An 81,435-nucleotide genomic window follows, 5' to 3' on the forward strand; every position below is an offset into this window, starting at 1 on the left:
TGCCCACACAGATTGTCTGATAAATTGTTAAAGAGCAGTGCCGCTTCGTTTTCGCTGCGGCGCGGGGTGTGCATATTACGCTTTCCCGCTTCAGAGTCAAGCGTTTATTTTCGCTTTTCTCTGCTGACCCGGCGGCGTGTGTGCCGTTGTTCCGTGTCAGTGGAGGCGCATTATAGGGAGTTATTCTGAAGTGACAAGCACAAAATACAAAAAACTTTTCGTTCGCTCACTTTTCAAACTTAACGCTTATTTAAGTCGCGAATCGCCCGTTAAATGTGCGATTTCCCGCGCAAAACTGGCTACCTGCGACCAGTCGGTATAAACCACTTCTTTACGCGTATCGGTTTCTCCCCCCGTCATCTTCATAATTAGACGGATCATAAAGCGGTCATACCAGCGGTAGCGAGGGTAGCGCAGCGCGCCGGCAAAAACGGCGCACAGGTCTGGCTGCCACGGCGAGCTGAGTAAAAACTTGCGCGTGTAGCTGTTGGTCTGTGGCGTGCGCTTCTCCGCTTTACGCGCAACCAGATTGACCGAGTAAAACGCGCCTGGCATTTTGTTGAGTACTGCCGTGTGCTTTTTCACAAAGCGATCCAGCGCCGGATGGAAATGCCCGTAACGAATAGATGCACCAATCACCACGCGGTCGTAATCCTGCCAGGCAATCTGTTCCGCACGGTTCAGGTTCACCACATCCGAGTAAATACCCAACTCTTTTAATTCCGATGCAAGGTATGCGGCAATCTCACGCGTTTGTCCGTCTCGCGTAGAGAAAAGAATCAATGTTTTCATCAACGGCTCCTTACTCGCGCCAGAATGTAGGGGTGAACAGCACCAGCAGCGTAAAGACCTCAAGACGACCAAACAGCATATTGGCGATGAGGATCCATTTCGCGACCGGGTTCATACTGGCAAAGTTATCCGCCACCACGCCCAGGCCAGGCCCGAGGTTATTCAATGTTGCGACGACGGACGCAAAGGCGGAGAAATCATCCACTCCCGTCGCGATAATCGCCAGCATACTGACGATAAAGACCAGCGCATACGCCGAGAAGAATCCCCACACCGCTTCGAGGATACGTTCCGGCAGCGCGCGGTTCCCCAGCTTGATGCTGTAGACCGCATTGGGGTGGACGAGACGCTTCAGCTCACGGTTGCCCTGCTTGAACAGCAGCAGAATACGGATCACCTTCAGACCACCGCCCGTCGACCCCGCACAGCCGCCGATAAACGCGGAACAGAGCAGAAGCACCGGCAGGAACAGCGGCCAACGGGCGATGCTGTCCGTGGTAAACCCGGCGGTCGTCGCCATCGACACCACCTGGAAGAAGGCCTGGTTTAGCGTGGTCAACGCGGAGTTATAGACATCATGGAACCACAGCACCAGCGTACAGATGATCACCAGCGTCAGCTGGACCCCAATGAACATGCGGAACTCAGGGTCACGCCAGTACACCTTCAGGCTGCGCCCGCTCAGTAAAGAGAAATGCAGGCCGTAGTTACAGCCGGAGATCAGCAGGAAAATGGCAATGATAGTGTTAATCGTTGGGCTGTCGAAATAGCCCACGCTGGCATCGTGGGTGGAGAACCCGCCGATGGCAATCGTCGCAAAACTGTGTCCGATAGCATCAAACGCAGGCATCCCGGCAAACCATAGCGCCAGCGCACAGGCTACCGTCAGCAAGACATAAATCAGCCACAGGGTTTTCGCCGTCTCGGCAATACGCGGCCGCATCTTGTTATCTTTCAGCGGTCCTGGCATTTCGGCGCGATAGAGCTGCATCCCCCCGACGCCCAGAATCGGCAGGATGGCCACCGCCAGGACGATGATCCCCATACCGCCAAACCACTGCAGCATCTGGCGATAAAAGAGAATCGCGTGCGGCAGCGAATCCAGCCCCACCAGCGTCGTGGCCCCGGTCGTCGTTAAGCCGGAGAAGGATTCAAAAAAGGCATCCGTGATGCTCAGGTTAGGCTGTTCAGAGAAGATAAAGGGCAACGAACCGACGCTCCCCAACACCGTCCAGAATAGGACCACAATCAGAAAGCCTTCGCGAGATTTCAGCTCACCTTTCTGACGACGGTTCGGCCACCACAGCAGGGAGCCGATCGCCAGCGCGACAAAGAAGGTCTGGGTAAATGCCCGCCCCGCCCCGTCCCGGTAGATAAGCGCCACCAGTCCAGGGATAATCATCGTCCCGGAAAAGAGTATGACCAGCAGTCCAACGATTCGGGTTATGGCACGAAAATGCATCTCTGCCGCTTCCTTTGGTATTCAAAAGTGAGGTGGGGATTATTCTTCAATCGGCAGCAATTGCAACGAACCACGACTAAAATCAGCCAGTTTTGCTGAAAAAGCAGCCAGTTCCGCCTGAGGAAGCGCCACGCGTAATTGCACCATCGCCTGATATTCACTGTGTGCGATGACACCGTTAAACTGCCTCAGCAGCGCTTCAATACCCGAGAGCTGGGCGTAATCGCATAACAAAGTATATTCGGTGAGAGGCGTTTTGCGGGTGGTCTTCAGGATATTCAGTGCCTGCTGAACGCCGCCGCCATACGCTTTTACCAGCCCACCCGTACCTAACAGGATGCCGCCGTAGTAGCGCACCACCACGGCGGTAATTTCACCCACGCCGCTACCCATCAGCTGCGAGAGCATGGGTTTACCGGCCGTGCCCGCCGGTTCACCGTCATCGGAAAACCCCAGCTGCTGCGAATCGTCCGGCGGCCCTGCTACCCACGCCACGCAGTGGTGACGGGCGTCAGGATGCTCAGCCCGGACGGAATCGACAAACGCTTTTGCCGCCTCTACGCCGTCGGTATGCGCCAGCAGCGTAATAAAGCGGCTTTTCTTGATTTCCTCAACAAAGGTGACCGGTTCAGCCGGTATCAGCCAGCTTTCCATCAGGCCAGCTTCAGGTCTCGCGTCATATTCTCGATACCGTTTTCGTGAATCACCACGTTATCTTCGATACGAATGCCGCCAAACGGCTTCAGCGCGTCAATTTTTGCCCAGTTGAAGTGCTTGCTGAACTGGCCTTCACGCCACGGCGCCAGCAGGGATTCGATAAAGTAGATCCCCGGTTCAATCGTCAACACCATGCGCGGCTCCAGAATACGGGTGCAGCGCAGGTAAGGATATTTAGACGGTGCCGCCAGGTGCGTACCGGTATCATCCTGCATAAAGCCTGCAACGTCGTGCACCTGCAGGCCCAGCGGGTGGCCGATACCGTGCGGCATAAATGGCCCGGTCAGATCGTTCTCGACCATCGCCTCTTCGCTCATGTCTTTCACAACCTGATGCTTACGCAGCAGTTTAGCAATGCGCTGATGGAACTGGATGTGGTAGTCCACATAGCTGGTTCCCGCCTTCATGGTGCCAATCAGCGCCAGCTGTTCATCGTTCACGTCTTTGATTAGCTGTGCAAAATCGGTATCCGCATTTGCCGCCCAGGTACGGGTCAGATCGGCCGCGTAGCCGTTGTACTCTGCCCCTGCGTCCAGCAGGAAGCTGCGCATTTCTGAAGGAACCTGGTGATCCAGTTTGGTGTAGTGCAGGACGGACGCGTGCTCGTTGAGCGCGACAATGTTGCTGTACGGCACGTCGGTGTCGCGATGACCGGTGGCGGTCAGGTACGCCTGGTTGATGTCGAACTCGCTCATGCCGGACTGGAAGGCTTCATGCGCCGCACGGTGACCGTTTACCGCGGTCTTTTGCGCTTCACGCATGCAGTAAAGTTCGTAGTCGGTTTTATACGCGCGGTAATAGTGGAGGTAATCCAGCACCCCTTTCGGGTTGAGCTTGTCTGCCGCAATATCCAGGCTTAATGCACGCTCCGGAACAGGGCCAATATAAGCGATGTTGCCACGCGCGGCAGGCAGCTGGCCGCCAATGCCGTCCGCTTTTGGCAGCGCAATGACCTCAATTTCTTCCGTCCAGAAAGAGGTCGGCAGCGGCTCAACGTTGTGCCAGTAATCGACCGGCAGGTAGAACCACAGTTTCGGCTTGTTCACACCATCCACCAGCAGCCAGCAGTTGGGAACCTGCGTCACCGGCACCCAGGCCTTAAACTGTGGGTTCACCTTAAACGGATAAGCGTGGTCATCCAGAAAGGTATTCATCAGCTCGCCGGAGTGGATCAGCAGCGCATCCAGCTTAAAGCGGGCCAGTACATCGCGGGTACGTTCCTGTAGGGTAACGATATGATTTTTATAAAGCGAAGCCAGTGAGTCCATCATTATTCCTTTCGTTTTTTGACCTCAAGTCATCGCATCTTAGCACACCTCACTCCGCCTGCGTGATTTCCACCGACCGTGATCAATGCAGCAATTTCTTAATGAGTAATTTGCATTTTATTAACATAAATCCCACACTCCGACTCATCTGGTATGACCAGATCCACTTGCTGGATTCAGGAGACTGACATGCTCTACAAAGGCGACACCCTGTACCTCAACTGGCTGGAAGATGGCATTGCCGAACTCGTGTTCGATGCCCCCGGCTCAGTCAATAAGCTCGATACCGCGACGGTGGCCAGTCTTGGCCAGGCGCTGGATGTTCTGGAAAAACAAACTGAATTAAAAGGGCTGCTGCTGCGCTCGAACAAAGCGGCCTTTATCGTCGGTGCCGATATCACCGAATTCCTTTCGCTCTTCCTGGTGCCTGAAGAACAGCTGAGCCAGTGGCTGCACTTTGCCAATAGCGTCTTTAATCGTCTGGAAGATCTGCCTGTCCCGACCATTTCCGCCGTTAACGGCTATGCGCTGGGCGGCGGCTGTGAGTGCGTGCTCGCGACCGACTACCGCCTGGCGACGCCGGATCTGCGCATCGGCCTGCCGGAAACCAAGCTGGGCATCATGCCGGGCTTTGGCGGCTCCGTCCGTATGCCGCGCATGCTGGGCGCCGACAGCGCGCTGGAGATCATTGCCGCGGGTAAAGACGTCGGCGCCGAACAGGCGCAGAAAATTGGCCTGGTCGACGGCGTCGTGAAACCGGAGAAGCTTATTGAAGGCGCACTCGCCATTCTGCGTCAGGCCATTAGCGGCGAGCTCGACTGGAAGGCCAAACGCCAGCCGAAGCTGGAACCGTTAAAACTCAGCAAGATTGAAGCCACCATGAGCTTCACCATCGCCAAAGGCATGGTGATGCAGACGGCGGGTAAACACTACCCGGCGCCGATCGCGGCGGTGAAAACCATTGAAGCGGCTGCCCGTTTCGGGCGCGATGAAGCGCTGAAGCTCGAAAATCAGAGCTTTGTCCCGCTGGCGCACACCAATGAAGCGCGCGCGCTGGTCGGTATCTTCCTGAACGATCAGTTCGTAAAAGGGAAAGCCAAACAGCTGACCAAAAACGTTGAGACGCCAAAACATGCGGCGGTACTCGGCGCGGGCATTATGGGTGGCGGCATCGCCTACCAGTCTGCCTGGAAAGGCGTGCCGGTGGTGATGAAAGACATCAACGAGAAATCCCTGACGCTGGGCATGACCGAAGCGGCCAAGCTGCTGAATAAACAGCTGGAACGCGGAAAAATTGACGGACTGAAGCTCGCAGGCGTGATCTCCACCATTCAGCCCGTGCTGGAATACAGCGGTTTCGATCGTGTCGACGTGGTGGTCGAAGCCGTCGTCGAGAATCCGAAAGTGAAAAAAGCGGTGCTGGCGGAAACGGAAGACAAGGTTCGCCCGGGTACCGTTCTGGCCTCTAACACCTCCACCATTCCAATCAGCGAACTGGCGAGCGTGCTGAAGCGTCCGGAAAACTTCTGCGGTATGCACTTCTTCAACCCGGTACACCGTATGCCGCTGGTCGAAGTGATCCGCGGGGAAAAAACCTCAGACGACACCATCGCCAAAGTGGTGGCATGGGCCAGCAAGATGGGCAAAACGCCGATCGTCGTTAACGACTGCCCGGGCTTCTTCGTCAACCGCGTGCTGTTCCCTTACTTCGCCGGTTTTAGCCAGCTGCTGCGCGACGGCGCGGACTTCCGCAAAATCGACAAAGTGATGGAAAAACAGTTCGGCTGGCCGATGGGCCCGGCGTATCTGCTGGACGTTGTGGGCATTGATACCGCCCACCACGCCCAGGCGGTGATGGCGGCAGGTTTCCCGCAGCGCATGCAGAAAGACTATCGCGACGCGATTGACGCGCTGTTCGACGCTAACCGCTTCGGTCAGAAAAACGGCCTGGGCTTCTGGCGCTATAAAGAAGACAGCAAAGGCAAACCGAAGAAAGAAGAAGATCCGGCGGTGGATGGCCTGCTGGCCGACGTCAGTCAGCCAAAACGCGACTTCACCGACGATGAAATCATCGCCCGGATGATGATCCCGATGATTAACGAAGTGGTGCGTTGCCTCGAAGAAGGCATTATCGCCAGCCCGGCAGAAGCCGACATGGCGCTGGTGTATGGCCTCGGCTTCCCTCCGTTCCACGGCGGCGCGTTCCGCTGGCTGGACACGCTCGGCAGCGCCCGCTATCTCGATATGGCCCAGCAGTATCAGCACCTCGGCCCGCTGTATGAAGTGCCGGAAGGGCTGCGTAACAAAGCGCGCCATAACGAACCCTACTATCCCGCAGTTGAGCCAGCCCGTCCGGTTGGCGAGCTGAAAACGGCTTAAGGAGTCACAATGGAAAAGGTTGTCATTGTTGATGCGATTCGCACCCCGATGGGCCGTTCAAAAGGCGGCGCGTTCCGTAACGTGCGTGCGGAAGACCTCTCCGCGCACCTGATGCGTAGCCTGCTGGCGCGTAACCCGGCGCTGGATCCGGCTGCGCTGGACGATATCTACTGGGGCTGCGTGCAGCAGACCCTGGAGCAGGGCTTCAACATCGCCCGCAACGCGTCACTGCTGGCGGAGATCCCGCATTCGGTTCCGGCCGTCACCGTCAACCGCCTGTGCGGTTCGTCAATGCAGGCGCTGCACGACGCGGCCCGCATGATCATGACCGGCGATGCGCAGGCCTGCCTGGTGGGCGGCGTCGAGCACATGGGTCACGTCCCGATGAGCCACGGGGTCGACTTCCATCCCGGCATGAGCCGCAACGTGGCGAAAGCTGCGGGGATGATGGGCCTGACCGCCGAGATGCTCTCCCGCCTGCACGGCATCAGCCGCGAAATGCAGGATGCCTTTGCCGCGCGCTCTCACGCTCGCGCCTGGGCCGCCACGCAGTCCGGTGCCTTTAAGAACGAGATCATCCCGACCGGCGGCCACGATGCAGACGGCGTTCTGAAGCAGTTCTGCTACGATGAAGTCATTCGCCCGGAAACCACCGTCGAAGCGCTTTCCACCCTGCGTCCGGCGTTTGACCCCGTCACCGGTACGGTCACGGCAGGGACCTCGTCGGCGTTGTCCGACGGCGCCGCCGCGATGCTGGTGATGAGCGAAAGTCGCGCCCGCGAGCTGGGATTAACGCCTCGCGCCCGCGTGCGTTCGATGGCGGTCGTGGGCTGCGATCCGTCGATCATGGGCTACGGCCCGGTTCCGGCTTCAAAGCTGGCGCTGAAAAAAGCGGGATTAACCGCCAGCGACATCGATCTGTTTGAGATGAACGAAGCGTTCGCCGCGCAGATCCTGCCGTGCATTAAAGATCTGGGGCTGATGGAGCAGATCGACGAGAAGATTAACCTCAACGGCGGCGCGATCGCCCTCGGACACCCGCTGGGCTGTTCCGGGGCGCGTATCAGCACGACGCTGATCAACCTGATGGAACGCAAAGATGCCCAGTTTGGTCTGGCAACGATGTGTATCGGTCTGGGTCAGGGTATCGCGACGGTGTTTGAGAGAGTGTAAGGCTATAACGTAGGCCCGATAAGCATCGCCCCATCGGGCTTTTACCGGGAGGCGCTGCGCTTTCCCGGCCTACGAGAGGTACCTCGCCGCCAGTCGTGTCACTGGCGAAGAGAAACAGTTTAGTTGCCGTTCTTCCCGCCTGTCAGGGGCGGGTTTTTTTATTTAAATGAAGGCAAACGCATCGCCAAACAGGCGGTCTTCACGCGCATCACGTTCGTTACAGAACAGATCGCGGGCGATTTTCGCCATCTCGAAACGCCCTGCAATATAGATGTCATGTCCTGCCAGCGTACCGTGATCCTGCAGCACTGCCGTCAGTACCGTACCGCTACGCCCGCGCCAGCCCTCTTCCGGCTGCTCAACCACCGGCTCAATGCGCAGGTTAGGATGGGTGACGCTCAGCGCTTCGAGTTCGGACAGGTCATACAGGTGCTTCTCTTCGCGGCCGCCCCAGTAGATGGTGATATCACGTTCCGGGTTACGCGCCAGTGCGGTCAACAGAATAGAGCGCACGTAGGAGAAGCCTGTACCACCAGCGATCAGGATCAGTGGACGGTCTTCGTCATCACGTAACCATGCCTCGCCGTGCGGAATATCCACCACTATCTCGCGCTCTTTCAGAATGCGGTCCATGACGGCCATCGCATACAGGTTAAGCTCTGACGCACCAATATGAAGCTCAATAAATTCCTGCTCCGCTGGCGTTGAGGCCATAGAGAAAGGACGCTTATCACGCTCATCCATCACGACCATCAGATACTGACCCGCGCGGAAAGAGAATGGCGCTTCTGGCACTAAACGGACGCGATATACGGTGTCGGTGATGGCATCTACCGAGGTCACTTTACAGCTTAAGGTTGTCATTCGCTCTCTCTGTCGGGAAGTCTATAGGGCTTAACGGTCAGCTCAGGGTTTACCGTTATTCATTATGGCCAGTTCGTCCCAGATCGCATCAATGCGCGCGGTCACAGCAGGATCTTTTTTGATCGGGCGACCCCATTCACGATCGGTTTCGCCAGGCCATTTATTTGTGGCATCCAGTCCCATTTTTGAGCCAAGGCCGGAAACCGGCGAGGCAAAATCCAGGTAATCTATCGGCGTGTTTTCGACTAACACCGTATCGCGCGCCGGGTCCATTCGCGTGGTAATAGCCCAGATTACGTCATTCCAGTCGCGGGCGTTAACGTCATCATCGCAGACAATAACAAATTTGGTATACATAAACTGGCGCAGGAAAGACCACACGCCCATCATCACGCGTTTCGCGTGACCAGGATACTGCTTCTTCATCGTGACCACAGCCAGGCGATACGAGCATCCTTCAGGCGGCAGATAAAAATCAACAATTTCCGGGAACTGCTTTTGCAGGATCGGCACAAACACTTCATTCAGCGCCACGCCCAATACTGCCGGTTCATCCGGTGGACGCCCGGTATACGTGGAGTGATAAATCGCATCTTCACGCTGCGTAATGTGCGTCACGGTAAACACCGGGAAGTTATCCACTTCGTTGTAATAGCCGGTGTGGTCGCCGTAAGGGCCTTCTGGCGCCAGTTCACCCTGCTCAATGTAACCTTCCAGCACAATTTCTGCACTGGCCGGAACTTCGAGATCGTTTGAGATACACTTCACGACTTCCGTTTTCGTTCCGCGCAGCAGGCCTGCAAAGGCATATTCCGAGAGCGTATCCGGTACGGGCGTGACGGCCCCGAGAATGGTGGCCGGATCGGCGCCGAGCGCGACAGACACCGGGAAACGTTCACCCGGACGCGCAGCACACCACTCCTGGAAATCGAGCGCGCCGCCGCGATGCGACAGCCAGCGCATGATGAGCTTATTCTTGCCAATCAACTGCTGGCGGTAAATACCAAGATTCTGGCGCTCTTTGTGCGGACCGCGCGTGACGGTCAGTCCCCAGGTGATCAGCGGCGCGGCATCTTCCGGCCAGCACTGCATGATAGGGATTTTAGTCAAATCAACCGCATCGCCTTCCAGCACCTTCTGCTGGCAGGGCGCGCCGCGCAGGCGTTTGGTGGGCATGTTTAGCACCTGCTTAAACTGCGGCAGCTTGTCGAACAGATCGCGGAAGCCTTTCGGCGGCTCCGGCTCTTTCAGGAAGGCCAGCAGCTTACCGACTTCACGCAGGGCCGTGACGTCTTCCTGCCCCATCCCCAGTGCGACGCGACGCGGTGTACCAAACAGGTTGCACAGCACCGGCATGGCGTACCCTTTCGGATTTTCAAACAGTAATGCGGGGCCACCGGCACGCAGGGTGCGGTCAGCAATTTCTGTCATCTCCAGATAAGGATCAACAGGAAGTGTTATACGTTTGAGTTCACCCTGCTTTTCCAGCAGCGTCAGGAAGTCGCGGAGATCGTGGTATTTCATGCAGTTAATCATGGCCTCTCTGTAAGCGCTTCATTATACGGCGTAAGACTGCTTGATGCTGTAATTTTGTTAAATTAGCGTGAAGTTATGCGTTCTGTCCCATTTTCGCCCATTATAATCAACTTAGCGATCCCGCCAGGGTTTTGATATGCTTGCGCCCCGAACTAAGGGAAAGAGTGATTATGCAGGCCTGGTATTTACTGTATTGCAAACGCGGGCAACTTCAGCGCGCGCAGGAACATCTTGAACGTCAGTCAGTCAATTGCCTGACGCCCGTGATCACGCTTGAAAAAATGCAGCGCGGGAAGCGCACAACCGTTAGCGAGCCGTTGTTCCCGAACTACCTGTTCGTGGAGTTCGATCCGGAGGTGATCCACACCACCACCATCAGCGCCACGCGCGGCGTCAGCCATTTTGTTCGCTTTGGCGCCCACCCCGCGACGGTTCCCTCATCGGTCATCCACCAGCTGTCGATTTATCAGCAGCCGGAAGACCTTACCGACCCGGAAACGCCCTACACGGGCGATAGCGTCGTGATTACCGAAGGGGCTTTCGAAGGCCTTCAGGCGATTTTTGCCGAGCCGGACGGGGAAGCGCGCTCTATGCTGTTGCTTAATCTGCTGAACAAGCAGGTGCTGCAGAGCGTTAAAAACACTGACTTCCGCAAACTTTAAACGTTTATCCCAAACAGATTACGCACGTTGTCATCCGTCTGTGCGGAAAGCCAGTGCGGATCCTCTCCGCGCCACGTCGCGACACGCTCAACTATGTGCCCCAGATAAGCGGGCTCATTGCGTCGCGATGCCGGTTTGGGTTGCATATCGCGCGGGAGCAGATAGGGCGCATCCGTTTCAAGGAGCAACCGGTCAGCCGGGATCGCCGGTAGCAGCTCCCGAAGCTCAAGCCCGCGGCGCTCATCGCAAACCCAGCCGGTAATCCCCAGATAAAGCCCGCGCTCCAGGCACTCCAGCGCCTCCTGCCGTGAGCCGGTGAAGCAGTGCAGCACCGCGCCGGGCAGTTTCTCGAGCCACGGATCCAGCAGAGTCAGGAAACGCTCATGCGCGTCGCGGCAGTGCATAAATACGGGCATTTCAAGCTCTGCCGCCAGCGCAAGCTGGGCAGTGAATGCCTTTTCCTGCTCTTCAGGCGTGGAAAAGTTACGGTTGAAATCGAGGCCGCATTCGCCAATCGCCACCACTTCTGGTGTCTTCGCCAGCCTGCGCAGGGTTTCCCCGCTTTCCGGGGTCCACTGGCTGCTGTCGTGAGGATGCACGCCAGCGGTAGACCAACAGCGTTCGTAGCGTTGCGCCAGCTGCTGTGCCTGCTCGCTCTCATGCAGGTTGGTGCCCGTCAGCAGCAGTCCTTTCACCCCGGCGGCAAACGCGCGCGCAACCACTTCATCGCGATCTTTCGCAAACTGCGAGCTGGTCAGGTTGAGTCCGATATCAAACATGCGAATCCCCATATAACAACCGCCCTGACGGGCGGCTGGTTTTACTCTTCAGTGGTCTTGTCGGAGGTATCGTCTTCGTCATCCGACCGACGCCCTTTACCCACGTAGAACCGTGAGAAGAAGACGCCGACCTCAAACAGGCAGTACATCGGTATGGCCAGCAGCGTCTGGGAGAATACATCCGGCGGGGTCAACAGCATGCCGACAACGAAGGCGCCGACCAGGATATACGGACGCTTCTTACGCAGGTCATCCGGCGTGGTGACCCCTACCCAGCAGAGCAGCACAATGGCCACCGGCACTTCGAATGCCACCCCAAACGCCATAAACAGCGCCATCACAAAGCTAAGATAGCTGGCGATATCCGTCGACACCTGGACGCCTTCCGGCGCGGTATGCGTCAGGAAGCCGAAGGCCAGCGGGAAGACAACGAAATAGGCAAACGCCATGCCGATATAGAACAGCAGCGAACTGGATACCAGCAGCGGAATGACCAGCTTGCGTTCGTGCTTATACAGTGCCGGCGCCACAAAGGCCCACACCTGGTACAGAATGACGGGCGCAGAGGCAATCAACGACACCCAGAAGGTCAGCTTGATGGGGGTAAAGAACGGAGAAGCAACGTCTGTTGCAATCATCGTTGCGCCCAGCGGCATCTGCTTGATCAGCGGCGCAGAAACCACCTGGTAGATATCGTTGGCGAAATAGACCAGGCATAGAAAAATAACGAGAACCGCAATAATGCAGTTTAACAGACGCTTACGCAGCTCTATGAGGTGCGTAATCAGCGGTTGAGTATCATCTACAGCCATGTTTACGCTTTATCACTCGACGAGGGGGATGATTCGGAAACGGGCGCGGCGGGCTTTGCCTCGGCAGCGTTAACCACGGGCTTTTCCGGCTGCACCTGCTTTTTCACTTCGGTTTCCTGCGGCGTCTGTTCAGGCGCAGCAGCCTGATGTTCAGCGCTGGCAGGCGTGACGCCCTCACGCTGTTCTTCGCTGCCCTTCACCACCGGGTTATGGATGGTGTTCGCTTCATCGCTCGCTTTTTCAGGATCGTTGATGCTATAGGAGCGCTTCATGGATTCCGCCGCTTCGCGCAGCTCATCCATTGACGCTTTCAGTTCCGGCGTCAGGTTATCCATGCTCGCCTTCTCAACCTTTTTCAGGCTTTCCTGAAATTCCTGCAGCTTAAGCTCCTGGGCCAGTTCATTCTGAACGGTCGATGCCAGCGATCTCAGCGCACGAACCCAGCCCGCAACGGTTTTCACCGCCACCGGCAGACGCTGAGGCCCCAGCACGATCAGGCCAATCACAAAGACCAGCAGGAGCTCACTAAAACCAATGTCGAACACGACTTACACCTGCTCTTTATCGTGGCGTTTAGCGTCTTCCTTTTTGGCTTCTTCTTGCTTGTCGGTGATGGATTTAGCAGTAAAGTCAGCGTCCTGGCTGGTTTTATCCTGCTTGCTCTCATCATCGCTCATCGCTTTTTTGAAGCCTTTGATAGACGCGCCCAGATCGGAACCAATAGAACCGAGCTTTTTGGTGCCAAACAGCAGCACGACGATGACGGCAATGATCAACAATTGCCAGATACTGATACCACCCATACATGTTCCTCAGGGATAGATGATTAATAAGTCAGGTCGCATTATACGTATGCGACCTGTCGATAGCGACGCAAACTCAGCGCGTTTTTCGCCATCCGGCAAGCCAGACAACCACCCCGGCGGCCATCAGCCAGGCGGGCATCATCTGCCACTCCGGGCGGTTGATCAGCAGCAGCGTACCGCTCAGCAGCAGCGTTGCGCCAATCCCAAAGAGATAGCGTGACTGGCCCTGGCGAACACGGCTGGACTGAAGTTCGCGAGCGATTTTATCCATGCTGTGCTGAAGGTTCTTGCTCTGACGCAAACTGTCGTAAACCAGTTCAGGAATTTCAGGCATTTTTTCTATCCAGAACGGGCCTTTCTCTTTCAGCGAGCGCACCAGCGCCGGAATGCCAACCTGATCCTTAATCCAGGATTCCAGGAAGGGTTTCGCGGTCTTCCACAAGTCTAACTGAGGATAGAGCTGTCGGCCTACACCCTCAACGTAAAGTAGTGTTTTCTGAAGTAAAACTAGCTGTGGCTGAACTTCCATATTAAAGCGGCGAGCCGTGTTGAACAGGTTCAACAGCACATGTCCGAAGGAGATTTCCGCCAGCGGTTTTTCAAAAATCGGTTCGCAAACGGTCCGGATCGCAAACTCGAACTCTTCGACGTTGGTGTCCGGCGGCACCCAGCCGGAATCGACGTGCAGCTCGGCCACCTTACGGTAGTCGCGGTTGAAGAACGCGATGAAGTTCTCGGCCAGATACCGTTTATCTTCTTTATTCAGCGACCCCACAATCCCGCAGTCGATACCGATATACTTCGGATCCTCAGGGTGCTCGTAGCTCACGAAGATATTGCCCGGGTGCATGTCCGCATGGAAAAAGCTGTCGCGGAACACCTGGGTGAAGAAGACCTGCACGCCACGCTCGGCCAACAGCTTCATGTTCGTTCCCTGTTTCTCCAGGGCCACCACATCCGAAACCGGAATACCGTAGATACGCTCCATCACCATCATGTTCTGGCTGCAGTAGTCAGAATAGACTTCAGGGACATAAAGCATCGGGCTGTTTTCAAAGTTGCGACGCAGCTGAATAGCGTTTGCCGATTCGCGCAGCAGGTTTAGCTCATCAATCAGTGTTTTTTCATATTCCCGCACCACTTCCATCGGGCGCAGTCGGCGGCCATCAGGTAATAAACGCGGAACCCAACGGGCCAGACGGTAAATCAGCTTCATGTCGGCTTTGATGATCGGCAGGATATCCGGGCGGATCACCTTAATCACCACCTCTTTGCCGTTTTCTTTCAGACGCGCAGTGTGCACCTGAGCAATAGAAGCCGACGCCAGCGGTTCTATTTCGAAATCGTCAAACCAGGTTTCAACGGGAAGATTACCCATCGCCTCTTCGATCTGTTTCTTCGCCCTCACCCCGTCAAACGGGGCAACACGGTCCTGCAGCATCGCCAGTTCATCGGCAATGTGCGGCGGAAAGAGATCGCGGCGGGTCGACAGCATCTGCCCGAACTTAATCCATACCGGGCCAAGCTCCTGCAGCGCCAGGCGCAGGCGTTCGCCAAGCGGCTGACCTTTATGGCGGTTAGGCATCCAGAACAGCATCCGCCGCCAGATACGAAGCGGCAGCGTGATGCGCATTTTAGGGATAAGCTCGTCGAGCCCGTAGCTCAAAAAGGTACGAATAATGAAGTAGAGGCGCCGAATTTCACCAGGCGTCATTTGCCCTCCAGTTTTTCCAGCCGTTTGGTTAACGCATCAACCGCACGTTCAACAGCCGCGGTTTCTTCCGCAAACCATGCCACTTCCAGCGGTCCGGGGGCCATTCGCCACTCTTCAGTCAGTACTTCCGCCGCATAGCGTTGCTGACGTAGCAGGCTTTTACGCGCAAAGGACGCGCCACCATGAAGAACCTTCCCGATGCCTTCCGCGGCAATGTCACCGATAAACGGCGCGAGCAGCTCTGCCGGATCAAACTCCGCCAGATCGGTAAGCGCAACGAAGTTCTGCACGACCTGAATGTCGCCTTCCACTTCCAGCTCACCGCTGCGGATAAGTGCCGTTAATTGCTGGCGATCGCGCAGTTTTGGCAGCACGCTCATGTGCGTGATGACCGAGCAGTCGGCGTCACCTTCCCACGCCCCCAGAACGTCAAGCTGGCGTTCGCTGAAGACCAGCACCAGCGGCGTCGAGAACTCTTTTAAAACAATCCGTAATACCTTCCCGTTTAGCCGCTGACGCGCAGCTTTCAGCGCTGGCGCACGATAGAGAAAGGCATTCAGTACGTTTTCGATACCTGCGGAGACTAAGGGTTTAAAGGGCACGGGACACCTCCACTCAGAACTTGTAACCGCGGTGCAGCGCGACGACACCCGCCGTCAGGTTGAAATATTCAACGTTCTCGAATTCAGCATCCTGCATCATGGCTTTTAAGGTGTCTTGATCCGGGTGCATACGGATAGATTCCGCCAGATAGCGATAGCTTTCCGCGTCGTTAGCCACCAGCTCACCGATGCGCGGCAGCACGTGGAAGGAATAGGCGTCGTAAGCTTTGCTCAGCGGCTCGATAATCGGTTTGGAGAATTCGAGCACCAGCAGGCGTCCACCCGGCTTCAGCACGCGATACATGGAGCGCAGCGCTTTTTCTTTATCGGTCACGTTACGCAGACCGAAGGAGATCGTGATGCAGTCAAAGGTATTATCCGGGAACGGCAGCGCTTCGGCGTTGGCCTGCACATATTCCACATTCCCCACCACGCCGATGTTACGCAGCTTTTCGCGGCCCATTTTGAGCATGGAGTCATTAATGTCTGCCAGAACAACGCGACCGGTTTCGCCCACAAGACGTGAGAACTTTGCAGTTAAATCGCCCGTACCACCAGCTAAATCCAGCACCGTTTGTCCACGACGCACGCCGCTACAGTCGATAGTGAAGCGCTTCCACAAGCGATGAATGCCGAACGACATCAGGTCATTCATCACATCGTACTTCGCCGCCACGGAATGAAATACGTGGGCCACCATGTCAGCTTTCTGCGCTTTGGCGACAGTCTGAAAGCCAAAGTGCGTTGTGTCTTGTGAATCGTCAACCATCTCAGAGCCTGCTTATCAGTAAAATGTTCGTGAAGTGTAACAGATTGGGCGCAATTGCCCTACGTTTCAACCACCGTGAAAGAAACGCGCCGGAGTCTCGTCTGGTGATAAATCCACCGCTAACGCATTGTCTTCGCTGTTTGTCTTTTGTTCTTCTGCCCCTTCACGCAGGCGAAACTCGTCATCCTGGGCGGTAGCCTGTTCAACCAATTCCGGATTAATCTCGCGTTTCACCTCAACCCCCAGGCTTCGGAATGATTCGGCCTGCGCCAGAAGATTGCCACGTCCTGAGGCGAGTTTTTTCATCGCCTGACGGTAGTTATCCTGCGCGCGGTCCAGGCTCTGCCCGACTGAGGACATGTCGTCCACGAAGAGGCGCATTTTGTCGTACAGCTTGCTGGCGCGGTCGGCAATCTGCTGCGCGTTGCGGCTCTGGTGCTCGTAGCGCCACAGGTTCGCAATGGTGCGTAAGGCCACCAGCAGCGTGGTGGGGCTGACCAGCATAATATTATTTTTGAGCGCTTCGGTGATGAGTTCAGGCTGCCTGTCGAGTGCCAGCAGAAACGCGGGCTCTACCGGAATAAACATCAGGACATAGTCCAGCGAGCGCAGCCCCGGTAGCTGCTGATAGTCTTTCCTGCCGAGCAGGCGAATATGATTACGCACCGAGGCAATGTGCTCCTGCAGCGCCGATTCTCGGGTGTAGTCATCCTCCGCATTGAAGTAACGCTCATACGCCACCAGCGTCATTTTGGCGTCAATCACCACATCTTTGCCCTGCGGCAGCCGCACAATCACATCCGGCTGCATTCGCGAGCGGGCATCGTTCTCGATACTCACCTGCGTTTCGTATTCATACCCTTCCCGCAGGCCAGAGGCTTCCAGGACGCGGGTCAGCACCACTTCTCCCCAGTTGCCCTGGGTTTTGTTATCCCCTTTAAGCGCGCGGGTGAGGTTGACCGCCTCCTGCGCCATCTGGGCATTCAGCTGCTGGAGATTGCGGATTTCATGCGCCAGGGTGTGCCGCTCTCGGGCTTCCTGACCAAAGCTGTCCTGTACCTGGCGGCGGAAGCCGTCCAGCTGTTCACGCAGGGGCGTCAGCAGGCTGTTCAGGCTCTGGCGGTTCTGCTCGTCAACGCGGCGGTTGCTGTGCTCAAAAATACGGTTCGCGAGGTTTTCAAACTGTTCGCTGAGGCGCTGCTCGCTGTTGATCATCTGGCGGATTTTATCTTCCGCATGCAGTTGAGTGGATTCCAGACGGGTGGTCACTTCGCGGAGATCGGCCTCCAGCGAGGTGTTGATATCTCTCAGGTTGCGCAGCTCGTTGTTGAGTAACTCGCACTCCTCTCGCCAGTGATCACTCAGCGCAAGCTGCTGCTTTGCCGCGCTTAATTCGGCGACGATCTCTTCGCGTTCAGCCAACTGATCGGCCTTCTGCTGTGCATGCTGATAGCTGGAAATGAGCCAGCCTATCGCCACGCCCGCCAGCGCAATCACCGCATAAATCAGGACTGAGATATCCACAATGCCCCCTGCATCAACGTATTACCCGCACAAAATAAGATTGTGCTGTATAAACGTCCAGTTTGAAAGGGTTTTCCTGCGAGGCGCTACGCAAAAAATAAAGGCCGAACGTGTCGGCCTTTGATTTCGAAAGGAGAGGATTAGATCAGGCGACGCGCGGCTTCAACCACGATTTTCACCGCATGACTTTCGGTCTGCTTCATGGTTTCAGCGTTCGGGATCTCCTGCTGAGTACGGTTGACGATAACGCCCGCCACCATACCGGCACGCAGGCCCTGGCTTGCGCACATGGTCAGCAGCGTGGCGGATTCCATTTCGTAGTTCATCACGCCCATGGACTGCCACTCTTCCATAGAGCCTTTGAAGCGGCTTACCACGCGGCCAGAGAAGGTGTCGTAACGCTCCTGACCGGGATAGAAGGTATCCGACGAAGCGGTTACACCCACGTGAGTGGTCGCGCCAACGGATTTCGCGGCTTCAACCAGCGCGGTGGTACATTCAAAGTCTGCTACTGCCGGGAATTCCATCGGCGCAAAGTGCAGGCTTGCGCCATCCAGACGCACGGACGCGGTCGTGACCAGCACGTCGCCCACGTTGATGTGCGGCTGAATAGCGCCGGTCGTACCGATACGCAGGAAAGTACGAATGCCCAGCTGTGCCAGCTCTTCAACAGCAATAGACGTAGACGGGCCACCGATACCGGTAGAACACACGATCACGGCTTTACCATCCAGCTCTGCGCGCCAGGTGGTGAATTCACGATGGGCTGCCAGCTTAACCGGCTTATCCATCAGCGCGGCGATCTTTTCCACACGCTCCGGATCGCCAGGGACGATAGCGAGCGTAGCCCCTTGTAAATCGTTTTTAGTGAGGCCGAGATGAAAAACATCAGACTTAGACATAGGTGACTCCTCTGTGGGTCGGTTAGTCAGAAGAAGTAAAACGGTACTTTACAGAAGCGGAAAGCATAATTTCGTGACACATCTCACCATGAATGAAAATGATTGCATTGAATTTCCATAAAAAAGTGATTTACATCACATTAACAAGTTATATCGTCAGGTGCTGCACAAAAGATAGACCGTTTAAGGCACTGTGAGTTGTTAACCTGGTGACTATATTTACCTTTGCGCTAACTCATTGGTACGGAGAATGCCATGACTGAAAAAACCGGTTTTGCACCTGCTGCGGCCCCGCATGCCTCAACCATCGTCTCAACGTCTGAAGAGGCCATCACGGCGGGTGAGACCTCTATTCCCTCGCAGGGAGAGAATATGCCTGCTTACCACGCCCGACCAAAATCGGCAGACGGTCCGCTGCCCATCGTGATCGTGGTTCAGGAAATTTTCGGCGTTCACGAACACATTCGCGACCTCTGCCGCCGGCTGGCGCTGGAAGGCTATCTGGCCGTTGCGCCAGAGCTCTACTTTCGCCAGGGCGATCCGAACGATTACAGCGATATTCCCACCTTGCTCAGCAACCTGGTCAGCAAAGTCCCGGACGCGCAGGTGCTGGCCGATCTCGACCACGTCGCCAGCTGGGCGGCGCGCAACGGGGGCGATCCCCATCGTCTGCTGGTCACCGGTTTCTGCTGGGGCGGACGCATCAGCTGGCTGTATGCCGCGCATAACCCGCAGCTTAAAGCCGCTGTGGCCTGGTACGGTAAACTGGTAGGTGAAAAAACACTCAATTCACCGAAACATCCCGTGGATATCGCCACGGAGCTGAATGCCCCCGTATTAGGGCTGTATGGCGGTCAGGACACCGGTATTTCGCTGGATTCGGTAGAGACCATGCGCCATGCGCTCCGTGCGGCCAATGCGAAGGCGGAGATCGTGGTGTATCCGGATGCCGGGCACGCGTTTAACGCGGATTATCGTCCGAGCTATCACGCGGAATCAGCCAAAGACGGCTGGCAGAGAATGCTGGCGTGGTTCAGCCAGTACGGCGGTAAAAAAGCGTAAAAAAAAGCCCGGTGGCGTCTACGCCTTACCGGGCCTACGCATCATCAAGCCTGACGCAAGTTTTGCGCCGCCTTCACCATGTTCGCCAGCGCGGCACGCGTCTCCGGCCAGCCGCGAGTTTTCAGGCCGCAGTCCGGGTTCACCCACAGACGCTCTGCCGGAATGCGCTGGGCCGCTTTTTTCAGCAGCGACTCAATCCATTCCACGCTCGGCACGTTCGGAGAGTGGATGTCGTACACCCCCGGACCGATTTCGTTCGGGTAGTCGAATTCTTCAAACGACTCCAGCAGCTCCATGTCTGAACGCGAGGTCTCGATGGTGATCACGTCAGCGTCCAGCGCGGCAATCGAATCCATGATGTCGTTGAATTCGCAGTAACACATGTGGGTGTGGATCTGGGTGTCGTCCTTCGCCACCGCGGCGTTGATGCGGAATGCCTCCACGCCCCACTTCAGGTAGGCATCCCAGTCGCTGCGGCGCAGCGGCAGACCTTCGCGCAGGGCCGGTTCGTCAATCTGGATGATGCCTATGCCTGCAGCTTCCAGATCCGCCACTTCATCACGCAGCGCCAGCGCGATTTGCTTCGCGATGGTCTCGCGGGTCACGTCCTCACGCGGGAAGGACCAGCAAAGGATGGTCACCGGACCGGTGAGCATGCCTTTTACCGGCTTGTCGGTCAGGGACTGGGCGTACTTCGCCCACTCAACCGTGATCGGCTCCGGACGGCTGACGTCACCGATGACCACCGGCGGCTTCACGCAGCGGGAGCCATAGCTTTGTACCCAGCCGTTCTGGGTAAAGACGAACCCGTCCAGGTGTTCACCGAAGTATTCCACCATGTCGTTACGCTCGGCCTCGCCGTGCACCAGAACGTCCAGCCCCAGCCGCTCCTGCTCGATAATCGCCTGCTTGATGTGTTCGGCAATCCCGGTGCGGTAGTGATTCGCATCCAGATTCCCCTTTTTGAAGTCCAGACGCAGGCCGCGGATTTCGGTGGTCTGCGGGAAGGAACCGATAGTGGTGGTTGGCCACGCGGGCAGGTTGAACCGGGCGCGCTGGGCTTCGGCACGGACTTCATACGGGCTCTGACGCTGGCTGTCCCGGGCGGTGATGGCCGCCAGGCGTTTTTCCACTGCCGGGTTATGCACGCGCGCCGAGTGACGACGTGCCTGGATCGGCGCGCTCCATGCGTTAATCGCCGCCGTGTCGCCGCTGTTCAGCGCATCGCGCAGCAGCGCCAGCTCTTCACATTTTTGCAGGGCGAAGGCAAACCAGCTTTTTACTTCAGGGTCGAGACGGGTTTCCACGCTCAGATCGATCGGGCTGTGCAGCAGCGAGCAGGACGAGGCCAGCCACAGCTCACGTTTGCCAACGATGTCTTTAATTTGTGCGTATTTCTCGGTCAGATCGGCGCGCCAGACGTTACGGCCGTTGACCAGACCGGCGGAGAGCAGCCAGTCTGCTGGCAGGCGCTTGTGCAGTTCTGCGACGTCATCTTTGCCATGCACCAGGTCAACGTGCAGCCCCTGCACCGGCAATCTGGTGATGGTGCTGAGGTTCGGCGTCACACCTTCAAAGTAGGTGGTAAGCAACAGCTTCACCTGTCCGTTGAGTGCATCGTAAGCCGGTTTGAAAGCATCAAGCCAAACCTGAGGCAGTTCGAGCACCAGCGCGGGCTCGTCGATTTGCACCCACTGAATGCCACGTTTGCCCAGCTCAATCAGCACCTGTTTGTAGACCGGCAGAATGTCCTTCAGCAGGCTGAGCCGGTCAAACGGCTCGCCTTTGACTTTCCCCAACCACAGATAGGTCACCGGCCCCAACAGTACGGGTTTCACCTGGTGGCCCAACGCCAGCGCTTCGTCCACTTCATCCAGAAGCTGCGTCCAGGTCAGCCTGAACTGCTGACCTTTTACGAACTCCGGCACCATATAGTGATAGTTAGTGTTAAACCACTTGGTCATTTCCGCCGCTGCCGCTGGCTCACCCGTTGGCGCACGGCCACGGCCGATGCGGAACAGGGTATCGATATCTACCGATCCATCGTTGTTCTGATGACGAGCCGGCACGTTGCCAAGCAGCAGGCTGGTCGTCAGAACATGGTCGTACCAGGCGAAATCGCCCACCGGCAGCAGGTCAATTCCCGCCTGCTTCTGCTGCTCCCAGTGACGGGCGCGCAGCTCGCGCCCCACCGCCAGCAGTTCTTCACGGGTGGCGTTCCCCGCCCAGTAGCTTTCTTGCGCTTTTTTCAGCTCGCGACGCAGGCCAACGCGAGGGAAACCGAGAGTGTGATTGCGGATTGTCATGGTATGCCCCTTGTGAAATTCGTTATTTAGACGTCCAGATGTTTACACTTCTATAATTGGCAGATACTGTATATTCCTCAAGCGCAAAATGTTCATGGCGAAGTGAAGGACTTTCATGATCGAGATAAAACACCTGAAAACGCTGCAAGCGTTGCGGAACTGCGGATCGCTCGCGGCAGCGGCGGCCACGCTGCACCAGACCCAGTCCGCCCTTTCTCACCAGTTCAGCGATCTGGAACAACGCCTCGGCTTCCGTCTTTTTGTGCGTAAGAGCCAGCCGCTGCGCTTTACGCCGCAGGGCGAAATTTTGCTTCAGCTGGCGAATCAGGTTCTGCCGCAGATCGCCAGCGCGCTGCAGGCGTGTAACGAACCGCAGCAGACCACGCTGCGTATCGCCATTGAGTGCCACAGCTGTATTCAGTGGCTGACCCCCGCGCTTGAGAACTTCCGCCAGAAGTGGCCGCAGGTGGAAATGGACTTTAAATCCGGCGTGACGTTCGACCCGCAGCCCTCGCTGCAGCAGGGCGAGCTGGATCTGGTGATGACGTCCGATATTCTGCCGCGCAGCGGCCTGCACTATTCGCCGATGTTTGATTATGAGGTGCGCCTGGTGCTGGCACCGGACCATCCGCTGGCGACCAAAACGCGCATCACGCCGGAAGACCTGGCAACGGAAACGCTGCTGATTTACCCGGTGCAGCGCAGTCGTCTGGATATCTGGCGCCACTTCCTGCAGCCCGCTGGCATTAGCCCGCAGCTGAAAAGCGTGGATAACACCTTGCTGTTGATTCAGATGGTGGCGGCCAGCATGGGTATCGCGGCGCTGCCGCACTGGGTGGTGGAGAGTTTTGAACGCCAGGGCCTGGTGGTCACCAAAACCCTGGGTGAAGGACTGTGGAGCCGGCTGTACGCCGCCGTGCGCGATGGCGAGCAGCGTCAGCCGATTACGGAGGCGTTTATTCGCTCAGCGCGGAACCACGCGTGCGACCATCTTCCGTTTGTGCGGAGCGCGGAGCGACCCAGCGTCGATGGACCCACAGCGAAGCCAGGATCACCGCTCCCCCAATAAGGAAGCTTGGCCAGTGCGGCTGTTGCTGCCAGATGGCAAGGTTGACCAGCAGCCCTGCAGGAACATGTACGTTGTTCATGATCCCGAGCGTACCGGCGTCGACCTGCGTCGCGCCGTAGTTCCACATGAAGTACCCCAACCCGGAAGCCACGACGCCCAGCCAGACCAGAACACCCCACTGTACGGTGGTGGTAGGCAGCTTTTGCGGGTTACCCAGCATAAACCACGCCGCCACCGCGACGATCGCGGCCCCCATGTAGAACCACGCAAACGCGTTATGCTGCGGCATCGGACGGGTTTCCATCAGGCGTTTGTAGCCCACCATGCCGATGGCGAAGCTGATGTTGGCGAGCTGGACGAACATCAGCCCGGTCCAGAAGTGATCGCTCACTTTGTCGTAGCGAATAATTGCCGCGCCAATCACCGCCAGCGCCGCACTCAGCAGATATCCCCGACGCAGGCGGCGCTTGCTGAGCAAATCGTAGATTAGCGTGATATAAAGCGGCGTTAGCACGGTGAACAGCAGGAATTCCGAGACGGACAGGTAGACGTAAGCCCGGAAGCTGAACAGGTACATGATGCCGAGCTGCATCGCCCCCACCAGCATATACAGCACAATCGTTTTCAGCGACTGCCCGCGCGTGCGCAGAAACGGCAGGAACACCAGCGCCGCCAGCCCCACGCGCATCAGCACCGAGAAGTAGCTGTCGACCGAACCGGCAAGGTATTCGCCAATCAGGCTAAAGGAGAAGGCCCACAGGATAGTGGTGATAATGAGTAGCGCCACAATGCTTGTCTCTCAGAAAGAAGGACAGGCATTGTAGCGAACTCTTTAGTTGACAACTGAGCAATAAACAACCGAATGAAGATTATTCAAGGAACAGCTTGCGCAGGTATTTCGGTACCGCGTTGTCAGCGTTAGAACCAATCACCTCCAGCTCCGGGTGCAGATCTTTCAGACGCTGATGCGCGTTCTGCATGATGCAGCCCTTACCCGCCATCGACAGCATTTCAGCATCGTTCATGCCGTCACCAAAGGCGATACAGTCTTTCAGCTCGAAGCCCAGACGTTTCGCGACCGCTTCCAGCGCGTGCCCTTTGGAGACGCCTCCCGCCATCACTTCCAGACAGGTCAGGGTTGAGAAGCTGACGTTGACGCGATCGCCCCAGCGGGCGTTGATCGCCTGTTCCAGCGGCAGCAGCTCTTCGTGGCTGTCGCAGGTGAAGAACACCTTGCTGATCCCCTCCGGCTCCAGCAGGCCTGGCTCGTACAGGGAGTAGTTGAATACGGCTTCCTTGAAGAAACGCATCTCATCCGGGCGGTGGCGGTTCATGAACCAGTCGTCGTCGCGGTAAACGTTCGTAACGATAGCCGGGTTGTTGTGCACCACGCCGAACAGATCGGCGGCAATATCGCGATCCAGGTTGTGGGTAAAGATCAGGTTGCCGTCGGTATCGTGCACACGCGCACCGTTGGAGGTGATCATGTACGATTTGATCTCAAGATTATCGCGGATCTGCCCCACGTCGACGTGGTGCCGGCCGGTGGCAAATACGAAGTTCACGCCACGGGCGGTCAGAAGCTTCAGGGTCTCTTTCGCGTAAGGCGACAGGGTGTGGTCAGGGGAAAGCAGCGTGCCATCTAAATCAGATGCAACAACCTGGTACATAGGGATTTCAACCTCTGGTGGAAAACAAAAATCAATTATGCCTGTTGAAAAATTCAACAATGGCGTTGAGCGCGACTGAGCGCATAGCGTCCTTTTCAAAAAGGATCTCATGGTACGCGCCGTTAATGACCAGCGGTTTTCCCCCTTCACAAGGGTGACCGGCGGCAGCGCGCAGTTCACAATAGCGGTCATGCATGCGGTTATCCACCACACGCTCTTCTTCCGCCTGAATCAGAAGTGTTGGCGTGTCGTCGTTGTCGACACCAGCCAGCACCTGCTCACCGGCAAGGATACCTTCCCGTACCCAGTGATATGTCGGGCCACCCACGCGCAGGCGGGGCTCATCGGCATAAAAACGCAGGTTACGACGATAGCGCTGGCGACTGTGCGTCAGCACGTTCATCGCAAACGGCAGCGCCCGCCAGCGTCCCGTCCCGATGGCATAGCCTTCCCGAATGCGCTGATGGCCCTCAGCCCAGTCGAGAATATGGCGTACCATCCAGTCAGGAAAGCGCATGATGATGCCATACATCGGCGCGGTGAGCGCAATGGCGTCGCACTGGTGAGCGTGGCGCTGTAAAAACAGCGTTGAAATCGCACCGCCCATTGAGTGCGCCAGAATATAGCGCTTCCGCCAGGGGCCTGGCTCGACCTCCTGCTGCCAGAACGCGGCGAGATCGTCGACGTAATCGCTGAAGTTATCCACGTGGCCGCGATGGGTATCCGATAACAGGCGCCCTGACAGCCCCTGCCCGCGGTGATCGATAATCAGCACATCGAAGCCCAGATGGAACAGGTCATAGGCCAGTTCGGCGTATTTGATGTAGCTCTCAATACGTCCGGGGCAGACCACAATGACCCGGTCATTTTTCTTGTCGTGAAAACGCACAAAGCGTACTGGAATATCGCCGACGCCCGTAAACTCATCTTCCTCACGCTGGCGCCAGAAATCGGTCAGCGGCCCCATGGAGAAAGCAGCAAATGCGTTTTCTCGTGTTTCCCAGTCCTTTTTCTGCTGAAACATTGGGTTTCTACTCACCTAAGCCAAGGAATATCGTTTTTTCGTAACCGGTCACAAAATGACTCAACAATAGCGTATTGTGGCATAAAAACAGACAATTCGGGAGTTTCAAATGACCTTCGAGTGGTGGTTCGCTTACCTGCTGACATCCATCATCCTTAGCCTTTCACCGGGCTCGGGCGCCATTAACACCATGACCACCTCCATCAACCACGGCTATCGCGGCGCGGCGGCGTCCATTGCCGGTTTGCAGACCGGGCTGGGCATTCATATCGTGCTGGTCGGGATTGGTCTGGGCACCCTGTTCTCCCGCTCCGTACTGGCCTTTGAAGTGCTGAAATGGGCCGGGGCGGCCTATCTGATTTGGCTCGGCATCCAGCAGTGGCGCGCGGCAGGCTCCATTAACCTGAATACGCTCGCTCAGACGCAAAACCGCGGTCATCTGTTTAAGCGTGCGGTTTTCGTCAACCTGACCAACCCGAAGAGCATCGTTTTCCTCGCCGCGCTGTTCCCGCAGTTTATCGTGCCGCATCAGCCGCAGGTGATGCAGTATGTAGTGCTGGGCGCGACCACCATTATCGTCGATATTATCGTCATGATTGGTTACGCGACGCTGGCGCAGCGGATTGCGGCGTGGATTAAAGGGCCTAAGCAGATGAAGGCCCTGAATAAAGTCTTTGGTTCGCTGTTTATGCTGGTTGGCGCGCTGCTTGCGTCAGCGCGTCATGCTTAGCGAGAAATGATGAGATGAATGCCGAAGCCGGCGAACAGCGCGCCGGCGAAGCCGTCGATCCACTTCGCAATACGCTGGTAGCCGCGGCGCATCGCCGGTAAGGCGAACAGACTGGCCACGATGGTAAACCAGGCAAAGGTTTCAACGACGATCAGCAGGAAGATGCCCCAGCGTGCGCCCGCACCGACGCTATCACCCACAAACAGCGAGAACACGGAGCCGAAATAGATAATCGCTTTCGGGTTCGCCAGGTTGGTCAGCAGCCCTTTTACAAAGCTGCGGCCGCCCGTTGCCAGCTCGACCTTTGGCTCTTCCGGTTTTTTCTCTTCTTTTTTCAGCGCCCCGCGCAGCATCTGGTAGCCCATCCAGCACAGGTACAGCCCGCCGCCGACCATAATGATGTTATGCAGCCAAGCCATCTTCGCCAGGATCAGGTTCAGACCGAGCAGCGCAACCGCCGCCCAGACCATTACGCCCATGGTGATACCGAGCACACCCATCATCGCCTCCTTGCGGGAGCGGCTGACGGCCGTTTGCGACACGAAGAAAAAGTCAGGTCCCGGGCTCATCAGCGCAACGATGTGCACTAACGCCACGGTGAGAAATAGCATTAACATAATTAGCTCGCGGGGAAATAATTCAGTGAGTCATCATCCTGGCACTTTTTCGCCCGGCTGACTACTCCTCATCATCACCATCAACGTGGGAACGGATGAGCGCCATAAACTCTTTACCGAAGCGCTCCAGCTTGCGCGTACCGACGCCGTTGACGCTGAGCATTTCGCTGGCGCTGAGCGGCATCTGCTCGGCCATCTCAATGAGCGTCGCGTCGTTGAACACCACGTATGGAGGGATGTTCTCTTCATCAGCGATGGCCTTACGCAGCTTGCGCAGTTTGGCGAACAGCTTGCGGTCGTAGTTGCCGCCGTAGGATTTCTGCATCACGCGCGGCTTGAGGGCGACCACACGCGGCACGGCGAGCTTCAGTTCAACGTCACCGCGCAGCACCGGACGCGCCGCTTCGGTCAGCTGTAGCGCGGAATGCTGAGCAATGTTCTGCGTGGCAAAGCCGAGGTGAATCAGCTGGCGAATAATGCTGACCCAGTGCTCGTGGCTCTGGTCCTTGCCAATACCGTAGACAGGCAGCTTGTCGTGGCCCATGTCGCGGATACGCTGGTTGTTGGCACCGCGCAGCACTTCCACCACGTAGCCCATCCCGAAGCGCTGGTTCACGCGGTAAATGGTCGAGAGTGCCTTACGCGCGTCCATCAGACCATCGTACTGTTTCGGCGGATCCAGGCAGATATCGCAGTTACCGCACGGCTCCTGTCGCCCTTCGCCAAAGTAGTTGAGCAGCACCAGACGACGGCAGGTTTGCGCTTCGGCAAACGCGCCCATCGCGTTGAGCTTGTGGCGCTCGATATCCTGCAGCTGCCCCTGCGGCTTCTCTTCCAGACAGCGGCGCAGCCACGCCATATCGGCCGGATCGTAAAACAGCATCGCTTCCGCAGGCAGGCCGTCACGCCCGGCGCGACCGGTTTCCTGATAGTAGGATTCAATATTGCGCGGAATGTCGAAATGCACCACAAAGCGCACGTTGGGCTTGTTGATCCCCATCCCGAACGCCACCGTCGCGACGACGATTTGCAGGTCGTCGCGCTGGAATTTTTCCTGCACGTCGGCGCGGATGTGGTTCTCTAACCCGGCATGGTATGCCGCCGCGCTAAAGCCGCGATTTTGCAGACGCGCAGCGGTGTCTTCCACCTTTGCGCGGCTGTTGCAGTAGATGATGCCGGACTTGCCGCGCTGCTCCTGGACGTAGCGCAGGAGCTGATCCAGCGGCTTGAATTTTTCCATCAGCATGTAGCGGATATTCGGGCGGTCGAAGCTGCTGACCTGAATATACGGGTCGTTCAGCCCCAGCAGGCGAACGATATCCAGGCGCGTGGTGTCATCCGCCGTGGCGGTAAGCGCCATAAACGGCAGCTCGGGGAAGCGCTGACGCAGCTGGCCGAGGGCGGCGTATTCCGGGCGGAAATCGTGTCCCCACTGGGAGATACAGTGTGCTTCATCCACCGCCAGCAGAACCGGATTCCAGTGCGCGAGATGGTCGAGGAAGTTATCCAGCATCAGGCGTTCCGGCGCGATATACAGCAGGCGGATCTGCCCGGTGCGGCACCCGGCCATCACCTCTTGCTGCTGCTCCCGGGTTTGCGTCGAGTTCAGACAGCCCGCCGCGACGCCGTTGGCGAGCAGCTGGTCAACCTGGTCTTTCATTAGCGAAATGAGCGGGGATACCACGACCGTCAGGCCGTTAAGCACCAGCGCGGGCACCTGATAACAGAGGGACTTACCGCCGCCGGTCGGCATCACCACCAGGCAGTCACGGCCTTGCAGCACCGTTTCAATGATGGTTTCCTGGCCAGGGCGGAACTGCTGGTAGCCAAAGGTTTCATGCAAAACCTGTTTAGCCAGCGACTCCTGATTCAATACTTCCGCCTGCGCCACATTAACCCCATATGCGAAAAATAAAACAGGCGCTATTTTCAGCGCCTGAGAGAGAAACTTCAACGTTTAACGCAAAAACATTCGAGCAACCTAGAGAATATCGTTCAGCATCACGCCCACGCCGACGCGGGTCTGGTTGAAGTTGTAATCGATAAGCGACTCGCCGTAACCGCTGTAGATCTGCGTATAGATGCGAACGTGCTTCGTCATAGGATAGCTTAAGCCCACTTCCGCGCCGCCGTAACCGGTATTCCAGTTATACTGCCCCTTCGCGCTCAGTACGGCATCGCCCAGCTGATAGCCGACTTTGAGCTGGTAGTAGCCCATGTATTTGGTGATGTCCGGGTTGTCATCAGTGCTGCCGACCACATACCACGGCTTCACCTCCACCATCCAGTTACCGTTCTGCGCCATCAGGCGCGTATAGGCGCGGTTCCAGCTACGGGAAGTCGGATCGGAACGGCCGTTAGAATCATGGTTAAAGCCCACTTCGACGTCACGCAGCGTCCAGCCGGCGAATTCATAATCCGTTGCGAAGCCGAGGAACAGCTGCGGCTCGTAGTTGGTTTCGCGGAACGGCGAGGATTCCCCGCTGTTAGAGAGCTGCCACCAGGACTTCTGCGTGTAAGACGCACCGAGCACCGAGTTCGGCCCCAGAATGCCGCGCCAGAACGGGAACGCGAGGCTGAGCTGGAACTTCACCTCATCTTTACGCGCATTATCAGACCAGTTATAGGAGTTTATCGCCTCTTTGTTGAGGTCGCTGGTCTGGGTGTAAATCACGTAGTTGGTGTCGTACGGATAGAGCGTGAACGGATTGTCATGCTCCTGAAGAAGGTTCGCGATAATGCTACCGTGCACGGCAGGCTTATCATGCACCTCTTTAATTGTCGCTTCCTGCGCATAGGCTGTGAGGGGCAGCGAAATCGCCGCCAGTAACCAGGCCAGATACGTCCGCATCGGTGGTGTTCTCCTGCAAAAGAGTAAAATTACCTGAATAGTTATGTGGCGAACATTCTACAGACTTCTGAGACAACAGCTGCATCCTCGTTTCTGAAAGTAGCATTCCTTGTTGCTGAGGCATAAAATCAACATTTCGTTAACAATAAGGATGTGATGCCTCATGTCAGCCATGCTTACCGCCGAAGAAGTGTTAAAACTCGTGGGCGAGATATTTGTTTACCATATGCCGTTTAACCGTGCGCTGGGACTGGAGCTGGAGCGTTACGAGAAAGACTTTGCCCAGCTGAGTTTCAATAACCAGCCGATGATGGTCGGGAACTGGGCGCAAAGTATTTTACACGGCGGCGTGATTGCCTCCGCGCTGGACGTGGCGGCAGGACTGGTCTGCGTGGGCAGTACGCTGACGCGCCATGACACCATCAACGAAGACGAACTTCGCCAGCGTCTGGCGCGCATGGGCACCATTGATTTGCGCGTCGACTATCTTCGCCCGGGGCGCGGAAACCGCTTCACCTGTACCAGCAGCCTGCTGCGCGCCGGGAATAAAGTTGCCGTGGCGCGCGTGGAATTACACAACGAAGAACAGGTTTATATCGCCAGCGCAACCGCCACTTATATGGTGGGTTGAGGCGGCAAAATCGGGTAAAATTGATTCACTTTTTTGTAACGGATTTTCCCGATGGATGCTAAACAGACGCGGCAGGGCGTTTTACTCGCCCTTGCCGCTTATTTTATTTGGGGTATCGCCCCGGCGTACTTCAAGCTAATCTCCTACGTTCCGGCTGACGAGATCCTCACTCACCGCGTCATCTGGTCGTTTTTCTTTATGATTGCGCTGATGAGCCTCAGCCGTCAGTGGTCGGGCGTCAAAACGCTGCTGCAGACCCCGAAGAAGATCTTCCTGCTGGCGCTCTCTGCCGTGCTGATTGGCGGTAACTGGCTGCTGTTTATCTGGGCAGTGAATAACCATCACATGCTCGAAGCGAGCCTGGGGTACTTCATTAACCCGCTGGTGAACATCGTGCTGGGGATGATTTTCCTCGGTGAGCGCTTCCGCCGGATGCAGTGGGTGGCGGTGATTCTGGCCTTCTGCGGCGTGCTGGTGCAGCTGTGGACGTTCGGCTCGCTGCCGATTATCGCCCTCGGTCTGGCGTTCAGCTTTGCCTTCTACGGCCTGGTGCGTAAGAAGATTGCGGTGGAAGCGCAGACGGGGATGCTGTTTGAAACCCTGTGGCTGCTGCCGGTGGCGGCGATTTATCTCTTCGGCATCGCCGACAGCCCAACCAGCCACATGGGCAGCAATCCGTGGTCGCTGAACCTGATGCTGATGGCGGCGGGCGTGGTAACTACCATTCCACTGCTGTGCTTCACCGGTGCAGCGACGCGCCTGCGTCTCTCCACGCTGGGCTTCTTCCAGTATATTGGCCCGACGCTGATGTTCCTGCTGGCAGTGGTGTTTTACGGCGAAGTGCCGGGTGCGGATAAGATGGTGACGTTCGCCTTTATCTGGGTGGCATTGGCGATCTTTGTTGCGGATGCGATTTATACCCAGCGCAGGGGGCGCAAAGGGCTGTAGGCCTTTTTGCCGGATGGCGGCTGCGCCTTATCCGGCCTACAAGATCTGTAGGCCCGGTAAGCGTAGCGCCACCGGGCGGATTCTCAAAGCCAGTTACGACGCTTAAAGTACAGATACGGCGCCAGCCCGGCGAGGATCATGAAGATAATCGCCCCCGGGTAGCCAAAGCTCCACTTCAGCTCCGGCATAAACTCGAAGTTCATCCCGTAGCTGGACGCCACCAGCGTCGGCGGCAGGAACACCACGGACACCACCGAGAAGATCTTAATGATGCGGTTCTGCTCGATGTTGATAAAGCCCATCGCCGCCTGCATCAGGAAGTTCACTTTCTGGAACAGGGATTCGTTGTGCGGCAGCAGGGATTCGATATCGCGCAGGATCTCACGCGCCTGCTCCAGCTGACCGCCCGGCAGACGCGCCTTGCGCACCAGGAAGTTCAGCGCGCGCTGGGTATCCATCAGACACAAACGCACCTTCCAGCCGATATCTTCCAGCTCCGCCAGGGTGGAGAGCGCTTCGTCGTACTCATCGCCCTGATGGCCTTCCATGATCACGCGGCTCAGCTTTTCCAGATCGCTGTAGATGTTTTCAATTTCATCCGCCAGCTGTTCAATTTTGGTCTCGAACAGATCGAGCAGCAGCTCATAGGCGTTGCCGTCCACCATCGCCTGGCTGCGGGCGCGCATGCGGTAAAGGCGGAATGCCGGTAGCTCACGCTCGCGCAGGGTAAACAGACGACCGTCGCGAATGGTAAACGCCACGGTGGAGTTGCCCGCGTGGTCTTCGGCATCTTCGAAGAAGAAGAAGGAGTGAATGTGCAGGCCGTCTTCGTCTTCAAAAAAACGGGCGGATGCTTCGATGTCTTCCAGTTCCGGGCGCGTTGCCAGGCTTTGCCCCAGCTCAGATTGTACGCGAAGGCGCTCATCGTCGTCCGGCTCGACCAGATCCACCCATACGGCATCAATGAGGGGCTGTGACTCTTCGGCTTCAAGCCGAGTCAGTCGGTTATTTTCGAGTTGAAATGCGCTCAACATGACCGGGACTCCCAATGCAAAAAATATCGGACAGTTCGGTGGGCACACAGAAACAAATTGGGTTTCAGACCATTAAACAGCCTGACTCAGCGCGACGGGAATAATGCAGTCGCTGACAACCACTAAGGCCATCAGCATGAGGAGATAGCCTTAGGAGTTGTTCCTGGATGACAGGGAATTGAGCCAGTATCTACTGGGTGTGTCCAAGGCGAATGTCCTCTTAGCGTAATCGTGCGCGCATGTTACGCCAGCTATAACTGTGGCGTCAACACGCAACGAAACGCTGAAGGGCATTAATTGACCTTCAACGTATAAGGCTAGCAGATTATTACAAAATAATGATATTTTTCTGAAAGTTAGACTGTTTCCAGCTTCGCGTAGGCGGCCACCAGCCATTTGATCCCCTGCCCCTGGAACGCCACCTGCAGGCGGCTGTGCTCGCCGCTGCCTTCCAGATTCACAATGGTGCCTTCGCCAAACTTCGAATGGCGCACGCGCTGGCCCAGCTTGTAGCCGGTGTCGGTTTCCGCTATCGGCGAGCCCATGCGCTGATGGCTGACCGGACGGCTGATGCTCGCCCGCAGACGTACCTCTTCGACACACTCTTCCGGCAGTTCACCGATAAAGCGCGACGGACGGTGGTAGACCTCTTTACCATAGAGACGGCGGGTTTCAGCGTAGGTCAGCGTCAGCTTTTGCATCGCTCGCGTCACGCCCACGTAGGCCAGACGGCGTTCCTCTTCCAGACGTCCGCCTTCATCCAGCGACATCTGGCTCGGGAACATCCCCTCTTCCATGCCAACGATAAACACCTGCGGGAACTCCAGACCTTTGGCGGAGTGCAGCGTCATGAGCTGAACCGCATCCTGCCAGGTGTCCGCCTGCCCTTCGCCCGCTTCCAGCGCGGCGTGGGAGAGGAACGCCTGCAGCGGCATCAGGTCCTCGTCTTCTTCGTTGTAGCTGAACTGGCGCGTTGCCGTGACCAGTTCCTCTAAGTTCTCAATACGGGTCTGGCCCTTCTCGCCTTTTTCCTGCTCGTACATGGTGCGCAGGCCGGAGTCTTTAATCACCCGGTCGGTCTGCACGTGCAGCGGCATGTCGGCGGTTTCCTGCGCCAGGGCGTCAATCAGTTCAAGGAAGCGCTGCAGGGCGCTGGCCGCGCGTCCGGCAAGGGCCTTTTCCTGCAGCAGCTCGCGGCACGCCTGCCACAGCGTCAGCTGACGGTCGCGCGAGGCCTGACGCACCACGTCCAGCGTACGGTCGCCAATCCCGCGGGTCGGCGTGTTGACCACGCGTTCAAACGCCGCGTCGTCGTTACGGTTGGCAATCAGACGCAGATACGAGAGCGCATCTTTGATTTCCTGACGTTCGAAGAAGCGCATACCGCCGTAAATGCGGTACGGCATCCCCACCTGCAGCAGCGCCTCTTCCAGCACGCGCGACTGGGCGTTGCTGCGATAGAGAATGGCGCACTGCTCCAGCGCGCCGCCGTTGTCCTGCCAGGTTTTGATGCGGTTGACCACGAAGCGCGCTTCGTCGAGCTCGTTGAAGGCGCAGTAAATCGAAATCGGTTCGCCGTCGACGCCGTCGGTCCACAGTTTTTTACCCAGACGCCCGTTGTTGTTTTCAATCAGGGCGTTGGCCGCGCTGAGGATATTGCTGGTCGAGCGGTAGTTCTGCTCCAGACGGATGGTTTCGGCGCCGGGGAAGTCGTTAAGGAAGCGCTGAATGTTTTCCACCTGCGCGCCTCGCCAGCCGTAGATGGACTGATCGTCATCGCCCACGATCATCACCTTGCCGGTATCACCGGCCAGCAGGCGGATCCACGCGTACTGGATGTTGTTGGTATCCTGGAATTCGTCCACCAGAATGTTGGTGAAGCGTTCACGGTAGTGCTGCAGGATGTGCGGCTTGTTGAGCCACAGCTCGTGGGCGCGCAGCAGCAGCTCGGCAAAATCCACCAGGCCGGCGCGATCGCACGCTTCCTGATAGGCCTTGTAGACGTTCTGCCAGGTCTGCTCGACCGGGTTGCCGAAGCTCTGAATGTGGTGCGGGCGCAGCCCTTCGTCTTTCTGGCCGTTGATGTACCACATCGCCTGACGCGGCGGCCACTGCTTCTCGTCGAGGTTCATCGCCTTGATCAGGCGCTTCAGCAGACGGAGCTGGTCTTCGCTGTCGAGGATCTGGAAATCCTGCGGCAGGTTGGCGTCCATGTGGTGCGCACGCAGCAGGCGGTGCGCCAGACCGTGGAAGGTGCCAACCCACATGCCGCCTTGGCTGGTGCCCATCAGCTGGGCGATGCGGTGGCGCATCTCCGCCGCCGCCTTGTTGGTGAACGTGACCGCCATGATGGAGTACGGCGAGCAGTTTTCCACGCTCTGCAGCCAGGCGATACGGTGAACCAGCACGCGCGTCTTACCACTGCCCGCTCCAGCCAGCACCAGCAGGTTGGTGCGCGAGGCGGCAACCGCGTCACGCTGTTTGTCATTAAGGCTGTCGAGCAGGTAAGAAACGTCCATTGGCACCGTCACATAGTATTCAGGAACAGAGCAAAACGCCCGGTGGCGCTTCGCTTACCGGGCCTACAACTGCAAAACCCTGGTAATTTATACAATATTACTGGTGATTATATCAGCGTCGTGAGGGATGCCAACCGCGAAATTTCCACGTGCGGCAGAAGACGGCTATCGGAGGCGATCATCAGGTCAGCATTTTCCGGCTTGATCCAGCAGGCCTGCATGCCGCAGCGGATGGCGCCCGCCACGTCTGTGGTCAGGTCATCCCCCACGTGCAGGATCTTACCCAGCGGCAGGTTAAGCTTATCCGCCGCCAGATGGTACATGTCACTGAACGGCTTCGCGCGCCCGTGAGGACCCGCACGCAGCACGAATTCAAAGTAATCGCTGAGGCCGAACAGCTCCGGCTGGGCATTGCCGTTGGTGATGGCCACCAGCGGCCACTTTTCGGCAAGCGTCGCCAGCGTGTCGTGGGTTTCCTGCGGCACGTCGATACGGCTGCGCCATTTAGCGAAGTTTTCCATGGCCGCTTCCGCCCCAATCGCGGCATCCTGCGCGCTCAGGCCTACATTCAGCATCGCCTGCTCAACCGCGCGACGACGCCATTCGGTCACGTCGTGGTAAATGTCCGGCTCGGTCTCCCGCAGGGACTGACGCAGCTTCTGGAAGTCCTTGTTCTGCATCGTCTTCAGCGCGGGATGATAGTTCTGCACAAACGCCAGCGACTCCTGCTCGGTACGCAGGATCACCTCGCGGTTGTCATAAAGAGTGTCATCAAGGTCAAACGTCAGGGCTGAGATCTGACCGAGTGGGCGGTAAAAACGCATTATTTCCCCCGTTTGGCGCGTGGATGCGCCGCGTCATACACCGAGGCGAGGTGTTGGAAGTCTAAGTGGGTATAAATTTGAGTCGTCGACAGGTTCGCGTGGCCAAGCAGTTCCTGCACGCCGCGCAGATCGCCGCTCGACTCAAGCATGTGTGTTGCAAAGGAGTGGCGCAGCTTGTGGGGATGCACGTGGCTGTTCAGCCCCTGCTTAATGCCCCACTCCGCAAAGCGCTTCTGCACGTTACGCGCCGAGATCCGCTTGCCGAGTTTCGACAGGAACAGCGCATCTTCGTCAGTGCCAAACAGCCCGCGCAGGTCAAGCCAGTGCTCAATCCAGGAAACCGCATTGCGGCCAATCGGCAGGCGGCGCTCTTTGCTGCCCTTCCCCATTACCCACACTTCGCCCGATTCCAGATCGAGATGCTTCAGGTCGAGGTTGACGAGTTCAGACAGACGCAGCCCGGCACCGTACATCACCTCCAGCATCGCGCGATCGCGGACGGCCAGCGGATCGTTCAGATCGATATCCAGCAGGCGGTTTACGTCGTCAACGTCAATATTTTTAGGCAGATGGCGCGGCGCTTTCGGCGTGGCGATCCCTTTTGCCGGGTTGGCTTTTATGCCGCCCTGGCTGACCAGCCAGTCGAAGAAGCTGCGCAGCGCAGAGAGCCTGAGCGCCAGGCTCGCCGGGCTGAGGTTTTTTTTGCGGCTACGCACGACAAACCCGCGTACCGTCGCAGCATCACATTGTTGCCAGCTTTTCAGGCCGATCTCGTCGGCGATCTGCATGATGGCATCAAGCTGACGCTGATAGTTAAGCAGCGTAATGGGGCTAAGCTGGCGTTCCACGCCGAGATAGCGTAGAAAGCGCGAGACGTCAGTGGCGAGCAGTCCGTCCGTCATACGCGCTCAATCCAGCGCTCCAGCAGCTCGGGCAGCATCAGGGCGATCTCCTGCAGCAGGTGCGTGGCTTGCCCCTGCTCATAGTGATGCGCGTCGCGGCTGGTAAATAAGATGACGCCCAGATCGCCATCGCGCCCCATCAGCGACATCGCCACCGAGCCAATCGCTTTGGCCTCCGGTAACACCACCAGCAGCTCAGGACCGTTAAGCGGCCCCAGATAGTGGTGCTCATGGCCCAGACGCTGAATGCGCAGCGGTTCAAACGCCTGACGGCTCAGTGCCAGATGGGTAAATCCCGACGGTGCGCCGATGCGCCAGCGGTCAGGGAAAAGACGAATCGTTGCACCCGCCAGCCCCAGCTCGCGGGCCCAGCGGTGGAAGCGGCTGAGAAACTCGTCAAGACTGTGCGCCGACGCCAGACGCGCCTGCAGATGCAGCAGACGATAGAACAGGCTTTCATTGGTGCTGGCCTGCTCCATCAGCAGCGTCATGTTCTCTTCAAGCTGGCTGATGTGGTTGCGCGCGCGCGCCATGTGCCATTCCACCAGCGACACGGTTCCGCGAACCGGATGCGGCACGCGCATCTCTTCGACGACGCGTGCATTGCGAATAAAAAACTCAGGATTGCGCAGCAGATAATCAACAACAGCTCTGTCGTCCAGTTCCGTCACTGTTTCCTGCAGTTCTTCCCCTGGTTGTTTCATAGATGGATAAACCCGTCATAGACATGTGCCGCCGGGCCCGTCATATACAGTGGATGACCCGGTCCTTTCCAGGCGATATCAAGCCGACCGCCCGGTAATTCCACGCGAACCTCTTCAGCCAGTAACCCCTGGGAGATGCCCACGGCCACTGCCGCACAGGCTCCGCTTCCGCAGGCCTGCGTCTCGCCCGCACCGCGCTCGTAAACCCGCAGACGAATGTGCTCGCGCTTCACCACCTGCATAAAACCGATGTTCGCGCGCTCCGGGAAACGTTCGTGGCTTTCCAGCACCGGGCCGAGCGTTTCGACCGCGGCGGTATCCACATCATCAACCTGAATCACGCAGTGTGGGTTACCCATTGAGACGACGCCGCACAATACTGTCTGCTCGGCCGCCCGCATAATATAGGTCTTTTCCGCTTTGTTTGCGCGAAACGGCACGACGGAAGGCTCGAAGTTAGGCTCGCCCATGTTCACGCGCACCAGCTCATCATCGGTGACGCTGAGCACCATGCGACCATTGGCTGTACTGACGCGAATATCACGCTTGTTAGTCAGCCCTTTCAGGCGGACAAAGCGGGCGAAACAGCGCGCGCCGTTGCCGCACTGGTTCACTTCGCTGCCGTCCGCGTTAAAAATACGGTAGTGGAAATCGAGGTCGGGATCGTACGGCGGCTCAACCACCAGCAGCTGATCGAACCCCACGCCCAGATGCCGATCCGCCAGACGACGGATCAGTTCCGGTGAGAAAAACACATTCTGCGTTACCGCGTCGACGACCATAAAATCGTTGCCAAGGCCATGCATTTTAGAGAACTGCATCATTTGCTCCATTGCGCGGGTACAGAACGTTGTCGTCAGAGATTAACCTGAGTCGGGCCGCCGTTGTCGCCACGGTCGTTAGTATCTGGCGTGGAAGACTCAATGCCGCTGTTAACCGGTTTCGTCGGCGGCGGTGCGGTTTTATCCGCAGGCGGAAAGTACAGTGGTCCCTTCAGTCCGCAGCCAGTCAGGCTAAACAGCGTGATGAGAACGGCAAGCGTTCGGAAAGCGTTTTTCATTATAAAGTTGCCCGTAAGTTCAAATCTGTTTCTATCATCGCAGGAGAAGACACAAAAGCAAGAGTTTGCCGCTTTCCTGCAACGGGAATTATTTAGGGTTATACTGCCGGCATCACGAAAAACAGGAACAAAACCATGAACGACAGTGAATTCCATCGCCTTGCCGACAACCTGTGGATGACCATCGAAGAGCGTCTTGACGACTGGGACGGCGACAGCGATATCGATTGTGAAATCAACGGCGGTATTCTGACCCTGAGCTTCGAAAATGGCAGCAAAATTATTATTAACCGTCAGGAGCCGCTTCACCAGGTGTGGCTGGCGGCCAAACAGGGCGGCTATCACTTCGATCTGAAGGGTGATGAGTGGGTGTGCGACCGTAGCGGCGTACCGTTCTGGGATCTGCTGGAACAGGCCGCGACCGCGCAGGCGGGTGAGGAAGTGCGTTTCAGGTAGTTTTGTTGCCCGGTGGCGGCTGCGCCTTACCGGGCCTACAACGGCTCGAACCGTAGGCCGGGTAAGCATTAGCCACCCGGCGAAAAGGCTCAGGAGAAATACTGCTGCAACAGCGGCGCGGTGTCCTGATTGGCAGGCGCGGCAGGCGTGACGGCCTGAGTGCGGAACGGGATCACCTGCGCACGGCCATCGACGTTCACAATCTGGTAGAACTGCGGCAGGTTAAAGTTGATAAAGCTTGAGCCGTAGGTAAAGCGGTCATGCGAAGAGGAGTAGAAGCGGCTGACGTCGCGCACCAGCTCCTCTTTACTGCCTTCACAATGGTGATACACCTCGGCGCGGTTGGTCTCATCCAGAATGTAGATGTTGAACCCGGCATCGTCGCCCGACTCTTCAAAGAAGAACTGAATAATCCCTTCACTGGCAAAGCCGTCCACCACCTGCGGGAGCTTAACGTGGTTGGTTTCCACCTGCACCGACAGGCCATGCAGCTTGTTATGCGAAATCGCGCCGTAGAATTCAATGGCGTTTTCCAGCTTCTGTACCGATACGTTGAGACGTTCAAAGAACAGGCCCCAGGTCTGGCCGGAGACGCGCAACGCTTTAAAGCGCCCGGTTTCCTGACGGGTACTGGAGAGACGCAGCTCGATACACTCGGAGACCAGCTGCTGCACGCGGGTACGAATCAACCCGCGCAGGTGCTGGCTGTAGCAGAACACTTCCACGCTGTCCGGCGGCGCGGCATCCTGGTGCATCTTGCCGAGAATGGTTTTCAGCGCCTCGATCATCGCCTGCTCGCCGTTGAAGTGCAGGGTACGCACTTCGTTCCACGAGTTGCGGTACAGCAGGTCCACGCTGCCCACCAGGCAGTTTTGCTGCTCGCCAAAGCTAAAGACGTCCAGCTTGCGGAAGTCAAAATGGACCACCTGATTGCGGAAGGCCGCCGTCGGGTCGTATTCCAGGTTGACGATGATCGCCAGATGGCGAATCTCACACGGGCTGTAGAGCGCTTTTGGCGTCGGCGCAGACAGACGCAGCGGGAAGTGGTGCGACACATCTGCGACCATCTCCTGCAGCTTAGCGAGATCGACCACCTCGTTGCCTTTGATAAACAGGCGCGTGCGCGAGGTCAGCAGGCCGTTAAACCAGGCCCAGGCCACCAGCTTGTTCAGATAGCGGTTATATTCCAGCGGCTGATGGCTGATGATGGAATCCATGCTTGGCGCACGGTTGTACAGATACCACCCGGTGCGGTTCGCGCGGCCCGGCGGCACGTAGATAAACGTCAGGTTCGGTTCTGACAGGTCAGGCGAAATCTGCGGGTTAACCAGCGTGACTTTACCCGGCAGCGCTTCAAACGCGGCGTACAGCTTACGGGTCAATACCCCGATGTCCTGCGGGCTGGCGGAAACGCTGAGGTTGTTGCGGCGCGCAAAGCGAATCAGATTACGGTAGCTTTGCATCATCGCATCGAGCAGTTCGTTGTGCGCTTCACGCACCTGATCGATTTTCCAGTTGGCCCGGTTGTCGAGCATGGACAGACGCGCGTCGTCCCATCCCCACTCTTTCACTAACTGGCTGACCACTTCACGACGCCAGCCCACGCAGGCGCGTTCGCGGCTCAACTTCTCACAGACTTTGAGATAGAAACATCGACGTACCAGGTCCAGACGCGTGGTGTCATCAATGGCTTTCAGGTATTCGGTTACGCGCTCGAGCATCATGCAGTAGGCGTCGAGCCCGAAGGAGACGATCTCCCCGTCGTGCAGGCGCTGTTTGATGTCTTTCGCCAGCAGGCGCGGCGTCGGGTATTCCCAGGAGTAGGCTTCAAGCAGCAGCGTTTTCAGCACCGCTTTGTACGGTGAGTCGATACTCTTATAGAGCTGCCAGAGGCTTGCGCCGAAATACTCTTCCGCAGACAGTGAGCTGAGACCGCCGAGGTCCAGCCATTCGTTTGGCGTCAGTACGCCCTGCGCATAAAGCGACATGACGTAATCGTCGTAATGCTCTTCTTCTTCGCACGGGACCATATTCCACAGAATACGTTTCCCGGCCAGGCGAACGGCAGTACGGTAGAATTCATCCAGCAATAAGATGTGCTGGGTCGAGCCGCAGTCCTCACCACCCAGACTGCCGCTTTCGTTATGGCGGAAACGGTTTTCATCAATCAGGAAGAAGCTCACTTCCACGCCGAGCGAGGCCGCCCAGCTCTCCAGCAGGCTGCATTTACGCTGCAGCAGCTGACGCTCTTCGTTATCGAGCCAGGACTGATGACAGACCCAGATGTCCAGGTCAGAAGAACAGCTTTGCCCTACCGATGAGGTGCTCCCCATAGAGTAAACGCCGGTAATCGGCAGTTCACCTTTCGGGGACTCCTGTGGCGGCATGCCCCGGTAGAGTTCCAGCTCGTTCAAATAATGCTGTTGGGTTTCATCAGGCGTGAAAAGACAAATGCCCTGGGGAACGTTACCATCAAGGTAGCCAGGCATCAGCGGGTGGTGATAGTGCAATAATGTCGGCAGCAGACTGTATACCTGCTGGAAAGCAGGGCCCATAGCAGCAAGCGCGCGATCCACACGCAGTTGATTTATGGCATCCAGTCTCTGTTTCAGAGTCTCAATATAGAGGTACAAGACGTATCGCCTGATGTTTCCGGGTGTCGCAGCTATTCAAAACACGACTAACAGCGGACCCGCAGTATTTCAAAAAGATAACCGTTACCCTTTTTCGCCCTTATCATTTTTGGTGGTACCGACGAAAAAATGGTCTAAAACGTGATCAATTTAACACCTTGCCGATTGACCGTAAAGAAAGATGCGCTACATACAAGTGTAGCACCGTTCTGTACGTGTAAATTCCTGAATACGGCTCTGGCTGACGAATACGCCGCCTTGTCCCTCTCACTCTTCATCAACCGTAAAACTGCCATCCCAGAGTCAACAATGTTAGGATGGTTAGCGATTGATAATGACGGTAACAAGCATGTTAGACAATGTTTTGAGAATTGCCACACGCCAAAGCCCTCTCGCGCTCTGGCAGGCACATTATGTGAAGCAGCGCCTGGAAGCCTGCCACAGTGGATTGCGCGTCGAGCTGGTGCCGATGGTCACGCGCGGTGACGTGATCCTCGATACGCCGCTGGCGAAAGTGGGCGGCAAGGGCCTGTTTGTCAAAGAACTGGAACTGGCATTGCTTGAGAACCGCGCCGATATCGCCGTACATTCGATGAAAGATGTGCCCGTCGAGTTCCCGGAAGGGCTGGGGCTAGCGACCATCTGCGAGCGCGAAGACCCGCGCGATGCGTTTGTCTCTAACCGCTATGACTCGCTCGACGCGCTGCCAGCGGGTAGCGTGGTTGGCACGTCCAGTTTACGCCGTCAGTGTCAGCTGGCGGAGCGTCGTCCTGACCTGATCATCCGCTCGCTGCGCGGTAACGTCGGCACGCGTCTGGGCAAGCTAGATAACGGCGATTACGATGCCATTATTCTCGCCGTTGCCGGCCTGAAGCGTCTGGGGCTGGAAGAACGTATTCGCGTAGCGCTGCCGCCAGAGCTCTCACTGCCCGCTGTTGGCCAGGGTGCCGTCGGCATCGAGTGCCGTCTGGACGATGCGCGTACCCGCGAGCTGCTTGCCCCACTGAATCATGAAGAAACCGCTACGCGCGTAAAAGCGGAGCGGGCGATGAATACCCGCCTCGAAGGCGGGTGCCAGGTGCCAATTGGCAGCTATGCTGAATTGACGAATGGCGAACTGTGGCTGCGCGCGCTGGTAGGCGCCCCGGACGGTTCGCAGATGGTGCGCGGCGAACGTCGCGGTAACGCGCAAGATGCCGAGCAGCTTGGCGTGTCGCTGGCGGAAGAGTTACTGGATAACGGCGCCCGCGAGATCCTGGCTGACGTATATAATGGAGAGCCCCCTGCATGAGTATTCTCGTCACCCGCCCTTCTCCCGCAGGAGAGCAGTTAGTGAGCCGTCTGCGCGCACTGGGGCAGGTGGCCTGGAGTTTTCCGCTCATTGAATTCTCCCCCGGTCGCGAGCTCTCTGCGCTCGCCGACCAGATGAATACCCTTCAGGACGGTGACCTGCTGTTTGCGCTGTCGCAGCATGCCGTGGAATTTGCCCACGCACAGCTGCAGCAGCAGGACATGGCCTGGCCAACCGCCCCCGGCTATTTCGCGATTGGCCGCACAACGGCACTGGCGCTGCATACCGTAAGCGGCGCGGACGTTCGTTACCCGTTAGATCGGGAAATCACTGAAGTCTTGCTACAATTACCTGAATTACAAACTGTTGCCGGAAAGCGTGCGCTCATTTTGCGCGGCAATGGGGGGCGCGAGCTGCTGGGCGAAACGCTGCGTGAACGTGGTGCGAACGTGACGTTCGTTGAGTGCTATCAGCGCTGTGCAAAACACTACGATGGCGCGGAAGAGGCGATGCGCTGGCACGCGCGAGGCATCAATACGCTGGTGGTCACCAGCGGTGAAATGTTACAACAGCTTTGGACGCTGATACCGCTTTGGTATCGCGAAAACTGGTTACTCCGCTGTCGGCTTCTGGTCGTCAGTGAGCGTCTGGCGAACCAGGCCCGGGAACTGGGCTGGCAGGATATTCGGATCGCTGATAACGCCGACAACGATGCGCTGCTGCGCGCATTACAATAACTCTCAAATGGGAAGCCATAATGACGGAACACGACAAATCCTCCGCCGTGGTTGAAGAGACCAGGGAGACTGTGGAGACGACGCCACAGCCAGAGACGACTGAGAAAACCGCTGAGAAGAAAAACGGCAGCAACAAAACAAGCCTCACGCTGAGCGCGATTGCCATCGCCATTGCGCTGGCAGCGGGGGTTGGCCTGTACGGGCTGGTGAAGCAACAGAGCGCTAACCAGACGTCCACCAGCGATGCGCTGGTGAATCAGCTCACTGCCCTGCAAAAAGAGCAGGAGACGCAGAAAACCGAGCTGGAAGCCGTGATTAAGCAGCAGGCCGCCGCGCTTGCCGAAGCGAACAGCAAACAGGAAGAGCTGACCAAACAGCTGGGTGAAGTACAGCAGAAAGTCGCCACGATTTCCGGCACCGATGCCAAAACCTGGCTGCTCTCGCAGGCTGACTTCCTGGTGAAGCTCGCCGGACGTAAGCTCTGGAGCGATCAGGACGTCACCACTGCCGCCGCGCTGCTGAAAAGCGCCGATGCAAGCCTGGCGGACATGAACGACCCAAGCCTCATTACCGCCCGTCGCGCGATTACCGAAGACATCGCCAGCCTCTCCGCCGTTTCGCAGGTGGATTACGACGGCATTATCCTTAAAGTGAATCAGCTGTCGAATCAGATTGATAACCTGCAGCTAGCGGATAACAACGACGACGACTCCCCGATGGATTCCGACGGTACGGAGCTTTCCAGCTCGCTGAGCGAATGGCGCATAAACCTGCAGAAAAGCTGGCAGAACTTTATGGACAGCTTTATCACTATCCGCCGTCGCGACGAAACTGCCGTACCGCTGCTCGCGCCGAACCAGGACATCTATCTGCGCGAGAACATTCGTTCCCGCCTGCTGGTGGCGGCCCAGGCCGTGCCGCGTCATCAGGAAGAGACCTATAAACAGGCGCTGGATAACGTCTCAACGTGGGTACGCGCTTACTACAACACCGATGATGCGACGACCACCGCCTTCCTCGAAGACATTGATAAGCTGAGCCAGCAGAACATCACCATGAACGTGCCGGACAAGCTGACCAGCCAGCCGATTCTGGAGAAACTGATGCAGACGCGCGTGCGTAACCTGCTGGCGCAGCCGGGCGTGCCGGCTGAGCAGACGGGCGGAGCGGCACCTGCTCCGGCTCCTGCGCCTGAAAGCGCACCGCAGGGAGAGTAACGATGCTAAAAGTCCTCTTACTCTTTATCCTGCTGATCGCCGGGATCGTCCTGGGGCCTATGCTTGCGGGTCATCAGGGTTATGTCCTGATCCAGACCGATAACTACAACATTGAAACCAGCGTAACGGGTCTGACGATCATTCTGATCCTTGGCGTGGTGGTGCTGTTTGCGATCGAGTGGATCCTGCGCCGTATTTTCCGTACCGGTGCCCATACCCGCGGCTGGTTCGTTGGCCGTAAGCGCCGTCGCGCCCGTAAACAGACCGAGCAGGCGCTGCTTAAGCTCGCAGAGGGTGACTATCAGCAGGTTGAAAAGCTGATGTCGAAAAACGCCGACCATGCCGAACAGCCGGTGGTGAACTATCTGCTGGCGGCCGAAGCGGCGCAGCAGCGCGGTGATGAAGCCCGCGCTAATCAGCATCTGGAGCGAGCGGCTGAGCTGGCTCACGGCGACCCGATTCCGGTGGAAATCACGCGCGTTCGTCTGCAGCTGGCACGCAATGAGAATCACGCGGCTCGCCACGGCATCGACCGTCTGCTGGAAGTCGCGCCGCGTCATCCGGAAGTGCTGCGTCTTGCCGAGCAGGCCTATATTCGTACCGGCGCCTGGGGCTCACTGCTGGACATCATTCCGTCGATGGCGAAGGCCGAGGTGGGCGACGATGAACATCGTGATGAGCTTCAGCGTCTGGCGTGGATTGGCCTGATGGATCAGGCGCGCGCAGACCTGGGCAGCGACGGTCTGAAAACGTGGTGGAAGAATCAGAGCCGTAAAACGCGTCAGCAGGTTCCTCTGCAGGTGGCGATGGCGGAACATCTCATCGAGTGTGACGATCACGACACGGCTCAGGCGATCCTCCTCGACGGTCTGAAGCGTCAGTACGACGATCGTCTGGTGATGGTGATCCCGCGCCTGAAAACCAACAATCCTGAGCAAATCGAAAAAGTGCTGCGTCAGCAGATTAAAACCGTCGGCGATCGACCGCTGCTGTGGAGCACGCTCGGCCAGTCGTTGATGAAGCACGGCGAATGGCAGGAGGCGAGCCTCGCCTTCCGTGCAGCGCTGAAGCAGCGTCCGGACGCCTTCGACTACGCCTGGCTTGCCGATACGCTGGACAAGCAGCATAAGCCGGAAGAGGCCGCCGCCATGCGCCGTGACGGGCTGTTGCTGACCCTGCAAAACAACGGTACCCAACAATAAACAAAAAGGAGGCCAAACGGCCTCCTTTTTTTATCGCCTTTCTGCTGCTACATTCTTTACACCTGCATCCGCAAACGAGCCCGCCAATGTAACGATCTCTTTTCATTAACTTTTTCTCACACACGCGCACATTCTGCAGCGTGGATTAAATCGTTTTTGAAAGGAAATCGTCATGAACTCGCTTCTGTATGCGCTTATTGAAGCGCTGCGCTGCCACCGCTGGCTGCGCCTCCTTGCTTGTGCTTTTATCTTTTCTTCGCTGGGGAATGGCTTAACCCAGGTCGTGGTCTTCGGCTTGCTGTTAGCATGGTCAGCCCCGCCCGCACTGCTCACCCTCGCTTTTCTTTTCGCTACGGTGCCGGGGTTTATCGGGAGTACGATCGGCGAAAAGCTGTGCTCCCGATGTTCTCCGATCGCCCTGCTGATACTGACCGAGGCACTGGGATTGCTCGCCCTGCTCTTTCCCCTCCTTGGTGTGGGTTATCACAGCGTTACCGCGTTACTCGCCGTGCAATCCACCGAAGCGCTGCTCAGCGGGATGAGCTGGCCCGCGCTGACGTTGCTCTTCAAGCGCGGTCTCAGCGAAGCGGAGCTGCCTGCTGCGACCTGTCTGGAAAATGTGATTTTTGCTTCTCAGGTTTTGCTGGGGACCGGCCTGGGCGTGATGCTGTTTCAGAAGATATCCGTATTTACCCTTCTGGCCATTGATGCCGCCAGCTTTCTCGGGTCACTGCTCATGCTATGGCTGGCTGGACGCCGGTTTTCTGCGCCATCACTCCCGTCCCTCGAGGAAGAGGAAGCCCCTGCGGCATTACGCTGGCGGACCTTGACCGTTCGGCAGAAACGCAGTCTGCTCATCCTGCCAGCACTGGCGGCCGTCGGCTCGCCGGCCATGGCACTGCTTCCGGCACTGGCACAGCAAATCCATCCTCAGGATGCGGCGAGCCTTGCTTTGCCGCTGCTTTTCGCAAGGAGCCTGGGACAGCTTTGCGGCCCCATGTTGCTAAAAAAAGAGAGCCTGACGCGCTTTGCCGCTCGCACGCCACGCATCATCGTTTGTCTCGGCATCTTTCTGGCCGCTTATGGAATGCTGCCGTTGTTGTCCGGGTGGATGGCATGTGCGCTGGGGATGATCTTTATCGCGCATCTGGCTTCGAATGTTCTGTTCGCGGCCGGGACGTTTGGCGTTCTCAGTAGTTTTCATATTACGCAAACCGCTTCGGCCAGTGGTAAAGCCTGGCGCTGGCAAACGCTCAGCGCCTCTCTCTTCACCGGCATCGCAGCGGCAGTGGCTGCCGGGTTTGGCTCAGTAGCCGCACTCTATGCTGTCTCGTCAGCGGCCCTTGTGATGGTTGCCCTGATCGTGCGCCGGTATCGGGAATAAGGCATAAAAAAACGCCTGCTATAAAAGCAGGCGTTAAAACAGGTCTGTAAGACAACATATTTGGTGCTTCACTCAACGTTATGTCCATGGTGTCTGATGAGGCCGAAGCGACATCTGTCAGTGGACGATAAGCACCGTAAATGGCTCTGCGTCATTCCGGAGTTTATGAGGCACGAAGGCGAACATAAGAGATGGAATGAGCATCTACACGCATATTATTGCACGTAACGTGCCAACATGACACGCAGAACTTTTACATGACGCAACATTTTAAGATAAAAGGAAATTATGCTGTTAAGCGTCGTCTTAATCGCTACAACATATCGGTCAACGCAGAAATATGTCGCCAGGAGGAGACAGCAAAACCTATGGATAGTAAATATGTTTATTTTCAATGAATTATATGTCGCTGAATCGCGACAATGAAACAGGACGCTGTCGGGGAATCACTACAGGGGTGAAAAGTGGCAGAAAACAAAAAACCCCGCCTAAGCGGGGTTCAAAATTGGTCGGCGAGAGAGGATTCGAACCTCCGACCCACTGGTCCCAAACCAGTTGCGCTACCAAGCTGCGCTACTCGCCGATGTACTGCTTTTTGAATTTTTAGTTCAATTCATTTAAAAAGTCGTGGTGCGAGGGGGGGGACTCGAACCCCCACATCCTAAGGACACTAACACCTGAAGCTAGCGCGTCTACCAATTCCGCCACCTTCGCAATTCACAACTCTTTCAATAATGGGGTGGCTAATGGGATTCGAACCCACGACAACTGGAATCACAATCCAGGGCTCTACCAACTGAGCTATAGCCACCACTGTATTCTTTCACGCGGTACTGACTACTTCTCAGACCACCGCAGCTCTAGCGCCGGGACTAAAATGGCGCGCCCGACAGGATTCGAACCTGAGACCTCTGCCTCCGGAGGGCAGCGCTCTATCCAGCTGAGCTACGGGCGCTTAGCGCCGTTGCGGGGCTGGATATTACGTACCTCCGTCCCCGCTGTCTAGTGCTTTTTTGAAAAAAATGCGCGTTTGGTTATCGTTTGCACATTTTGCCGCTTATTCCTCCACTTTCTGCGTGGTGGCACGGCGACCGAGACCAAAAAGCTTATAGGCAGCCGTTACAGCGGCCAGGAAGATCATCCCGACAAACAGCGACATGCGGGTATCTTCATTAAAGTACATTCCGATTAATACGCAAATCAGGAACGCCATCGTTAAATAGTTCGCATACGGGAACAGAATTGAACGGAACGGATGGCTTTCAATCGCCTTTTTATGCGCATGACGGAAACGCAGCTGGCTGATGAGGATAACAAACCACGGCACCATGCCCGGCAGGACGCTGGCGCTGTAGACGTAAACGAACACCCGCTGCGGATTGGGAATGATGTAATTCAGGCAAGAGCCAATCAGCAGGATTGCAATGGAAACCGCCACGCCCGCCACCGGCACGCCAGCACGTGACACTTTGCTCATCGCCGCAGGCAGCTGGTTATTCATCGAGAGCGCATAGAGCATACGCCCACAGCTGTACATCCCGCTGTTACAGCCTGACAGCGCGGCCGTCAGGACCACAAAGTTAATGATGCCCGCCGCCGCCGTGATACCAATTTTGGCAAAGGTTAAAACAAACGGGCTACCCGTCGTGCCAATTTCGTTCCACGGGAAGATGGTTACGATAACGAAGATCGCGCCCACATAGAAAATCAGGATGCGCCACAGCACTTTGCCCACCGCGCTACGCAGCGTGACCTGAGGATTTTTCGCTTCACCGGCAGTAATACCGATCAGCTCCACGCCCTGATACGAAGCCACAACGATACACAGCGCCGTCAGGAAACCCTTCCAGCCGCCGGCAAAGAAGCCGCCGTTTTCGGTCAGGTTACCGAAACCGATAGCGTGTCCACCGTTGCCAAAGCCGAAGAAAATCACGCCCAGGCCAACAACAATCATCACGATGATGGTGGTGACTTTAATCATCGCGAACCAGAACTCGATCTCACCATAAAGACGCACGGCGGCCAGGTTTGCCAGCGCTACCAGCCCCACGGCAATAAGCGCGGGTATCCACTGGGCCATGTCCGGGAACCAGAACTGGACGTAGACCCCTATCGCGGTGATCTCGGAGATGCCCACCGCCATCCACATGAACCAGTATGACCAGGCTGTCAGGTAGCCGAAAAAGGGGCTCATATACCGGTGCGCGTAAACGGCGAAGGAGCCGGTTACCGGCTCCAGGAAGAGCATTTCGCCCATGGAACGCATGATGAAGAAAACAAACAGCCCGGCAATAATGTACGCCAGTAATACGGAAGGGCCTGCCCACTTGAGCGTGCTTGCGGAGCCCATAAACAGGCCCACGCCGATAGTGCCGCCCAGCGCTATCAGTTCAATATGACGAGCTTCCAGCCCACGCTGTAGCTCCTGTTTTTTCTCTGCCATAGATCCTCGATTGTGTTTGCTGTTTCCCGACTTAAGACCGGGTATTGTTTTTTAGGGGGACTAAAATACGGAGCGAATGGTTTCTTAAAATGTGCCAAATGGCAAACGATGCATAAAAAAAATGAATGCATTGCACAGATTATCAGCAGTTTTGCAGGCGAGTTGCAGCGCGAATAGCATATCGCGCTACATTTTGATTACATTTTCCCGGTGTAATGCCAGGCGAGGTAGCGAAGCAGACGGATCTGGCGTTTAATGCGTGTCGGTTGCGATAGCAGGCGATACAACCACTCCAGCCCCAGATGTTGCCAGACCGCTGGCGCACGCTTGACGTGGCCGGTAAAGACGTCATATGTGCCGCCAACGCCCATGTAGAGGGCATCCGGGCAGACCAGACGACAGTCACGCATCAGGATCTCCTGGCGCGGGGACCCCATCGCCACGGTGACAATCTTCGCCCCGCTGTCACGAACGCGCTCAAACAGCGCCTGCCGATCTTCCGGTTTGAAGTAACCATCCTGGCTGCCGACAATATTAACATTCCATTGACGACGCAGTTTCTCTTCCGTCTGGGCCAGTATCTCCGGCTTCCCGCCAATCAGGAACACGGGCGTTCCCTGCGCGCCTGCACGGGCCATAAGCTGCTCCCAGAGATCGGCACCCGCCACGCGGGAAACATTAGCGTCAGGATACTTTTTACGGATAGAGCGAACCACGCTGATCCCGTCTGCGTATTTAAATTCGGCCGCGTCTATCAGGCTTTTGACTTCCGCGTTATCCTCAACCGCCAGCATCTTTTCCGCGTTGATGGCCACCAGCGTACCGGATTTCATCTGGCCGTCGGCGAACAGAAAATCCAGCGCGTGCTGCATGTCGCGCCAGCCAATCAGCTGCAGACCACGTAGCGCATAGCGCGGTGCAGAAATTCTATCAGTCATTACTATCCTTACTCAGACTTGCGACAGCGTTGTGCTGCCCTGCCGCTCGCGCCTGTGCACAAGCCCGGCGCTGTCAAACAGCCAGTACAACAGCTTGGCCAGTAACAGGCAGATGCCGAAAACGACCATGAAGAACACCACGCGCGAAACGAACGAGTCCAGACCTTCGCGCGCCAGAACGATCATATTGAAAATGGCACCAAAGCAGAAACTGTGCAAAATGGCCGCTTTATAGCGATTGGTCTCTTCATTGCCACGCAGGTAAAGCCAATCGAACCACTTGATAATCAGCCCCACGGCAACCGCTCCGGGGAGAATGAACCATGCCCCGCCCATCACCACCAGGGAACCGAGCAGCGTGGGTGAAATTGCCAGACCGGAATGGTTGTTCAGCACTTCCCAGGTGAAGTAATTCGCCGTATTCAGCACCACGCCAGGACGGTCCGGCCATAGCCAGGAAGGGATAAAGACGTAGAAGTCGCGAACAATCGGCGCCAGCCCCTGGAAATCAATCTTGTCGTAATTTTGCAGCAGCAGTGCCAGGTTTTCCCATGGTGAGAACGTATCGCGCGTGAGGTAAAGGAACGTGTAAAACGCCTCATCACCCGCCACGTTCATCCCATAGCGCTTTAGCGCCAGCCAGAACATCCCCACAATGCCAAACACGCCTGCTGCAACCAGCATCCAGAGCGAGATCCAGCCGCGGATAATGCCGATAAACAGGAAAATCGCGAAGGCGATGATGATGTTCGCGCGCGTACCGCCCACAATCATGTAGGTCAGGATGCCAAATGCGACGGTACTGACCAGGAAGAACAGCCACGCTTTGCTGTCCTGGCGCAGGAAGAAGATCACCAGCATCGCCGGGATGAAGAAGTAGAAGAAACGCTTAAGCGCCACGCCCGAGACTTCTGCCGAAAAAATCTGGCTGTAGGAGTGGAGTTTAAAAAGCAGGAAGCCGTTATGCATGAAGAAGATGCCAACGCTGACCAGGGCGATAGTCATCAGCATCACCCATGTCAGGTGGGTTTCCACCCGATTCATGGTAAAGAGCGCCCGGCGTGGGGCAGCTGTCTGCGCTGAACGCAGACGCGTTTTATAGGTGACGTAGTAGACCGCATAGAAGCAGGTCGCCGCCAGAAGCGCCTGGAGCAGAATGTCCGGCGGCGCGACGCTCACGTCAAAACGGAAGACCAGTATGCTGGTCAACGGGAAGCCGAAAAAGAACGTTAGCAGAAACAGTAACGAGAAGAAGACGTTAAAGTTGAAGCGCACGCGGCGGAATTCAAACCAGGTGAGCGTGGCGATAAACAGGCTGCTCAGAAGCCAGACAACCAGTAAGCCGCTGAATTGCAAATGACTCATGCTTTGTCTCCTGCAGCGATACGCAGCGCGCGGTGCCACGGCGTGAGATAATTCGGGCTGAAAAAATCGATGCTGTTTTTATCCACCAGCGTGAGCTGACGTTGAGCTTCACGTACCACCTCGACATTCAGCGTGTCTGAGGTAAACAGTACCGGAATATGCTGCTCGGCCATGTCCTGCCAGAACGGGTTATCGCGGTTGAGCACGCACGGTACACCTGCCTGAATCAGCAGGCACAGCGTGCCAATCCCCTGCTGCCGGGCAAAGATGAAATAACCGAGATCGCATTTTCTCAGCAGCGCAAGATATTCATCAAATTCCAGCTTATCGCTGAGGATGTGCAGATTTTCAGCGCTAAACAGCGCCAGCCCCTGCTGACGAACCTCGTCGATATAGGCGCTGTTGTTGGCGGGATAGCCCATCGGCACCACCACGTTCACTGTGTCGCCAAACTGCTGATGCACCGCCCTGAGCGCCGCGACATGTTCGTTACTGCGATCGCCGGAATTCCCCACCAGAATCGTCAGCTTGCCTTCTCGCACCGCGTCATTCGCCATGGCGTTCAGCGCCGGATCCATGCGGGTGGGGAAATAGAGCAACTCGCCGCGCACGTTCGGGTGCTGTTTAGCAAAATAGTTGAGATCGCCGCGGGTAGCAAAAACGCAGCCTACGCGCCCCTGAGCCATGCGGCGCAGGGGATAAAAAAGACGGAATTTCCAGCCGCGGGAGACTTCATAAAGATCGGCTCCCCAGATATGCCAGCTGCACTGGGAGGGTTTAATCCCTCCGCTGAGAAGCGCCAGCCACAGGCCGGTATTGAACTGCCCGTGGAAAAAGAAACGTTGCTTACGATCCGCTTTGGCTTTGGCAACCACCGCCTTCGCCAGTGAGGCCTTATCCGGCCAGAAGCGAATCGTCAGTGCCGGAAACGCCTCGCTCAGGCCCTTATCCTGACCTGCAACCATAAACTCACGCGCATCAGGATCGCCCGATGCCAGCTCGTCGTTGAAGAACCGCAAAACGGTCTGGTTATGGTGTGGGATATCCGATCCCAGGATGTGAATCAGTGCAGTCATGCGCGTTTACGCCACAATAAAAATACACCGCAACAGGCGGCGAAATAAACGATATAGGTTGCCATGTAGGCCTGGGCCGCCCCCAGCGCACCGTGCGTGGGTATCAGCCAGTGTGAAAATGCCGTCAGTAAAACAAACTGGCTAATTTCCGCCAGGATATAGAGCCGAAGGGACGCTTTCGCGATCACCAGATAGCCGAAAACGTAAGCCCCCACTTTCAGTACATCACCCACCAGCTGCCAGGCAAAGAGATCGCGCGTGGCGGTGAACTTCGCCGAGAACAGCAGCCAGATGGCGACATCGCGCAATAACCAGACGGTAAAGCTGGCAGCCGCGACGGCCGGCAATACAAAGCGCAGCGATCGGAAAATCTCGCGCGTTATGTCCTGTCTGGACGTCAGACGCGACAGGGTTGGCAGCAGGTAAACGCTAAAGGAAGCCGTAATAAACTGAAGATAGGCATCGGAAATACTGCTTACGCCCTGCCAGATCCCGACCTCATCCCAGCTATAGTGCGCCGCCAGCAGGTTTCGCATCATCACGTAGGCCACCGGCAGCGTGACGGAGGTGATGAGCGCCATCAGGGTAAATTTACCCAGTTGGCTGGCAAGCATCGAGTCCCATTGCGGTTTCAGGTAGCTCAGCGGAATGACGCCCCGACGCATCAGCATAAATGCCGCAGGCACAACCACCAGCGCCGGAACCAGCGCCAGCCCCAGCAGTGCGCCTTCATAGCCACCCAGGCGATAGCAGAAATAATAGGCAATCACGCCGATGACGCTGCCCAGGATCAACGCAAGCGCGTTCCCGGCAGCATCACGAAACCCTTTCATCAGCGCCAGCAGCAGGTTAGCCCAGGCAATCCCCATCTGAACCAATGCGACCAGACGCACCAGCCCCTGATAGTGGGTGTGACCGAATAATCCCTGGCTGATGGGCGCTGCCGCCAGCAGAAAGATAATCGCCATCAGGGTCGAAAAACCCGTGACCATCGCCGACGAGGTGCCCACGACCCTCCGAAGCTGGGCCGCATCATCATGATACTGCGCAACGTATTTGGTGACGCCGTTGAAGATACCGGCACCGGCCAGCACGCCAAGGACGGTGACAAGCTGACGGAAATTACCCGCCAGCCCCACTCCTGACGGGCCAAATGAGACGGCCAGGAGCTTGACGACCAACAGCCCGGCCCCAATTTTTACAAGCGTGGACGCGGCGGTCCACACCGATGCTTTTGCCAGAGACATATCAGCCGAAATAACTCAGGAGGGTATTAATCACCGTACGCTGGTTAACTGGCGCGAGGTTGTAGAACAGTGGCAGACGAAGCAACCGCTCACTTTCTTTGGTGGTGTAACGGTCTTCACCCGCGAACGTTCCAAACGCTTCGCCCGCCGGGCTGGAGTGCAGCGGGATATAGTGGAACACCGCCATAATTTCGGCTTCTTTCAGCCAGGCGATGAGCTCGCTGCGGTCGTCGTTATCGCGCAGCTTGATGTAGAACATGTGCGCGTTGTGGACGCAATCCGCCGGAATCGTTGGCAGTGCAATACGCCCAGCTTTTGCCAGAGGTTCCAGCGCATCGTAATAGGTTTGCCACAGGGAGAGACGCTGCAGGTTGATGCGATCCGCGGCTTCCAGCTGCGCCCACAGGTACGCGGCCTGCAGATCCGCCATCAGATAGCTGGAGCCAATATCGCGCCAGGTATATTTGTCTACCTGGCCGCGGAAGAACTGGCTGCGGTTGGTGCCTTTTTCGCGGATCACTTCCGCACGCTCCACGAGTGCCCGGTCGTTAATCAGCGTCGCGCCACCCTCTCCGCCTGCCGTGTAGTTTTTGGTTTCGTGGAAGCTAAAGCAGCCGATGTGGCCGATGGTGCCCAGCGCGCGTCCCTTGTAGGTCGACATCACTCCCTGCGCGGCATCTTCCACCACAAACAGGTTATGTTTTTTGGCGATGGCCATGATGGTGTCCATTTCACAGGCCACACCTGCGTAATGAACCGGCACGATCGCGCGCGTTTTGTCGGTGATCGCCGCTTCAATCAGCGTCTCATCAATGTTCATGGTATCCGGGCGGATATCCACAAAGATGATTTTCGCCCCGCGCAGGACAAACGCATTCGCCGTGGAAACGAAGGTGTAGCTCGGCATGATCACTTCATCGCCGGGCTGGATATCCAGCAGCAGTGCGGCCATTTCCAGCGATGCCGTACAGGACGGGGTCAGCAGTACTTTGGCGCTGCGAAAACGCTGTTCCATCCACTGCTGACAGCGACGGGTGAAACCGCCGTCACCGCAGAGTTTGCCGCTGCCCATGGCAGACTGCATATAGTCGAGTTCCGTTCCGACGACGGGTGGTGCGTTAAATGGAATCATCTTGTCACCTGTATAACCAGTAGGCGGTGGCGTCGATGTTGGCACCACTCGCAATATAACGTTTAAGCGCGGCGGTGTTGCCCACCTGGGTCGCCACCCGCAGCGTCTCAACCTGCTGCTGCTGCGCCCAGTGCAGCGCCGCCTGCATAAGTTTCTCACCCATGCCGCGCCCGGCTAATAAGCCAATACGCGCCTCGCGCACGTTGAGCTTGCGAAGCGAGACGAACCCCTGGAGTTGACCGTCCCCTGCGCGGAAAACCAGGCAGACGTGGTCAAAGGTGCCTTTAACCGCATTCTCTATCCACTGGGCATAGAAACGTCCACTATCGTCAGGTGCGTACCAGGGCGTACGAAAGCGACTCTGCGCAAACGCCTGAGCCGCCATCTGACGCAGCACGGGAATATCCTGTTCGGTTGCGATTTCAGCGCCGGGCGCACCATGCCGGGTGAGGGTTATGGAAAGGTCTGCCTCACCTTCCACCAGCTGAAAACCGCGTTGCTGGAGCGCATCAAGCAGGTCGGTACGGTCCGCCGGGATTTTCGCCTGAATCCGTTGCCAGGCGATGAAATCCGATTCAGCCAGTACCGGCGCATCATCGCGCAGACGCACAATGGCCGACGGCAGGCCGAAAAAGACACTCTCCCACTGCAGGGGCTCAAGTACCCCGTTCAGGCTGTTCAACGCCAGACACCTTTGGTATCAACGACATACTTCTGACGCACCGCATCACCGGACGTCGCTTTAAACTCTTGATGATCCACCAGCAGCACCAGCACGTCCGCCGTCGCCAGCGCCTCACCCAGCGCAGCCAGCGTGCAGTGCCCCGCCAGTTTTGCCGGCAACTCATGGATATTCGGCTCAACCACCAGCGTTTCACCCTTGTGCCATTCGGCAATCATCTGAGCAATTTCCATTGCCGGGCTTTCACGCAGATCGTCAATGTTGGGTTTGAAGGCCAGACCAAAGCAGGCAATTTTCAGCTCGCTGGCGCGCTTGCCGCTCTCTGCCAGACAATCCGCTACCGTGGTTTTGACCTGATTGAGCACCCAGTGAGGTTTGCTGTCGTTCACTTCACGCGCGGTGCGAATCAGGCGCGCCTGCGCCGGATTCTGAGCCACAATAAACCACGGATCGACGGCGATGCAGTGTCCACCCACGCCCGGGCCTGGCTGGAGAATGTTTACACGCGGATGGCGATTCGCCAGGCTAATCAACTCCCAGACGTTAATCCCCTGATCGGCGCAAATCAGCGACAGTTCGTTCGCAAAGGCGATATTAACGTCACGGAAGCTGTTTTCCGTCAGCTTGCACATCTCGGCGGTGCGGGAGTTTGTCACCACACACTCGCCTTCCAGGAAAATCTTGTACAGCGCGCTGGCGCGCTCGGAACAGACGGGCGTCATACCGCCAATGACGCGGTCGTTTTTAATCAGTTCGACCATGACCTGGCCCGGGAGGACGCGCTCCGGGCAGTAGGCGATGTTGATATCCGCCTGCTCCCCCGCCTGTTGCGGGAAGCTTAAATCAGGGCGCGCGTCGGCCAGCCACTGCGCCATCTGCTCGGTAGCACCGACCGGAGAGGTTGATTCCAGAATCACCAGCGCCCCTTTCTTCAGCACAGGGGCAATGGACTTTGCCGCCGCCTCGACGTAGACCATGTCGGGCTCGTGGTCACCTTTAAAGGGCGTTGGAACAGCAATCAGGTAGGCATCCGCTTCAACGGGCGTGGTACTGGCGCGCAGGAAGCCGCCCTCCACCGCCTCTTTCACCACGCGGTCAAGATCGGGCTCGACAATATGAATCTCGCCACGGTTAATGGTTTCCACCGCACGGGCGTTGATATCCACACCGACAACCTGTTTCTGACGAGAGGCAAACGCCGCCGCGGTGGGCAAGCCAATGTAGCCAAGACCAATGACAGAGAGGGTAGTAAAACTCATAGCGATACCTGATTGTGTTTAAGTGCATGCAAAATACGGCCACAAGCCTGCCCGTCCCCATACGGATTATGGGCCCGGCTCATCGCCTGATACGTTTCGTCGTCATGCAGAAGGCGCGTGACCTCTTCGACGATGAGTTCCGCGTTGGTGCCGACCAGACGCACCGTACCGGCTTTGACCGCTTCCGGACGTTCGGTGGTTTCACGCATCACCAGCACCGGTTTGCCAAGAGAAGGCGCTTCTTCCTGAATGCCGCCGGAATCGGTAAGGATCAGCCAGGCATGGTTCATCAGCCAGACAAACGGCAGATAGTCCTGAGGTTCAATCAGAAGGACATTCTCGATATGACCCAGGATGCGGTTAACCGGCTCGCTGACGTTAGGATTGAGATGGACCGGATAGACAATCTGCACGTCGTCGTTCTGCGCCGCGATTTCAGCCAGCGCGTGACAGATTTGCTCAAAACCCCGGCCAAAGCTTTCGCGACGATGGCCTGTGACCAGAATGGTTTTTTTGCCGTTGTGCAGGAATGGATAGCGAGCAGCGAGTTCGTTCTTAAGCTCGTGGTTTGCCAGGACCCGGTCACGTACCCAAATTAACGCATCGATGACCGTATTGCCGGTCACAAAGATTTTGTTATCGGCGATATTTTCACGCAGCAGGTTCTGACGCGAGTTTTCCGTAGGCGCAAAGTGATACATCGCCAGGTGGCCCGTTAGCGTGCGGTTGGCCTCCTCCGGCCACGGCGAATAAAGATTGCCGGTACGCAGACCCGCCTCAACATGCCCCACGGGAATTCGCTGGTAAAACGCGGCCAGGCTGGTCGCCACGGTCGTGGTAGTGTCGCCGTGTACCAGCACCACGTCAGGCTTGAATGACTCCAGGATAGGCTTCAGCTCTTGCAGAATACGACAGGTTATCTCCGTCAATCCTTGCCCCGGTTTCATAATATTGAGGTCGTAATCCGGGACGATGGAAAAGAGCGTTAACACCTGATCGAGCATCTCACGGTGCTGGGCCGTGACGCACACTTTCGCTTCAATATCAGGATCGCTGGCCAGCGCATGAACCAGAGGCGCCATCTTTATGGCCTCCGGCCTGGTGCCAAATACGGTTAGTACTTTCACATCGATTCTCTTCGATTAGGCGATCAAGGCAGTAGCCTTCATCGTAAACGGTATTCTTAGTTTGTACGACGACGCGTTAACGCCACGCCTGCGCCCGTCAGTGCGCCCACAATCCCCCACATGATCATCAGGAATGCACGACGCGGACTATCGCGTTTTACAGGTTCTTCAGGCGTTCGCAAATAACGATAGGTCTGAAAACGCGGGTCCAGAGATGGACCGACATTAAGCGTATTGAGCATCGCGCGATTTTGATCGTAATCGAGGTCAAAATCAGGACCGACGGCCTGAAGGTTTTCCAGACGTGCCTGCAACATGGGGCGGCCAAGGAGGAACATCTCTGAATCAGGTAGTTCATCAGCCGGCACGTCCGTCTCAGTACGGGAAATATTGTGCTGTTCCGCAATTTTCAGCGCCTGCTCAATATTGTGTACACGGCGAGCGAAAATCGCTTTAGCCACCTCTTCCTGACGTTTCACCTGCGCTTTCATCTGGATGGTACGAGCCGACCAGGCGCCTTTAAGCTCTTCGTTAAGATGGCTTGCGGCACGCTGGCTGGCAAACGCGACATACTGACGCAGCAGGTTGTTGGCGTCCGGCGCGGTTTCTGCAATCAGCTTGACGCTGTCATTCACGTTACGCAGCGCGTCGCCCGGCATAAATTGAATATTGTTAATCAGATCGTCCAGCAGAGCGGCATCGGCTTTGGTGTTATCAACCCGACGCTGCTTGTAGTAATCCGTCTGGGACCAGAAGTCGCGGCGCGTATCCCACGAAGCCAGTTGCATCACAAACTCTTTATAGGCCTCATCCATAACGGAGACCTGATCCGGCGTGGCGAGGTTAGCTTTGATATCCAGGTTTCGCAGGAATTGCTGTTGGGAATAGAACCCCCCAAGCATGTTAACCGTTGGTTTGTCAGTGATTGCCGTGGCGCTCCACTCTTGTTTTGCAAAGAACGTATAGGCCAGCGCTAACAGTGCAAACCCCAGCGCGATCCCCGCAATCCAAAGTTTGCCTGCCCATAACACGCGAAACAAACCCCGAATATCCAGTTCATTCTCAGTTACCACTGATTTCGCTCCCGCCAACGGTTGAGTCATCATAGTCCCGGTTTTACTTAGTTAATGTTGTGTTTTTGCCACTGTTACGACGCATCCTGCGTTTAATACGTTTAATGAACCGCGCTACTTTCCATGCGCGCTTAATGCAGTAGCCGTAGAGAGAAAAAGCTAGCAAGAACAATACCAACATAGCCCATTCAGGTACAAAATGTGTATATTCCGCCGTCACGCCAATCGCCGCTAGAATAGCAGCCGCCAGCGTAATAAGCACAAATGCCTGCCGGGAAGTGAATCCGGCTCGCATGATTAAATGATGAATGTGCTGGCGGTCAGCAGAGAAAGGGCTCATCCCTTTACGCAGACGGCGATACATAATCGCAACCATATCCATTAACGGGATAGCGATAATCCATAATGCTGTTACCGGGCTAATGGGGTGTACATCACCCTGAGTGGTTTCCAGCAAGATCCAAATGATAGTAAAGCCGATAAGCGTGCTACCCGCATCACCCATGAATACTTTATAGCGCCGGCCCAATGCACCGAGATTTAACAGGATATAAGGCAGGATGGCCGCAATCATGGCAAAACACCACATAGCAAGGCTATATTGCCCATCGAACCATAAAATGAAACCAATTGCGGCAAATGAGACGCAGGACAGGCCTCCCAGCAAACCATCAATACCGTCAACCATGTTGAATGCGTTAATCGCCACCCACACGGCAAAAAGTGTCAGGAAATAACCGAACGGACCGAGTTCCATCTCCCAGGAGCCAAAAATATAGCCCAAGCTACTCAAGTGCAGCTTAGCGAACACCATCATAGCAATAGCCACAGCAGCCTGAACGAAGGCGCGGATTTTGACGCTAATATCATAACGGTCGTCAAGAGCGCCAACCACCACAAGCACCGTCGCGCAGGTTAGGTACAGCCTGGCATGTGGGATATAGTAATCCGCGATGGCAAACGTGAAGCAGATCCCCGCGAAAACAGAGATACCTCCGACCAAAGGGATCATGCCTTGATGACGCTTACGGAAGTTGGGTTTATCCACTAACCCCAGATATTTCGCCACCTTACGTGCCAGAAACAAAAAGCAGGTGGTAAACAAGAAAATACTGGTTAGTTCAGTAAACGTATCAAGTAGGTTCACAATGGATGTTCTCAACAAATGTTAGTCAAGGAAGTATAACCATCAAGGCGCTGAGCCTGAAGTTATAAAGCAAACCTCTTACAGTTCCATTTGTTTATTATTCAAGCTATTAATGTTTTTACTGTGCGAATTATCTTATTGTCGCACTGCCCAGTCAAAATTGTGAGTAGGTGGTACTAGCGTATAGTCCATAAAAGAAAAACGCCACGTAAAAACGTGGCGTTCGCTGGCTTTATTTGCGTTACGAGCGTTTCATCATGTCGAAGAAATCGTCGTTGGTTTTGGTCATTGCCAGTTTGTTAATGAGGAACTCCATCGCGTCGATTTCACCCATTGGATGGATGATTTTGCGCAGGATCCACATTTTCTGCAGCTCTTCCTGGGTGGTGAGCAGTTCTTCTTTACGGGTACCGGAACGGTTGTAGTCGATAGCCGGGAAGACGCGTTTTTCAGCGATCTTACGAGAGAGGTGCAGTTCCATGTTGCCTGTCCCTTTAAACTCTTCGTAGATAACTTCGTCCATCTTAGAGCCGGTATCGATCAGCGCGGTCGCGATGATGGTCAGGCTGCCGCCCTCTTCGACGTTACGTGCAGCACCGAAGAAACGTTTTGGACGATGCAGGGCGTTAGCATCCACACCACCGGTCAGGACTTTACCAGACGCCGGGACCACGGTGTTGTAGGCACGCGCCAGACGGGTGATGGAGTCGAGCAGGATGATCACGTCTTTCTTGTGCTCAACCAGGCGTTTTGCCTTCTCGATCACCATTTCCGCAACCTGAACGTGGCGAGATGCTGGCTCGTCGAAGGTAGAAGCAACCACTTCACCTTTAACCAGACGCTGCATCTCGGTCACTTCTTCCGGACGTTCGTCAATCAGCAGCACCATCAGCACACAGTCAGGGTGGTTGTAAGCAATGCTCTGCGCGATGTTCTGCAGCAGCATGGTTTTACCCGCTTTTGGCGGCGCCACAATGAGACCACGCTGACCACGACCGATTGGTGAGGCCAGATCCAGAACGCGCGCGGTTAAGTCTTCGGTAGAACCGTTACCACGCTCCATACGCAGGCGAGAGTTCGCGTGCAGCGGCGTTAAGTTCTCAAAGAGGATCTTATTGCGCGAGTTTTCTGGCTTATCGAAGTTAACTTCATTGACTTTCAACAGCGCAAAGTAGCGTTCACCCTCTTTAGGAGGACGAATCTTACCTGAAATGGTGTCACCAGTGCGGAGGTTGAAACGGCGGATTTGGCTGGGGGATACGTAGATGTCGTCAGGGCCGGCGAGGTAGGAGCTGTCTGCAGAGCGGAGGAAACCAAATCCGTCTTGCAATATCTCCAGCACACCGTCGCCAAAGATATCTTCGCCACTCTTAGCGTGCTGCTTCAGGATGGCGAAAATGATGTCCTGCTTGCGCATACGAGCCTGGTTTTCCAGCCCCATATTTTCGCCGAGAGTGATCAGCTCAGAAACCGGCGTATTCTTTAATTCGGTAAGATTCATAATGGTGTGGGTTCTTAAACTCGGGGTGATTCTCGAACTTAATGTTGTGAATGGTATGGCAGGGTCATCCATGCCTGTTTAGCGGCCATCAACTCATGTCTGTTCGCTGTCTGGTCACAGGGAAAGAACGCAGAACTGAAACGACAAGACGGATTGAGTGACAAGCCCGGAATTTAGCCACTTCACGCACTGTTCATGTTAACAACGGGAAGTATCGGGTAAAACAAGATTCAAACAACAAGATATGTTTAAAACGAAGTCATAGCTAACTTAGCACGACTTCAGCCGGGCGTCCAGAGTTCCGAATCATTTAGCCGGGGGCTCTGAACGCACAGCGGAGAAACCTTACGCCAGGTTAGCGTCGAGGAACTCTTTCAGTTGACCTTTGGACAGCGCGCCCACTTTGGTCGCCGCCACTTCGCCGTTTTTGAACAGCAGCAGGGTCGGAATACCACGGATACCGTATTTTGGTGCGGTGCCCGGGTTCTGGTCGATGTTCAGCTTGGCAACGGTCAGTTTGCCCTGATATTCGTCGGCGATCTCATCCAGAATCGGGGCGATCATTTTGCAAGGACCACACCATTCAGCCCAGAAATCGACGAGGATCAGCCCGTCAGCCTTAAGTACGTCCGTGTCAAAACTGTCGTCAGTCAGGTGAATAATTTTATCGCTCATATATAACTCCACAGGAATAAGCCTGGTACGTTGGTTTTGTCTCCACCAACGACGCGTTGATGTCGCATTAACCAACTAAAGGTTGACTTTATTTCACCGGATACGCTTTCGTAAAGCAATAGTAAGCTGATATTCTACCACACTATGAGCAAAACACATTTAACAGAACAGAAGTTTTCCGACTTCGCGCTGCACCCGAAGGTGATTGAAGCCCTTGAAAATAAAGGGTTTCATAACTGCACGCCCATTCAGGCCCTCGCGCTGCCGCTGACGCTGGCCGGTCGCGATGTTGCCGGGCAGGCGCAAACCGGTACCGGCAAAACGATGGCGTTTTTAACGTCAACGTTTCATTATTTACTTTCTCACCCAGCGATTGCAGACCGTAAAGTTAACCAGCCGCGCGCGCTAATTATGGCCCCGACGCGAGAACTGGCGGTACAGATCCACGCAGACGCTGAACCCCTGGCGCAGGCTACCGGCCTGAAGCTGGGCCTGGCCTATGGCGGCGACGGCTACGATAAGCAGCTGAAAGTGCTGGAAAGCGGTGTGGATATCCTGATCGGTACCACCGGCCGTCTTATCGATTACGCCAAACAGAACCACATTAACCTCGGTGCCATCCAGGTTGTGGTGCTCGATGAAGCTGACCGCATGTACGATCTGGGCTTCATTAAAGACATCCGCTGGCTGTTCCGCCGTATGCCTCCGGCTAATCAGCGCCTGAATATGCTGTTCTCTGCAACCCTCTCCTACCGCGTTCGCGAGCTGGCGTTCGAACAGATGAACAACGCCGAATACGTAGAAGTGGAACCGGAGCAGAAAACGGGTCACCGCATTAAAGAAGAGCTCTTCTATCCTTCTAATGAAGAGAAAATGCGCCTGCTGCAAACGCTGATTGAAGAAGAGTGGCCAGATCGCGCCATCATCTTTGCCAACACCAAACACCGTTGTGAAGACATCTGGGGCCACCTGGCTGCCGATGGTCACCGTGTTGGCCTGTTGACCGGCGACGTGGCGCAGAAAAAACGCCTGCGTATTCTCGAAGAGTTTACCCGCGGCGATCTCGATATTCTGGTCGCCACCGACGTGGCTGCACGTGGTTTACACATTCCAGCCGTAACGCACGTCTTTAACTACGATCTGCCAGACGACTGTGAAGACTACGTACACCGTATCGGTCGTACCGGTCGCGCGGGCGCAAGCGGTCACTCTATTAGCCTTGCGTGTGAAGAGTATGCGCTGAACCTTCCGGCCATTGAGACCTACATCGGTCACTCTATTCCGCAGAGCAAATACAATCCGGAAGCGCTGTTAAGCGAACTGCCGCCGCCTAAGCGTCTTACCCGCCCACGCTCCGGCAATGGTCCGCGTCGTTCAGGCGGCGCACCGCGTAATCGTCGTCGTTCAGGTTAAGAAAATATGCTCAGCTCCACCTCGCTTTATGCGGCAATTGATCTCGGTTCGAATAGTTTTCATATGCTGGTTGTGCGCGAGGTGGCGGGAAGCATACAAACGCTGACACGCATTAAGCGCAAGGTCCGCCTCGCGGCGGGCCTGAGCAGCGACAATCACCTCTCGCCTGAAGCCATGGAACGTGGCTGGCAGTGCCTGCGACTCTTTGCCGAGCGTCTGCAGGATATCCCGCACGCCCAAATCACCGTTGTCGCCACTGCGACACTCCGCCTGGCGGTTAACGCCGTGGATTTTATTGCCAGAGCGCAGGAGATTCTCGGTTGCCCGGTTCAGGTTATCAGCGGTGAAGAAGAAGCTCGTCTGATTTATCAGGGTGTTGCACACACTACGGGGGGGGACGATCGCCGCCTGGTGGTGGATATCGGCGGAGCCAGTACCGAGTTGGTGACCGGCACCGGCGCGCAGGCTACGTCGCTGTTCAGCCTGTCGATGGGCTGCGTGACCTGGCTTGAGCGCTATTTTACCGATCGTAATCTGGGTAAAGAGAACTTCGACGAGGCAGAAAATGCCGCGCGCGAGGTATTACGTCCCGTGATGGACGAACTGCGCTATCACGGCTGGAAAGTGTGCGTGGGTGCGTCGGGGACCGTGCAGGCCCTGCAGGAAATCATGATGGCGCAGGGAATGGACGAGCGGATTACGCTTGCCAAACTTCAGCAGCTAAAACAGCGCGCCATCCAGTGCGGACGCCTGGAAGAACTGGAAATTGAAGGCCTGACGCTGGAACGCGCGCTGGTCTTCCCGAGCGGGCTGGCCATTCTGATCGCCATTTTCACCGAGCTCAACATCCAGTGTATGACCCTTGCCGGCGGCGCGCTGCGCGAAGGCCTGGTCTACGGGATGCTGCATCTGTCGGTAGATCAGGATATCCGCAGCCGAACCCTGCGCAACGTACAGCGTCGTTTTCTGGTTGATATCGATCAGGCAGGACGCGTATCGCAGCTGGCATCACGCTTTGCCGACCAGGTCGCTAACGCCTGGGATCTTGATCATCTGAGCCGCGATTTATTGCTGAGCGCCTGTGCGCTGCATGAAGTGGGGCTGAGCATCGATTTTAAGCAGGCCCCCGCTCACGCAGCGTATCTGGTCCGCAACCTGGATTTACCGGGCTACACGCCCGCACAGAAAAAGCTGCTGGCAACGCTGCTGCTGAACCAGACCAACGCCGTTGATCTCTCATCATTGCATCAGCAAAACGCCGTACCGCCGCGCGTAGCCGAGCATCTGTGCCGCCTGCTGCGTCTGGCGATTCTCTTTGCCAGCCGCCGTCGCGATGATTTGCTGCCTGCAATCAATCTGGTGGCCGATGACGAAAAACTGTCGCTGACGTTACCGGAAAACTGGATTGAGCGTCACCCGCTTGGGGCAGAGATGATCGAGCAGGAGTGCCAGTGGCAGAGCTATGTGCACTGGGTGCTGGAAGTGAAGTAATACGCTGAACATTGCCGGGTGGCGGCTTCGCCTTACCCGGCCTACTCATCATTATCCTTTCTCTTTGGCTTTTGCCAGCATGGCGCGAATGTTCGCCACGTTAGCCTGCCCCTTATGCATCCGCTCTTCTGCGGTAATCACTTTGCGTTCCTGTTCCCAGATCAGGTCGTCCTGCGGCAGCTCCAGCAGGAAACGGCTCGGCTCCGGGCGGACGAGTTCGCCATACTGACGGCGCTCTTTACACAGTGTGAACGTCAGCTCTTTCTGCGCGCGAGTAATCCCCACGTAGGCCAGGCGGCGTTCCTCGTCGACGTTATCTTCGTCAATGCTGCTCTGGTGCGGTAACAACCCCTCTTCCATACCAACCAGATACACATACGGGAACTCAAGCCCTTTGGACGCATGCAGCGTCATCAGCTGAACCTGATCGGCCTCTTCTTCGCTCTCGCCGCGCTCCATCATGTCGCGCAGGGTAAAGCGGGTGACGACCTGCGTCAGGGTCATCGGCTCGTCGATTTCAGAGCCTTCCAGCATTTCGGTCATCCAGCTGAACAGCTGGTTAACGTTTTTCATCCGCATCTCAGCGGCTTTCGGGCTGGCCGAGGTTTCGTACAGCCAGGACTCATAGTCGATGCCGTGAATGAGATCGCGCACCGCCGCCACCGGCTCGCGCTCCGCAAGACGCTGCACTTCGCCGAGCCAGTGGGTGAATCGCGTTAGCGAATCATAGCCGCGGCCGGTTAACGTCTGGCTCAGCCCCATGTCGAAGCTGGCGGTAAACAGGCTTTTATTACGCGTCATCGCCCACTCGCCCAGCTTTTGCAGCGTCGCAGGGCCAATCTCGCGCTTCGGCGTATTCACGATGCGCAGAAACGCGCTGTCGTCATCCGGGTTCGTGAGGACGCGCAGATAGGCCAGCAGATCTTTAATCTCTGGCCGTGAGAAGAACGACGTACCGCCCGAAATTTTGTACGGGATGCGGTTCTGCATCAGCATCTTTTCAAAGACGCGCGACTGGTGATTGCCGCGATAGAGGATCGCGTAATCCTTATATTCGGTTTTATTGACGAAGTGGTGGGCGATCAGTTCACCCGTCACGCGCTCCGCCTCATGCTCTTCATTATTGGCGCTGAGCACCTTCAATTCAGTACCGTAACCCAGCTCGGAGAAGAGACGCTTCTCAAACACGTGCGGGTTATTGGCAATCAGGATGTTTGCTGCCTTCAGGATACGCCCGGAGGAGCGGTAGTTTTGCTCCAGCTTAATCACCTGCAGAGCGGGAAAATCTTTGCTCAGCAGCACTAGGTTTTGCGGACGCGCGCCGCGCCAGGAGTAAATTGACTGGTCGTCGTCGCCGACCACGGTGAAACGCGCGCGCTGCCCCACCAGCAGCTTCACCAGCTCGTACTGGCTGGTGTTGGTGTCCTGATACTCATCCACCAGCAGGTAACGGATTTTGTTCTGCCAGCGCTCGCGAACCTCTTCGTTCCGCTGCAGCAGCAGCGTGGGCAGCAGAATCAGGTCGTCAAAGTCCAGCACGTTGCACGCTTTCATGTGCGCATCGTACAGACCGTAGCAGTGGGCGAAGATCCGATCCCGTTCGCCTTTGGCGATCGCCGCGGCCTGGGCCGGGGTCATCAGATCGTTTTTCCAGTTTGAGATCGTTGAGATCAGCTGCTGCAACAGCACCTTGTCATCTTCGATCAGCCCCTCGGTGAGCTCTTTGAGCAACGCCACCTGATCGGTATCATCGAAAAGCGAGAAGTTGGACTTCATTCCCAGCGCAGCATACTCGCGTTTAATGATATCCAGCCCCAGCGTGTGGAAGGTGGAGATCATCAGGCCGCGCGCCTCTTTACGCCCCAGGGTCTGGCCGACACGCTCTTTCATCTCACGCGCCGCTTTATTGGTAAACGTCACCGCCGCAATGTGCCGGGCCTGATAGCCACAGCCGCGGATCAGGTGCGCAATCTTATTGGTGATAACGCGCGTTTTGCCGGATCCTGCACCCGCCAGCACCAGACACGGTCCGGTGACAAATTCGACGGCTTGTTGTTGTCCGGGGTTTAAACGCATAAATGATCACTCAATGAAAGTCAGGAGGGGAGAATAACAGCGTGGTAGTATAGCGAGCCTAATCCATACCACTCAAGGCACGATCATGGCAAAAACAGCAGCAGCACTGCATATTCTTGTTAAAGAAGAGAAACTGGCTCTGGATCTTCTGGAGCAGATCAAAAACGGCGCCGACTTCGGCAAGCTGGCGAAGAAGCACTCCATCTGTCCGTCAGGCAAACGCGGCGGCGATCTGGGTGAATTCCGCCAGGGTCAGATGGTGCCGGCGTTCGATAAAGTGGTCTTCTCCTGCCCGGTGCTGGAGCCAACTGGCCCGCTGCACACGCAGTTCGGCTACCACGTGATTAAAGTGCTGTACCGCAAATAAACAAGCCGGGTGGCGGCTGCGCCTTACCCGGCCTACATCTTACGGCTTTGTAGGTCGGGTAAGCGAAGCGCCACCCGACAAGGTTGTTAACCCGCTACCGCGATACGCTTCATGTCGGTCATGTAGCCACGCAGTTTGTGACCCACTTTCTCGATCTGGTGGCTGCGAATGGCTTCGTTCACATCGCGCAGCTGCGCGTTGTCCACGGCACCTTCTGCAATCGCTTTACCCAGATCGCCCGGCTGCAGAGTGGTCATAAACTCTTTCAGCAGCGGTACGCAGGCGTAAGAGAACAGGTAGTTACCGTATTCTGCGGTATCAGAGATAACCACGTTCATTTCGTACAGACGCTTACGGGCGATGGTGTTCGCGATCAGCGGCAGCTCGTGCAGCGATTCGTAGTACGCAGACTCTTCAATGATGCCGGAATCCACCATGGTTTCGAACGCCAGCTCAACGCCTGCTTTCACCATCGCAATCATCAGGACGCCTTTATCGAAGTACTCCTGCTCGCCGATTTTACCTTCATACTGTGGCGCGGTTTCGAACGCGGTCTTACCGGTCTCTTCACGCCAGGTCAGCAGTTTCTTATCGTCGTTCGCCCAGTCTGCCATCATGCCGGAAGAGAACTCGCCGGAGATGATGTCGTCCATATGTTTCTGGAACAGCGGTGCCATGATGGTTTTCAGCTGTTCAGACAGGGCGTAAGCACGCAGTTTTGCCGGGTTGGACAGACGGTCCATCATCAGCGTAATACCGCCCTGCTTCAGCGCTTCGGTGATGGTTTCCCAGCCGAACTGAATCAGTTTTTCCGCATATGCCGGGTCGGTGCCCTCTTCCACCAGCTTATCGAAGCACAGCAGAGAACCGGCCTGCAGCATGCCGCACAGAATGGTCTGCTCGCCCATCAGGTCAGATTTCACTTCGGCAACGAAGGACGATTCCAGCACGCCCGCACGGTGGCCGCCGGTCGCCGCTGCCCACGCTTTGGCAATCGCCATGCCTTCGCCTTTTGGATCGTTTTCCGGGTGAACCGCGATCAGGGTCGGCACGCCGAAACCACGCTTGTACTCTTCACGAACTTCGGTACCCGGGCACTTCGGTGCCACCATCACCACGGTGATGTCTTTACGGATCTGCTCGCCCACTTCAACGATGTTGAAGCCGTGGGAGTAACCCAGCGCTGCGCCGTCTTTCATCAGCGGCTGTACGGAACGCACAACGTCAGAGTGCTGCTTGTCCGGGGTCAGGTTAACCACCAGATCCGCCTGCGGGATCAGCTCTTCGTAGGTACCCACTTTGAAGCCGTTTTCGGTCGCTTTACGCCAGGAAGCGCGCTTCTCGGCAATCGCTTCTTTGCGCAGGGCGTAGGAGATATCCAGACCGGAGTCACGCATGTTCAGGCCCTGGTTCAGACCCTGTGCGCCACAGCCGACGATGACCACTTTTTTACCCTGAAGGTAGCTTGCGCCATCGGCAAATTCGTCGCGCGCCATGAAGCGGCATTTGCCCAGCTGCGCCAGCTGCTGGCGCAAGTTCAGTGTATTAAAGTAGTTAGCCATGGGTGATACCTCGTGATGTTGTGTGTCTTATTGTTCGGTTCGCGTTTCAGCGAGAATGTACCCACATTACAACAGGAAATTTATTGCGGAAATTGATATATTCACAACGTCATGTTGCAATTTTTGCAATATAAAAAGAGGGAGTGGAATCGGTGGATTTACGCGATCTGAAAATGTTTCTTCACCTGGCGGAAAGCCGTCATTTTGGCCGCAGCGCGCGGGCGATGCACGTCAGCCCCTCCACGCTGTCGCGCCAGATCCAGCGCCTTGAGGAAGATCTCGGCCAGCCGCTGTTCGTGCGCGATAACCGCACCGTCACCCTCACGGAAGCGGGCGAAGAGCTGCGCATTTTTGCCCAGCAGACGCTGTTACAGTACCAGCAGCTGCGGCACTCGATCGATCAGCAGGGGCCATCACTCTCAGGCGAGCTGCATATTTTTTGCTCCGTGACCGCCGCCTATAGCCATCTGCCGCCTATCCTTGACCGCTTCCGCGCGGCGCACCCCTCGGTTGAAATTAAGCTCACCACCGGCGACGCCGCCGACGCGATGGAAAAAGTGGTGACGGGCGAAGCGGATCTCGCCATTGCCGGGAAGCCGGAAACCCTGCCGGGCGCGGTGGCGTTCTCGATGCTGGAAAATCTGGCGGTGGTGCTGATTGCCCCGGCGCTGCCCTGCCCGGTGCGTAACCAGGTGTCGGTGGAAAAACCGGACTGGTCCACGGTACCGTTTATCATGGCCGATCAGGGACCGGTGCGTCGTCGTATTGAGCTGTGGTTCCGCCGTCAAAAAATCAGCAACCCGTCGATTTACGCCACCGTCAGCGGCCATGAGGCGATGGTGTCGATGGTGGCGCTCGGCTGCGGCGTAGCGCTGCTGCCGGAAGTGGTGCTGGAAAACAGCCCGGAACCGGTGCGCAATCGCGTGATGATTCTGGAGCGCAGCGATGAGAAAACGCCGTTTGAGCTTGGCGTGTGCGCACAAAAAAAGCGGCTGCATGAGCCGCTTATTGATGCGTTCTGGACGATATTGCCGAACCACTAGCCTGCCAGGAAGAAGCGGAACGCCGGGTTGTGGGTTTCGTCGTGGCACTCATAACCCAGCTCGTTCAGCCGCGTTTCGAAATCCGGCTCGTGCTCGCCCAGTTCGAACGCCGCCAGCACGCGACCGTAGTCGGTGCCGTGGCTGCGGTAGTGGAACAGAGAGATGTTCCAGTGCGTGCCCAGCGTGTGCAGGAACTTGAGCAACGCGCCCGGCGATTCCGGGAACTCAAAGCTGAACAGGCGTTCCCTGAGCGGCTTGGAAGGACGGCCGCCGACCATGTAACGCACGTGCAGCTTCGCCATCTCGTCGTCGGAGAGATCGACCACGCTATAGCCGCCCTCATGCAGCAGGCTGAGGATCTCTTTGCGCTCCTCCACGCCACGGCTCAGACGCACGCCAACAAAAATGCAGGCATCTTTGGCATCGGCAAAGCGGTAGTTGAACTCCGTCACCGAACGACCGCCCAGCAGCTGGCAGAACTTGAGGAAGCTGCCCTTCTCTTCCGGAATCGTCACCGCCAGCAGCGCTTCCCGCTGTTCGCCCAGCTCGCAGCGCTCGGAAACGTAGCGCAGGCCGTGGAAGTTCACGTTCGCACCAGACAGCACGTGCGCCAGACGCTCGCCGCGGATGTTGTGCTGCGCGATGTATTTTTTCATGCCCGCCAGCGCCAGCGCGCCGGACGGTTCCGCCACCGCACGCACGTCCTCGAACAGATCCTTCATCGCCGCGCAGATCGCGTCGCTGTCCACCGTGACGATATCGTCGAGATATTCCCGGCACAGGCGGAACGTTTCGTCGCCAATGCGCTTCACCGCCACGCCCTCGGCAAACAACCCGACGCGCGGCAGGTCGACCGGATGCCCGGCATCCAGCGCCGCTTTCAGGCAGGCGGAGTCTTCCGCTTCCACGGCAATGACTTTGATCTGCGGCATCAGCTGTTTGATCAGCACCGCCACGCCTGCGGCTAAACCACCGCCGCCCACCGGGACAAAGACGCGGTCGAGATGGGCATCCTGCTGCAGCAGTTCAAGCGCCAGCGTCCCCTGCCCGGCAATCACCATCGGGTGGTCGAACGGCGGCACCCAGGTGAACCCCTGCTGCTGCGCCAGTTCAATCGCCTTGGCTTTTGCTTCGTCAAAGTTGGCCCCGTGGAGCAAGACTTCGCCGCCGAAACCGCGCACCGCGTCGACCTTGATATCGGCGGTAGCAACCGGCATCACGATCAGCGCTTTCAGCCCCAGACGGGCAGACGAGAACGCCACGCCCTGCGCGTGGTTGCCCGCCGATGCGGTAATCACCCCGCGCGCTTTCTGCTCGTCGGTCAGCCCGGCCATCATCGCGTAGGCACCGCGCAGCTTGAAGCTGTGCACCGGCTGGCGGTCTTCGCGCTTCACCAGAATAACGTTGTCCAGGCGCGAAGAGAGTTTTTCCATTTTCTGCAGGGGCGTGACCTGAACGGCTTCATAGACCGGTGCGCGCAGCACCGCCCTGAGATATTCCGCCCCCTCGGGGGCGGCGGATAAGGGTTGCGACTCGGCCATCGTTAGCCCCCAAGTTTAGATTTATCGCGCACCGCGCCTTTATCTGCACTGGTGGCAAGGCTCGCGTAGGCGCGCAGGGCGAAGGAAACTTCGCGCTGGCGGTCTTTCGGCGTCCAGGCTTTGTCGCCGCGCGCTTCCTGCGCTTCACGACGGGCCGCAATTTCCTGGTCGCTCAGCTTGAGCTGAATGCCGCGATTCGGAATGTCTATTTCGATCAGATCGCCGTCTTCGATGATGGCAATGTTGCCGCCGCTTGCCGCTTCCGGGGAAACGTGGCCGATAGAGAGGCCGGAAGTGCCGCCGGAGAAACGACCGTCGGTGATCAGCGCACAGGCTTTACCGAGGCCCATGGATTTCAGGAAGGTGGTCGGGTAGAGCATCTCCTGCATGCCCGGCCCGCCTTTCGGCCCCTCGTAGCGAATGACCACCACGTCGCCTTCCACCACTTTGCCGCCGAGGATGGCGTCTACCGCTTCATCCTGGCTTTCGTACACCTTCGCCGGACCGGTGAATTTCAGGATGCTGTCGTCCACGCCAGCGGTTTTCACGATGCAGCCATTTTCCGCAAAGTTACCGTACAGCACGGCCAGGCCGCCGTCTTTGCTATAGGCATGCTCCAGCGAGCGGATGCAGCCTTCAGCGCGGTCATCGTCCAGGGTATCCCAGCGGCAGTCCTGCGAGAACGCCTGGGTAGTACGAATACCAGCAGGGCCCGCGCGGAACATCTTTTTCACCGCGTCGTCTTTGGTCAGCATCACGTCGTACTGGTTCAGCGACTCCGGCAGCGTCAGGCCAAGCACGTTTTTCACGTCACGGTTCAGCAGCCCGGCGCGATCCAGTTCGCCGAGGATACCGATGACGCCACCCGCGCGATGCACGTCTTCCATATGGTACTTCTGGGTACTCGGTGCGACCTTACACAGCTGCGGCACTTTACGGGAGAGCCTGTCGATGTCGCTCATGGTGAAGTCGATTTCGGCTTCCTGCGCGGCGGCCAGCAGGTGCAGAACGGTGTTGGTGGAACCGCCCATGGCGATGTCCAGGGTCATGGCGTTCTCGAACGCCGCTTTGCTGGCGATGCTGCGCGGCAGCGCGCTGGCGTCGTCCTGCTCGTAGTAGCGCTTAGTCAGTTCAACGATGCGTTTACCGGCGTTGAGGAACAGCTGCTTACGGTCGGCATGGGTCGCCAGCAGCGAGCCGTTGCCCGGCTGAGACAGACCCAGCGCTTCGGTCAGGCAGTTCATGGAGTTCGCCGTGAACATACCGGAACAGGAGCCGCAGGTCGGGCACGCGGAGCGCTCCACCTGGTCACTCTGCTCGTCAGAGACTTTCGGGTCCGCGCCCTGAATCATCGCATCGACCAGGTCGAGCTTGATGATTTTGTCGGAGAGCTTGGTTTTCCCCGCTTCCATCGGGCCACCGGAGACGAAGATCACCGGAATGTTCAGGCGCAGGGAGGCCATCAGCATCCCCGGGGTGATTTTGTCGCAGTTGGAGATACAGACCATCGCATCGGCGCAGTGGGCGTTAACCATGTACTCTACCGAGTCGGCGATCAGCTCGCGCGACGGCAGTGAATAGAGCATGCCCCCATGGCCCATCGCGATACCGTCATCCACCGCAATGGTGTTGAACTCTTTCGCCACGCCGCCGGAGGCTTCGATTTGCTCGGCAACCAGCTTACCGAGATCGCGCAGGTGCACGTGGCCCGGTACGAACTGGGTGAAGGAGTTCACCACGGCGATAATTGGCTTGCCGAAATCGGCGTCGGTCATTCCGGTGGCGCGCCACAGCGCGCGGGCACCGGCCATGTTGCGGCCGTGGGTGGTGGTGGCTGAACGATACTTAGGCATGCTTTATTTACTCCCGTCTGACTATGTAATGGGACGGTGCGTGCCGTCCCAAATTTATATTTAGTGATTAACCTGATCCAACCAGCCGTATTTATCTTCTGTCTCGCCGGTGAAGAGGCCAAAGAACGCTTGCTGAATGCGTTTGGTCACCGGGCCACAGCGGCCTTCGCCCACCTGAATGCCGTCTACGCTACGCACCGGCGTAATTTCAGCCGCGGTACCGGACATGAACACTTCATCGGCCAGGTACAGGGATTCGCGAGACAGCACCTGCTCGCGCACTTCGATACCCAGATCTTTCGCCAGCTTGATGATGGCATCACGGGTGATGCCCGGCAGCGCGGACGAGGTGAATGGCGGGGTAAACAGAATGCCGTCTTTCACTTCAAACAGGTTTTCACCTGCGCCTTCGGAGATGTAGCCATTCACGTCGAGCGCGATACCTTCCTGGTAGCCGTGACGGCGCGCTTCGCTGCCGACCAGCAGGGAAGAAAGGTAGTTACCGCCCGCTTTCGCCGCGGTCGGGATGGTGTTTGGTGCAACGCGGTTCCAGGAAGAGACCATTGCGTCGATCCCCTGCTCCAGGGCTTCAGCACCCAGGTAGGCACCCCATGGGAACGCGGCAATGATCACATCGGTGTTGTAACCGGCTGGCGGGTTCACGCCCATGCCGACGTCGCCCACGAAGACCAGCGGACGAATATAGGCGCTAGTCAGGTTGTTCTTACGGATCACGTCGCGGCAGGCTTCCATCAGCTCATCCACGCTCTGAGAAACCGGGAAACGATAAATTTTGGCTGAGTCATGCAGACGCTGCATGTGTTCGCGATGGCGGAACACCACTGGCCCTTTGTGAGAATCGTAGCAGCGGATGCCTTCAAACACGGAGGTACCGTAATGCAGCGCGTGGGACATCACGTGGACCTTCGCGTCCTCCCAGCGAACCATCTCACCGTTGAACCAAATGTAATCAGCTTTTTTTGTCGTCATTTTTTCGTCCTGTCACGCTTAAGCGCGGATTTGTTGTGATGTGGTTGTGCTCTGGCAGATGGCAACATGGGCAACGTCTACCAGCTTTGATAACTGACTAAACAGTAAGTCGACCGGCCGCGGGCTGGCAACGGTTAATTCGATACTGATGTTTTGCGCGTCGGTGGCCGTCTCCATATTCATAGAGCAAATCTGAAAACCACGATGACGCACCACGCGCAAAACGCGTTCTAATGTTTCCGGGTTGAAGCGAGCCTGCACGGCGACCTGATGTTGCATCATGATAATTTCTCCAGCATTTGTGAGTTACTGGCACCGGGCGGTACCAACGGCCAGACGTTCTCAAGCTCGTCGATTGAGACATGAAGCAGGTATGGCCCTTCGCTTGACAGCATGGTGTCGAGTGCCGCTTCAACCTGGTCTTTACGGGTGATGTGCTGACCAGGAATGCCGAAGGCGCTGGCCAGGGTGAGGAAATCGGGGTTATCGGTCAGGGTGGTTTCACTGTAACGTTCCTGGAAGAACAACTGTTGCCACTGGCGAACCATCCCTAAACGCTGGTTATCGAGCAACACGATCTTCAGCGGTAACTGCTTGCGCTTCACGGTGCCGAGCTCCTGAACGTTCATCATGAAGGAGCCGTCACCGGAGATACAGATAACGGTATCGTTCGGGCGGGCAACCTGTGCGCCAACCGCGGCTGGCAGACCGAAGCCCATCGTCCCTAACCCGCTGGAAGTGATGAAGTTTTCCGGACGGGTGTAGGTCATGTGCTGGGCGGACCACATCTGGTGCTGGCCGACATCGGTCGTCACCACGCTGTCGGCGGGCTTACGGTCGGACAACTGCTTCAACAGCAGCGGCGCGTAGATGGCCTCACCCGGATGGTCGTAACGCCAGGCGTGCTCGGCACGCATTTCAGCCGTGTGCTGGCGCCACTCGCCGATATTCAAAGGCTGCTGTAACGCCGGCAGCAGCGTGTTGAGATCGCCCTGCAGCGCGACGTGCGCCTGACGCAGCTTGTTCATTTCCGCCGGGTCGATATCCATATGGATGACGTTGGCGTTCGGCGCAAAGGTATTCAGCTTACCGGTGACGCGGTCGTCAAAACGGGCACCGACGGCGATGAGCAGATCGCACGCCTGCACCGCCAGGTTTGCCGCTTTGGTGCCGTGCATCCCCAGCATGCCCAGATAGTAGGGGTAATCGGCATCTACCGCACCCAACCCTTTCAGCGTGCAGGTGGCAGGCATTTGCGTTGCCGCGATAAATTCGCGCAGGGCAGGAACCGCCTGCGCCATACCTACGCCACCGCCAACGTACAGCATCGGCTGTTTCGCCTGCGCCAGCATCTGACGGGCCTCTTCGACTTCCGCATGCGGAAACGCGTCGTCGTGTCCAACGGTGGAGAAGTGCGGCTCCAGTTCGCCGTGTGCGACCTGGATATCTTTCGGGATATCGACCAGAACCGGACCAGGGCGGCCGGAGCTGGCAACCTCGAATGCTTCCGCCATTACGCGCGGCAGCTCTTCCAGTGACTGAACGAGAAAACTGTGTTTGGTGCAGGCCAGCGATAAACCGAGTACATCGACTTCCTGGAACGCGTCGGTGCCGATGAACGGAGAGGCAACCTGTCCAGTGATGGCAACAACGGGAACAGAATCCAGCAGCGCGTCTGCCAGACCGGTGATGAGGTTAGTTGCGCCCGGGCCTGACGTCGCCATACAGACACCGGTTTTACCGGTGGCACGGGCATAACCGATGGCGGCCATCGCTGCGCCCTGCTCGTGTCGGCACAACAGGTGCTCCACGCCGCCGTCATACAGTGCATCGTAAATCGGCATAATTGCGCCACCCGGATAACCGAATACTGTCTCGACTCCCTGCGCGCGCAACGCATGTACTACCCACTGTGCCCCATTCATAGTTAGTTCCCCGTCATAAATCGGGAGAAACAGAATTTTGTGCTAGTCGTCATTCTCTGCTCCTCATTTACGTTTTTTAGTCATAAAAAAACCCCCGGACCTTTCGGTGCGGGGGTCTTAGTTCGTTAAGGCTTGATTTCTAAGCCTTTCCTCGTCCAAGTGCAGCCCCGCACGGTGGGATAATAATCACCACCACGCTAATCACGACCAGGCTAATCACTCGTAGAAGGGCTGTCATTTTCAGTTCTTTTTGCATCTTGTTCGAAGGAATACCTAAAGAGTTATCACAGTTTTTAAATCAAACACAAGATTTATTTATGACGGATTTGGTTAGCCCGCGAATCATATTTATTAAAATCGTTGTTTTATATACGGAAATTAGAAAATGAATATTTTTCACTTTTTTACTCCTCCGCTAACCGTCAAAACAGATTTTTTTCGCTCTGCGAGGAGGGTTCCTCGACTGTGCAATAGTTTCATTGTGCTTTTAAAATCCCTGAACAAGCAGCGTAAATTCGCTAAATAGCGCTAAACAGGCATAACGCACACTGGCATAGTCACACCAGGAGGTAGTGCAAATGTCACTGTCAGTTGTTTATACACGTGCGGCTCTCGGGGTAAAGGCACCGCTTGTTTCCGTAGAGGTTCATTTGAGTAATGGGCTGCCCGGACTCACGCTTGTCGGGTTACCTGAAACGACGGTTAAAGAGGCCAGGGATCGCGTTCGCAGCGCAATAATAAATAGCGGTTATACCTTCCCCGCGAAGAAGATCACCATCAACCTTGCCCCCGCCGATCTGCCCAAAGAGGGCGGGCGATACGATTTACCTATCGCAATTGCGCTTCTCGCGGCTTCTGAGCAGCTTGCTACGACCAGGCTAGGCTCGTACGAGTTCGTGGGTGAACTCGCGCTCACAGGCGCATTGAGAGGCGTTCCCGGTGCGATATCGGGAGCGCTGGAAGCCATTCGTGCAGGGCGGCAAATCATTGTCGCCAATGAAAACGCATCAGAAGTGAGTCTTATTGCCGAAAAGGGGTGTCTCATCGCCGGGCATCTTCAGGAAGTATGTGCCTGGCTGGAAGGCCGACATGAACTGTCCGAGCCGGAGGAGTGCGACGAGGCTGTAGCAGATGCGCCAGAAGATCTTAGTGAGATCATGGGACAGGAGCAAGGTAAACGGGCGCTGGAGATTACGGCTGCAGGTGGACACAATCTCCTGCTGATTGGCCCGCCTGGTACAGGTAAAACGATGCTGGCGAGCAGGCTGAGCGGGTTGCTCCCGCCGCTCAATAACCATGAAGCGCTGGAAAGCGCTGCTATATATAGCCTCATCAGTTCGGCATCGTTGCAAAAACAGTGGCGCCGTCGCCCTTTTCGTTCCCCACATCATAGCGCTTCACTGACGGCAATGGTCGGCGGTGGGTCTATCCCCGGACCGGGTGAGATTTCACTGGCACACAATGGCATTCTGTTTCTTGATGAGTTGCCTGAGTTTGAGCGTCGCGTGCTGGATGCACTGAGAGAACCTATTGAATCTGGTGAAATACATATCTCGCGCACGCGGGCCAAAATAAGCTATCCCGCGCAGTTTCAACTGGTCGCTGCGATGAACCCCAGCCCCACGGGGCATTATCAGGGCAACCATAACCGCTGTACGCCAGAGCAGACGCTGCGCTATCTGGGAAAGCTTTCCGGCCCATTCCTCGACCGTTTCGATTTGTCTCTCGAAATCCCCCTTCCGCCGCCGGGCCTGCTCAGGCAGACGGGCATAACGGGTGAGATCTCAGCAAAAGTGCGCGGGCGGGTGATCGCTGCCCAGGCACGACAATACGCCCGTCAAAACAGGCTGAATGCTCGGCTTGATAATGCCGGGATCCGGCAGTTTTGTTCGCTTAACAGTGAAGATGCAGGATGGCTTGAGGAGACGTTGACGCGCTTTGGGCTGTCTATACGAGCGTGGCAACGTTTGCTAAAAGTGGCCAGAACCATTGCTGACGTGGAGGGATGTACTGACATTGAGAGGAAACACTTGCAGGAGGCGCTGAGTTACCGCGCTATCGATCGTTTGCTGCTGCACCTGCAGAAGTTGCTGGCATAAAAAAGGGGCCGTAGCCCCTTCTTATCATCTTAGTCATCAGACTCGGTGTAGTCTTCTGCACCTTCCATCTGCGGCTTACCGCCAGACAGCGTATGGAAGCGCTTTGGACGCTTAATGCGTGCCATATACTTGATCCATACACGTTCCGCTTCAGACTGCGGCTCACGCTCACCACGGCAAACAGAAACAAACTGTTTTTCGTCTTCAGTAGCAGGCTCACGCTTGCCCAGATCCAGCTCGTTAAAGGCATAACCATGGCGCTCAAGCAGTTGAGCTTCTTTGATGGTGAAATCGCCGTGACGAGAGAACCCGCGCGGATAATGTTTATTGTCGAAAAAACGATTAGTCGTCGTAAAGCTTTCCGCCATCCTACACGCTCCTAATTCTTTGGCCGAGCTATTTATGGCGCGGAGTATTAGTTACGCTTGACAGAGTGTAAAACAAAACATTTAAATCATAACGACAAATAATTTTGCGGAGAAAGATGTGGATACGGAATTGCTTAAAACTTTCCTTGAAGTGAGCAGAACACGCCACTTTGGGCGAGCAGCTGAAGCCCTTTACCTGACGCAGTCAGCAGTCAGTTTTCGTATTCGACAGCTGGAAAATCAACTGGGTGTGAATCTTTTTACCCGCCATCGCAACAATATCCGCCTCACGCCCGCCGGCGAAAAACTACTGCCGTACGCAGAAACGCTGATGAATACCTGGCAGGCGGCACGCAAAGAGGTTGCACATACTTCGAGGCATAATGAGTTCTCGATAGGGGCCAGCGCTTCCCTGTGGGAATGTATGCTAAGTCAGTGGCTTACCCGGCTTTATCAATCTCATAGCCACCTGCAATTTGAAGCCAGGATTGCGCAACGGCAGTCGCTGGTTAAGCAACTTCATGAGCGCCAGCTTGATCTTCTTATCACAACCGAAGCCCCCAAGATGGACGAATTTAGCAGCCAGATTGTGGGCCAGTTTGGCCTGGCGCTTTATGCCTCTGAACCTTCGATGATGAAGGCAGACCTGACCTATTTGCGCCTGGAATGGGGGCCTGATTTTCAGCAGCATGAGACGGGCTTGATTGCACCTGATGACGTCCCACAGTTAACGACCAGCTCTGCAGAGATCGCCTGTCAGCAACTGCCCTTGCTGAGAGGTTGTACCTGGTTACCTGTTCGCTGGGCAGACACTAAAGCTGGGCTGCATACCGTAATGGATTCCACCACGCTTACCAGACCGCTGTATGCGATTTGGCTGCAAAACAGTGATAAGCAGTCGCAGATAAAAGATCTGTTAAAAATCAATGTAATGGATTGATACATCAGCCAGCAGGAATGCTGGCTGAATAGTAAGAAGAGACGTTTTTACAGTCTTTCAGGCAAAAAAAAATCCTTTGCCGAAGCAAAGGATTCTATATGGCAGGGGCGGAGAGACTCGAACTCGCGACACCCGGTTTTGGAGACCGGTGCTCTACCAACTGAGCTACGCCCCTAAAGTTTTTTGCCATTAAGCCTGCCAGTAAGGCAGGCTTAATGTCTTAATAAGTGGCGGAACGGACGGGACTCGAACCCGCGACCCCCTGCGTGACAGGCAGGTATTCTAACCGACTGAACTACCGCTCCACCGAAGACTGCTTGTAACCACCGGATTAATGCACCGGCTTACTACTAAATTTGATGCCTGGCAGTTCCCTACTCTCACATGGGGAGACCCCACACTACCATCGGCGCTACGGCGTTTCACTTCTGAGTTCGGCATGGGGTCAGGTGGGACCACCGCGCTAAAGC

General features: G+C 56.6%; 74 protein-coding genes, 6 tRNA genes and 1 rRNA gene. 20 read left to right on the forward strand and 61 right to left on the reverse strand.

Going from position 1 to position 81,435, the window contains the following annotated elements:
* Positions 1-246: 246 nt before the first annotated feature.
* Genes hemG through pepQ form a run of 4 tightly spaced genes read right to left on the reverse strand, consistent with a single transcriptional unit; the run spans position 247 to position 4,239 of the window.
* Complete coding sequence (gene hemG, locus FHC48_RS17150) at positions 247-792, reverse strand: menaquinone-dependent protoporphyrinogen IX dehydrogenase (RefSeq protein WP_008501510.1); 546 nt, start codon at positions 790-792, stop codon at positions 247-249.
* 10 nt (positions 793-802) lie between these two features.
* The gene (gene trkH / locus FHC48_RS17155; RefSeq protein ID WP_008501511.1) at positions 803-2,254 is read right to left on the reverse strand and encodes a Trk system potassium transporter TrkH; all 1,452 of its coding nucleotides are present in this window, start codon (positions 2,252-2,254) and stop codon (positions 803-805) included.
* 39 nt (positions 2,255-2,293) lie between these two features.
* Positions 2,294-2,908: an IMPACT family protein gene (locus FHC48_RS17160; protein WP_059364958.1), complete on the reverse strand. Its 615-nt coding sequence runs from the start codon at positions 2,906-2,908 to the stop codon at positions 2,294-2,296.
* Entirely contained in the window at positions 2,908-4,239 is a 1,332-nt protein-coding gene (gene pepQ / locus FHC48_RS17165) for a Xaa-Pro dipeptidase (protein WP_023326274.1), read from the reverse strand. Before pepQ ends, FHC48_RS17160 begins: the two co-directional genes overlap by 1 nt.
* A gap of 189 nt (positions 4,240-4,428) precedes the next feature.
* Between pepQ and fadB the strand changes: the two genes are divergently transcribed.
* Positions 4,429-6,618: a fatty acid oxidation complex subunit alpha FadB gene (fadB, locus tag FHC48_RS17170; RefSeq protein ID WP_059364959.1), complete on the forward strand. Its 2,190-nt coding sequence runs from the start codon at positions 4,429-4,431 to the stop codon at positions 6,616-6,618.
* A 9-nt stretch (positions 6,619-6,627) separates the two neighbouring features.
* Complete coding sequence (gene fadA, locus FHC48_RS17175) at positions 6,628-7,791, forward strand: acetyl-CoA C-acyltransferase FadA (protein WP_059364960.1); 1,164 nt, start codon at positions 6,628-6,630, stop codon at positions 7,789-7,791.
* Positions 7,792-7,953: 162 nt separating this feature from the next.
* On the opposite strand, the gene fre is transcribed toward fadA, so the two are convergent.
* On the reverse strand, positions 7,954-8,655 hold the full coding sequence (fre, locus tag FHC48_RS17180) for an NAD(P)H-flavin reductase (RefSeq protein ID WP_021242862.1): 702 nt from the start codon (positions 8,653-8,655) through the stop codon (positions 7,954-7,956).
* A 42-nt stretch (positions 8,656-8,697) separates the two neighbouring features.
* Positions 8,698-10,191 carry a 4-hydroxy-3-polyprenylbenzoate decarboxylase gene (gene ubiD, locus FHC48_RS17185; protein WP_008501517.1) on the reverse strand — a complete coding sequence of 498 codons (1,494 nt, stop codon included), beginning with the start codon at positions 10,189-10,191 and terminating at the stop codon, positions 8,698-8,700.
* A gap of 170 nt (positions 10,192-10,361) precedes the next feature.
* On the opposite strand from ubiD, the gene rfaH reads away from it, so the two are divergent.
* Positions 10,362-10,853 carry a transcription/translation regulatory transformer protein RfaH gene (gene rfaH, locus FHC48_RS17190; protein ID WP_008501518.1) on the forward strand — a complete coding sequence of 164 codons (492 nt, stop codon included), beginning with the start codon at positions 10,362-10,364 and terminating at the stop codon, positions 10,851-10,853.
* Here the strand turns inward: rfaH and tatD are convergent.
* The 9 genes from tatD to udp all read right to left on the reverse strand — a co-directional run bounded on the left by tatD (position 10,850) and on the right by udp (position 18,761).
* Positions 10,850-11,632, reverse strand: coding sequence for a 3'-5' ssDNA/RNA exonuclease TatD (tatD, locus tag FHC48_RS17195; RefSeq protein WP_059359206.1), 783 nt, complete (start codon positions 11,630-11,632; stop codon positions 10,850-10,852). The two genes, rfaH and tatD, sit on opposite strands and share 4 nt — an antisense overlap.
* Positions 11,633-11,673: 41 nt before the next feature.
* On the reverse strand, positions 11,674-12,444 hold the full coding sequence (gene tatC / locus FHC48_RS17200) for a Sec-independent protein translocase subunit TatC (protein ID WP_008501520.1): 771 nt from the start codon (positions 12,442-12,444) through the stop codon (positions 11,674-11,676).
* Between the two features lie 2 nt (positions 12,445-12,446).
* The gene (gene tatB, locus FHC48_RS17205; RefSeq protein WP_008501521.1) at positions 12,447-12,989 is read right to left on the reverse strand and encodes a Sec-independent protein translocase protein TatB; all 543 of its coding nucleotides are present in this window, start codon (positions 12,987-12,989) and stop codon (positions 12,447-12,449) included.
* A gap of 3 nt (positions 12,990-12,992) precedes the next feature.
* Positions 12,993-13,247: a Sec-independent protein translocase subunit TatA gene (gene tatA / locus FHC48_RS17210; RefSeq protein WP_008501522.1), complete on the reverse strand. Its 255-nt coding sequence runs from the start codon at positions 13,245-13,247 to the stop codon at positions 12,993-12,995.
* A gap of 76 nt (positions 13,248-13,323) precedes the next feature.
* Positions 13,324-14,964 (reverse strand): ubiquinone biosynthesis regulatory protein kinase UbiB, encoded by a 1,641-nt coding sequence (gene ubiB, locus FHC48_RS17215; protein WP_008501523.1) that lies wholly within the window; start codon positions 14,962-14,964, stop codon positions 13,324-13,326.
* Positions 14,961-15,566, reverse strand: coding sequence for a ubiquinone biosynthesis protein UbiJ (gene ubiJ / locus FHC48_RS17220; RefSeq protein WP_008501524.1), 606 nt, complete (start codon positions 15,564-15,566; stop codon positions 14,961-14,963). The genes ubiB and ubiJ overlap by 4 nt, the downstream gene beginning before the upstream one ends.
* 13 nt (positions 15,567-15,579) lie before the next feature.
* On the reverse strand, positions 15,580-16,335 hold the full coding sequence (gene ubiE, locus FHC48_RS17225; RefSeq protein ID WP_008501525.1) for a bifunctional demethylmenaquinone methyltransferase/2-methoxy-6-polyprenyl-1,4-benzoquinol methylase UbiE: 756 nt from the start codon (positions 16,333-16,335) through the stop codon (positions 15,580-15,582).
* A gap of 66 nt (positions 16,336-16,401) precedes the next feature.
* Positions 16,402-17,859 carry a DNA recombination protein RmuC gene (rmuC, locus tag FHC48_RS17230; protein ID WP_025910449.1) on the reverse strand — a complete coding sequence of 486 codons (1,458 nt, stop codon included), beginning with the start codon at positions 17,857-17,859 and terminating at the stop codon, positions 16,402-16,404.
* 140 nt (positions 17,860-17,999) lie between these two features.
* The gene (udp, locus tag FHC48_RS17235; RefSeq protein ID WP_003860792.1) at positions 18,000-18,761 is read right to left on the reverse strand and encodes a uridine phosphorylase; all 762 of its coding nucleotides are present in this window, start codon (positions 18,759-18,761) and stop codon (positions 18,000-18,002) included.
* Between the two features lie 255 nt (positions 18,762-19,016).
* Between udp and FHC48_RS17240 the strand changes: the two genes are divergently transcribed.
* Positions 19,017-19,823 (forward strand): dienelactone hydrolase family protein, encoded by an 807-nt coding sequence (locus FHC48_RS17240; protein WP_021242857.1) that lies wholly within the window; start codon positions 19,017-19,019, stop codon positions 19,821-19,823.
* A gap of 44 nt (positions 19,824-19,867) precedes the next feature.
* Here the strand turns inward: FHC48_RS17240 and metE are convergent, their stop codons facing one another.
* Entirely contained in the window at positions 19,868-22,129 is a 2,262-nt protein-coding gene (gene metE, locus FHC48_RS17245; protein ID WP_059364962.1) for a 5-methyltetrahydropteroyltriglutamate--homocysteine S-methyltransferase, read from the reverse strand.
* Between the two features lie 115 nt (positions 22,130-22,244).
* Here metE and metR point away from each other — a divergent pair, with 115 nt between their 5' ends.
* Entirely contained in the window at positions 22,245-23,198 is a 954-nt protein-coding gene (gene metR, locus FHC48_RS17250; protein ID WP_008501529.1) for an HTH-type transcriptional regulator MetR, read from the forward strand.
* Here metR and FHC48_RS17255 read toward each other — a convergent pair.
* The 3 genes from FHC48_RS17255 to pldB form a co-directional block, all read right to left on the reverse strand.
* On the reverse strand, positions 23,086-23,985 hold the full coding sequence (locus FHC48_RS17255) for a carboxylate/amino acid/amine transporter (protein ID WP_059364963.1): 900 nt from the start codon (positions 23,983-23,985) through the stop codon (positions 23,086-23,088). The genes metR and FHC48_RS17255 overlap by 113 nt on opposite strands.
* 82 nt (positions 23,986-24,067) lie before the next feature.
* Entirely contained in the window at positions 24,068-24,868 is an 801-nt protein-coding gene (gene yigL / locus FHC48_RS17260; RefSeq protein WP_021242854.1) for a sugar/pyridoxal phosphate phosphatase YigL, read from the reverse strand.
* Positions 24,869-24,899: 31 nt separating this feature from the next.
* Positions 24,900-25,892, reverse strand: coding sequence for a lysophospholipase L2 (gene pldB, locus FHC48_RS17265; RefSeq protein ID WP_059364965.1), 993 nt, complete (start codon positions 25,890-25,892; stop codon positions 24,900-24,902).
* 109 nt (positions 25,893-26,001) lie between these two features.
* Here pldB and rhtB point away from each other — a divergent pair, with 109 nt between their 5' ends.
* Positions 26,002-26,622: a homoserine/homoserine lactone efflux protein gene (gene rhtB / locus FHC48_RS17270; RefSeq protein WP_008501533.1), complete on the forward strand. Its 621-nt coding sequence runs from the start codon at positions 26,002-26,004 to the stop codon at positions 26,620-26,622.
* Here rhtB and rhtC read toward each other — a convergent pair.
* The 3 genes from rhtC to pldA form a co-directional block, all read right to left on the reverse strand.
* Positions 26,619-27,239 carry a threonine export protein RhtC gene (gene rhtC, locus FHC48_RS17275; protein WP_010426287.1) on the reverse strand — a complete coding sequence of 207 codons (621 nt, stop codon included), beginning with the start codon at positions 27,237-27,239 and terminating at the stop codon, positions 26,619-26,621. The two genes, rhtB and rhtC, sit on opposite strands and share 4 nt — an antisense overlap.
* Positions 27,240-27,300: 61 nt before the next feature.
* Positions 27,301-29,130 (reverse strand): ATP-dependent DNA helicase RecQ, encoded by a 1,830-nt coding sequence (gene recQ / locus FHC48_RS17280; protein ID WP_059365003.1) that lies wholly within the window; start codon positions 29,128-29,130, stop codon positions 27,301-27,303.
* A 90-nt stretch (positions 29,131-29,220) separates the two neighbouring features.
* The gene (gene pldA / locus FHC48_RS17285; protein WP_059365001.1) at positions 29,221-30,090 is read right to left on the reverse strand and encodes a phospholipase A; all 870 of its coding nucleotides are present in this window, start codon (positions 30,088-30,090) and stop codon (positions 29,221-29,223) included.
* 163 nt (positions 30,091-30,253) lie between these two features.
* Between pldA and yigI the strand changes: the two genes are divergently transcribed.
* Positions 30,254-30,721 carry an acyl-CoA thioesterase YigI gene (gene yigI / locus FHC48_RS17290; RefSeq protein ID WP_008501538.1) on the forward strand — a complete coding sequence of 156 codons (468 nt, stop codon included), beginning with the start codon at positions 30,254-30,256 and terminating at the stop codon, positions 30,719-30,721.
* Between the two features lie 51 nt (positions 30,722-30,772).
* A complete protein-coding gene (rarD, locus tag FHC48_RS17295) occupies positions 30,773-31,669 on the forward strand; it encodes an EamA family transporter RarD (RefSeq protein WP_059364999.1) in 897 nt (298 codons plus the stop codon).
* An 83-nt stretch (positions 31,670-31,752) separates the two neighbouring features.
* Here rarD and corA read toward each other — a convergent pair whose 3' ends face one another.
* From corA to FHC48_RS17335, 8 genes are all read right to left on the reverse strand, one after another.
* Positions 31,753-32,703, reverse strand: coding sequence for a magnesium/cobalt transporter CorA (gene corA / locus FHC48_RS17300; RefSeq protein ID WP_008501540.1), 951 nt, complete (start codon positions 32,701-32,703; stop codon positions 31,753-31,755).
* A 150-nt stretch (positions 32,704-32,853) separates the two neighbouring features.
* Positions 32,854-32,910, reverse strand: coding sequence for a YsgD/CorL family protein (gene ysgD, locus FHC48_RS17305; protein ID WP_212743980.1), 57 nt, complete (start codon positions 32,908-32,910; stop codon positions 32,854-32,856).
* A 149-nt stretch (positions 32,911-33,059) separates the two neighbouring features.
* Positions 33,060-35,222: a DNA helicase II gene (gene uvrD / locus FHC48_RS17310; protein ID WP_021242849.1), complete on the reverse strand. Its 2,163-nt coding sequence runs from the start codon at positions 35,220-35,222 to the stop codon at positions 33,060-33,062.
* A gap of 107 nt (positions 35,223-35,329) precedes the next feature.
* Entirely contained in the window at positions 35,330-36,046 is a 717-nt protein-coding gene (gene yigB, locus FHC48_RS17315; RefSeq protein WP_023293565.1) for a 5-amino-6-(5-phospho-D-ribitylamino)uracil phosphatase YigB, read from the reverse strand.
* Complete coding sequence (xerC, locus tag FHC48_RS17320) at positions 36,046-36,948, reverse strand: tyrosine recombinase XerC (protein ID WP_059359201.1); 903 nt, start codon at positions 36,946-36,948, stop codon at positions 36,046-36,048. The genes yigB and xerC overlap by 1 nt, the downstream gene beginning before the upstream one ends.
* Complete coding sequence (locus FHC48_RS17325) at positions 36,945-37,652, reverse strand: DUF484 domain-containing protein (protein ID WP_008501544.1); 708 nt, start codon at positions 37,650-37,652, stop codon at positions 36,945-36,947. The genes xerC and FHC48_RS17325 overlap by 4 nt, the downstream gene beginning before the upstream one ends.
* Complete coding sequence (gene dapF / locus FHC48_RS17330) at positions 37,649-38,473, reverse strand: diaminopimelate epimerase (protein ID WP_059364996.1); 825 nt, start codon at positions 38,471-38,473, stop codon at positions 37,649-37,651. Before dapF ends, FHC48_RS17325 begins: the two co-directional genes overlap by 4 nt.
* Before the next feature lie 35 nt (positions 38,474-38,508).
* Complete coding sequence (locus FHC48_RS17335; protein WP_021242847.1) at positions 38,509-38,712, reverse strand: LPS translocon maturation chaperone LptM; 204 nt, start codon at positions 38,710-38,712, stop codon at positions 38,509-38,511.
* Between the two features lie 135 nt (positions 38,713-38,847).
* Between FHC48_RS17335 and cyaY the strand changes: the two genes are divergently transcribed.
* Entirely contained in the window at positions 38,848-39,168 is a 321-nt protein-coding gene (cyaY, locus tag FHC48_RS17340) for an iron donor protein CyaY (protein WP_008501546.1), read from the forward strand.
* A gap of 89 nt (positions 39,169-39,257) precedes the next feature.
* On the opposite strand, the gene cyaA is transcribed toward cyaY, so the two are convergent.
* Positions 39,258-41,801 (reverse strand): class I adenylate cyclase, encoded by a 2,544-nt coding sequence (gene cyaA / locus FHC48_RS17345; RefSeq protein ID WP_059364995.1) that lies wholly within the window; start codon positions 41,799-41,801, stop codon positions 39,258-39,260.
* 349 nt (positions 41,802-42,150) lie between these two features.
* Between cyaA and hemC the strand changes: the two genes are divergently transcribed.
* The 5 genes from hemC to FHC48_RS17370 all read left to right on the forward strand — a co-directional run bounded on the left by hemC (position 42,151) and on the right by FHC48_RS17370 (position 47,632).
* On the forward strand, positions 42,151-43,092 hold the full coding sequence (gene hemC, locus FHC48_RS17350) for a hydroxymethylbilane synthase (RefSeq protein ID WP_059364993.1): 942 nt from the start codon (positions 42,151-42,153) through the stop codon (positions 43,090-43,092).
* Entirely contained in the window at positions 43,089-43,829 is a 741-nt protein-coding gene (gene hemD / locus FHC48_RS17355) for a uroporphyrinogen-III synthase (protein ID WP_021242845.1), read from the forward strand. The genes hemC and hemD overlap by 4 nt, the downstream gene beginning before the upstream one ends.
* Before the next feature lie 20 nt (positions 43,830-43,849).
* On the forward strand, positions 43,850-45,046 hold the full coding sequence (hemX, locus tag FHC48_RS17360; protein WP_044597487.1) for a uroporphyrinogen-III C-methyltransferase: 1,197 nt from the start codon (positions 43,850-43,852) through the stop codon (positions 45,044-45,046).
* A 2-nt stretch (positions 45,047-45,048) separates the two neighbouring features.
* Positions 45,049-46,248 (forward strand): protoheme IX biogenesis protein HemY, encoded by a 1,200-nt coding sequence (gene hemY, locus FHC48_RS17365; RefSeq protein ID WP_023293568.1) that lies wholly within the window; start codon positions 45,049-45,051, stop codon positions 46,246-46,248.
* A gap of 172 nt (positions 46,249-46,420) precedes the next feature.
* A complete protein-coding gene (locus FHC48_RS17370) occupies positions 46,421-47,632 on the forward strand; it encodes a hypothetical protein (protein ID WP_059364991.1) in 1,212 nt (403 codons plus the stop codon).
* 506 nt (positions 47,633-48,138) lie between these two features.
* Here FHC48_RS17370 and FHC48_RS17375 read toward each other — a convergent pair.
* The 17 genes from FHC48_RS17375 to trxA all read right to left on the reverse strand — a co-directional run bounded on the left by FHC48_RS17375 (position 48,139) and on the right by trxA (position 63,297).
* A tRNA-Pro gene (locus FHC48_RS17375) sits at positions 48,139-48,215 on the reverse strand.
* 45 nt (positions 48,216-48,260) lie between these two features.
* Positions 48,261-48,346, reverse strand: a tRNA-Leu gene (locus tag FHC48_RS17380).
* Positions 48,347-48,367: 21 nt separating this feature from the next.
* A tRNA-His gene (locus FHC48_RS17385) sits at positions 48,368-48,443 on the reverse strand.
* A 67-nt stretch (positions 48,444-48,510) separates the two neighbouring features.
* A tRNA-Arg gene (locus tag FHC48_RS17390) sits at positions 48,511-48,587 on the reverse strand.
* A 102-nt stretch (positions 48,588-48,689) separates the two neighbouring features.
* Positions 48,690-50,075, reverse strand: a complete 1,386-nt coding sequence (locus FHC48_RS17395; protein ID WP_059364989.1) for an amino acid permease — start codon at positions 50,073-50,075, stop codon at positions 48,690-48,692.
* A 197-nt stretch (positions 50,076-50,272) separates the two neighbouring features.
* Positions 50,273-51,013 (reverse strand): lipopolysaccharide N-acetylmannosaminouronosyltransferase, encoded by a 741-nt coding sequence (wecG, locus tag FHC48_RS17400; protein WP_008501554.1) that lies wholly within the window; start codon positions 51,011-51,013, stop codon positions 50,273-50,275.
* A gap of 12 nt (positions 51,014-51,025) precedes the next feature.
* Entirely contained in the window at positions 51,026-52,378 is a 1,353-nt protein-coding gene (gene wzyE / locus FHC48_RS17405; protein WP_059364985.1) for an ECA oligosaccharide polymerase, read from the reverse strand.
* Entirely contained in the window at positions 52,375-53,454 is a 1,080-nt protein-coding gene (locus tag FHC48_RS17410) for a TDP-N-acetylfucosamine:lipid II N-acetylfucosaminyltransferase (RefSeq protein ID WP_023326288.1), read from the reverse strand. The genes wzyE and FHC48_RS17410 overlap by 4 nt, the downstream gene beginning before the upstream one ends.
* Complete coding sequence (gene wzxE / locus FHC48_RS17415) at positions 53,451-54,701, reverse strand: lipid III flippase WzxE (protein WP_059364668.1); 1,251 nt, start codon at positions 54,699-54,701, stop codon at positions 53,451-53,453. Before wzxE ends, FHC48_RS17410 begins: the two co-directional genes overlap by 4 nt.
* 1 nt (position 54,702) lies before the next feature.
* Positions 54,703-55,833 (reverse strand): dTDP-4-amino-4,6-dideoxygalactose transaminase, encoded by a 1,131-nt coding sequence (gene rffA, locus FHC48_RS17420; RefSeq protein WP_039025160.1) that lies wholly within the window; start codon positions 55,831-55,833, stop codon positions 54,703-54,705.
* Positions 55,834-55,837: 4 nt separating this feature from the next.
* Positions 55,838-56,515 (reverse strand): dTDP-4-amino-4,6-dideoxy-D-galactose acyltransferase, encoded by a 678-nt coding sequence (gene rffC / locus FHC48_RS17425; protein WP_059364665.1) that lies wholly within the window; start codon positions 56,513-56,515, stop codon positions 55,838-55,840.
* Positions 56,512-57,774 (reverse strand): UDP-N-acetyl-D-mannosamine dehydrogenase, encoded by a 1,263-nt coding sequence (gene wecC / locus FHC48_RS17430; RefSeq protein WP_059364662.1) that lies wholly within the window; start codon positions 57,772-57,774, stop codon positions 56,512-56,514. Before wecC ends, rffC begins: the two co-directional genes overlap by 4 nt.
* Entirely contained in the window at positions 57,771-58,901 is a 1,131-nt protein-coding gene (wecB, locus tag FHC48_RS17435) for a non-hydrolyzing UDP-N-acetylglucosamine 2-epimerase (protein ID WP_023615519.1), read from the reverse strand. The genes wecC and wecB overlap by 4 nt, the downstream gene beginning before the upstream one ends.
* 56 nt (positions 58,902-58,957) lie before the next feature.
* The gene (gene wzzE, locus FHC48_RS17440; protein ID WP_008501563.1) at positions 58,958-60,004 is read right to left on the reverse strand and encodes an ECA polysaccharide chain length modulation protein; all 1,047 of its coding nucleotides are present in this window, start codon (positions 60,002-60,004) and stop codon (positions 58,958-58,960) included.
* Between the two features lie 13 nt (positions 60,005-60,017).
* Complete coding sequence (gene wecA / locus FHC48_RS17445) at positions 60,018-61,121, reverse strand: UDP-N-acetylglucosamine--undecaprenyl-phosphate N-acetylglucosaminephosphotransferase (protein ID WP_025912234.1); 1,104 nt, start codon at positions 61,119-61,121, stop codon at positions 60,018-60,020.
* Positions 61,122-61,362: 241 nt separating this feature from the next.
* A complete protein-coding gene (gene rho / locus FHC48_RS17450) occupies positions 61,363-62,622 on the reverse strand; it encodes a transcription termination factor Rho (protein WP_008501566.1) in 1,260 nt (419 codons plus the stop codon).
* Between the two features lie 345 nt (positions 62,623-62,967).
* Positions 62,968-63,297 (reverse strand): thioredoxin TrxA, encoded by a 330-nt coding sequence (trxA, locus tag FHC48_RS17455; protein WP_006179218.1) that lies wholly within the window; start codon positions 63,295-63,297, stop codon positions 62,968-62,970.
* 144 nt (positions 63,298-63,441) lie between these two features.
* Here trxA and rhlB point away from each other — a divergent pair, with 144 nt between their 5' ends.
* A complete protein-coding gene (gene rhlB, locus FHC48_RS17460) occupies positions 63,442-64,710 on the forward strand; it encodes an ATP-dependent RNA helicase RhlB (RefSeq protein WP_021242834.1) in 1,269 nt (422 codons plus the stop codon).
* Positions 64,711-64,716: 6 nt separating this feature from the next.
* Positions 64,717-66,201 carry a guanosine-5'-triphosphate,3'-diphosphate diphosphatase gene (gppA, locus tag FHC48_RS17465; RefSeq protein WP_023326294.1) on the forward strand — a complete coding sequence of 495 codons (1,485 nt, stop codon included), beginning with the start codon at positions 64,717-64,719 and terminating at the stop codon, positions 66,199-66,201.
* Positions 66,202-66,252: 51 nt separating this feature from the next.
* Here gppA and rep read toward each other — a convergent pair whose 3' ends face one another.
* Positions 66,253-68,277, reverse strand: coding sequence for a DNA helicase Rep (gene rep, locus FHC48_RS17470; RefSeq protein WP_008501569.1), 2,025 nt, complete (start codon positions 68,275-68,277; stop codon positions 66,253-66,255).
* Between the two features lie 85 nt (positions 68,278-68,362).
* On the opposite strand from rep, the gene ppiC reads away from it, so the two are divergent.
* Positions 68,363-68,644: a peptidylprolyl isomerase PpiC gene (gene ppiC / locus FHC48_RS17475; RefSeq protein ID WP_008501570.1), complete on the forward strand. Its 282-nt coding sequence runs from the start codon at positions 68,363-68,365 to the stop codon at positions 68,642-68,644.
* An 86-nt stretch (positions 68,645-68,730) separates the two neighbouring features.
* On the opposite strand, the gene ilvC is transcribed toward ppiC, so the two are convergent.
* Positions 68,731-70,206 (reverse strand): ketol-acid reductoisomerase, encoded by a 1,476-nt coding sequence (ilvC, locus tag FHC48_RS17480; RefSeq protein ID WP_008501571.1) that lies wholly within the window; start codon positions 70,204-70,206, stop codon positions 68,731-68,733.
* Between the two features lie 152 nt (positions 70,207-70,358).
* Here ilvC and ilvY point away from each other — a divergent pair, with 152 nt between their 5' ends.
* Complete coding sequence (gene ilvY / locus FHC48_RS17485) at positions 70,359-71,249, forward strand: HTH-type transcriptional activator IlvY (RefSeq protein ID WP_008501572.1); 891 nt, start codon at positions 70,359-70,361, stop codon at positions 71,247-71,249.
* Here the strand turns inward: ilvY and ilvA are convergent.
* The 7 genes from ilvA to ilvL form a co-directional block, all read right to left on the reverse strand.
* Positions 71,246-72,790: a threonine ammonia-lyase, biosynthetic gene (gene ilvA, locus FHC48_RS17490; protein WP_025912232.1), complete on the reverse strand. Its 1,545-nt coding sequence runs from the start codon at positions 72,788-72,790 to the stop codon at positions 71,246-71,248. The two genes, ilvY and ilvA, sit on opposite strands and share 4 nt — an antisense overlap.
* 2 nt (positions 72,791-72,792) lie before the next feature.
* Positions 72,793-74,643 carry a dihydroxy-acid dehydratase gene (gene ilvD / locus FHC48_RS17495; RefSeq protein ID WP_023618950.1) on the reverse strand — a complete coding sequence of 617 codons (1,851 nt, stop codon included), beginning with the start codon at positions 74,641-74,643 and terminating at the stop codon, positions 72,793-72,795.
* Positions 74,644-74,703: 60 nt separating this feature from the next.
* Positions 74,704-75,633: a branched-chain-amino-acid transaminase gene (gene ilvE / locus FHC48_RS17500; RefSeq protein ID WP_023326297.1), complete on the reverse strand. Its 930-nt coding sequence runs from the start codon at positions 75,631-75,633 to the stop codon at positions 74,704-74,706.
* An 18-nt stretch (positions 75,634-75,651) separates the two neighbouring features.
* The gene (gene ilvM / locus FHC48_RS17505; RefSeq protein WP_003860184.1) at positions 75,652-75,915 is read right to left on the reverse strand and encodes an acetolactate synthase 2 small subunit; all 264 of its coding nucleotides are present in this window, start codon (positions 75,913-75,915) and stop codon (positions 75,652-75,654) included.
* A complete protein-coding gene (gene ilvG / locus FHC48_RS17510; RefSeq protein WP_045336969.1) occupies positions 75,912-77,558 on the reverse strand; it encodes an acetolactate synthase 2 catalytic subunit in 1,647 nt (548 codons plus the stop codon). Before ilvG ends, ilvM begins: the two co-directional genes overlap by 4 nt.
* 2 nt (positions 77,559-77,560) lie before the next feature.
* A complete protein-coding gene (gene ilvX, locus FHC48_RS17515; protein WP_166792073.1) occupies positions 77,561-77,611 on the reverse strand; it encodes a peptide IlvX in 51 nt (16 codons plus the stop codon).
* A gap of 86 nt (positions 77,612-77,697) precedes the next feature.
* Positions 77,698-77,796 carry an ilv operon leader peptide gene (ilvL, locus tag FHC48_RS17520; RefSeq protein WP_001311244.1) on the reverse strand — a complete coding sequence of 33 codons (99 nt, stop codon included), beginning with the start codon at positions 77,794-77,796 and terminating at the stop codon, positions 77,698-77,700.
* Positions 77,797-78,136: 340 nt separating this feature from the next.
* Between ilvL and FHC48_RS17525 the strand changes: the two genes are divergently transcribed.
* On the forward strand, positions 78,137-79,657 hold the full coding sequence (locus FHC48_RS17525; protein WP_059364658.1) for a YifB family Mg chelatase-like AAA ATPase: 1,521 nt from the start codon (positions 78,137-78,139) through the stop codon (positions 79,655-79,657).
* Positions 79,658-79,686: 29 nt separating this feature from the next.
* On the opposite strand, the gene FHC48_RS17530 is transcribed toward FHC48_RS17525, so the two are convergent.
* A complete protein-coding gene (locus FHC48_RS17530; RefSeq protein ID WP_008501577.1) occupies positions 79,687-80,025 on the reverse strand; it encodes a DUF413 domain-containing protein in 339 nt (112 codons plus the stop codon).
* Positions 80,026-80,143: 118 nt separating this feature from the next.
* Here FHC48_RS17530 and hdfR point away from each other — a divergent pair, with 118 nt between their 5' ends.
* Positions 80,144-80,965 (forward strand): HTH-type transcriptional regulator HdfR, encoded by an 822-nt coding sequence (gene hdfR, locus FHC48_RS17535; RefSeq protein WP_021242824.1) that lies wholly within the window; start codon positions 80,144-80,146, stop codon positions 80,963-80,965.
* Between the two features lie 99 nt (positions 80,966-81,064).
* On the opposite strand, the gene FHC48_RS17540 is transcribed toward hdfR, so the two are convergent.
* From FHC48_RS17540 to rrf, 3 genes are all read right to left on the reverse strand, one after another.
* A tRNA-Trp gene (locus FHC48_RS17540) sits at positions 81,065-81,140 on the reverse strand.
* 53 nt (positions 81,141-81,193) lie between these two features.
* Positions 81,194-81,270, reverse strand: a tRNA-Asp gene (locus FHC48_RS17545).
* 56 nt (positions 81,271-81,326) lie between these two features.
* Positions 81,327-81,435, reverse strand: a 5S ribosomal RNA gene (gene rrf / locus FHC48_RS17550); the annotation flags it as partial.

The organism is Enterobacter sp. EC_50 (assembly GCF_019584525.1).
Lineage (GTDB): Bacteria > Pseudomonadota > Gammaproteobacteria > Enterobacterales > Enterobacteriaceae > Enterobacter > Enterobacter roggenkampii.

Bases quoted from the DNA above. Each gene is read 5' to 3' on its own strand.
- hemG (WP_008501510.1), bottom strand. From the start codon at position 792: ATGAAAACATTGATTCTTTTCTCTACGCGAGACGGACAAACGCGTGAG.
- trkH (WP_008501511.1), bottom strand. From the start codon at position 2,254: ATGCATTTTCGTGCCATAACCCGAATCGTTGGACTGCTGGTCATACTC.
- FHC48_RS17160 (WP_059364958.1), bottom strand. From the start codon at position 2,908: ATGGAAAGCTGGCTGATACCGGCTGAACCGGTCACCTTTGTTGAGGAA.
- pepQ (WP_023326274.1), bottom strand. From the start codon at position 4,239: ATGGACTCACTGGCTTCGCTTTATAAAAATCATATCGTTACCCTACAG.
- fadB (WP_059364959.1), top strand. From the start codon at position 4,429: ATGCTCTACAAAGGCGACACCCTGTACCTCAACTGGCTGGAAGATGGC.
- fadA (WP_059364960.1), top strand. From the start codon at position 6,628: ATGGAAAAGGTTGTCATTGTTGATGCGATTCGCACCCCGATGGGCCGT.
- fre (WP_021242862.1), bottom strand. From the start codon at position 8,655: ATGACAACCTTAAGCTGTAAAGTGACCTCGGTAGATGCCATCACCGAC.
- ubiD (WP_008501517.1), bottom strand. From the start codon at position 10,191: ATGATTAACTGCATGAAATACCACGATCTCCGCGACTTCCTGACGCTG.
- rfaH (WP_008501518.1), top strand. From the start codon at position 10,362: ATGCAGGCCTGGTATTTACTGTATTGCAAACGCGGGCAACTTCAGCGC.
- tatD (WP_059359206.1), bottom strand. From the start codon at position 11,632: ATGTTTGATATCGGACTCAACCTGACCAGCTCGCAGTTTGCGAAAGAT.
- tatC (WP_008501520.1), bottom strand. From the start codon at position 12,444: ATGGCTGTAGATGATACTCAACCGCTGATTACGCACCTCATAGAGCTG.
- tatA (WP_008501522.1), bottom strand. From the start codon at position 13,247: ATGGGTGGTATCAGTATCTGGCAATTGTTGATCATTGCCGTCATCGTC.
- ubiB (WP_008501523.1), bottom strand. From the start codon at position 14,964: ATGACGCCTGGTGAAATTCGGCGCCTCTACTTCATTATTCGTACCTTT.
- ubiE (WP_008501525.1), bottom strand. From the start codon at position 16,335: ATGGTTGACGATTCACAAGACACAACGCACTTTGGCTTTCAGACTGTC.
- udp (WP_003860792.1), bottom strand. From the start codon at position 18,761: ATGTCTAAGTCTGATGTTTTTCATCTCGGCCTCACTAAAAACGATTTA.
- FHC48_RS17240 (WP_021242857.1), top strand. From the start codon at position 19,017: ATGACTGAAAAAACCGGTTTTGCACCTGCTGCGGCCCCGCATGCCTCA.
- metE (WP_059364962.1), bottom strand. From the start codon at position 22,129: ATGACAATCCGCAATCACACTCTCGGTTTCCCTCGCGTTGGCCTGCGT.
- metR (WP_008501529.1), top strand. From the start codon at position 22,245: ATGATCGAGATAAAACACCTGAAAACGCTGCAAGCGTTGCGGAACTGC.
- yigL (WP_021242854.1), bottom strand. From the start codon at position 24,868: ATGTACCAGGTTGTTGCATCTGATTTAGATGGCACGCTGCTTTCCCCT.
- pldB (WP_059364965.1), bottom strand. From the start codon at position 25,892: ATGTTTCAGCAGAAAAAGGACTGGGAAACACGAGAAAACGCATTTGCT.
- rhtB (WP_008501533.1), top strand. From the start codon at position 26,002: ATGACCTTCGAGTGGTGGTTCGCTTACCTGCTGACATCCATCATCCTT.
- rhtC (WP_010426287.1), bottom strand. From the start codon at position 27,239: ATGTTAATGCTATTTCTCACCGTGGCGTTAGTGCACATCGTTGCGCTG.
- pldA (WP_059365001.1), bottom strand. From the start codon at position 30,090: ATGCGGACGTATCTGGCCTGGTTACTGGCGGCGATTTCGCTGCCCCTC.
- yigI (WP_008501538.1), top strand. From the start codon at position 30,254: ATGTCAGCCATGCTTACCGCCGAAGAAGTGTTAAAACTCGTGGGCGAG.
- rarD (WP_059364999.1), top strand. From the start codon at position 30,773: ATGGATGCTAAACAGACGCGGCAGGGCGTTTTACTCGCCCTTGCCGCT.
- corA (WP_008501540.1), bottom strand. From the start codon at position 32,703: ATGTTGAGCGCATTTCAACTCGAAAATAACCGACTGACTCGGCTTGAA.
- uvrD (WP_021242849.1), bottom strand. From the start codon at position 35,222: ATGGACGTTTCTTACCTGCTCGACAGCCTTAATGACAAACAGCGTGAC.
- yigB (WP_023293565.1), bottom strand. From the start codon at position 36,046: ATGCGTTTTTACCGCCCACTCGGTCAGATCTCAGCCCTGACGTTTGAC.
- xerC (WP_059359201.1), bottom strand. From the start codon at position 36,948: ATGACGGACGGACTGCTCGCCACTGACGTCTCGCGCTTTCTACGCTAT.
- FHC48_RS17325 (WP_008501544.1), bottom strand. From the start codon at position 37,652: ATGAAACAACCAGGGGAAGAACTGCAGGAAACAGTGACGGAACTGGAC.
- dapF (WP_059364996.1), bottom strand. From the start codon at position 38,473: ATGCAGTTCTCTAAAATGCATGGCCTTGGCAACGATTTTATGGTCGTC.
- FHC48_RS17335 (WP_021242847.1), bottom strand. From the start codon at position 38,712: ATGAAAAACGCTTTCCGAACGCTTGCCGTTCTCATCACGCTGTTTAGC.
- cyaY (WP_008501546.1), top strand. From the start codon at position 38,848: ATGAACGACAGTGAATTCCATCGCCTTGCCGACAACCTGTGGATGACC.
- hemC (WP_059364993.1), top strand. From the start codon at position 42,151: ATGTTAGACAATGTTTTGAGAATTGCCACACGCCAAAGCCCTCTCGCG.
- hemD (WP_021242845.1), top strand. From the start codon at position 43,089: ATGAGTATTCTCGTCACCCGCCCTTCTCCCGCAGGAGAGCAGTTAGTG.
- hemX (WP_044597487.1), top strand. From the start codon at position 43,850: ATGACGGAACACGACAAATCCTCCGCCGTGGTTGAAGAGACCAGGGAG.
- hemY (WP_023293568.1), top strand. From the start codon at position 45,049: ATGCTAAAAGTCCTCTTACTCTTTATCCTGCTGATCGCCGGGATCGTC.
- FHC48_RS17370 (WP_059364991.1), top strand. From the start codon at position 46,421: ATGAACTCGCTTCTGTATGCGCTTATTGAAGCGCTGCGCTGCCACCGC.
- FHC48_RS17395 (WP_059364989.1), bottom strand. From the start codon at position 50,075: ATGGCAGAGAAAAAACAGGAGCTACAGCGTGGGCTGGAAGCTCGTCAT.
- wecG (WP_008501554.1), bottom strand. From the start codon at position 51,013: ATGACTGATAGAATTTCTGCACCGCGCTATGCGCTACGTGGTCTGCAG.
- wzyE (WP_059364985.1), bottom strand. From the start codon at position 52,378: ATGAGTCATTTGCAATTCAGCGGCTTACTGGTTGTCTGGCTTCTGAGC.
- FHC48_RS17410 (WP_023326288.1), bottom strand. From the start codon at position 53,454: ATGACTGCACTGATTCACATCCTGGGATCGGATATCCCACACCATAAC.
- wzxE (WP_059364668.1), bottom strand. From the start codon at position 54,701: ATGTCTCTGGCAAAAGCATCGGTGTGGACCGCCGCGTCCACGCTTGTA.
- rffA (WP_039025160.1), bottom strand. From the start codon at position 55,833: ATGATTCCATTTAACGCACCACCCGTCGTCGGAACGGAACTCGACTAT.
- wecC (WP_059364662.1), bottom strand. From the start codon at position 57,774: ATGAGTTTTACTACCCTCTCTGTCATTGGTCTTGGCTACATTGGCTTG.
- wzzE (WP_008501563.1), bottom strand. From the start codon at position 60,004: ATGACTCAACCGTTGGCGGGAGCGAAATCAGTGGTAACTGAGAATGAA.
- rho (WP_008501566.1), bottom strand. From the start codon at position 62,622: ATGAATCTTACCGAATTAAAGAATACGCCGGTTTCTGAGCTGATCACT.
- trxA (WP_006179218.1), bottom strand. From the start codon at position 63,297: ATGAGCGATAAAATTATTCACCTGACTGACGACAGTTTTGACACGGAC.
- rhlB (WP_021242834.1), top strand. From the start codon at position 63,442: ATGAGCAAAACACATTTAACAGAACAGAAGTTTTCCGACTTCGCGCTG.
- gppA (WP_023326294.1), top strand. From the start codon at position 64,717: ATGCTCAGCTCCACCTCGCTTTATGCGGCAATTGATCTCGGTTCGAAT.
- rep (WP_008501569.1), bottom strand. From the start codon at position 68,277: ATGCGTTTAAACCCCGGACAACAACAAGCCGTCGAATTTGTCACCGGA.
- ppiC (WP_008501570.1), top strand. From the start codon at position 68,363: ATGGCAAAAACAGCAGCAGCACTGCATATTCTTGTTAAAGAAGAGAAA.
- ilvC (WP_008501571.1), bottom strand. From the start codon at position 70,206: ATGGCTAACTACTTTAATACACTGAACTTGCGCCAGCAGCTGGCGCAG.
- ilvA (WP_025912232.1), bottom strand. From the start codon at position 72,790: ATGGCCGAGTCGCAACCCTTATCCGCCGCCCCCGAGGGGGCGGAATAT.
- ilvD (WP_023618950.1), bottom strand. From the start codon at position 74,643: ATGCCTAAGTATCGTTCAGCCACCACCACCCACGGCCGCAACATGGCC.
- ilvE (WP_023326297.1), bottom strand. From the start codon at position 75,633: ATGACGACAAAAAAAGCTGATTACATTTGGTTCAACGGTGAGATGGTT.
- ilvM (WP_003860184.1), bottom strand. From the start codon at position 75,915: ATGATGCAACATCAGGTCGCCGTGCAGGCTCGCTTCAACCCGGAAACA.
- ilvG (WP_045336969.1), bottom strand. From the start codon at position 77,558: ATGAATGGGGCACAGTGGGTAGTACATGCGTTGCGCGCGCAGGGAGTC.
- ilvL (WP_001311244.1), bottom strand. From the start codon at position 77,796: ATGACAGCCCTTCTACGAGTGATTAGCCTGGTCGTGATTAGCGTGGTG.
- FHC48_RS17525 (WP_059364658.1), top strand. From the start codon at position 78,137: ATGTCACTGTCAGTTGTTTATACACGTGCGGCTCTCGGGGTAAAGGCA.
- FHC48_RS17530 (WP_008501577.1), bottom strand. From the start codon at position 80,025: ATGGCGGAAAGCTTTACGACGACTAATCGTTTTTTCGACAATAAACAT.